The following is a 111,709-nucleotide window of genomic DNA, read 5'->3' as shown; positions in this document are numbered from 1 at the left end:
GACGCCTTCATCAAGCTGGTTCGCACCGGCGTCGAGCGCGGCGACTACATCTACCGCCGCGGAGAGCTGGTCTATGGCCAGGGCGACCCCGGCGCGCAGATCATGATTGACGAGCAGTCCTTCGTGCTGACCCGCGCATTCGCCGAGCAGAGCGGGCTGTGGCCTCGCAAGCCGGCCGGCGAGCCTTCGCCCGGCCCTGGTGCGCTGCCACCGCCCAGCGGCACGCCCTCTGGCGGCGGTACGCCCGCCCCCTACACCCCTCATACGCCGACAGGCCAACCGCCCGTCGCGGATGGTCAGCCCCGCCTGCAGGCCGAGGGCCCGCTCAAGGAAGCCCTCGGGGTCCTGTTCGACAAGGCTAGGGGCAGCGGCTGCAAGCAGCTGGCGGCGCTGACGGTGCAATGCTTCGACGCCGGCGACCTGTTCCGGCTGCTCCCTGCAGCGAACGGCATTTCCGGTGCCAGCAAGCGCGTCACCGTGAACGTCGAGCTGGAAATGGCCGAGGGGGGACTGCTGGTCATCGAGTTCGCGGGCCCGCTGACCGAGGCCCAGCTGGTACGCGAGTTCCTGCAGCCGCAGCTGACCGCCGCCAAGGACAAGAATCCGCGGATGCTCAAGGTCGAGCTTCGCTTCAATGATGGCCTTGATCTGTCGGGGGATGCGCCGGAGCGCCTGCGAGATCAGCTCACCCGCGTGGGCAACGGCGCCGCCTTCGTCTCTGCCGAAGCGGAGCGCGCCTGATGGCGGGCCGCAACGTCAAATCCATCCGCCCCGCCCGCAGCGCGGCGCCCCGTTACGAGCTGAGGCTCTACCGCCACGGCCCGGGCGACAGCGAGATGCGCGTCTATCGCCTGCCGGTCGCCACCAGCGAGGATGGCGAGGCCGTTTTCGTCGGCGGCCTGCGCGGCGCCGGGCTGGAGCGCTTCGAGCCGCGTATCCTGCGCATGCTGCGCCAGCAAGGTGTCCGCCTGGGGCCGGGCCAGCCCGGGCGTCGCAATACCCAGCCCTTGGACGAGGAAAGCGCCCTGATCCTGGGCCTGCTCTTCCGCACCCTGGCCCCCATGCGTAACCGTGAGAACATGCAGGCCTGCGTGGACGGCATCGAACGCATGGGCCGCGAGGAAGCCGCCTACTGGCTCGGCATGGTCATGCACCGGCGCAAGCCGAGGCGCGTGCTGCAGGCCCTGCGCATCGTGCTCAGCGCCTCGGAGGATTGATACGCCGTGCGCAGCGTCCAGGACGTACGCGAACTGCTCGACCGTCTCGATGAGGTCGAGGCCGACGCGCTCGAAGCCCAGGACCTCGACTTCAAGCGCTGGGACGGGCGCAGCCTGTCCGACATGCGGCGCACGCTGATTGACGTAGCCGTATGCATGGCCAACGGCGGTGGCGGCACCGTGGTGCTCGGCGTGGCCGACCGGGTGATCGGTCGCCGCGCCGCCATCCTCGGCGTGCCGCCGGAGATCGACACCAACACCCTGGTCCGCGAGATCTACGCCAACACCGACCCGCGCCTGACGCCGGATTTCGAGGAGTTGTCGGTCCCCGAGGGCACCGGCCGGCTGCTGCTGATGCAGGTGCGTGGCCCGATGCGGCCCTACACCGACAGCGCCGGTCGCGGCAGCATCCGCATTGACAAGAGCTGCGAGCCGCTCACCGGCAGCGCCCGCCGCGACCTGCTGATGGCCTCAGGCCAGGCCGATTACTCCGCCCAGCCTGCTGAAGCGACCTGGTCGGATCTTTCGCCCTCCGCGCTGGAGGCCCTGCGCCGGGCCGCCCGCGCCGAGCGCAGCCCGGAAGACCTGCTGACGCTGTCCGATCGCGACCTGATCGACAGGCTGGGCCTGGCCCCGAATGGGCGGCTGACCATCGCGGCCCTGCTGCTCGCCGGCACGCCCGAAGCCATCGCGCGCAACGTCTCCGGTTACGGCTGGACCCATCTGCGCATGCGCAACGCCACCGAGTACAGCGACCGTGCCGACGGCGGCGAAGCTCTGCCGGTGGCGCTTATCAGGCTGCTGGACCGGGTCATGGCCGACAACCCCATCGCCACCGTCCAGCAGGGCCTGTATCACTTCGAGTACCGCGCCTATCCCGAGCTGGCCCTGCGCGAGGCGCTGCTGAACGCGCTCTGCCACGCCGACTACCAGCGCGGCGCGCCGATCATCGTCAAGCAGTACCCGCAACGCCTGGAGATCAGCAACCCAGGCGGCCTGGTCGGCGACATCACGCCCGAGAACATCCTCCACCACCCGCCGGCGCCGCGGAATCCGATGCTGGTCAACGCGCTGGTGCAGCTGCGCCTGGTCAACCGCAGCAACCTCGGTGTCAGTCGCATGTTCAAGGCCTTCCTCTTGGAGGGCAAACCGCCGCCGGCGATCGAGGAGCGCGGCGAATCGGTGACCGTCACCTTCCTGCGCCATGAGTTCTCCGAGCCGTTCCGGCGCTTCGCCCAGGAGGAGTCCGAAGCCGGCCGCGACCTCGACGTGGACCAGCTGCTGGTCCTGCAGCACCTCCTCACCCACCCGGAAATCGACACCTCCACCGCCGCCCGGCTGTGTCAGCGCGGCGAGGCGCTGGCGCGGGAAACGCTGAACGCGATGGAGACCGAGCGCGGCTATCTCGAACGCGGTGGGGCCGGCGGGCGAGGCAGCTACTGGACGCTGCGTGCCGACCTGCATCGCCGCCTGGGCGGTAGCGGCGATCCGGATCGGCAGCGACGCATCAGCCTGGAAGCGGCCAAGACCCGCATCCTTTCGCTTCTGCAGGAGCGCGCCGCTCGCGGCGAGCCGGGCCTGACCAACGAGGATCTGCGCCGGATCACCCATCTGGACCGCTCGCAGGTGGTTCGCCTGATGCGTGAACTGCGCGCTGCCCACCCCGAGCTGCGTGCGCCCGGCCGCGGTCGCGGTGCCCAGCATCGCTGGGTGCCCGCGGGGACGACGGAATGAGACGGCGCGCATTGATGTCGCATTTCCAGCCGATGAATGAGCGAGAAATGCGCGCCGGGCATTTCCGGGCGCATTTCGATCCCGCCGAACCGATCCGGGCCAGCCATCGGGCGAGGAGGCGCTCGCCATGACGCTCGCCGAGTACCTGGACGCGACCGAGTACGCCGCGCGCAGCCTGCTGGACGCCATCTGGCACGAGCAAGCCGGGATCGATGCGCTGTCGGCCCGCGTGGCGACGCTGGAGCGGCAGGTGCAGGCCGAGTATGTGCGGACGCAGACCATCATCGATGACGCCGAGACCCCGGATGACGTGATGCTCGGCGTCGGTCGGCACTGGGAGACCTACTTCGGCCCAGACCGCGAGCGGCATGACCAACAGCAGGCGCTGGAGGGGCTGCGGGCGGCGAGGGAGGCGCGCACGTTTGCAATGGGCGCGCTGGCGGGCAACCTGCTGCAGATTGCGAACCAGGGACTTTCAGCGGCCTTCGGCGAAGAAGCCAACTGGCCCGATGGGCCGGGCGGTGGGTAGCCAGACGCTAAAGGCGGTGATCCGCGGCGCCCGCAACCAGGCGATCCATTGGGAGGAGGGGCAATGTCGGCCGGCGACCGTGCAGGTGTTCCAAGGCCTGGCGCAGGATTTTGGCGCACCCTTCGGCGACTACAGCACGGCCAATCTGGCGATGCCGGTCATCACCCTGCTGGGCTGGCGAACCTATGACGACTACGTGGCGGACATGCGCCGCTTTTCTTGACGACGCGAACGACCACGGGAACGCGCAATGACGACTTCACGCCTGATCGAACACTGGTTGCCTATCGCAGCACTTGGCGAGGAGAGCGTGCGCGAGCGGCGTTCGATGACGGCCTTGCCACCGACCTACTACCTGCACGTGTGGTGGGCGCGGCGGCCGCTGGTGGCGTCGCGGGCGGCCGTTCTGGCGTCGCTGCTTCCAGCGGACGCCGATCAAGACCAGTTCATGCGAGTGATGGGGATTCATGGCGATCCGGTGCGCGCGCAGAAACTCATCGAGAACGCACGCCGCACAGGCAACCGCGTGCTGGACCCTTACGGCTATCCCCGCGCATTTGCGTATCAGCCGTCGCTGAGTGAGCGCAGCTGGATCATCCAAGAGGCGACTCGCCTCGGACTTTCGGCCCCCTCGGTGCTCGACCCAACAGCCGGTGGAGGTTCGATTCCATTCGAGGCTGTGCGTCTCGGCCTCCCGACCTACGCCAACGATCTGAACCCAGTTGCCGTCCTCATCGAGCGTGCGACTATCGATTGGCCAGTCCGGCTGGGCAGCAGCGCACGAACCCGATTCAAAGCGATTGCGGCGCAGCTTCGCTCGCGCATCGAGGACCGCATCGGCGAGGTCTTTCCGCAGCGTTCCCTGCCGGATCAGATCGACCTCACCTACCTCTGGGCCCGCACCATCACCTGCCCGCATTGCGATGGCCTGGTGCCGCTGTCGCCGAACTGGAAGCTGGCGGGCGATGGCACCGGCGTGCGGCTGAAGCCGGATACCACGACCCGGCGCTGCGGCTTCGAGATCGTCGCCAAGGCCAAAGACCAATCCGAAGGCACGGTGGCGCGCGGCGATGGCCTGTGTCCGTTTCCCGACTGCGGCCGCCCGATCGACGGCGACTACATCAAGGCCGAGGCCCAGGCCGGGCGCATGGGCGAGCAGCTCTACGCCATCGTCTACAAGCGCCGTGTGCTGAAGACCACCAAGACCGGACGCAAGAAGGAGAGCTGGGAGCGCGGCTATCGCGCTCCCACCGCCGAGGACGAGGTGTCCGAACTCATTGCGGAGCGGCTGGCCGAGAAGATGCCGCTGTGGGAGGCGAACGATGACATCCCCAGCGAGCGTGTCCCGCCCACCATCAACGATGATCGACCGATCCAGTACGGCATGCCACTGTGGCGCGACCTGTTCTCGCCGCGCCAGCTGCTGGGCCATGTCACCGCCGTGGAGGTCTACCGCGAGCTGCTGGAAGAGGAGCGCGCCGCGGGTCGACTGGACGAGCTGACGCGGGCGGCCTTCGGCTACCTCGCCCTGTCGCTGGACAAGCTGCGCGATTACAACTCGCGTATGGCGCGTTGGCACTCGAATCGCGAAGTCATGGTCAACACGTTTGATCGACACGACTTCGCCTTCAAGTGGTCCTATGCCGAGATGGCGCCGCTGATTGCCGGTTTGGGCTTCGACTGGGCGATCGAGCAGACGGCCAAGTGCATCGGCGAGCTGGTGGCCCTGGTGCGCCCCGAGGCGGGGGGTGGCAAGAAGGGCCGTAAAACCAGCGAACTCGACCAGCGTATGGGGGAGGGCCTGTTCGTGGCCGAAAGCGCGCCGTCCTACGCCGCCCAGACCATCGAGCTGAGCTGCAAGTCGGGCGATGCGCTGGACCATATCGGCGATGCCAGCATCGACTGCGTGGTGATGGACCCGCCCTACTACGACAACGTGATGTACGCCGAGCTGTCGGACTTCTTCTACGTCTGGCTCAAGCGCACGGCGGGCCGCGTCTATCCGGACCTGTTCCGCCGCCAGCTCACCGACAAGGACAGCGAGGCGGTGGCCAACCCGGCACGCTTCCGCGGCGAGAAGGGCGCCAAGGTGCTGGCCGGGCGCGACTACCAGCAGCGCATGGCGGCGATCTTCGCCGAGTGCCGGCGCGTGCTGAAGCCCGACGGCATCATGACTTTGATGTTCACCCACAAAGCCACCGGCGCCTGGGACGCGCTGACCAAGGGCCTGATGGAGGCCGGCTTCACCATCACCGCCTCGTGGCCGATCAACACCGAGGCCGAAGGCTCGCTGCACATCAAGGACAAGGCCGCCGCCAACAGCACGATCTTCCTGGTCTGCCGGCCGCGGCCTCCCAAGGCGGCTGATGACACCCTGTATTGGGAAGACGTGGAGCCTTTGCTGGCCGCCAAGGTGCGCGAGCGCGTCGGCGCGTTCCAGCAAGCGGGCATCCGCGGCGTCGACCTGTACCTCGCGAGCTTTGGGCCGGCGCTGGAGGAGTTCTCGAAGCACTGGCCGCTGCGCCGCGGCCGGCCGCGCCCGCAGCCCGAGCAGGCCCGCCGCAATCGGCAGGCCGCGCTGTTCCAGGAGGCATCGGACCCCTACGAGGCCACGCCCGAGGACGCGCTGGAAGCGGCGCGGCGCGAGGTGAAGGACTGGCGCTTGAAGCAGCTCGTGCAGCAGAACACCCGCGCCGAGCTGGATCCCATCACCGCCTGGTTCGTGCTGGCCTGGGACAGCTTCGGCGCGCCGGAATTTCCCTACGACGAAGCCCTGATGCTGGCCCGCGCCGTGGGCGTGGACCTGGAGCGCGACATCGTCGGCAAGCTGGCCGAGAAGAAGCAGAACAATCTGCACCTGCTCGATTCCGCGGCCCGCATCGCCAAGGGCCGTGCCGGCGCGGCCGACGGCTCCAGCAGCATGCTCGACGCCCTGCACCATGCCGCCCATCGGGCGCGCAGCCGGGGCGCGGCGGCGGCGCTGGAGTTGGTCCAGCACAACGGCCTGGATCGGGAGCCGAAGTTTCTGCTCGCGCTGGAGGCCTTGCTGGAGGTGCTGCCGGTGCCGCCGGGCCTGCGCGGTGAGGCCGGCGAGGCCGAAGACCACGCCGGCGACTTCGACGCGCTGGAGAAGCTGCGCCGACTGGCCTTCGCCGATCAGATCGGGCAGCCCGAGCAGTTGCGCATGTTCGAAGAGCAGCAGCGCGCCCTGGAGGCGGCCGGGTGAGCCTGCTGCGCGACCACGACTGGCGTATCCGCTACACGCCCGAGCAGGGCAACCTGCTCGATCTCGTGTACGTGCCGGCCCTGCGTTGCGCGCACAGCTACGACCGCACCACCGGCTACTTCAACGCGCGGGCGCTGACGCTGGCAGCGCGTGGCGTCGAGTACCTGATCCACAACGGCGGCCGGATGCGGCTGATCATCGGCTGCACGCTCGATGAGCCCGAGGTGCGGGCCATCGAGCAGGGGCAGTCACTGCGGGACACGGTGGAGGCGCAGCTGCTGGCGAGTCCGCTGCAGCCGCAGCGCCCGGAGGAGACCGATGCGCTGGCCCTGCTGGCCTGGATGGTGGCGCGCGGAATCCTGGAGACCAAGGTCGCCATTCCCTGCGATGCCCAGCGCCGCCCGCTCGCTGCTAGCGGGCCGCTGTTCCACGAGAAGTCGGGCATCTTCGAGGACAAGAGCGGCGACAAGATCGCCTTCAACGGCAGCCTCAATGAGACCGCTGCCGGCTGGACACTCAACTGGGAGAGCCTGAATCTTTTCCGCTCCTGGGTGGAACCCGAGCGCGTTGCCGCGGAGGAGGAGAGCTTCGCCCGCCTGTGGGCCGACCGGGCCGGCCGGGTCATCACCCTGGACGTGCCGGCCGCCGCCCGCCAGGACCTGCTGCGTTTCCTGCCGCCGGACGACCGGCTCCCCACCCGCCTGTTGCCACACCCGGACGAGCGTGAAGACGAGAGCAAGACCCCGGTGCCGTCGCGCGATCTCCGGCCGGCGACGCCGGTGATCGACTGGGACGAACGCAGGCGCGCGCTGTGGGGCTTCATCCGCGAGGCGCCGAAACTGCCCGGCGGCGGCGCGCTGGTGGGGGAGGCGACGGCGGCGGTGACGCCCTGGCCGCACCAGGTGCGCGCCTTCCATCGCCTCTACGACCAATGGCCGCCGCGCCTGCTGATCGCCGACGAGGTGGGCCTCGGCAAGACCATCCAGGCCGGTCTGCTGCTGCGTCAGGCCTGGCTCGCAAGGCGTGCCAGCCGCATCCTGGTCATGGCGCCAGCCAGCGTCTGCAAGCAGTGGCAGATCGAGCTGCGCGAGAAGTTCAACCTGAACTGGCCGATCTACGACGGCCATGTGCTGCGCTGGCAGCCCACGCCGGCGCAGCCCGAGGGGCGCGAAGTGGCCGTGCTGCGTTCCGAATGGCATCGCCAGCCTGCGGTGATCGTTTCCAGCCATCTGCTGCGCCGGCAGGACCGCTTCGACGAGGTGGTCAACCAGGCCGAGCCTTGGGACCTTGTGGTGCTGGACGAGGCGCATCACGCCCGTCGGCGCAGCTTGGTCAATCTCGCCGACGCGCGGCCCAATGCCCTCCTGCGGCTGATGCGCGAGCTGGCGCCACGCGTGCCTGGCCTCGTGCTGCTCACCGCGACGCCGATGCAGGTGCATCCGATCGAGGTGTGGGATCTGCTCGCCCTGCTCGGCCTCCCAGACGGCTGGCATGACCGTGCCTTTCTCGACTTCTTCGAGCTGGTGGCGCATCCGAACCCCTCGAACGAAGCACTGGATCGCATTGCGCGGCTGTTCACAGCGGCCGAGCGGCGCTTCGGCCTGCGCGATCCGGCGCAGCTTCAGCGGCGGCTGGAGGGCGTGGGCGCGCTGCGCCTGCGCCGCGTGTTGGATGCCCTGCGCTCGGAGGCCAGTATTCCCCGCCGCATGCTCAGCGCGGAGGACCGGCAGCTCGCCCTGCGCGTGGCACGGCAGGCCTCACCGGTCAGCTGCCTGATCTCTCGGCACACGCGCGCCTTGCTGCGTCGCTATCACGAGCGGGGACTGATCTCGACGCGGGTGGCGACCCGCAGGGTCGAAGACCGCTTCCTCGACATGAGCGAGGGCGAAGCCGCGCTCTACGCCGCGCTTGAGGACTACATCACCCAGACTTACAACAAGGCGTCAAAGGAAGAGCGCTCAGCCATCGGCTTCGTACTGACGATCTACCGTCGCCGCCTGGCCAGCAGCATCCGCGCCTTGATCCTGACCCTCGACAAGCACCTGCAAGCTGTCCGGCAGGGCGGCGCCGTACCGGACCTGCTCTCCGCGGATGATCGTGAGACTTTGGAGTGGGATGCGGACGCCGGGGACGAGGCCGACCTCGATGCGGCTGAGCGCGCGGCGCTTGCCCGCGAGGAGGCCGGCGAGATCGAGACCCTGTTGCGACTGGCGCGCGGCCTGCCCGAGGACACCAAGCTCGGCGCCCTGCGCGAGACAATTGCGGAGCTGCGCGCGGGCGGACACGCGCAGGTGATGGTGTTCACCCAGTTCACCGACACGATGGACCTGCTGAGGGAAAACCTTTCGGGCCAGGACGATCTGAAGCTGATGTGCTTCTCCGGCCGCGGCGGCGAGATCCGCAGCCAGGACGGGTCATGGCGTGTGATTTCCCGCGATGAGACCAAGCGCCGCTTTCGGCAGGGCGAGGCGCACGTGCTGCTCTGCACTGACGCCGCGGCGGAAGGCCTGAACTTCCAGTTCTGCGGTGCGCTGATCAACTACGACATGCCTTGGAACCCGATGCGCGTGGAACAGCGCATCGGTCGTATCGACCGACTCGGGCAGCGCTTCCCCGAGATCCGTATCATCAATCTGCACTACGAGGACAGCATCGAGGCCGACGTGTACCGCGCGCTCGGCTCGCGCATCGACCTATTCCAGGCCGTGGTCGGCAAGCTGCAGCCGATCCTCTCCAAGCTGCCCAGCCTGATCTCCGCACACGTGTTGACTGGCGCCACGCGAGACGAAGCCGCGCGCCGGGAAGTGCTCGAAGAAGTCGCGCAGGAAGCGGATGCGGCCGAGGAGCAGGGCTTCGACCTCGACGCCATCCTGGAGGACGATATGGTGATGCCGGCCCGGCCGGAACCCCTCCTGAACCTGGCACAGCTGGGCGCGCTGATGCGCGCGCCCGAGCTGCTTCCGCCGCAGATCCAGCTTCAACCCCTCGGCAACGCGGACTGGAGCCTGCGCCTGCCGGGCATGGCGCAGGCGGTGCGCGTCACCACGGATCCGGCTTTCTACGAGGAGCATGCCGGGAGCGTGGAGCTGTGGTCGCCAGGCAGCCCGGTGTTTCCTGAGCCGGAGTGGGCCGATTGGCGGCCTGAAGAGGGACCGCCAGAGATTCCCACCTGAAGCGCCAGAGGTGCCCATATTTTGGCTATGAGGATTTTTTGCGGAGGGCACTTGTGGAGTCAGGCCCTCAGGTTTCCGGCCCGTTGGGTGGGCGCGGGATGATGCCTAGATGCGTGCGCGACGCCGCACTTTCGGTCGTCTGAGGACGTTCACGGACTCGAGCGAAGCCCCAAATCACTTGCCGATGCAGAAACTGGCGAAGATGCGGCCGAGCAGATCGTCGGGGTGGACCCGGCCGGTGATCTCGCCGAGCGCGTCGTGCGCCGCGCGCAACGCCTCGGCCGCCAGCTCGAGCCGTTCCAGCGCCAACTGCGCGCGCGCTTCGTCCAGCGCCGTGAGGCTGCGCTGCAACGCCTCCACGTGCCGCACGCGCGCGGTGAACGCGCCCTCGCCGGCCTCGCCGCCGCCCGCCAGCGCCCGCAGACGGGCATGCAGGCGATCCAGTCCGGTGCCGGTGCGCGCGGATACCCACAGCGCATCGTCGCGATCGGCCGGCACCGCCGGCAGCAGGTCGGCCTTGTTGTACAGCCACAGCACCTGCGGCACGCCGGCGAGCGCCTCGCGCACGGCGTCGCCGCCGGTCTCCGGCGCGCGCGCATCCAGCACCGCGAACGCCAGGTCGGCGCGGGTAAGCTCCTCGCGCGCGCGGCGCATGCCCTCACGCTCGATCGCATCGCCGCCCTCGCGCAGGCCGGCGGTATCGACCAGCGTCAGCTCGACGCCGCCGACGCGCACCACCTCGTGCAGCAGATCGCGCGTGGTGCCGGCCACGTCGGTGACGATCGCCCGCTCGCGACCGGCGAGCGCGTTCAGCAGCGAGCTCTTGCCGGCGTTCGGCGGGCCGACGATCACCGCGTGCAGTCCGTCGCGCAGGCGACGGCCGCGTTCGGCGGCGTCGAGCAGCGCGCACAGCGCATCGCGTGCGCGCTGCAGGCGGTCGGCGAGCTCGGCGCCGCCGAGCGTCTCGATCGGCTCGTCGGCGAAATCGATCGCGGCCTCCACATGCACGCGCACGTGCAGCACCTGTTCGGCCAGCGCCTCGACCCGCTGCGAGAACTCGCCTTCCAGGGCGCGCCGCGCCGCGCGCGCCGCGCGCAGGTCGGCGGCGGCGATCAGGTCGGCGACCGCCTCGGCCTGCGCAAGGTCGAGCTTGCCCTCCAGGAACGCGCGCTCGGTGAACTCGCCCGGCCGCGCCCGCCGCGCGCCGAGCCGCACGCAGCGCGCCAGCAGCGCCTCCAGCAGCGCCGGGCTGCCGTGCGCCTGCAGTTCCAGCACGTCCTCGCCGGTGTAGCTGGCCGGCGCCACGAACAGCAGCGCGATGCCGTCGTCGAGCACGACGCCCGCCTCGTCGCGGAAGCGCGCGTGATGGGCGCGGCGCGGCGCCAGCCGGCGCCCGCACACCGCCTCGCCGATCGCGCGCGCACGCGGCCCGGACACCCGCACGATGCCCACCCCGCCCGCGCCGGGGGCGGTGGCGATGGCGGCGATGGTGTCTCGCGCGGCGGGATGGGGGATCGGGGATTCGGGATCGGTCACGCGCATTCCCTCCCACGGGCGGCCGCGGGCCGCGCGGTCTGCGCGGCCGCGGGCCTCACGCCTTGGCCGGCGCCTCGGCGTACTTGCGCGTCATCCACCACTGCTGCAGCAGGCCGAGCCCCGAGTTGGTCACCCAGTACAGCACCAGGCCCGCGGGGAAGAACGCGAACATCACGCCGAACACGATCGGCATCCACTGCAGCATCTTCTGCTGCATCGGGTCCATGCCGGTCATCGGACTGAGCTTCTGCGTCGCCCACATCAGCGCGATGTTGATCAGCGGCAGCACGAAGTAGGGATCGCGCGCGGTCAGGTCGTGGATCCAGCCGATCCACGGCGCGTGGCGCAGTTCGACCGACTCCGACAGCATCCAGTACAGCGCCAGGAACACCGGCATCTGGACCAGGATCGGCAGGCAGCCGCCGACCGGGTTGATCTTCTCCTTCTTGTACAGCTCCATCAGCGCCATCTGGAACTTCTGGCGGTCGTCGCCGTAGCGCTCCTTGAGCTGCTCGATGCGCGGCTGGAACCTGCGCATCTTCGCCATCGAGCGGTACTGCGCCTGCGCCAGCGGGAACATCGCGATGCGGATCAGCACCACCAGGCCGACGATCGCCCAGCCCCAGTTGCCGAACACGTCGTGCAACCGGTCGAGCAGCCAGAACAGCCAGCCGGCGAGCGCGGCCATCGTGCTGAAGCGGCTGAAGTCGACCGCGCGCTCCAGACCCGGCACGTCCTGCGCCTCGATCTGCTTGACCAGCTTCGGGCCGACCCACAGCCGCGCCTCGGTGCTGGCCTGCTGGCCGGGGCCGACGCTCAGCGCCGGCCCGAGCAGCCGGATCGCATACTGCGGCACGCCCTGGCCCGGCAGCGTGGCCAGCGAGAAGGTGCTGCGCGCCCGCGCCGGCGGGATCCAGGCGGCGAAGAAGTGGTGCTGCAGCATGCCGATCCAGCCGCCCTGCACGTCCTTGTTGAGCGCGCAGTCCTCGCCGAAGTCCTCGTAGGCGCAGCGCTCGTACTTGTCCTGCGGGCTGTACCAGGCGGCGCCCTGGAAGCTGTACTGCTCGGCGCTCATCGGACCCTTGCTGGCCAGCGCGCGCGGCACGCGCGTCAACTGGCGGTACACCCAGCCCTGCCACGACGCGGTGCCGCGGTTGATCACGGTGTCGCGCACGCGCACGACGTAGCTGCCGCGCTCGAACAGGTATTCGCGGCGGATGGTCACGCCGTCCGGGCCGGTCCATTCGAACGGCACCACCAGCTCGCGCGCGCCCGGCGCCAGCGCGAAGCGCGGTCCGCCGACCGGACGGAAGCCGGCCTCGTGGGTCGGCGCGGGGCCGCCCTGGCGCACCCAGCCGCTCTGCGCGACGAAGTAGCGCGCGGCATCGTCGGCCAGCAGCCGCACCGGTTCGCGGCTGTCGGCGCCGGCCGGATAGCGCAGCAGATCGGCGCGGCGCAGCTCGCCGCCGGTGAGGCTCACCTGCAGCACGTCGGTGGTCACGCTGGCCACCGGCGCGGCCGTCGCCGACGTCGCCTGCGGCGCGGCCGGCGTGGCGGTGGGGGTCGCGCTCGGCGCGGCCGGCACGTCCGCGGCGGCGGGCACCGCCGGCGTCGTGGCGGCGGTCGCGGCCGCCGGCGGGGCCGCCTGCTCCTTGCCCCACTCCATCCACAGCAGGGTCGCCACCATCAGCCAGGCGAAGATGAGCAGGAAGCGGGTCTGGTTCATGAGGACAGGGAGGCTCAGCCGGGACGGACGTCCGGCGCAGGGGCGGAGGGGGAATCGACGGCGGAAGCGCGCGGCATTGTGCCGACCGCGGCATCGTCGGGCAACGCGCCCAGGCGCCGCAGCAGGCGGTCGAGCGCCGCGCCCAGCGCGGCCGCGTCGGCATCGCGGCAGGCCGGACGCGCGACGATCACATAGTCGCCACCGGCGAGCGCGGGGCGTCGATGGCGGAACAGCTCGCGCAGGCGGCGCTTGAGCCGGTTGCGCACCACCGCACGGGAATCGACCTTGCGCGAGACCGCAAGTCCCAGCCGCGGCCCGGCCGGCGGCGGCGCCGGCAGCCAGTGCAGGGCGAGGAGCGGATGCGCGGCGCGGTGGCCGCGCGCGAAGACGCGGTCGAAATCCGCACGCGCCCGCACGCGCGCGGTGCGCGGCAGGCGGTGGTCGGAAGAAGGGCGCATGGTCGGCCGCAGAGCGGCCGGCGCGGGGCGGCGCTGCCGGCCCGGAGCGACGGACTTAGGCGCTGAGACGCTTGCGGCCCTTGGCACGGCGCCGCGCGAGGACCTTGCGGCCGTCGGCGGTCTTCATGCGGGCACGGAAGCCGTGGTCGCGCTTGCGCTTGAGGTTGCTGGGCTGGAAGGTGCGCTTGGTGGCCATGGCCGGCTCGGATAAACGGCGGAGAAAGACCGCGGAGTCTAGCCGGCGCGCGCGGGGACGGTCAACCGTAACGCCGGCGTGCCGTCGGGCGAGGCCCGGATCGCGGCGCCGCAGCGGCGGTGATAGGCTGCCGCATCCCTATCGCTTCCGCGGCGCGGCCCCACGCAGCGCCCCGCCCGCCTTTCGCCGTGATTCCGCGCAAGAGTGACGCCGTGACCCCCCTGGACGCCTGGCCCCGCTGCCTCGAACGCCTGGAAGCCGAACTGCCGGCCGAGGACCTGCACACCTGGATCAAGCCGCTGCAGGCGGCGCGCCGGGGCGAGGACATGGCGGTGCTGCTGGCGCCGAACGCGTTCGTCGTCGAGCACGTGCGCGAGCGGTACCTGGCGCGGATCCGCGAGCTGCTGGCGTACTTCGCCGGCACGCCCGAGGTCAGCCTGGAGATCGGCGCGCTGCCGAAAGCCGCGCCGCCCCCGCCCGCCCGCCGCGAGCCGGACGCCTTCGCGCGGACGCTGGCGCCGATCGACGACGGCTTCCAGACCCACCTGGACCCGCACTACACGTTCGACAACTTCGTCGAGGGCCGCAGCAACCAGCTCGGTCGCGCCGCCGCCCTGCAGGCGGCGCAGAAGCCCGGCGACCGCGCCCACAACCCGCTGCTGCTGTACGGCGGCACCGGCCTCGGCAAGACCCATCTGATGTTCGCCGCCGGCAACGCCATGCGCGCGGCCAATCCCGGCATGCGCGTGCTCTACCTGCGCTCGGAGCAGTTCTTCAGCGCGATGATGAAGGCGCTGCAGGACAAGGCGATGGACCAGTTCAAGCGCCAGTTCCAGCAGGTCGAGGCGCTGCTGATCGACGACATCCAGTTCTTCGCCGGCAAGGACCGCACGCAGGAGGAGTTCTTCCACACCTTCAACGCGCTGTTCGACGGCCGCCAGCAGATCATCCTCACCTGCGACCGCTATCCGCGCGAGGTCGAAGGCCTGGAGCCGCGGCTGAAGTCGCGTCTGGCCTGGGGCCTGTCGGTGGCGATCGAGCCGCCGGATTTCGAGACCCGCGCGCAGATCGTGCTGTCCAAGGCGCGCGAGCGCGGGGTGGCGCTGCCGGAGGACGTGGCGTTCCTGCTCGCCAAGCGGATGCGCTCGAACGTGCGCGATCTGGAGGGCGCGCTCAACACGCTCGCCGCGCGCGCCAACTTCACCGGCCGCGCGATCACCGCCGAATTCGCCCAGGAGACGCTGCGCGATCTGCTGCGCGCGCAGCAGCAGGCCATCAGCATCTCCAACATCCAGAAGACCGTGGCAGACTACTACGCGCTTCAGGTCAAGGACTTGCTGTCCAAGCGACGCACCCGCTCGCTGGCGCGCCCGCGCCAGGTGGCGATGGCGCTGGCCAAGGAACTGACCGAGCACAGCCTGCCCGAGATCGGCGACGCCTTCGCCGGCCGCGACCACACCACGGTGTTGCACGCGTGCCGGCAGATCAGGACGCTGCTGGAGACCGACGGCAAGCTGCGCGAGGACTGGGACAAGCTGATCCGCAAACTTTCCGAGTGAGTGGACAAAGGCGTGGATGGCGGCCGGACAAGCTGTGGATATCTCGGCCCCGGGCGCCGGCACGAAAATTATCCACAGCTTGTTCCACGCCCTCAGGGGCAGTTCTTCACTGCTCCGTCACGGGGATTTTCGTTTTCCAATCAAGGGGTTGCCCGGGTTTTCCGGGTTGTGCACAGCCCCCAGCATCACCACGCTTCTGATTTATCCAAAACCTTGTCATTGGGCCGAGGGGACCTCACCGCATGCGTTTCTCCCTGCAACGCGAAGCCTTTCTGAAGCCGCTGGCGCAAGTGGTCAACGTGGTCGAGCGGCGGCAGACGCTGCCGGTGTTGGCCAACCTTCTGGTCCAGGTCCGCGATGGGCAGCTGGCGTTGACGGGCACCGACCTCGAGGTCGAGATGATTTCGCGCATCGCGGTCGAGGACGCGCAGGACGGGGAAACCACCATCCCGGCGCGCAAGCTGTTCGAGATCGTGCGCGCCCTGCCCGACGGCAGCCGGGTGACGGTGTCGCAGTCGGCCGAGAAGGTGACGGTGCAGGCCGGCCGTTCCCGCTTCACCCTGGCGACCCTGCCGGCGAACGACTTCCCCTCGCTGGACGATGTCGAGGCGACCGAGCGCGTGCGCGTGCCCGAGGCGGCGCTGAAGGAACTGATCGAGCGCACCGCGTTCGCGATGGCGCAGCAGGACGTGCGCTACTACCTCAACGGCCTGCTGTTCGACCTGCGCGAGGCCAGCCTGCGCTGCGTGGCCACCGACGGCCATCGCCTGGCGCTGTGCGAGGCGCCGCTCGAGGGCGGCGCGCCGACCAAGCGCCAACTGATCGTGCCGCGCAAGGGCGTGCTGGAGCTGCAGCGCCTGCTCGAAGGCGGCGACCGCGAACTCGAGCTCGAAATGGGCCGCGGCCATCTGCGGGTGAAGCGGGACGATGTGACCTTCACCAGCAAGCTCATCGACGGCCGTTTCCCCGACTACGAGGCGGTGATCCCGATCGGCGCCGACCGCGAGGTCCGGATCGATCGCGAGGCGCTGCGCGCCTCGCTGCAGCGCGCGGCGATCCTGTCCAACGAGAAGTACCGCGGCGTGCGCATCGAGGTCTCCCCCGGGCAGTTGCGCATCAGCGCGCACAATCCCGAGCAGGAGGAGGCGCAGGAGGAGGTCGAGGCCGACACCCGCGTGGACGAGCTCGCGATCGGCTTCAACGTCAATTACCTGCTGGACGCCCTGGGTGCCCTGCGCGAGGACACCGTCGTACTGGCGCTGCGCGACGCCAACTCCTCGGCCCTGGTGCGCGAGGCCAGCAGCGACCGCTGCCGCCACGTCGTGATGCCGCTGCGGCTCTGACCGCGGTCGATGTTCCACGTGGAACGCCCGGCCCCTCGCCGGGCGTTTCTCTTTGGTGGAAGTGGATCGCGACGTGTGCCGGGACGAGCGGGAACGTTCGCCGCGATGACGGGCGGGAAGGCGGCCGCCTCGTCGCCGGATCGCGGCGCGCCGCCCAACCCCGGATACGGCACGCGGACGCCTACCTCCGTGTCCATCGGCGCCGATCCGTGGCTAACTGCTCCCCATCCGAGTCCGCGGCCGAACCCAACCGCCCCCGATGCAGATCACCCGCCTCCAGCTCCGCCGTCTGCGCCGCTTCGACGAACTCGACTTCCTGCCCGGCCCCGGGTTGAACCTGATCATCGGCGACAACGGCGCCGGCAAGACCAGCGTGCTGGAGGCGATGCACCTGATGGCCTACGGGCGCAGTTTCCGCGGCCGGGTGCGCGATGGCCTGATCCAGGCCGGCGCGCCGGCGCTCGAGGTGTTCGTCGAATGGCAGGAGCGGACCACCGGCCGCGTGCGGCGCGGCGGGCTTCGGCACTCGGGACAGGCGTGGGAGGGGCGGCTCGATGGCGCGCCCGTCGCCCAGCTCAGCGACCTTTGCGCGGCGCTGGCCGTGGTCACCTTCGAGCCGGGGAGCCATGCGCTGATCACCGGGGCCGCCGAGCATCGGCGGCGCTACCTCGACTGGGGCCTGTTCCACGTGGAACAGGCGTTCCTGCCCTACTGGCGCCGTTACGCCCGTGCGCTGCGGCAGCGCAACGCCCTGCTCAAGGCCGGCGGCGGCGACGGCCAGCTCGACGCCTGGGACCGCGAGCTGGCCGACGCCGGCGAGGCGATCGCGCGCCACCGCGACGCGTACCTGGACGCGCTCGCACCGGCGGTGGACGCGATGGCGGCGGAGCTGGCGCCGATGCTCGGCGGCGTGCGGCTGGAGCATGCGCCCGGCTGGCGCCGCGAGAGCATGCCGCTGGCGGATGCCCTGCTGCTGGCGCGCGACCGCGACCGCCAGACCGGCTACACCTCGGTCGGGCCGCATCGCGCCGACTGGCGGATCGCCTTCGGCGCGCTGCCGGGGCGGGAGGCGCTTTCGCGCGGTCAGGCCAAGCTGACGGCGCTGGCCGCGCTGCTCGCCCAAGCCGCGCACTACGCCCGCGTGCGCGGCGAGTGGCCGGTCGTGGCGCTGGACGATCTGGCCTCCGAACTGGACGCCCGCCACCGCCTGCGCGTCCTGCGCCACCTCGCGTCGAACGGGGCGCAGGTGTTCGTCACCGGGACCGAGGCCCCGCCGCTCGACGACCTGCCCGCCCCCCCGCTCCTGTTCCACGTGGAACAGGGGCGCCTTTCGCCGGTGCGCTGAGCCCCGCCGGCCCGCCTGCCGGAAGGCCGCCTCCGGCGTCGCCCGGTCGGCTGCCGACCCCCGGCCCGAGCTATACTCCACGGCTCTATATCTAATGTGTCGCGACGCGGCCGCCCGCGTCGCCGGAACCGGTTGCGCATGACTCAAGCCGAGCACGATCTCCCCGCCTCCCCCGCGCCCACCGACGCCGCCACCGCCTACGACGCCAGCAAGATCACCGTGCTGCGCGGCCTGGAGGCGGTGCGCAAGCGGCCGGGCATGTACATCGGCGACGTGCACGACGGCACCGGCCTGCATCACATGGTGTTCGAGGTCGTCGACAACTCGATCGACGAGGCGCTCGCCGGCCACGCCGACGAAGTCACCGTGACCCTGCACGCCGACGGTTCGGTCTCGGTGGAGGACAACGGCCGCGGCATTCCGGTCGACATCCACCCGGAGGAAGGCCGTTCGGCGGCCGAGGTGATCCTCACGGTGCTGCACGCCGGCGGCAAGTTCGACGACAACGCCTACAAGGTGTCCGGCGGCCTGCACGGCGTCGGCGTGTCGGTGGTCAACGCGCTCTCCGAGCACCTGTGGCTCGAGATCTGGCGCGACGGCTACCACTGGCAACAGGAGTACGCGCTCGGCGAGCCGCTGTTCCCGCTGCGCCAGGCCGAGCCCTCCTCCAAGCGCGGCACCCTGCTGCGCTTCAAGCCGTCGGCGGAGATCTTCACCGACACCGAGTTCCACTACGACATCCTCGCCAAGCGTCTGCGCGAGCTGTCCTTCCTCAACTCGGGCGTCCGGATCGCGCTGATCGACGAGCGCGGCGAGGGCAAGCGCGACGTGTTCGAGTACGAGGGCGGCATCCGCTCCTTCGTCGAGCATCTGGCGCAACTGAAAACGCCGCTGCATCCGAACGTCATTTCGGTCTCCGGCGAGCAGAACGGCATCGCGGTCGACGTCGCCCTGCAATGGACCGACGCCTATCAGGAGACGATGTTCTGCTTCACCAACAACATCCCGCAGAAGGACGGCGGCACCCACCTCGCCGGTTTCCGCGCCGCGCTGACCCGCACGCTGTCCAACTACATCGAGCAGAACGGGCTGGCGAAGAACGCCAAAGTCGCGCTGTCGGGCGACGACATGCGCGAAGGCCTGATCGCCGTCCTGTCGGTCAAGGTGCCGGACCCGAGCTTCTCCTCGCAGACCAAGGAGAAACTGGTCAGTTCGGAGGTGAAGCCGGTCGTTGAGAGCGTGTTCGGCGCACGTTTGGAGGAGTTCCTCCAGGAGCACCCGGCCGAGGCGCGCGCCATCGCCGAGAAGGTCGTGGAGGCCGCGCGCGCGCGCGAAGCCGCGCGCAAGGCGCGCGAGCTGACCCGCCGCAAAGGCGCGCTCGACATCGCCGGCCTGCCCGGCAAGCTCGCCGACTGCCAGGAGAAGGACCCGGCGCTGTCGGAGCTGTTCATCGTCGAGGGCGACTCGGCCGGCGGCTCCGCCAAGCAGGGCCGCAACCGCCGCCATCAGGCCGTGCTGCCGCTGCGCGGCAAGATCCTCAACGTCGAGCGCGCGCGCTTCGACCGCATGCTGTCCTCCGCCGAGGTCGGCACCCTGATCACCGCGCTCGGCTGCGGCATCGGCAAGGACGAATACAACCCCGACAAGCTGCGCTACCACCGCATCATCATCATGACCGACGCCGACGTCGACGGCAGCCACATCCGCACGCTGCTGCTGACGTTCTTCTACCGGCAGATGCCCGAGCTGATCGAGCGCGGCCACATCTACATCGGCCTGCCGCCGCTGTACAAGGTCAAGCAGGGCAAGAACGAGATCTACCTGAAGGACGACGCCGCGCTCGACGCCTACCTCGCCAGCAGCGCGGTGGAAGGCGCCGCGCTGATCCCGGCGGCGGGCGAGCCGCCGGTGGAGGGCGTGCATCTGGAGAAGCTGCTGCTCGCCTACGCCACCGCCCGCGAGAGCATCCGCCGCCAGGCGCACCGCTACGACGCGCGCGTGCTGGAAACGCTGATCGACCGCGCGCCGCTGGACGTGCTGGTCGCGCAGCCGGAGCAGGCGCGCGCCACGCTGGCCGACATCGAGGCGCGCCTGAACCAGCGCGGCCTCGGCCATGCGCGCTACCTGCTTGCGCTGCAGGCGGCCGGCGACGACCGGCCCGCCGCGCTGGTGATCCGCCGCCGCCACATGGGCGAGGAAACCGTGCAGACGATTCCGCTGGCCGCCTTCGACACCGGCGAGCTGCGCGCGATGCGCGAGGCGGCGGTGCTGCTGAACGATCTCATCCGCGAGGGCGCGTCGATCCAGCGCGGCAATCGCACGCAAGCCGTGCGCAGCTTCGCCGAGGCCTACGCCTGGCTGATGGAGGAAGCGAAGAAGGGCCGGCAGATCCAACGCTTCAAGGGCCTGGGCGAGATGAACCCGGAGCAGTTGTGGGAGACCACGGTGAATCCGGAAACCCGCCGCCTGCTGCAGGTGCGCATCGAGGACGCGGTCGCCGCCGACCAGATCTTCTCCACCCTGATGGGCGATGTGGTCGAGCCGCGGCGCGAGTTCATCGAGGACAACGCGCTGAAGGTCGCCAACCTCGACGTGTGAGCCGCACGCCGTTGCCGTTGCGCGATCGCCTGCGCGCCGCCGCGCCGTCGGCCATGCGGCCGCTGCTGCATGCGCTGCTCGACCTCGCGCTGGCGCTCGCGGCGATGCTGCTGCTGTCGCTCGTCTTCATGGCCGGATGGGCGACCTGGCTCACGCTCGCCGAAGGCGGCGCGCCGCCGCATCTGGCCGCGCGGCTGCAGCAGCCGGGCGTGGTCGCGCAGATCGCGATGTCGGTGCTGGTCACCGGCGTGCCGGCGCTGGCGCTGTTCCTGTGGCGTCGTCCGGCCGATGCCGGCGAGCGCGCGCACTCGCTCCGGCAGGCGGCGCGGCCCTCGACCTGGGCATGGGCGATGGCGACCGGGATCGGCGTGTTCGCGCTGGCGAGCGGCGCCGTCGCGCTGGTCGAACGCCTGGGCGTGAAGGCCACGCCGAGCAATCTCGCGCTGGTCGAAGCGGCGCTGCGCACGCAACCGGCGCTGCTGGTGCTGTTCGCGGTCGTGCTCGCGCCGCTGTACGAGGAGCTGCTGTTCCGCCGTGTGGTGTTCGGCCGCCTGTGGGCCGCCGGCCGGCCCGGCCTGGGGATGCTGCTCAGCGGCGCCGCGTTCGCGCTGCTGCACGAGCCCCCGGGCCCCGGCGGCCAGCCGCCGGCCGCGTTCGCCCTGCTGTGGACCGCCTACGGCCTGATGGGGGTGGCCTTCGCCTGGGTCTACCGCCGCACCGGCACCCTGTGGGCCGCGATCGGCGCGCACGCGCTGCACAACGCGCTCGGCTGCGCCGCGCTGTTGCTCGGCACGCCAGGCTGAACGGACGCTCGTCCGTTGATGGCCCGTTGATGGTCCAGCGCCTAAAACGGGGACGCAATCACATGGGATGACGCCGCCGATGCGCGCTCTTGCGCCCGTTCTCACCGCCGCCCTGCTCGCCGGGTGCGCGACCACCACCTCGCCGACCGGCCGCACCCAGTACGTCGGCGCGATACCGCCGGCGCAGCTCGATCAGATGGGCGAGCAGGCGTTCGCCGAAGCGAAGTCCAGGAACACCGTCAGCACCGACGCCGCGCGCAACGCCTACGTGCGCTGCGTGGTCGATGCGATCACGCGCGAACTGCCCGCCGGCTGGCAGGCGCGCTGGGACACCGCGCTGTTCGTCAACGACGAACCGAACGCGTTCGCGCTGCCCGGCGGCAAGGTCGGCGTGCACACCGGCATCTTCAAGGTCGCGCGCAACCAGGACCAGCTCGCCGCGGTGATCGCGCACGAGATCGGCCACGTGGTCTCGCGCCACCACGACGAGCGCATCACCCGCCAGCTCGGCACCCAGACCGTGCTCGGCGTGGCCAGCATGATCGCCGGCGCCGCCTACGGCGAAGGCGCTGCGCGCACCACCAGCCAGCTCGGCGGGCTGACCGCGCAGGCCGCGTTCCTGCTGCCGAAGTCGCGCGAACAGGAGAGCGAAGCCGACGTCGTCGGCCAGCAGCTGATGGCGCGCGCCGGCTTCGATCCGCGGCAGGCGGTGAACCTGTGGCAGAACATGATCGAGGCCAGCCCCGGCCGGCCGCCGGAATGGCTCTCCACGCACCCGGATCCGCAATCGCGGCTGCGCGAACTCGGCGCGCGCGCCGAAGGCCTGCTGCCGGTGTGGCAGCAGGCGCGCGGCGCCGGCCGCGCACCACGCTGTGGCTGAACGGAACATGATCGTTTCGTAGTGAAAACCCGTATTGCAGAGCCGTTCGTTTCTGCTAGCGTGACGGCCCCCTGTCCGGGGGATGAATCCTGATCGCATGCCTGCTCAAGGCATGTACCCGTGAGGTGATCCATGAAGCAGCGCCGCCCCTTCCGCTCGTCCCTGCTCGCGGCCGCCGTCGGCGCCGTGCTCGCGGTGACCGCCGTCGCCGCGCAGGCGCAGTCCGCCGCCGACCGCGCCGCCGAGCGCCGCGCCGAGCGTCAGCAACGCCAGCAGGACAAGGCGGGCAAGCGCGAGACGCAGTATCCGGACGCCGCGCGCAAGGCCGAGGCCAAGGCCTCCGCCAAGATGTCCTCGCGCCTGCAGAAGATGGTCGACCTCTACGAGAAGGAGAAGGGCGCCGAGGCGCGCAAGATCGCCGACGAGATCATCGCCAGCGAAGCCGCCAACGCCTACGACCGCGCGTTCGCCGCGCAGCTCGCCGCCAACATCGCCTACGAGGCCGACGACACCGCCGCGGCGATGGCCTACCTCAAGAAGGTGATCGAGCTCGACGGCCTCGACAACGACGGCCACTACAACTCGATGCTGATGCTGGGCCAGTTGCAGCTTCAGGAGGACCAGTACGCCGAAGCGTTGGCGACGTTCGACCGCTTCCTCGGCGAGACCAAGACCAGCAAGCCCGAGCACCTGGTGCTCAAGGGCAACGCGCTCTATCGCCTGGAGCGTTACCCGGAAGCCGCGCAGGTGCTGAAGCAGGCGATCGACGCCACGCCGGAGCCGCGCAGCGACTGGCTGCAGCTTCTGATGGCCACCTACATGGAAACCGGCAACAACGCCGAAGCCGCCAGGCTCGCCGAGCAGGTCGCGCAGAAGAACCCGACCGACAAGCGCGCGCAGATGAACCTCGTCGCCACCTATCTGCAGGGCGACATGATGGACAAGGCGGCCGCGGTGCTGGAGAAGCTGCGCGCTTCCGGCCAGTTCACCGAGGACCGCGACTACCGCCAGCTGTTCGCCACCTACCTCAACATGGACGGCAAGGAGAAGCAGGCGATCGAGGTCATCAACGAGGGCCTGCAGAAGGGCGTGCTCAAGCCCGACTACCAGACCTACGTCGCGCTCGCGCAGGCGTACTACTTCTCCGACCAGCCGGCCCCGGCGATCGACGCCTACAAGAAGGCCGCGCCGCTCGCCCCGGATGGCGAGACCTATCTCAATCTCGCGCGTCTTCTGTGGCAGGAAGACCGCATCCCCGAGGCCAAGGAGGCGGCGCGCCAGGCGATCGCCAAGGGCGTCAAGAAGCCCGAGGACGCCAAGAAAATCCTGGCGTTGCCCGGCGGCAAGTGAGCTCGCCGGACGCGTCGCGGCACTTGGTGTACCGCGGCGCGTTTGGTATATGCTAGGCGTTTCACGCGGCCGAGACGGCCGCGTCGAACTCTCCCCAACGCAGGCCCGTGGCGCCCTGGCGTCCGGAAACACCTCCTGAGCTTCGGCGCATGACGCAAGACTTCGAAATCCACGCCAACCAAGACGACCAGGAAGGCCTGAACTGGGCACGGATCGCCGGCATCACGATGGCGATCACCGTCCACGTGGCCGCGCTGCTGCTGCTGCTCAAGCCCATTTCGCCGCCCGCGGCCAAGCAGGACAACGAGCAGGTCACGGTCGTCAACCTGATCAAGCCGCCGCCGCCGCCCCCGCCGCCGCCGCCGCCGCCGCCGGAACCGCCCAAGCAGCTGCAGCCGCCGAAGCAGATCTCGGTGCCGCAGCCCACTCCGTTGCCGCCGCCGCCGGAGCAGCCGCCGATCGAGGTCGAAGACCCGAGCCCGGTGGACCTGCCGCCGCAGCCGCCGTCGCCGCCGTCGCCGCCCGCGCCGATCGCCGACATCGGCTCCAGCGTCGATCCGTCGTCGCGTCGCCTCAATCCGCCGCGTTATCCGCCGCAGGAACTGCGGCAGGGCGTCGGTGGCACGGTCATCCTGGTGATCAGCATCGACGCGCAGGGCAACGTGCTCGATATCCAGGTCGAGAAGTCGAGCCGCAATCGCAACCTCGATCGCGCCGCAGTGGAAGCGGCCCGCCGCTGGAAGTTCAACCCCGAGATCCGCAACGGCCAGCCGGTGGCCAGCCGCGTGCGCGTCCCGGTCGACTTCGTGCCGCCGACCTGATCGGCGGTCCGAGTTCCGCTTCGTTCCACTCCTTCTCTTTCACGACAAACGATAGGTAAGCGTCATGCTGCAGGAATTCATGTTCGCCGCTGCTGCCGGTGGCAATAACGCCGCCTCGGCCCTGACGCAGATGGGTGTTGGCCATCTGCTCGAGGAAATGATGGCCGAGCCCGGTCAGTTCGCCGTCTCCTGGGCGGTGCTGATCACGCTCGTGACGATGTCGGTCCTGTCGATCTACTGGATCGTCATCAACTTCTTCAAGAACCTCAGCCTGCGCCGCAATTCGGACCGCGTCATCAGCACCTTCTGGGAGACGCCGAACGCCCAGGACGCGATCCGTTTCATGGAGGAGCAGCCGAAGTCCGAGCCGTTCTCCAAGATCGCGCTCGACGCCGCCCAGGCCGCCGCGCACCACCAGCGCCACGAAGGTTCGCGCCTGGTCGAGTCGCTGAACCGCTCCGAGTTCGTCGACCGCGCCCTGCGCCAGGCGGTGACCCGCGAGAGCTCGCGTCTCGAGAACGGTCTGACCGTGCTCGCCACCGTCGGTTCGACCGCGCCGTTCGTCGGTCTGCTCGGTACGGTGTGGGGCATCTACGGCGCCCTGATCCGCATCGGCGCCAGCGGCCAGGCCTCGATCGACGCCGTCGCCGGTCCGGTCGGTGAGGCGCTGATCATGACCGCGCTCGGTCTGTTCGTCGCGATTCCGGCGGTGCTGGCGTACAACTTCTTCACGCGCCTCAACCGCGTGACGAACAACAAGTTCGACAGCTTCGCGCACGATCTGCACGACTTCTTCGCCACCGGCGCGCGCGTCGGCGAAATGCCGGCCAAGCGCTGACCGGCACGGCACCGCGCGGCCTTTCACGCAGTAGGAGTACCCGACCATGGCCTTCAGTACCGGCAACGACAGCGGCGGCCCGATGGCCGAAATCAACGTCACGCCCCTCGTGGACGTGATGCTGGTGCTGCTGATCATCTTCATGATCACCACTCCGCTGATGTCGCATAAGGTCCAGGTCGAGCTCCCGCAGGCGAATCTGCTCAAACGCGAGGAGAACGCGCCGCCGGTGCCGCCGATCACGATCGCGGTGAAGGAAGACGGCAAGCTGTTCTGGAACGACGAGCCGATCACCAAGGAAGTGCTCGAGAGCCGGCTGTCGGTGGAAGCCCAGAAGACGCCGCAACCGCAGGTCAACCTGCGCGGCGACAAGACCACCAAGTACCGCATCATCGCCGAGGTGGTGAAGACCGCGCAGGCCCAGGGCATCCGCAAGGTCGGCTACGTCGCCACCAAGGAACGCTAAGAACCGAGGTTCGTCATGGCTTTCTCTTCCAACTCCAGCAGCGGTCCGATGGCGGACATCAACGTCACGCCGCTGGTCGACGTGATGCTGGTGCTGCTGATCATCTTCATGGTCACCGCGCCGATCCTGTCCTACCCGATCGACGTCAACCTGCCGCAGCGGGCGCTCAACCCGCCGCCGCAGACGCAGGAACCGCCGCCGCCGATCCGCCTGCGGATCGACGCCTCCGGCCAGGTGTACTGGAACGACGCTCCGCAGCCGCTGTCGGCGCTGCCCACCCTCATGCAGACCGAGGTGCAGCGCGATCCGACCAACCAGCCGCTGCTGGAGATCGACACCAATCCGGACGCCAACTACGAGATCCTGGCCAAGGTCCTGGCCTACGCGAAGAACGCCGACATGCAGAAGATCGGCTTCGTGCAGGAGCAATAAGGTTTCGCAGACGCACCTACTGTCGTGAAAACGCCGCCTTCGGGCGGCGTTTCTTTTTGCGGCGCAGGCGGCTTGTGGGCGATGACCGGCTGTGGGGGTCGGGTAATCGGGAATCGGGAATCGGGAATCGGGAATCGGGAATCGGGAATCGGGAATCGGGGATCGGGGATCGGGGATCGGGGATCGGGGATCGGGGATCGGGGATCGGGGATCGGGGATCGGGGATCGGGGATCGGGGATCGGGGATCGGGGATCGGGGATCGGGGATCGGGGAGCGGGGAGCGGGGAGCGGGGATCAGGCTGCAATGCGCAACGAGTGGGTAAGCGTGTCCACCGCCCGCCTCGCGTGCCAACCCCCCTCTCCCGCAGCGCGGGGGAGGGCGGTGCGCCGCAGGCGCGCGAACACAGCCCGCAATGCGCAAACGCGTGCGCCAGCGTACCCATCGCTTACTCGCGAGCCCAACACCCCCTTTCCCGCGCAGTGCGGGGGAGAGGGCCGGGGTGAGGGGGGGGCGCGCCGCAGGGCCCGCGAACGCCCGCCGGCAATGCGCACAGGTGCGGAGCGCGCTCGTGGCAGGAGACCAGGTTGCCGGTCGTGGCGGTGAGCTTCAGCGCCGGCGCCGGGGACGGGCGACGCTGACCGTCTCCGACGGAGTGGCGGACCCAAGTCGCGCCCAGGTGGACGACGGCCCGGTGCGGGGCGCGCCGCCCACGGCCATGCCCACTCCGGGTTGCCGCACGCGGTCCGTGCCCGGCGCCACGCGACGACGGCGGCAGACCGCCACGGGTGCAGGCGGCGCGGGTTGAACCGGTCCTGAGCGGGTCGTCGCGCCGGCCTCGCGCACGGCGCACGCCCGGGCGTAGCGTGAAGGCGCAACCACGCGAACAGGAGGTGTGCCATGGCATCCGCAGTTCGTCCTTCCGGCCTGCCGATCGCGCAGATCAACATCACGCCGCTGGTGGACGTGATGCTGGTGCTGCTGATCATCTTCATGCTCTCGGTGCCGCTGCTCACCCGCACGCTGCAGACCCACCTGCCGCAGGCGGGCGGAGCGACGCCCACGGAGCCGGTGGTGCTGGAGGTCTCGACGGCCGGCTATCGCCTCGATGGACGGACGCTCGCAGCGGGCGAGCTCGATGCCGCACTGCGCGCGCTGGCGCAGCGCTCGCCCGCAACGGCGCTGACGCTGCGCGCGAGCGACGACGTCGACTACCAGGCGGTCGCCACCGCGCTGGCCGCCGCGCAGCGCAGCGGGGTGCGTCACCTGGGCCAGGCGTTCTAGGCGTTCGTCCCGTCCCCGCCGAGCGCGCCCACGGTGCGGTCGATGCCGTCATCGGACGTGCCGGTCGCGGCTGAAGCCGCTCCTGCCGCGTTGCCGGGCACGGCAGGGTGTCCTGCGTTCCTCGCCGTACTCGATACGGAGGGAACCGGGCACCCCGCCACCGACCGACGTTCGCCGACGAAGGCGGCAGGTGGTGCCGCTCCTACGGCGCGTCGGTGGTCGCAGCCAGGATGTCGAGGTAGGCGCGGACGGTGGCGTCGAGGCCGGCGTAGAGCGCCTCGCCGATCAGCGCATGGCCGATGGACACCTCGAGCACGCCCGGCACCGCCTTCAGGAACGCGGCGAGATTGGCCTGGCTGAGGTCGTGGCCGGCGTTGACGCCCAACCCGTGCGCCTGCGCGGCGCGCGCGGCGGCGGCGAAGCGGGCGAGCATGGCGCTCTGCGTGGGCGTGCCGAAGCTTTCGGCATAGGGTCCGGTGTACAGCTCGACGCGGTCGGCGCCGGTCGCGGCCGCCGCCGCCATGGTGTCGTGCGGATCGCCGCGGTCGGCGTCGACGAACACGCTCACGCGGCAGCCGAGCGTCTTCAGCCGCGCGATCAGCGGGCGCAACGCGGCGCCGTCGCGCGCGAAGTCGAAGCCGTGGTCGGAGGTGATCTGCCCGTCGTCGTCGGGCACCAGCGTCGCCTGCGCGGGCCGCGCCTGTTCGCACAAGGCGAGCAAGCCCGGGTAGCCGGGGCGCGGCGGGGCGAACGGATTGCCTTCCAGATTGAATTCGACGCCGCGGGCGCGGGTGAGCGCGGCGAGCGCGAGCACGTCGTCGTGGCGGATGTGGCGCGCGTCGGGACGCGGGTGCACGGTGATGCCGTGCGCGCCGGCATCGAGGCAGGCGGTCGCGGCGCGCACGACGTCGGGCTCGCGGCCGCCGCGCGAGTTGCGCAGCACCGCGATCTTGTTGACGTTGACGCTGAGGACGGTCATGCGCGCAGTGTAGCGCCCGCTCGCGACGCCCCGTGCAAGCGGCGCGCGTGCGCCCGCACCGCGCTCGCGCACGGGCGCTGCGCGTGCGGCCGCCGTCAGCGCGGCGGTTCGGCCGGCGGTGCGGCGCCCGCGAGTTTGCGCGCTTCGGCCCGCTCGCGCAGGCGGCGCAGTTCCTCGGGGTCGAGCAGGATGACGTCGTCGCGCGTGCGGCTGCCGACGCGCTGCGCCAGCAGGCCGAACATCCAGGCGACCATGAAGCCGAGGCCGGCGATCAGGCTGATCGCCATCAACGCCGATGACGTGGTGCGGAACGCGACGGCGAAGGCAGCGACCGCAAGCAGCGCGTACAGCCAGTACATGTCCGTGCTCCCTGTGAACGCGGGCAGTGTACGCCCGCGATGCGCAGGCGACGGTCGTGCCCGGCGGCGGGATTCGACCGCTGGTCGGCCGGCGCCGGCTCAGAGCACCGGCGAGACCAGCCGTGCCAGCGCCTCCGGCAGGCGCGCGCGCCACAGCGGCCGCGCGCGGTCCGGGCGCACGCGCGGGGCGTGCGCGAACTCGCCTTCGATCACCCGCGCCAGCGCGGCGGCGATGCCCGCATCGTGGAACATCACGCACACTTCGAAGTTGAGGCGGAAGCTGCGGTGGTCGAAGTTGGCGCTGCCGATCAGCGCCAGGTCGTCGTCGCACAGCAGCGCCTTGGTGTGCAGCAGACGCGGGCCGTACTGGTAGATCTTCACCCCCGCCTCCAGCAGCTCGTCGAAGTACGACCGCGTGGCGTAGGTGACGATGCGGCTGTCGCTGCGGCGCGGCACCAGCAGGCGCACGTCGAGTCCGCCGAGCGCGGCGGAGGTCAGCGCCATGCGCGCCGCCTCGCCGGGAACGAAGTACGGCGTGACCAGCCACACGCGGTGGCGCGCGGCGTGGATCGCGCCGACGTGCGCGCGGTGGATCGCCTCCCACGGCGAGTCCGGCCCCGACACCAGCACCTGCGCGGGCACGCTGCCGGGCTCCGCGTCCGGCGGCGGCAGCGCGGGCGGCGTCTGGCCGGTGGCGTAGCACCAGTCCTCCAGGAACACCAGCTCCAGCTCGCGCACCACCGGGCCTTCCAGGCGCAGATGCAGATCGCGGTAGGCGTCGTCGCGCGCGCGTTCGTCCTCCTCGTCGGTGACGTTGATGCCGCCGGTGAAGCCGACGCGGCCGTCGATCACCGCGATCTTGCGGTGCGTGCGCAGGTTCAGCCACGGCCGCTTCCACAGGCGGCGCAGGCGCATCGGGTGGAAGAACGCCACCTCGCCGCCGGCCTCGCGCAGCGGACGCAGGAAGCGCGAGCCGACATCGCTGGAGCCGACCGCATCGAGCAGCAGCCGCACCTGCACGCCGGCGCGCGCGCGTTCGACGAGCGCATCGCGCACGCGCGTGCCGATGCGGTCCGGATTGAAGATGTAGTACTCCAGATGGACCGTGCGCCGCGCCGCGGCGATCGCCTCCAGCAGCGCGTCGTATTTGGCGGCGCCGTCCACCAGCAGGCGCACGTCGCGCGCGCTGCTCGGCGGCAGTCCGGTGGTGGCCTGCGCGACGCGGGCCAGCTCCTGCGCCTCGTCGACCGGGCCGAACGCCTGCGGCAGACGCCCGCGCGAATGCTGCCGGCGCAGGCGCTGGCGGCGGATGCGCTGCGGGCCGAGGAAGTAGTAGACGACGAAGCCCACCACCGGCAGCGCCGCCAGGCTGATCAGCCAGCTCAGCGTCGCCACCGGCTCGCGCTTCTGCAGCACGATCCAGCCGCCCAGCCAGAGCACGTAGGCGATCCAGCCGAGGGTGAGATACAGGCGCAGGTCGGGGTGGTCGATCAGGGCGCGCCAGACGTCCGGCAGGGAACCCAGCAACGCGCACCTCCTGAGCGGTTCATCGGGGGCGGGCGCGGTCGCGACCGCTGCGACGCCGCGCGCGTAGGCTAGCCGGATGGACGACGCCCGCAAAGCGCAGGTTCCGATCAAGGGCCGGGGTGCGGCCTCCTGGGTGAGCGGCCGCTACGAGAAGACCGTCGCCGTCGGCGAGGACGACGGCTGGGGCTCGGTGTACGAGCCGCCGCCGCCGCATCCCGATACGCAGGTGACCGAGGAACGCGCGCGCAGCGTCATCAGCCGCAACGACTCGCCGGACGTCGGCTTCAGCCAGTCGGTCAATCCCTACCGCGGCTGCGAGCACGGCTGCGTGTACTGCTTCGCGCGGCCCTCGCACGCCTACCTCGATCTCTCGCCCGGGCTCGACTTCGAGACCCGCCTGTTCGCCAAGACCAACGCCGCCGAGCGCCTGCGCGCGGAACTGGCCAGGCCCGGCTACCGCTGCTCGCCGATCGCGCTCGGCATCAATACCGACAGCTACCAGCCGATCGAGCGCCGCTACCGCATCACCCGCGCGCTGATCGAGGTGTTCGACGCCTGCTCGCATCCCTTCAGCCTGATCACCAAGAACGCCGCCATCGCGCGCGACGTGGACGTGCTCGCGGATCTGGCGAAGCGGCGGCTGGTGACGGTGTACTTCTCGGTGACCACGCTGGACAACCGGCTGTCGGCGAGGATGGAACCGCGCGCCTCGGCGCCGCACGCGCGGCTGCGCGCGATGCGCACCCTGCACGAGGCCGGCGTGCCGGTCGGCGTGATGGTGGCGCCGGTCATTCCGATGATCACCGACCGCGAGCTGGAACGCATCCTGGAAGCCGCCCGCGCGCATGGCGCCGCCGCCGCCGGCTACGTGCTGCTGCGCCTGCCGCACGAGCTGAAGCAGGTGTTCCGCGAGTGGCTCGCGCTGCACTTCCCCGACCGCGCCGAGCACGTGATGAGCCTGATCCGGCAGATGCGCGGCGGCAAGGAGTACGACAGCGCCTTCCACACCCGCCAGACCGGCACCGGCCCGTTCGCCGAGCTGATCGCCCAGCGGTTCCGCAAGGCGCACCGTCGGCTCGGCTTCGGCCGCCTGCCGCCGCTGGACACCTCCGCCTTCGTCCCGCCGCGCCCGCCCTCGCCGCAGGGCGAGCTGTTCTAGCTCCACCGTGCGCTGGCGCGGCCGTTCGGTAGACTCGCGCGGTGTTCCCCCGGTGACGAGCGCGACCCTGATCCCCCCCAGCGTTTCCCCCGGCGCCACCGCCGCAGCCCTGCTCTCCGCGTTCCCGGCCGCGATGGCGGTGGTCGGGCTCGATCTGCGCTTCCACTACGCCAACCCCGCAATGACGCGGCTGCTCGGCGCCCGCGTCCACCCCGGCGGCGCGCTCGCGGAGGCGGTGGATGCCGAGGACGCCGACGCCCTCCGCGAACGCCTGCATGCGATCGCGCAGGCGCAGGTGGAAAGCGCCACCCTCACCCTGCGCTGGCGACGCGACGACGGCGGCGTGTTCGAGGGCGAGCTGCAGGCGGCGCCGGTGCGCGATCCGGTCGGCCGGCCCGAGGCCCTGCTGCTGCAGGTGCGCCTGCTCGACGACGCCCACGCCGCGCTGGAGGCCGCCCGCCGCCAGTTGCAACTGTTCACCGGCGCGGTGTCGCACGACCTGCGCGCCCCGCTGCGCGCGATCGAGAGCTTCGCCGCGCGCCTGGACGAGCGCTACGGCGACGCGCTCGACGACACCGGCCGCGACCACCTCGCCCGCATCCGCGCCGCCGCCGCGCGTATGAGCGGTCTGCTCGCCGGCCTCGGCGACTACGTGCGCGCCGGCCGCGCCGAACTGAGGCCCGAGCCGGTCGACCTCAGCCTGCAGGCGGAATGGGCCTGCATGGCGTTGCGCGAGCGTCATCCGCAGCGCGAGAGTCGGATCGACGTCGCGCCCGGACTGATCGCCTACGGCGACGAACGCCTGCTGCGGTTGATGCTCGAACAGTTGCTCGACAACGCCTGGCGCTTCGCGCGCGCCGACGCGCCGGTGTGCGTGAAGGTGAGCGGCGAGCGCATCGGCGACCGGCTGCGGCTCGCGATCCGCGACGAGGGCATCGGCTTCGACATGCGCTTTGCGCATAAACTGTTCGCGCCCTTCCAGCGTCTGCACGGACCGGAACAGGGCAGCGGTCACGGCCTTGGGCTGGCGATCGCGCATCGGGTCGTGGAGCGGCATGGCGGCCGGATCCGCGCGCAATCCGCGCCGGAGGCCGGCACCACGCTGTACATCGACCTTCCCGCCGAACCGGGCGCCATGGACGCGACGCGATGAACCGCGAAATCCTGCTGGTCGAAGACAATCCGGACGATGTCGAACTCACCCGGCTCGCGTTCGAGGAAGCGCAGGTCGCCAACACGCTGACCGTGGTGCGCGACGGCGCCGAGGCGCTGGATTACCTGTTCGCCCGCGGCCGCTACGCCGATCGCGACCCGCAGGACCTGCCCTCGCTGGTGCTGCTGGATCTCAACCTGCCCAAGCTCGACGGCCGCGAAGTGCTGCAGGCGATCCGCAACGACGAGCGGACCCGCGCGCTGCCGGTGGTGGTGCTCACCACCAGCGCCGAACCGTTCGACGTCGAGGCGAGCTACACACTCGGGGTCAACAGCTACATCCAAAAGCCGGTGGACTTCAACCAGTTCGTCTGGGCGGTGAAGCAGGTCGGCCTGTACTGGCTGGTGCTGAACCAGCCGCCCTGAGCGTAGCCCCGTACCAAGGGATTCGAGCGAGGCTGCGTCGCGGTCGATGACGCCGCCTGCGTGCTGCGTGCGCTACCAGGCCGCAACAGGGCGCGGCGTGGCGGCCGCCCCTCCTCCTGCGAAGGCCGGGGGAGGCGGACGATGCGGCTCAGCCGGCGCGGCGCGCCGCGATTGCCGACGTCCGGTTTGCAGCCTACCCATCGCCCGGTCTGCCGCTTCCCTGTCCCCGGTTCCCAGTTCCCGGTTCCCGGTTCCCGGTTCCCAGTTCCCGGTTCCCCGTTCCCCGTTCCCGGTTCCCGGTTCCCCGTTCCCGGTTCCCGGTTCCCCGTTCCCCGTTCCCCGTTCCCCGTTCCCCGTTCCCCGTTCCCCGTTCCCCCACCCTACCCCCCGAACAACGCCTCCGCGCGCTGGAACAGGATCCAGCTCGTGGCGATGTACTTGTCGCCGCCCTTCGGCCGGTTGCCGCGGTGGGTGTGGGTGAACGCGGCCGGGGCGATCAGCAGGCTGCCGGTCTTCGGCGCGATCCTGCGTTGCTGGTACAGGAACTCGGTCTCGCCCTCGCCGAAGCCGTCGTTGAGATAGACGGTCCACAGCAGGTGGCGGTGCAGCGTTTCCGCGCCGCGGTCGCGCGGGTACAGCTCGCAATGCCAGTACGGATAGCCACCGCGGTCGGCGGTGTAGCGCTGCAGGTTGATCGCGCCGGGCCGGAACACGGCGCGCACGACCTCGGCGAGGGCCTCGTCGGTCATCGCCTGCAGGCGCTCCGGCGTGAGCCGGTGGCGGCGGCCGTCGGCGTCCGCGGTTTCCAGCATCAGCGGCGCGATCAGCGTGTGCGGATAGCGGCGGATGTAGGCCAGCAGCCCGCGCAGCATCGCCGCGTTGAGCCGGCCTTCGGCCTCCTGCCATTCGGGACGGCCGCTGATGGTGAGATCGGCGCTGTCCTTCAGCTCGGGCATCACGCCGCTGCCGACGCGGCCGGGCGTGGCCGCGCCGCTGCGTTCGAAGGCGTCGATCAGGCGGCCGCAGAACGCGGCGTCGAGCGCGTCGGGATAGACCTCGATGAAGTCGCCCGCGCTCATGCGGCGGGGCGGGTCCGCGCGGCGTCGTGCTCGGTGTGGTAGCGCACCGCGGTCTCGACCTCGCGCTTGCTGCCGAGGAACACCGGCACGCGCTGGTGCAGGTGCTTCGGCACCACGTCGAGCATGCGCTCGCGCCCGGTGCTGGCGGCGCCGCCGGCCTGTTCCACCAGCAGCGCCATCGGATTGGCTTCGTACATCAGCCGCAGCTTGCCGCCTTTCTCGGCGCACTTGGCGTCGAGCGGATAGCTGAAGATGCCGCCGCGGGTGAGGATGCGGTGCACGTCGGCGACCATGCTCGCCACCCAGCGCATGTTGAAGTCCTTGCCGCGCGGGCCTTCCTTGCCGGCCAGCAGGTCGGCGACGTAGGCCTGCATCGGCGGCTCCCAGAAGCGCTGGTTGGACATGTTGACCGCGAATTCCTTCGTCTCCTCCGGAATCCGCAGATGGCGCGCGGTCAGCATGAAGCTGCCGACCTCGCGGTCGAGGGTGAACGCGTGCGTGCCGTGGCCGACGGTGAGCACCAGCATCGTGCTCGGGCCGTACACGGTGTAGCCGGCCGCCACCTGCGCGTGGCCGGGCTGCAGGAAGTGGCTGTCGTCGGGCCGCGTCACGCCTTCGGGGCAGCGCAGCACCGAGAAGATGGTGCCGACGGAAATGTTGACGTCGATGTTGGAGCTGCCGTCGAGCGGATCGAACAGCAGCAGGTAGTTGCCGCGCGGGTAGACGTCGGGGATCGGCTGCGCGTGGTCCATCTCCTCGGAGGCGAGCCCGGCCAGATGGCCGCCCCAGGCGTTGGCCTCGAGCAGGATCTCGTTGGAGAGCACGTCGAGCTTCTTCTGCGCCTCGCCCTGCACGTTGATCTGCGCCGCGCCCTGGCCGGCATCGCCGAGCACGCCGCCGAGCGCGCCCTTGCCGACCGCGATCGAGATGGTCTTGCACGCGCGCGCGACCACTTCGATCAGCAGCCGCAGTTCGGCGTTGATGTGGCCGGCGCGTTCTTCCTCGATCAGGAAACGCGTGAGGGAAACGGGAGCGGTGGACGACATCGGCGGGCCTCGATATGCCTGGTACGCCGGCTAGCGTAATGAGATGAGCTGCACGGAACAATCCAGCAGGCAACGCCATTCCGGAGTCGCCCCGAGAAGGGCTTGTACAAAGGAGAGTACGACATGCGAAAGGTATCGAAGTATGGTCTGTGCCTTGCCGCCATTTGCTGTGTGACTTTGGCCCAAGCAGCAGGTGCCCCCTCACAACCCGAACGAATCGCTCCGACGGCGGTGCCGAGCGCGGAAATGGCGATGGCACCAATTCGAACTCAAAGGGAGCTGTACGAGCACCTTGCTCTACTCGAACGATCCAACTCCCCCCGCTCAGAAAACTGTCGCCTGCCGCCCGCGCACGGTTTGTGCGATCGTTGCAGTTCAATGAAAGAGGCTTAACGTCAGCAGATACCAGGGATCTGGTCGCGGGGCTCTCAGCGGCTGACGTATACCGCGTTCTCAGACTCTTTGGCGCGCAGCATCTTACGACGCGATTGCCAGGCGTCCGGTTCGTGACGGCTGAAGATCAAATGCTGCGGACAGCTTTCTGGCGCGGCGATGATCTCTGCAATATTCAAACGCCTGACGGGGCTGGTTGCACAGGCGATTATCCAGGCTACTACTGCGAAGCCAAAGGCACCTGCAAAAGTTCGCCGGGCTATATTTGTACCCGCAACTGCCGAGAGCGGAGGGGGCGTGTCAGCCCCCTCCTCTGCTAACTTGCGAAACGAGCATGTACGTATCAGCCTCGCTTTACACGCTGCTCCTGACGATTACCACTGCCAGCGATCCACTGGATGCCGTACTCGCAGCTCAGCAGGAAGGAATGACACTGGCAAGTCAAGGAAAGATCAGCGAACGCGACGAACGGTTGCGTATCTCGGAAACATACGACCGCGTCTTCGGTCCATTGCCGGAGCGTTTCCAGGAGCTACCCTCCGAGCAGTTGACGGCTCGTTATCGTGCAGCTGAACTCATTGCGCACTACACGCTCGACCCGGCGCGCATCGATCACGCCGAATCGATCGCGGCCGAACTGGACCGGCGCGGCAGCGTCGGGCGCGAGGACCGGCGACGCTTCCTTGCGGCCGCCTGGTTGGCGGTGCGGCGGGAGGATCGCGCCAGAGCGCTGCTGGGCGCCGATGCCGACACGGTGCCCCGTTTGCGGCTGTTGCCGCAGCAGCACGGACCATCGGTCCTGCGTACGGAGGAAGAGGGGCGGGTGCTGGTCCAGGAGCCGTTCGAGACCGCTGGGTTGCGGCTGGTCGTGGTGGTGCACCCGCAATGCGGATACTCGCGCGAGGCGCTCGCCGCGCTGGAGAACGATCCGGCGTTCGAATCCCTGCGTAGCCACGTGCAGTTGCTCGTGCCGCAGGAACCGCGCTTGTCGTTCGCCGACATCGCCGCATGGAACGCCCGGCACACGATACCGATGCGCGTCGCCTTCGACCGGGAACGGTTCGACTGGGTCGATAGCTGGGCAACGCCAACGTTCTATCTGCTGCGCGATGGTCGGGTGGTCGGCAGGATCGCCGGTTGGCCCGGTCAGCACGGCAACCGGGATGCTTTGCTGGCCCTCTGGCGAAGCACCGGCCGGAGCCCGTGAGGGCTCAGGCCACCTTTTGCGACATCGATCGCGAGGCCTGGCGGCGCACCATCGCGGCCAGGGTGGCGCGCGCCATCGACAGCATCATCAGCGGCGCGTCCGGTTCGGCGGTCATCAGCACGCGCTTGGCGGCGTCGACGGTGTCGGCGGCGACCGCGGCGCCTTCGGCGTCGAGCAGCACGCGCAGGCTGCGGGCGTGCGCGTCCAGGCGGCGCTCGAGGTCGGGAATCGAGCCCACGCCCGCGCAACGGACGACCTGGGCCATGGTCGCTTCGAGCGAGCTCAGTTCGTGCAGCAGTTCATCGGCGCTGATGTTGTCCATGAGGGAATGCTCCGCACCGGCGGTCGCATGAGGTGAGACCGATCGTGGGGGGGCTGCCGTGAGTGGGCGGTGTAAGCGGAGCCGTCCGTCCGTCGGCCGGACGAACGGCGGCGATCGCGTGAACTTCCGTAAAAGCGTGACGGCGGGCGATTCGCGACTGTCGCGCCGCGCCGCGCGGGCCTATGCTCGGCCGCGTCTGGGGAGACGTCACCATGATCCGAGAGCCCGCGCGCCGGACGGCGCCGTTCTGCCATCGCGACGATCCCGCGCCGTTGCGGGTGTCCGCCCTGTCGTCGCCGCCGGCCGCCGCGCCGGCGATCGTGCATGCCGAGACGCCCGCGCGGCGGGCCTACGCGCAGCGGATGCTGGCCGCGCGCTACGGCGACGGCGTGCGCATCGCGGCGCAGCGCTTCGCGCCCGCGGCCGAGCCGCCGCCCGCCGCCGCCGCTCACGCCGCAAGGGCGGACGCCGGCGCGGCGGCATCGGCTCCGCGTCCGACCGCAACGCGCGGCGCGCCGTCGCTCGGCCGCCTGTCGCAGGCCGAGCTGCTGACGCTGCCGCGGCCGCCGTTCGCGGTGCGCATGCTCAACCAGCTCAGTTGGGGGCCGACCCGCGAGAGCATCGCCGAGTTCGAAGCGATGGGCGGCAACGACCTGCAGCGCCTGCGCAACTGGGTCGACTGGCAACTGGCGTGGTCGGCGATCGACGACGGCGCGGTCGATGCGCGCCTGGCGTCCGCCGGCTACGTCACGCTCGGCAAGCCGCTCACGCAACTGTGGAGCGAACATGCGGCGGTGACGGACGACTACGAGCTGCGCATGCGCCCGGCGCGCGAGGTGCAACGCGCCACGTTCGTGCGCGCGGTGTTCTCGCGCCGGCAACTGCTGGAGCGGATGGTCGAGTTCTGGCACGACCACTTCAACGTCACCTGCACCGACTACAGCGCAGGCCCGGTGTACGCGCACTACCACCGCGACGTGATCCGTGCCCATGCGCTGGGCAACTTCCGCGCGATGCTGGAGGACGTCGCCAAGTCGACGGCGATGATGTACTACCTCGACAACATCGCGAACACGCGATCGGGGCCGAACGAGAACTTCGCGCGCGAGCTGCTGGAGCTGCACACGCTCGGCGCGATGCATTACCTCGGCTTCACCGATCCGTTCCAGGTGCCGCCGGATCCGGACGATGCGAATTATCCGGCCGGCTACACCGACATCGACGTGTACGAGACCGCCGCCGCGTTCACCGGCTGGAGCGTGAAGAACGGCCACTGGCAGTTCCCGTCCGAGAACGACGGCACCTTCGTGTACCGGCAGATGTGGCACGACGCCGGCCCGAAGTTCGTGCTGGGCCGGCTACTCAATCCCGAGCAGCCGGCGATGAAGGACGGCCGCGACATCCTCGACCGCCTCGCCAGCCATCCCGGCACCGCGCGCTTCGTCTGCACCAAGCTGATCCGCCGCTTCGTCACCGATGCGCCGCCGGCGGCGCTGGTGCGCAGCGCCGCGGCGGTGTTCCGCGAGCACTGGCAGGCGCCGGACCAGATCGCGCGGGTGATGCGGCACATCCTCACCAGCGATGCGATGTACAACGCCTGGGGCCAGAAGCAGAAGCGGCCGATCGAGGCGGTCGTCGCCGCGCTGCGCGCCAGCGGCAGCGGGCTGACGCTGCGCGTGGGCCACAACCGCTCCAACGAGCTGATGTGGAAGCTGGGCTTCACCGGCCACCTGCCGTACGAATGGCCGGCGCCGAACGGCTACCCCGACCGCGCGCAGGACTGGTCCGGCGCCAACACCTACGCGATGACGTGGGAACTGCTCGGCTGGCTGACCGAGGCCAAGGAGGACGACGGCACGCCGCTGCTGCCGATCCTGCAGATCAGCCGCAGCGAGGTGCCGACCTGGACCGCGAGCGCGCTGGTGGACTACTGGTGCCGGCGGCTGCTGGGCTACCTGCCCGACCCCTCGCGACGGCAGACGCTGATCCGCTTCATGGCGCAGAACGGCGATCCGGACAGCTACGTGATCGGCGACACCGAGACGTGGGTGAGCGGCGATCTGAAGCGCCACTACAACCAGTCGCGCCTTCGCAGCATGGTCGCGCTGATCCTGATGTCGCCCGAATTCATGAGCCGCTGAGGAGACGCCGATGTCGACCCTCTCCGAAAGCCGTCGCCGTTTCCTGCAGGGCTGCTGCGCGACCGCGGCGCTGGGCGCGGTGGGCCCCACGCTGCTGTTCACCCGCGACGCGCGCGCGGCGTCCAATTCCTACGACACGCTGGTGTTCGTGTTCCTGCGCGGCGGGCTCGACGGGCTGAATTTCGTCGTCCCGCTGTCCGGCGCCGATCGCGGCTTCTACGAACAGGCGCGCCCGAACCTGATGATCGCCACCTCCGGCACCTACGGCGCCTTGCCGCTGACGCTCGCCGGCGGCAGCGCGACCGGCTTCGGCCTGCATCCTTCCGCCACCGGCCTGCGCGACATCTGGAACGCGGGGCAACTGGCGATCGTGCACGCCTGCGGGCTCACCACCACGATCACGCGCAGCCACTTCGATGCGCAACTCGCGATCGATCTGGGCACCGTCGGCCAGGGCGGCGGCGTGGGCTGGCTGGCGCGGGCGATGAACACCCAGCCGGGCCTGGACGCGGGCGACACGATGCCGGCGCTCGCGGTCAACAGCCGGCAACCCGCGAGCCTCAACGGCACCACGCAGGCGCTCACGCTCAGCCGTCCGGGCGAGTTCGCGGTCGATTCCACCGCCTACGCCTGGCGCATCAAACGGCCCGACTCGCCGGCCGGCCTGCTCGGCGTGCAGGATCTGCTGCCGACCCTGTGGGGCGGCCCGACCGGACTGGAGAGCGCGGGCGGCCGTGCCAACCAGGCGCTCGCGGTGGTGGCCCGGCAGACCTATCAGCCGCTGCCCGCGGGCTGGCCGACCGGCACGTTCGCCGAGCAACTGTGGACAGTGGCGCAGTCGATCCAGTTCGACCTCGGCCTGCGCTACGCCACGGTCGACCTCGGCGGCTGGGATACCCACGACGGCCAAGGCACGGCCGGCAGCGGCTACCACTACTACCAGAACAAGATCGCCGAGCTGTCCGCGGCGCTGGCCGCGTTCCACAACGCCCTCGCCGCCAGCGGCCATCTCGGTCGGGTGACCGTGGTCGTGCCGAGCGAGTTCGGCCGCCGCGTGCGGCAGAACGCCAACAACGGCACCGACCACGGCTACGGCAACCCGGTGCTGGTGCTGGGCGGCGCGGTGAACGGGCGGCGCTTCTTCGGCACCTGGCCCGGCCTCGACCCCGACCTGCTGTCGGCCACCTACGGCGACCTGCCGGTGACCACCGACCACCGCCGCGTGCTGTCCGAGCTGCTGATCCGGCGCATGGGCAACCCCCACCTGTCGGCGATCTTCCCCGGCTACGGCGGCTACAGCCCGCTCGGCCTGGTGCAGGGCGCGGACCAGGCGCCGCGCAGCCTGCCGGTGGCCTCCGGCCTGCCGGCGGCGACCGGCCGCCAGTGGCATCACCAGCCGCGGCTGCGGCCGGCGCGGGGCCGGCGCGAGCCGTGAGCGCGAAGGCGCGGGCGCCGGCGCCCGCGGCCGCTCAGCAGAACAGATCGAGGAAGCAGTCGTCGTCCGGCGCCGGCGGCGGCGGCGCGACGCAGCGGCCGCCGTCCATCAGGAAACCGGGCGCGCAGTGGTTGCTGGTCGCGGCCGTGGTGCGGCAGCGGCCGTCGATGTAGTTGCAGGCGTAGGGGCTGCAATCGTCGGTGACGCCGCGGCCGTTGACCGAGGTGGTCGGGGTGGCGCAACTGAACTCGGTGGCGGCGCGCATGTCGCGCAGCGCGGCCTCGAGCGTCGCGACCCGGCCTTCCAGCGCGCGGTTCTTCTTGGCGAGCTGCATCACCCGGCGCTCGAGCAGTTGCTGACGATCGACCACCGCGGCGGGCGACACCGGCGAGGCGGTGGCCGGGCGCAGGCCCTGCACGGGACGCACGACCTGCTGCGCGGGCGCGCTGCCGGCGGCCAGCGCGAGCGCGCACGCAAGGCCGAGAATGAGGGAACTGCGCATGACGCCTCCTGGCGGGACGGGACGCGTCACCATCGTGCAGGCGCCCGCCTGCTGTCCACGCCGTCCGTCGGAAGGGGCGCGCTCAGACGTCGCCGTCGGCCAGCCAGCCCTCGCCGGTGCCGCGGTGGAACACGCGGTCGGAATCGAGCACCTCGCCGGCCGGGATCGACGGCAGCTGCGCCAGCCGCGCGTAGATCGGCGCGAAGTCGGGGCGGGTGGCCTCGAACAGCTGCTCGAAGCTGTCGATCACGAAGTAGGTCTTCTGGTAGGTGTCGATCCGGTAGCGCGTGCGCATGATCCGCTCCAGATCGAAGCCGATGCGGTTGGGCGCGTCGCTCTCCAGGCAATGGATGCTCTCGCCCTTGGAGCTGACGATGCCGCTGCCGTAGATGCGCAGGCCCTCGGCTTCGCGGATCAGGCCGAATTCCACCGTGTACCAGTACAGGCGGGTGAGGTTCACCAGCGCGTCCTGGCCGATGCCGTGCGCCTTCACCCCGCCGCGGCCGTAGGCCTGCATGTAGTCGGCGAACACCGGGTTCATCAGCAGCGGCACGTGGCCGAACAGGTCGTGGAACAGGTCCGGCTCGCTGAGGTAGTCGAGCTGCTCCGGCTTGCGGATCCACCACGTCACCGGGAAGCGCCGGTGGGCGAGGTGGTCGAAGAACGTCAGCTCCGGCAGCAGGCCTTCGACGCCGACCAGCTCCCAGCCGGTGGCGCGCCGCAGATGGACGTTCAGATCCTCGAAGCGCGGGATGCGGTCGGCGCTCATCCGCATCGCTTCCAGCGCGCGCAGGAACTCGCCGCTGGCGCGGCCCACCAGCAGCTCGCGCTGGCGCGCGAACAGAGTGGCCCAGACGCCGTGGTCGGTCTCGCTGTAGCCGTCGTACGGCTGCTCGACCACGGCCGTGGTGTAGACCGGCACGTAGCCCTTGTCGGTGAGCTGGTGTTCGACGCGCTTGGGCGTGGCGTTCATGGCGGCGGTCCTGCGACGGATGCGATCCACTGTACGACCGCGGCCGTGCAAGGAGCTTGCATTGTTGTGGCCGAGGCGACCGGACATGCAATATTCGTGCGCATCCGGTCGCGTTGGAGAAACGGACATGCGCCCCGTCACCCTGGACCGCACCGACCTGCTGCTGCTGGCCGCCCTGCAGCGCGAGGGGCGGCTGACCAACGCCGAGCTGGCCGAGCGGGTGCACCTGTCGCCCTCGGCCTGCCTGCGCCGCGTGCAGCGGCTGGAGCGCGAGGGGGTGATCGCCGGCTACCGCGCCGAGCTCGACCCGGAGCGGCTCGGCCTCGGCCTGCAAGCGTTCGTGCGCGTGCAGCTCGCCCGCCACGATGCCGAGAGCGTCGCCACCTTCGCCGCGCACGTCGAAGCCTGCGAGGAAGTCACCGCCTGCTACGCGCTCACCGGCGAGATGGACTACCTGCTGCACATCGTGGTGCGCGACCTCGAACACTTCTCGCGCTTCCTGCTCGACGGCCTGCTCGGCCGCGCCGGCGTCGCCGACGTCAATTCCAGCTTCGTGCTGCGCACGGTGAAGGCGTACCGCGGACTGCCGCTGCCGGCGCGCTGAGGCGCACCAGCCGGCACGCCGGCGAGTTTCGCTCCATGACCCATGATGTTCCGACGTGCCGATCGAAGCGGCTTCGGCCGCGACCGGGACCGGCGCGGGCGGGCGGCCGCGGCTGGAGCCTACAGCGGTAGCTGCGTCGATGCCGACGAGGCCGCGCGGATTCACCCGTCTTTGCCGCCGGCGGGCGTAGAACGGCTCGACCGTAGGAGGGCCGGCGATGACGCGGTTCAAGACGATCGGCAGCCTGCAACTGCACGAGGACCTGGCGCACGAGCGGCGCGAGTGGAAGCTGCAGCGCGTGGGCTGGGCGCTGATGGCGCTCGCCCTGCTGGCCGCGGTGCTGGGGCTGTTCGGTCACGGTCCGCTGAGCGAGACCGCGAGCGCCAGCGCCGACGGCGCGCTCACCGTGCGCCATCAGCGTTTCGAGCGCTACCAGGCGCCCAGCGAATACGACATCGGCGCGCTGCCGGCGCTCGCCGCCGGCGGCGTGCTCGTCCTGCGCGTGGAACCGGCGCTGCTTGCGCGCATCGAGATCGAGCGCTTCGAGCCTGCGCCGCAGCAGGTGCGTGCCGACGGCGAGGCGCTGCTGTTCGCGTTCGCCACGGTGCCCGGCAAACCGGCGCGGGTGCGGATGTTCTTCCGGCCCAAGCGGTTCGGGCCGCTCGTGGCGAGCCTCGCGGTCGGGCCGCAGCGGCTCGACTTCCGTCAGTTCGTCTATCCCTGAGGTGCCGCGATGGATTCGGTGCTGCGCGCGCTGGTGGTGTACGCGTTCCTGCTGATCGTGTTCCGCATCGCCGGCAAGCGCACGCTGGCGCAGGCGACCAACTTCGAGCTGGTGCTGCTGCTGATCATCTCCGAGACGGTGCAGGAAGCGCTGGTCGATCAGGACCATTCGGTCACCAACGCGTTCCTGCTGGTGGTGACGCTGGTCGGCACCAGCCTGCTGCTGTCGGTGATGAAGAACCGCTGGCCGGCGGTGTCGAAATGGCTCGACGGACTGCCGGTGGCGGTGGTGCGCAGCGGGCAGCCCGACCGCGAGCTGATGCGCGAGCTGCGGGTGGACGACGACGACGTGCTGTCCTCGGCGCGGCGTCAGGAGGGCGTGGAGCGGCTCGACCAGATCGAGCACGCGGTGGTCGAGGAGAACGGCGAGATCTCGGTCGTCGTGCGGCGCAAGAAGGGCGGCGGCTGAGGCCGGCGCGGCGGCCGCGCGCGGCCGCGATCCGGCGACCGGATCGCGGCGCGGCCGGGAGCTATTCGCTGCCGCCCAGGTGCGCCGATTCCTCAAGCGCGGTCGCAAGCCAGCCGCGCACCGTCGCTTCGTGCCGGTTCTCGGCCGCAAGCGCGGCGGCGAAACGCTCGGCCAGCTCGTCCTGGCCGAAGCCCTCGATGAGCTGGATCAGCAGCTCCCACGAGGCCACGTCGATCAGCTCCGCCGACAGCAGCGTCTGCAGCGCCTGCGCCACCGTGGTGCGCGGATCGGACATCACCTGGAACAGGCCCATGCTCTGCACGCCGGTGACGTCGGCGCACGGCGTCTGCGTGGTGGGATCGCCGCCGAGCTTCTCGATCGCATCGCTCAGCATGGCGAAATGCGCGGCCTCCTCGTCGCGGATCTCCTGCAGCGCCGCCAGCGTCATCCCCTTCGGCAGCGCGGTTTCCGAGGACATCTTGAGGATCGCGGCGTCGTACAGCCGGGTGCCGGACCGCTCGTACGCGGCGCGCTCGCCGAGCTTGTCCAGCAGCACGTGCAGCTTGTTGCCGGCCAGCGCCTGCGCGGCGCTGCCGAACATGCCGCGCAGGTTGGTCGGCGGCGGCACCGAGCCGACCGGTTCGGCCTCGGCGCGGTAGTCGCTGCGCAGGGTGTCGGCGTCGATGCCGGCTCCGGCCTCGTGCGTGGAGGTGCGAAGCTGGTCCTGCAGCTCCATCGCTTCCATGAGCTCGCCGGCGTCGATCGGCGAGGCCTTCATGCCGGTGCGGTTGCTGCCGAGGGTGATGTCGCGCTGATGCATGAGCTGTCTCCTCAGGCGGCCTGGTTGAGGGGGGAAAGTTCGGTGCCGGGGCGGTAGACGTAGCCCTGCGCCACCGCCTCGCTCGGCGAGCCGTCGGCATTGATGTGCTGGCGATAGGCGCGCGAGGCCTCGCTCTCCTGGTCGAGCGGCACGATCTCCTCGCGGTTGGCGCGCAGGTCGACCTCGGCGAGCAGCGTTTCGCGCACGAAGTCGCGCTGGCTCGCGAACGGGATCGGGTCCGGCAGCGTCTCCGGCAGCAGCTCGGCCGGATCGCGGCGCTCGTAGCGCTTGCACAGGTCCATCACGAAGCGGAGCTGGCCCATCTCGTAGTCGAGCATGCGTTCCCAGAGCGCCTTGATGCGCGGGTTGGTCTCCTGCTGGACCGCGCCGTAGTAGTTGTAGACCTCGTTGAGCTCGTGCAGCAGCCACTGCTCCATCCAGCTCTGGTGCGGATCGAGCAGCGACTCGTACTGGGTCACGTGCTGCTCCTCGATCGAGGCGATCTCCGCGTACAGCAGGCGGGCGACCGGATCGGTGAACAGCGGCCCGATGTTCATGTAGTAGTTGTGCGTCTGCTGTTCGGCGGCGGTGATCGTCAGCGCGTGCAGCTTGGAGAGCGGATGCGCGGTGGCGGCATCGAACGGGGTGCGCAGATCGTCCTCGGGCGCGCGGTGCTCGATCACCGTCGGCCGGCCCGGCAGGATGTCGGTGTAGCACTGCAGGATGTTGTTGGCGTCCTTGCCCTCCAGCCGGTCGAGCATCGCCGAGTAGCGGTAGAGGTGATCGAAGTCCTCCAGCAGTCCGAAGCGGTACACCTGCGCCAGATACGGATCGGGCTCGCGCTGCGCCACCGCGGCGGTGACCTCGATGGCGACCTGCTCGTAGGCGATGGTGGTTTCCAGCGGCGAGTGATCGGCGCCGATCAGCCAGTTGATCATCGTGTGCTGGTGCTGTTCGATGCGCCGCAGTTGCGCCAGCGGCACACGCAGCTCCTGGTTGTTGCGCGCGTACGCGTGCGAGAACCGCAGCGCCTCTTCCTCCAGCCCGTTGAGCAGGATGATGCGCACGCGGGTAAACGCGTCGTCGTCCAGCTTGCTGATGGGCTGCTGCACCATGTCGCGCCAGGTGAAGCGCTGGCGGTCGATGGAGCAGCCCTTGATGTCGTTGAGGCTGAGGGGCATCGGGGCTCTCCTGTGGCGTGATGACGACGGGGGGCGTCGAAAGGGCGAAGCACGCCGCGTGCCATGTCCTGCGGCAGGCGCACGCGCGCCACCGCCGGGCTTCGCCGCCGCCGCCGCGGAAAATCTGCGTGGGCAAGGCAAGAATTGCCGGCGTGGCGGGTGCGCGGCGCCCTCACGCGTCCTTGAGTGCGCGCCGCCCACAGTCGGGCCATGAGCACCGCACCCTCCGAGTCGATCTGGCTGGCGCGGCGCCGCGCGCCGATCCTGCCCGAGCTGCACGACACCCACGCCGACGTGTGCATCCTCGGCGCCGGCATCGCCGGTCTGACCTGCGCGTTGTGCCTGCTGCAGGAAGGCCGCCAGGTGCGCGTGCTGGAGCGCGAGGCGATCGGCGCCGGCGAGACGTTGCGCACCAGCGCGCATCTGGCCAATGCGCTGGACGACCGCTTCTGGCAACTGGAGGAATGGTTCGGCGAGGACGGCGCGCGGCTGGCGGCGGAAAGCCACGGCGCGGCGATCGACTGGATCGACCGCTTCGTGCGCGCGCGCGGCCTCGACTGCGGATTCGCGCGCGTGGACGGCTACCTGTTCGCGCACGGCGCGCCGCCCGAGGAACTGGATCGCGAGCACGCCGCGGCGCGCCGCGTCGGTCTGCGCGTGGAACGGCTGGACGCGGGACTGCCGGGCGTTCCGCTCGGACCCGCGCTGCGCTTCGCCGACCAGGCGCGGCTCGACATCGACCGCTACCTCGATGCGCTGGCCGGCGCGGTGCGCGAGCTGGGCGGGCGGATCGAACGCGCCAAGGCGGTCGCGGTCGAAGGCGGCGACACGCCGCGGGTGGAGCTCGACGACGGTCGCACGCTGCACGCGCGCGCGGTGGTGGTGGCCACCAACGTGCCGTTCCACGAACGCGTGCCGGTGCACACCAAGATCGAGCCGTATCGCACCTACATGATCGAGGTCGAGGCCGAACGCGGCGCGGTGCCGGACGCCCTGCTGTGGGACAGCGGCGATCCGTACCACTACATCCGCTGGGTCGGCGACGCGCTGATCGTCGGCGGCGAGGACCACAAGGTCGGTCAGCCGGAAGGCGAGGCCGTGCTGGAGCCCTACCAGGCCCTCTACGACTGGGCGTGCGCGCACGTGCCCGGCGTGCGCGCGCTGCGGCGGCGCTGGTCGGGCCAGATCATCGAGCCGGTGGACGGGCTGGCGTACATCGGCCGCGATCCCGGCCATGCCGAGAACGTGTTCGTCGTCACCGGCGATTCCGGCAACGGCCTCACCCACGGCACCCTGGCCGGCCCGCTGATCGCCGCGCTGGTGCAAGGCGAGGCGCATCCCTGGGCCGAGCTGTACGACCCGCGGCGCAAACCGGTGCGCGCCGCGCGCGAGTGGACGCGGGCCAACGTCAACGTCGCCGCGCAGTTCCTCGACTGGCTGCGCGGCGGCGAGGCGCCGGACGTGCAGGCGCTCGCGCCCGGCGACGGCGCGGTGATCCGCGACGGCATCCATCGCGTGGCGGTGCACCGCGACAGCGCCGGGCATCTGCACGCGTTCAACGCGCGCTGCCCGCACATCGGCTGCGCGGTGCACTGGAACGCGCGCGAAACCACCTGGGACTGCCCCTGCCACGGCTCGCGTTTCGCTGCGGCCAGCGGCGAGGTGCTCAACGGCCCCGCGCCGCACGGACTGGAGCCGGTGCGCCCGCCGGCGCCGTGAGCACCGAGGCGCTGCTGCTCGCCGCGCTCGCCTGGGCGGTGTACCCGGCCTGGCTGCTCGCCGGCGCGCTCGACTTCGTCTGCCACCGCGCGATGCGGATCGAACGCAACGCGGGCACGCGCGAATCGGGCTGGCATCTGGTCCAGCTCGCGCTGGTCGGCGTGCCGATCGTGCTGGGGCTGTTCCTCGAGATCACCGCGCTGCTGCTCGCCATCGCGTTGGCCGCGCTGGTGCTGCACACGCTCGCCGCCTACGCCGACACCCGCGTGGCGGCGGCGCGGCGCGCGATCCCGCCGTTCGAGCAGCACGTGCACGCGGCGCTGGACGCGCTGCCGGCGGTGGCGTTGGGCATCGTCGCGGTGCTGCACTGGCCGCAGGCGGCGGCGCTGGCCGGCCTCGCCGACGGCGACTGGACGCTGCGTCCGCGCGCGACGCCGTTGCCGTGGACGGCGGTCGCGGCGGTGCTCGGCCCGGCGTTCGTCCTTGCGATCGTGCCGGCGTGGCTGGAGTGGCGGCGATGCCGCCGGTTCGCACTGGCGCGCCAGGTCGCGGGCGATCGCCGCACGTGAGGCATCACGAGGCGCGGAAGGGCTGGAGCGAGCCGCCGCGGCCGGCGTTCAGCGCCGAGCCGGCGGCGCGCCGCACCGCTCACGGGGCTTGAACGGCGCAGGATCGAGACTCGGGCCGAATCCCTCCGACCTGCAGGTGAGCCCATGAGCAGACTGCACTCGATTCCCGACCGCGCGCTGGAACTGGCGCACAGCGTGAGCGCCAATCTCAAGGACGCGATGCCGCACGCGGGCGACTGGATCAAAACCGGTGCCGCGCTGGGCGCGGTGCGCGGCGGTGCGCGCGTGGCGGGCGGCTTCGTGCGCCGCCATCCGGTGGCGCTGGCGGCCGCGGTGGTGGGCGCCGGGGCGCTGTGGTACTGGGCCCGCAAGCGCGCGCAGCGCGCCCAGGACGCGCACGAGGGCGAGGCGATCGAAGGCCGCTCGCGGCGCGTGGAGGCGCGGCGCACCGGCGCGCGCCGGCGCAGCGCAACCGAGACCCACGCAGGCTACGCCAAGCCCAACGGCGGCGAGCGCGCCGAGAGCGCGTCGGCTTCCTCCTGAGGCTCAGGCGGTGTCGGCGGCGGCGGCGGCCGGGGTCTCGGCCGGCACGCTGGCCGCCGGCAGTTCGATCACGAACAGCGCGCCGCCGCCTTCGCGCGGCTCGTACCAGAGCTGCCCGCCGCCGTCCTGGATGATCTGCTTGGCCAGCGACAGGCCCAGGCCGCTGGAGCCGTCCTCGCGCGCGCCTTCGTGCAGGCGCACGAACGGGCGGAACAGTTCGCGCTGGCGCTCCGGCGCGATGCCGGGGCCGCGATCGGCCACCACCAGTTGCCAGTAGCCCGGCGCGCCGGCGCGGCCGGCCAGCAGCAGCGGGCCGCCCGGCGCGTACTTCATGGCGTTGGTCACCAGGTTCTCGGCGACCTGCCGCAGCACGCGCTCGTCGATCGCCACGCCGGCCTCCGCCGGCGCGTGCGTCACCTCGACGGTGATGCCGTGCGCCTCGAGCTGCATCTCGTAGCGGTCGACCAGCCAGTCGATCACCGTGTTGAGCGAGCAGGCGCGGCGCTCCTGGCGATGCACGCGCCCGGCCTGACGTTCCAGGTAATGGCGGATGTAGCCCAGCGCGTCCTTGGCGCTCTCGTGGATCATCTGCAGGTAGCGCGGCATGCGCTCCGGCTTGCAGGCGTTGTTGCGCAGCACATCGCTGGCGAACAGCACGCTGGTGAGCGGATTCTTCAGGTCGTGCGCGACCAGGTTGACCAGCTCCTCGCGCTCGCGCGCCACGCGCTCGAGGCGGTCGCGGGTGAGCTTCAGGCCGATGTGCGCGTTCACCCGCGCCAGCAGTTCCTCGGGCAGGAACGGCTTGGTGACGTAATCGACGGCGCCGGCGTCGAACGCGCGCGGCAGCAGGTCGTGATCGTGCGCGGCGGTGACGAACACCACCGGCACGTTCAGCGGCTCGGGCGAGGCGCGCAGCGCGGCCAGCACATCGAAGCCGTCCATGCCCGGCATCATCATGTCCAGCAGGATCAGGTCCGGCCGCTGCTCGCGGTAGCACTGCAGCGCCTCGGTGCCCGAATAGGCCGCGATCACCTCGTAGCCGTGGCGCGCCAGCAGGGTGCTGACCACACGGACGTTCGCCGACTGGTCGTCGACGACGAGGATGCGGCCGGGGGAGATCGCCGGAGTGGTCATTCGTGCGCGCGGAACCTGCCGCGGGAGCGGGCTCGAAGGAGCGCCGATCACGCTAGCAGAAATCCCACGGCAATGTGAGCGCCGCTTGGCCCTATTCCCGGTCGATGAACCGTTTAGGCGGCGTTTGCGCGGTGCGAACGGCCCGGCGCAGCTGCGTCAACGAAGTCGGCGCCGTCATCCGCGCGCCGGACGCCTCCGTGCGCGCACGTCGTCCAGCGCGCGCCAGTGGCCCGGGGGCAGATCGCCGAGCGCGTGCGGCCCGATCGCGACCCGCACCAGCCGCAGCGTCGGCAGTCCCACCGCGGCGGTCATCCGGCGCACCTGGCGGTTGCGTCCTTCGGTGAGCGTGATCGCAAGCCACGCATCCGGCACGGTCTTACGGAAGCGCACGGGCGGGTCGCGCGGCCACAGCGCGGGCGGCGCGATCGCGCGCACCTGCGCCGGCCGCGTCGGCCCGTCGTTGAGCACGACGCCACGGCGCAGCGCATCGAGCTGCGCATCCTGCGGCGTGCCTTCGACCTGCACCCAGTACGTCTTCGGCTGCTTGTGGCGCGGATCGGTGAGCCGGTGCGCGAGCGCGCCGTCGTCGGTCAGCAGCAGCAGGCCCTCGCTGTCGAAATCCAGCCGTCCGGCCGGATACACCCCGGCCGGCAAGCCGAACTCCGCCAGCGTCCGCCGCGGCGGCGTGCCGCGGTCGGTGAACTGGCACAGCACGCCGTAGGGTTTGTTGAGGGCGAGGAGCATGGGGCGGCAAGCGGGAAGGGGCGTCGGGACTCGTCGGTACACCCGCCAGCGCGGACGCTACCGCACCGCGTCCACCCCTATTCCCTATTCCCTATTCCCGGTTCCCGGTTCCCGATTCCCGCCCCCCGGCTTGCGGAACCTCAACGTCATCCGGTCGCTCTCGCCGATCGCGCGGTACTTCTCGGCGTCCTGGGGGTCGTGGCGGTTGGTGGGCGGCAGGGTCCACACGCCGTTCGGGTGGTCCTTGGTGTCCTTCGGGTTGGCGTTGATCTCGCTGCTGCCGTCGAGCACGAAGCCGGCGGCCTGCGCCATCGCGATCACCTGCGCCTCGCCGACGTAGCCGCTGCGGTCGTCGGCCGGCACGTCGCCCTTGGCGCGGTGCTCGACCACGCCGAGCACGCCGCCGGGTTTCAGCACGTCGAAGAAGCCCTTGAACATCGCTTCGGCGTAGCCGCCCGAGCGCCAGTTGTGGACGTTGCGGAAGGTCAGCACGACGTCGGCCGAGCCCGGCGGACCGAACACCGGCCGCTTCGGATCGAACGCGATCACGCGCGCGCGGTCGTAGCGGGCCGGATCGGCGGCGATCTTGGCCTCGAGCTGGGTGCGTGCGTTGGCGTAGTAGGTCCGCGCCCGCTCGTTGTCCTGGCTGGCCGGGTCGACCACGGCCGCTACGTACCGGCCCTGCTCGCGCAGGTAGGGCGCGAGGATCTCGGTGTACCAGCCGGTGCCGGGGGTGATCTCGATGACGGTCTGGTCGGGGCGCACCAGGAAGAAGCTCAGCGTCTCCTTGGGGTGGCGGTGGACGTCGCGGGCGACGTTGGCCGGGTCGCGCCAGGCGCCGGCGATCGCGGCGTCGAGCGCGGCGCCGGTGGCGTTGCTGACCATCGGTTCGCGGGTGGCGTCGGTGGCGCAGCCGGCGGCGGCGGCGAGCGCGACGGCGAGCAGCGCGAGGGGCAGGCGGTTCATGCGGCACTCCTTCGGCAGGGGCGCCAAGGGTAACGTTCCGGCGGCGGCGGCCACGTGTGCCGGACGGCCTGCGGCTCAGCCCTGGCGGGCGGCGTAGGCGCGCGCCTGCTCGTGCAGCCAGTCGCGGAACGCGAGCAGGCCGCGATGATCGGCCGAGCGCGGCGGGTAGACGAGGTAGTGCGCGTAGTCGGTGCGCAGACGCAGTTCGCTCAGCGGCACCAACTGCCCGTGCTCGACCAGCAGCCGGGCGCGCACCATGCGCGCCAGCGCCACCCCCATGCCTTCCACCGCTGCGCGGTGCATCGTCTCGGAGTCGTCGAAGTGGGCGACGAAGCGCGCCGGCACCGCGCCGCCGACGCGGGCGAACCAGTCCTGCCACTGGTGGCCGGGATCGCCCAGCAGCGGCCAGCGGGCCAGCGCCGCCGGCGTCTCGGGCGGCCCGCCCATGCGCTCGATCAGGGCGGGGCTGGCGACCGGCGCCAGCGTCTCGTCGAACAGATGCTCCACGATCAGCCCGGGCCAGCGGCCGCGGCCGCTGCGCAAGGCGGCGTCGATGCCGGGCTCGCGGTCGAAATCGACCAGCGCCGAGCTGGACAGCAGGTTGACCTCGAGCTGCGGATGCTCGGCCAGGAAGCCGCCCAGCCGGGGCACCAGCCAGACCGAGGCCATCGAGGCCATCAGGCTGATCGTCAGCACCTCGTCGCGGCGCGGGCTGAACGGGCGCAGCGCATGCTCCAGCGCGTCCAGATGCGGGGCGATGCGTTCCAGCAGACGCTCGCCGTCCGGCGTGGGCCGCACCCCGCGCGATCCGCGCTCGAACAGACGCACGCCCAGCCGCTCCTCCAGCGTGCGGATCTGGTGGCTGAGCGCGCTGACCGTCAGATGCAGGGATTCGGCCGCGCGCGTGAGGTTGCCGCTGCGGGCGGCGGCGGCGAAGCCGATCAGGGCGTGGAGCGGGGGGCGGTTCACCGGAGCGGCAGCCTTGAGCCAGATCGAACGCTTGCTTGCAAACGTATCGCTTTTTGCTTGGCCCGGACAGCCATAGCTTGTCCTCCACTCAACTAGCGGCACGGCCGCGAGGCGTGGAGACCCCCATGAAAGCCAGCGAACTGTACAAGGGCATGCTCGTCCTGCAGGGCCACATCGTGCGCCCCTCCGACCTGGAGCCGGCCCCGGCCTCGCGCGCGGCGATCCGCCACCGGCCCGCGCGCCCGCTCTGGCGGGCGGTACGGGACGCGCTGGTCGTGCTGGGCGGCCGGCCGATGCACGCCGGCCACAATCTGGACGTGGAAGAGCCGTTCGAGCTTTCGCGCTGATCGCGGCGAAATACGTGGAGCCTCAACTTCGTCGCCCCGGCGAAAGCCGGCGCCCATCACGCTTGCGGTGACTTCCCGAAAGGGGCCCCGGCGTGCACCGGGACGACGAACGAAAAAGCCCGCCGGGGCGGGCCTTTCCGGAGCCGTTGTGATCGCTCAGCGCGCCAGCGCGGCGAGCGCGGCGTTGAACGTCGCGCTCGGCCGCATCGCCGCGGCGAGCTTGCTCGGATCGGGGCGGTAGTAGCCGCCGATGTCGACCGGCCGGCCCTGCACCGCGAGCAGCTCGTCGAGGATGGTCTGCTCGTTCTGCGCCAGACGCTGCGCGAGCGGCGCGAACCGCGCCTTCAGCTCGGCGTCCTCGTCCTGCTCGGCCAGCGCCTGCGCCCAGTACAGCGCGAGGTAGAAGTGCGTGCCGCGGTTGTCGAGGCCGCCGACCTTGCGCGCCGGGGCGCGGTTCTCGTCGAGGATGCGGGCATTGGCGCGGTCGAGCGCGTCGGCCAGCACCTGCGCGCGCGCGTGGCCGTAGCGCTGGGCCAGATGCTCGAACGACGCCGCGAGCGCGAGGAACTCGCCGAGCGAATCCCAGCGCAGGTAGTTCTCCTCGACGAACTGCTGCACGTGCTTGGGCGCGCTGCCGCCGGCGCCGGTCTCGAACAGGCCGCCGCCGGCCATCAGCGGCACGATCGACAGCATCTTCGCCGAGGTGCCGAGCTCGAGGATCGGGAACAGGTCGGTGAGGTAGTCGCGCAGCACGTTGCCGGTCACCGAGATGGTGTCCAGGCCCTGGCGGAGGCGCGCCAGCGAGAACTTCATCGCCTCCACCGGGCTCAGGATGCGGATGTCCAGCCCGCTCGTGTCGTGCTCCTGCAGGTACTGCTCGACCTTGGCGATGAGCTGCGCGTCGTGCGCACGCTCGCGGTCGAGCCAGAACACCGCCGGGGTGTTCGACAGCCGCGCGCGGTTGACCGCGAGCCTGACCCAGTCGCGGATCGGCGCGTCCTTGGTCTGGCACATGCGCCAGATGTCGCCGGCCTCGACCGCGTGCTCGAACAGCACGTGGCCGGCGTCGTCGACCACGCGCACGGTGCCGGCGGAAGCGAGCTGGAAGGTCTTGTCGTGCGAGCCGTACTCCTCGGCCTTCTGCGCCATCAGGCCGACGTTCGGCACACTGCCCATGGTCGCCGGATCGAACGCGCCGTTCGCCTTGCAGTCGTCGATCACCGCCTGGTAGATGCGCGCGTAGCTGCGGTCGGGGATCACCGCCTTGGTGTCCTGCAGCTCGCCGTTGGCGTTCCACATCCGCCCGCTGTCGCGGATCATCGCCGGCATCGAGGCGTCGACGATCACGTCGCTCGGCACGTGCAGGTTGGTGATGCCCTTGTCGGAGTTCACCATCGCCACGCTAGGGCCGCGCGCGTACACGGCGGCGATGTCGGCCTCGATGGCCGCGCGCGTGGCTTCGTCGAGTTGCGGCAGGCGCGCGTACAGATCGCCGATGCCGTTGTTCGGGTCGAAGCCGATCTTCTCCAGCACCGCGGCGTGCTTCTGCAGCGCCTCGCGGTAGAAGCGCTCGACCACCACGCCGAACATGATCGGGTCGGAGACCTTCATCATGGTCGCCTTCAGATGCAGCGAGAACAGCACGCCCTGCGCGCGCGCATCGTCGATCTGCGCATCGACGAACCGCGCCAGCCGCTGCGTGCTCATCACCGCGGCGTCGACCACCTCGCCGGCCTGCACCGTCACCTTCGGCTTCAGCACGGTCACCGTGCCGTCGGCGGCGACGTGCTCGATGCGCAGCGCGCCCGCCTGCGCGATCGTCGTGGATTTCTCGCTGCCGTAGAAATCGCCGCCGTCCATGTGCGCGACGTGCGACTTCGACTCCGCGCTCCACGCGCCGAGGCGATGCGGATGCTTGCGCGCGTAGGCCTTCACCGAGGCCGGGGCGCGGCGGTCGCTGTTGCCCTCGCGCAGCACCGGGTTGACCGCGCTGCCCTTGACCCGGTCGTAGCGCGCCTTGATCTCGCGCTCCTCGTCCGTCTTCGGCTCTTCCGGATAGTCGGGCAGCGGGTAGCCCTGCGCCTGCAGTTCGCGGATCGCGGCCTTGAGCTGCGGCACCGAGGCGCTGATGTTCGGCAGCTTGATGATGTTGGCGTCCGGCGTCTTGGCCAGCTCGCCGAGTTCGGCCAGGTCGTCGCTCACGCGCTGCGCGTCGGACAGGCGCTCGGGGAACTGCGCCAGGATGCGCCCCGCGAGCGAGATGTCGCGCGTCTCCACCGCGATGCCGGCGGTGGCGGCGAACGCCTGCACGATCGGCAGCAGCGAGGCGGTCGCCAGGAACGGCGCTTCGTCGGTGAGGGTGTAGAGGATCTTCGGCGTGTCGGACATTGCGGTCTCGCGGGAAGGCGGGAGGGCAGCGCGGACCGGGCGCGGCAGGGCGCCTGCGCGGTCGCGATGGGAGGCCCGCATTTTCGCGGTTTGCGCAGCACGCGGCAAAGCGCCGACGGTCATGTGCGTTGCACGCACGCGCATGAGCGCGCCATCCGGTCGCGAATGGCGCGCGTATCGCCGGAACGAATGGGAACGAATGGGCCCCGGCCTTCGCCGGGGCGACGTGAGCGACTGCGCAGCGCCGCTGCGACGCGCCCGGCGCCTCAGCCGGTGCCGGTCGTCGCGCCGGCGTCCTGGGCCGCGACCTCGAACTCGCGGCTTTGCACCGGCTGGCCGTCGAGCAGGATCTCGACCCGGTAGCGGCCGGCCGGGAAACCGCTCGGCTTGTTGATCTTGAACGCGGTCTGGCCGGTGCCGCTGAGGGTGACGTCGAGGTTCTGCTCGTGGATCACCTGGCCGTCCTTGCTCCAGCGCGCGCCGAGCCGGGCGGGCACGCTGGCGGCCGGATCGGCGGTGGTGGTGGCGACCGAGACGTAGATGGTGTCGCCGGGTTTGAAGCTGGAGGCGGCGGCGGCGATCTTGTTGTTGTCGTCCACCGAGGTGCCCAGCTCCAGGCTCACCACCTGCGCGGCCGGCGTCGGCGCGGCGGCAGGGGCGGACGTGGCCGGCGGCAGCGTCTGCGGTGCGGGCGATGCGGTGCCGGCCGGCGTGGTGCCGGGCGGCGGCGCGGCCGCGGTGTCCTCGGCGCCGCGATCGCGCTTGCAGGCGGTGAGCGTCAGGGCGACCAGCACGGCGGCGGTCGCCAGCGGCAGAGCGTGGCGGGTCATGCGGAGTCTCCGTGGGTTCGGATCAGAACGCGTCGTCGTCGAGATCGGGAATGCGCAGGGCCTGGCCGGGGAAGATGCGATCCGGGCTCTCGAGCAGATCGCGGTTCGCCTCGTACAGCGCCTTCCAGCGGCTCGCGCGGCCGTAGAACTGCTGCGCGATGTGCGACAGCGTGTCGCCGCTGCGCACGATGTAGGTGCGCTCGCTGCCGGCCGGCGTTTCGGTGCTGCGCGCGTCCGACTGGATGTCGCCGAAGCCGCGCACCGCTTCCGTGCTGCGTGCGCCGCCCTGGATGTCGGAGAAGTCGCGCGGTTTGTCGGGGTGGTTCATGGCCGCCCTCCGCGGGAAACGGGAATGGGCCGACCATGACAAAGCCGATGTCAACGCCGCATCGCCGTCGCGTCGGCAACGGGTTGCGCGCCCCGCCCCGGGCCTCGGACCGCGGGCTACTGGCGCAGATCGCGCAGCGGCGCCGGGCGCGGGGCGCCGGGGGTCGCCCGCCACGGGTTGATGTCCAGCCCGCCGCGCCGCGTGTAGCGGGCTTCGACCGACAGCATCGACGGCCGCGCCACCCGCATCAGGTCGACGAAGATGCGCTCCACGCACTGCTCGTGGAATTCGCAGTGGTCGCGGAACGACACCAGATAGCGCAGCAGCGCCGCGCGGTCGAGCCGCGGGCCGCGGTAGGCGATCACCACCCGCGCCCAGTCGGGCTGCCCGGTGACCGGACAGTTCGACTTCAGCAGGTCGCTCGCCAGCGTCTCCTCGCAGTCCTGGTCCGCGTCGGCGCGCAGCAGGTCCGCGCGCGGCGGGCCGTAGTGGTCGATCGCGACCTCGAGCCCATCGATGCTCTGCGCGCTGTCCTCGCCGAACGGCGGCAGGCCGAACCGCACCTCGACCGCACCGCCCGCCGCCTGCGACAGATCGGCGGCGATGCGCGCGCGCGCCGCCTCCGGCGCGTCGAAGCGGGTGGCGTTGTAGGAGTTCAGGTACAGCTTGAGCGATTTGGATTCGACCAGCCGCGGGCTGTCGGCCGGCACTTCGATCGTCGCGGTCGCCGCCACCGGCTTGCCGCGTGCGTCGAGCCAGCTCAGCTCGTAGGCGTGCCAGCGGTCCACGCCCACGAACGGCAGCGGCGTGCCGACGCCGATCTCGCGACGCCCGAGCGCGCGTTCGATCGGGTACAGCAGCGTCGGGTCGTAGTGGCGCGGGTACTCGACGCTGCGGCCGAGCGGAAGGTGGTTCGCGGTCATCGGATGCTATCCAGAACAACGATCAAAGAAGGGGCAGCTGCTCGCTGTTCTCGTCGCGGAGCACTTCCGCACGCCGGATCATCTGCTGCACTTCCGGGCTGGCGTGAATCGGGATCAGCTCGATGGCGGGATGCTCGTTCGCGAACACCCGGAACACCTCGTCCGCAAACGCCTGTCCGATCCGTTCGACGCCCTCGAAGTCCAGCACTACCGTGCGGAACCGGTCCACGCGCTGCAACAGCCGTTTCGCCTGCGAACGCGACACCAGGTTCTCGTCGCCGATTCGCGCCAGCCGGACCGGCACGACCGTTCGCGCGAACGCATAGTCGTCCGGGCCGCTGGAGAACGCCTGGAACACTTCGGTCACCGTGCGGGCCGAGTCGGGCCTGATCTCCATGAAGACCGTGGTGCCCGTGCGCGGCGCGTCGTGATCGAACAGCATGTCGTCCTCGGCCGAGGCGTCGTGGTCGAACAGCAGTTCTCCCGAGGCGATCTGGAAGCGGTCGAACATCCGTGAGGTGAAGAAGATGCCTTCCCCGGAATGACGACGGGGATCGGTCGTCAGCTTTCCTTTCGACAATTCCAGCAGCGCCAGGCGCTCGTCCGGCAGACTCAGCGCCCGGGTGATCTTGCGGAAAATACCCACGCCGTCGTCGGCGACGACGAGGGACAGCTTGCTGGCGGTGCGATCGACGAGGACCTGTACGGTCTCGCCCTCGGAATGGTCGATGGCGTTGTTGACCATCTCGGTCATCCCGTGATGGGCGATGTCGAGCACGTTGGCCGGCAGACCGGTCAAGAGTGGCATCGCGTCGCGGGCCCAGACCAGATCCTCCGCTAGGCCGGCACGGCGGTAGGTGAAGACCCGGCGACGGTTGGGACCGGGGGAGTAGACCGGGCGCGTGGTCCCGACACGCGTCAGATAGCCCTGTTCCACCAGCGCGCGTACCCGCGAGGCGACGGCCGTGCGGCTGAGCCCCAACGCCCGGGCGGTGGCATGCACCAGGTCGCGCGGATGGGTCCCCACCGCGGACAGAAGCGCAGCGTCGATTTCAGGCGAGCGGTCCCGTCGGGCCATGTCCGCATTGTAAAGTTAAGCGGCCTTATTAAAAAGTTAACCGCCCGGAACTCGAAAGTTTGGCTGCGGCCTTGTGGCCGCGCGGCCGCTCAGGGCGTCCGCGGCGTGCCTTCCAGGTAATCCAGCGTGACCTGCAGCATCGCGCGCAGGCCGACGTCGAGCGCCTGCTCGTCGAGCATGAACTGCGGCGAGTGGTTGCTCGGCGCGGTGACGGGGTCGATGCCGGGCGAGGTCGCGCCGACGAAGAAGTACATCGACGGCACCTCGCGCGCGAAGTAGGCGTAGTCCTCCGCGCCCAGCTGCAGCGGCGGCTCGATCAGCCGGTCGGCGCCGACCACGGCGGCGAGGCTGGGGCGCACGCGCGCGGTGAGCGCGGCATCGTTGACGGTGACCGGGTTGCCGCGCGTGTCGGGGACGTGCGCCTCGACGCTGGCGCCGTGCGCGGCGGCGACGTGTTCGGCGACGTTCCTCAGGTCGGCGAACACCTTCCGCCGCACCTCCTCGTCGAAGGTGCGGACGGTGCCGATCATCTCCACCTGGTCGGGGATGATGTTGTAGCGGATGCCGCCCTTGATCGCGCCGAAGCTGACCACCGCCGGCAGCCGCGCGATGTCGGTGCGGCGGCTGACGATGGTCTGCGCGCTGCCGACGATGTCGGCGGCGGCGACGATCGGATCGATGCCGCCCCACGGCCGCGAGCCGTGCGTCTGCCGGCCCTTGACGACGATGCGGAAGCGGTCGGAGGCGGCCATCAGCGGGCCCTCGCGCACGCCGATCGCGCCGACCGGCAGGGTCGAGAACACGTGCAGGCCGAACATCGCGTCCGGCTTGAAGTCGCGGAACAGGCCCTCCTCGAGCATCAACGGCGCGCCGCCGTCCTCGCCTTCGGGCGGGCCTTCCTCGGCGGGCTGGAACACCAGCATCACCTGGCCGGGCAGGCGGTCCTTCATCTGCACCAGCGCCTCGGCCACGCCCATCAGGATCGCGGTGTGGGCGTCGTGGCCGCAGGCGTGCATCACCCCGACCGTCTCGCCGCGGAAAGTCGCGGTGGCCTTCGAGGCGAACGGCAGGCCGGTCCGCTCGGTGACGGGCAGCGCGTCCATGTCGGCGCGCAGCGCGATCCGCGGGCCGGGGCGGCCGCCTTCGACGATCGCCACCACGCCGTGGCGCGCGATGCCGGTGCGCGGCTTCAGCCCCAGCGCGCGCAGGTGCTCGGCGACCTTCGCCGCGGTGCGCTGCTCGCGATTGGACAGTTCCGGGTGCTGGTGGAAATCGCGCCGCCAGGCGATGACCCGCTCGCGCAGCGCGCGCGCCGCGGTCTCGACCTCGGGACGCTGTGCGGGCTGCGCCAGGGCGGCGGAACAGACGCACGACAACAGGGCGGTGGCGAGGGCACGGCGCATCGGCGGACTCCGCGGGGGGGGGGGGCAGCCGATGCTATCCCAGCGCCGTCACGCCGCCTCGTCGGCAGCGCGCGAACATGCGAGGCTGCCGCCGTCCACCGCAGGCCCGCGCGCATGACCGCTCCCGTTCCCACGCCCTCCGACCGGCTCGAAGGCGAGGCCGCACTGATCCGCGCGGTCGGCACCCTGGCGCTCGCCGCCGCCGTCATCAACGTGATCGTCGGCGGCGGCATCTTCCGCATGCCGGCGCCGCTGGCGAAGGAGATGGGCGCGGCGGCGCCGCTGGCGCTGGTGGCCGGTGCGCTGGCGATCGTGCCGGTGGCGCTGTGCTTCGCCGCGGTCGGCAGCCGCACGCACGCCACCGGCGGGCCGTACACCTACGTCCGCGCCACCTTCGGCCGCTTCGCCGGCTTCCTCGCCGGCGCGCTCATGTGGATCAGCCATGTGGCCTCCAGCGCCGGCGTGGCGGCGGCGTTCACCCTGCAGGTGGCGAGTCTGCTGCCCGCGCTGGACGGCCCGCTGGCGCGGACGGCCCTGCTGACCGCGCTGTATGGCGGCCTGTTCGCGCTCAACGCGTTCGGCATCCGCCTCGGCGCGGGGGCGATCGCCGCGCTGGCGGCGCTGAAGCTCACGCCGCTGTTCCTGCTCGCCGGCATCGGCGTGTTCTTCGTCGACTGGAGCGCGGTGAGCCTGGCGCCGGGCGACATCCCGTCGGTGTCCGCGCTCGGCGCGTCGATGGTGCTGGTGATGTTCGCCTATTCCGGGATGGAAACCGCGCTGGTGCCGAGCGGCGAAGTGCGCGACCCGGCGCGCAACGTGCCGCGCGCGACGATGGCGGCGATCCTGCTGGTGGTGCTGCTCTACCTCGGGCTGCAGATCGTCGGGCAGGGCGTGCTGGGCGCGGCGCTGGCGCGAAGCGCGGTGCCGATCGCCGACACCGCCGGCGCGCTGTGGGCGCCGGGCCGCACGCTGCTGCTGGTGACCGCCTGCATCTCGATGGCGGGCTTCCTGCTCGGCAACCTGCTGGGCTCCTCGCGCCTGCTGTTCGCGCTCGGCCGCGACGGCTGGCTGCCGCGCGCATTCGGCCGCGTCAGCGCCTCGCACCGGGTGCCGCTGCTGGGGCTGTTCGCGCATGCGGCCATCGCTTGGGCGCTGGCGGTCGCCGGCACGTTCGACACGCTCGCGCTGATCTCCGGCGGCGCCATCTGTCTGGTCTACATCTGCGTGGCGCTGGCGGCCTGGCGCGCGCAGACGCTGGACCTGCGCGAGCGCGGCGCGCCGTTCGCGCTGCCGTGCGGGCCGCTGATCCCGCTCGTCTCGATCGCGATCATGGCGGCGATCCTGCTCACGCTGAAGCGCGAGGAGTGGCTGGCGATCGGAGTCTCGCTGGCCGCACTGGTGCTGGTGTACGCGCTGCTGCGCCTGCGCCGGTCGCCTTGACGCTGAAGGCGGGGCAGGATGGGTAAGGAGGCACGCTGCTTGTAGAGGCACGCGGGTGAAGCCCGCCCAACGCCGACGCCGGCCCGCCGAACGCCCGCGCCGCTGGCGCGGGCCGGAGGTTGGGAGGGGGTGAAGCGGTCGCCGACCGACGCGGAGCCACCGACGCAACCCCTCCCCAACCCTCCCCTGCACGCAGGGGAGGGAGGCCGCCGCGTGGCCCGCCGAACGCCCGCGCCGCTGGCGCGGGCCGGAGGTTGGGAGGGGGTGAAGCGCGCACCGGCGGGCGCGCGTCCGCGGCGCAGCCGGCGATCAGCGCGAGCGAAAGCGCAAGACCGGCGATGCGGAACAGGCGAACGCGGGTCGGCATGTCGTCGTCCATGAGGCGCCGCGCGCCACGTCAGCAGATCGATGGGATCGAGCGCGGCGGCACGCCGACACGCCGCTCAGCCGCGATGCTCCAGCGCCAGATAGTCCGCCGACTGCATCTCGATCAGGCGCGAGGCGGTGCGCTCGAACGTGGCCGCCAGACGCCGTCCGGTGTACAGCGCGTGCGGCGCCGCGGCGGCGGTGCAGACCAGGTTGACGTGACGGTCGTAGAGCTCGTCGATCAGCGTGACGAAACGCTTGCAGGCGTCGTCGTTGCGGCCGTCGAACAGCGGGATGCCGCCGAGCAGTACGGTGTGGCGCTCGGTCGCGATCTCGATGTAGTCGCCCGCCGCGCGCGGGCCTTCGCACAGCGCCGCGAAATCGAACCAGGCATGGCCTTCGGCGAGCGCGCGCACCGGGATCGCCCGGCCGTCGATCGTCAGCGGACCGTCCTCGGCCGGCGAACCGCCGCTCAGTTCGCGCCAGCGCTGCGCCAGCCACGCCTCCGATTCGGCATCCAGCGGCGCGCGGTAGACGGGCGAGCGGGTGAGCGCGCGCAGACGGTAGTCGCGGGGGCTGTCGAGGTGCAGCACCTGGCAGTGCGCCTGCAGCGCGGCGATCGCGGGCAGGAAGCGCTCGCGCTGCAGGCCGTGCAGGTACAGGTTCGCAGGCGCGGTGTTGGAGGTGGTCACCAGCGTCACGCCCTCGGCGAACAGCCGCTCCAGCAGCCGGCCGAGCAGCATCGCATCGCCGATGTCGGCGACGAAGAACTCGTCCAGCACCAGCACGCGGAGCGTGCGCCGCCATTGCGCCGCGATGTGCGCCAGCGGATCGGCGGCGCCGGCGTGCGCCTTCAGCGCCGCGTGCACCTCGCGCATGAAGCGGTGGAAGTGGGTGCGGCGTTTCTCCGCGATCGGCAGTCCGTCGAAGAACAGGTCGATCAGGAACGTCTTGCCGCGGCCGACGCCGCCCCACAGGTACAGCCCCGGCACCGGCTCGCGACGGCGGCGCAGCAGGCGGTCGAACAGACCGGACGGCGGTGCGGCGAGCAGCCCGGCGTGGATGCGGTCGAGCGCCGCCAGCGCCGCCTGCTGGGCCGGATCGTCGTTCCACTCGCCGCGGCGCACGCCCTCGGCGTAGCGCTGCGACGGCAGCCGGCCGTGCGCCTCAGCCATCGTGCGCGGCGGGCAGGTAGGGCTTCACGCCGTGCTTGATCGCACCGCGCAGATCCATCAGGCGGCGGTGGAAGAAGTGGCTGGTCTCCGGCATGCGCACCAGCTCCGGCGGCTGCTTCATCGCCTCGATCCAGGCGTACACCGCCTGCGCGTCGACCACCTCGTCGGCATCGCCCTGGATCACCAGCCACGGGCACTCCGGCAGTTCGATCGCCTGGAAGTCCCAGCTCCGGCCCACCGGCGGCGCGATCGAGATCAGCATCGCCGCCTGCAGCGCGCGCGCGCACTTCAGCGAGACGTAGGCGCCGAAGCTGAAACCGGCCAGCCAGAGCTGGGCGTCGGGCCGCGTCGCCCGCACCCAGGCGGCGACCGCGCGCAGGTCGGCGGCCTCGCCGTCGCCCTCGTCGAACACGCCTTCCGACTGGCCGACGCCGCGGAAGTTGAAGCGCACGGTGTCCACGCCCGACTCGCGCAGCGCGCGCGCGGCCATCGTCACCACCTTGTTGTGCATCGTGCCGCCTTCGGTCGGCAGCGGATGGCAGACGATGGCGACCGCAGGGCGACGCGGCGGATCGCCCAGTTCGACGTGCGCCTCCAGCCGGCCGGCGGGGCCGGCGAGGGCGAGCGCGGCGTCCTCGCGAGGGAAGGCGGGTTCGGTCATGCGGCGATGATACGGATCGCGCGCGAAGGCGCAGAGACGCGAACGCCGCCCGGAGGCGGCGTTCGGACGGCGGATGCGCCGCTCACTTGACGTTGGCGAGCATCCAGTCGACGGTGACCTTGACCTGCTCCTCGGTCAGCGCCGGGTTGCCGCCCTTCGGCGGCATGAAGCCGGCCGCGCCCTGGAAGCCCTCGATCGCGTGCTTGTAGAGCGTCTCGGTGCCCTTCGCGGCGCGCGCGCCCATGCCGGCGGCGGTGAGCGTGGGCGCGCCGCCGACGCCGGCGGTGTGGCAGCCGCCGCACAGGTTGTTGTAGATCACCGAACCGTCGGTGGTGCCGCCGTAGGCCACCTGCGAGGCGGCCTTGGCCGCCGCCGCGGCCGCCGCGGCGGCCTGCTGCGCGGCGCCGGTCTGGCCGGCGTAGACCGCGCCGACCGGGGCGATGCGCTGCTCGGTGGCGCGCACGCGCGCGGGGTTCTCCTCAGGCGGCAGCCGCTTGTGCAGCATCAGCGAGCCGACGATCAGGCCCAGCGTGACCAGCACCAGGAAGCCGATCACCATGGAAAACTTCTTGAGGAACTCCAGGTCGTAGTTGCGCACGATCCACCTGCTATCGCGCCCGCCCGGGGCGCCTGGCATCTGTAGAAGGGAGCGCCGCGAACGGCGGCCGCCGGACGGTCCCGCGCCGCAGCGGCCGGACCAGCCCCATAGCATACGCGATCGGCGCGGCGCCCGGAACGCGCGGCCTTGCGCCGGCGGGCCGAAGCCGCGAGCATCGGCGCCACCTTCGCCGGGAACCGCCCATGCGCCGTCTGAAAGGCCGCCTCGCCGCCCTCGCGCTCGCCCTCGCCGCCCTCGCCCCGGCGTCCGCCGCGGATCCTGCGACCCGCGCGCCGGTGCCGCTGCTGTGGAAGGTGTCCGACGCCGACAACGCGGTCTACCTGCTCGGCTCGTTCCACCTGCTGCGCGAGGCGGACTACCCGCTCGCCGCCGACGTCTACGCCGCGCTGGAGGATGCCGAGACGGTGCTGTTCGAGATCCCGCCGGAAGACATGGCCTCGGCGCAGGCCGCGCAGGCGATGCTGGGCGCGGCGCTGCGCCAGGACGGCCGCACGCTGGACAGCGAACTGGGGCCGGAACTGGCCGGGCGCCTGCGCGAGTGGCTCGCGGCCAACCGCGCCACGCTGGCGGCCTCGGGGATTCCCGACGCCGCCCTGCAGGCGATGGAGCCCTGGTTCGTCGGCCTGCTGGTGACGCAGATGCAGCTCGCCCGCGAGGGCATGCGGCCCGAGCTCGGCCTGGACCGCCATCTGGCCGAGCGCGCCCGCGCCGCCGGCAAGCCGACCGGCGGCCTGGAGACGATGCAGCAGGTGATCGGCGTGCTCGACCGCCTGCCGCCGGAGGTGCAGCGGCAGATGCTGGCCGAGGCGATGGAGGATGCGCAGACTCACGAGGCGCTCGAGCTCCACGCCGACTGGCGACGCGGACGCGTGGAGGCGATGGCGCGCGCGGCGGAGGACATGCGCCGCCGCTACCCGGACCTGTACCGCCGCATCAACGTGGAGCGCAACGACGCCTGGCTGACCCAGCTCGACGCCCATCTGCGCGGCGGGGCCGACGATGCGCTCGCGGTGGTCGGCGCGCTGCATCTGGCGGGCGCGGACGGTCTGCTGGAGCGCCTGCGCGCGAAGGGCTACCGGGTCGAGCGGATCTGCGCGGCCTGCGCGCGCTGAGGCGCGGCTACGCCTCTTCCAGTCCGAGCAGCCGGCGCGCGAATTCCGACGCCGGCAGCGGCGGCCCAAGCAAGAAGCCCTGCAGCACGTCGCAGCGCAGCAGGCGCAGCAGCTTGGCCTGCTCCTCGTCCTCCACGCCTTCGGCGACCACGCGCAGGCCGAGCGAATGCGCGAGGTTGATGATGTGCGTCACCAGCGCCAGCGTCTCCGGGCTCTGCGTCATCAGCCGGGTGAACGACAGATCGATCTTGAGCTCGTCCGCCGGCAACCGCGCGACGTAGTTCAGCGACGAGTAGCCGGTGCCGAAATCGTCGATCGCCACCCGGCAGCCGAGCGCGCGCACCTCCTCCAGCAGCGCGATGGTCTGGTTGATGTCCTCCATGAACAGGCTTTCGGTGACCTCGATGTCCAGCGGCGGGCTTTCGCCGGCGAACGGCGCCAGCAGGCCGCTGCAGTGCTCGAGGAAGCCGGCGTGCTGCAGTTCGCGCGCCGACACGTTGACCGCCAGCCGCAGGCCCGGCCAGTGCTCGCGCCACGCCAGCGCGGTGCGCAGCGCCTCGCGCAGGGCCCAGCGGCCGACCGGCACGATCAGCCCGCTGTCCTCCAGCACCGCCATGAACTCGGCCGGACCGACCCGCCCGCGCTCGGGATGGCGCCAGCGCAACAGGGCCTCGGCGCCGACCAGGCGATGGGTCTCGGCCGCGACCTTGGGCTGGTAGTGCAGTTCGAACTCGCCGCGTTCGACCGCGCGCCGCAGCTCCTCTTCCAGTTGCAGCCGCTGCGCCGCGCGCCCGCGCAGCTCGGCGCCGAACGCCATCGCCCGCACCCGGCGCTTGCGCGCCTCGGCGAGCGCGGCCACCGCGGCGTGCTCCAGCGTTTCCGGATCGGCGCCGTGGTCCGGACCGATCGCCAGCCCGCCGTTGAGGCGCACGCGCATCGGATCGCCGTCCAGCGCCAGCGGGGTGCGGTTGAGCTGCTGCAGCAGCGCTTCCATCCGCGCCAGTTCGTGGTCGGCGTCGCCTTCGGCGGGCCAGGCGAGCGCGAACGAATCGGCCTCCAGGCGCGCGAGCATGGCGTGGCCTTCGATCAGCCGCCGCAGATGCTCGCCGACGGCGGCCAGCAGGCGATCGCCGAACGCGCGTCCGCGCGATTCGTTGATGGCGCCGAAGCGCTCCAGGTCCAGCACCGCGAGCGCGACCCGCTCGCGTTCCAGCCGCGTCTGCAGGTGCGCCTGCAGCGAGGCGCGGTTCGGCAGTCCGGTCAGCGGGTCGAAATAGGCCAGGTACTCCAGCCGCTCGCTCTTGGCGATGAAGTCGGCGGCGTAGTCGATCTCCTCGGCCAGCCGCTTGTACAGCGCGCGCTCCTCCTCGTCGAACGCCTGCGGCGTGGCCGCGAACAGTCCCAGCGCGCACCACGGCGGATCGCCGACCGGCACCACCAGTTGCGCGGCGATGCCGGCCTCGCGCGCCATCGCCGCCGCCCAGTCCGGGACGCCTTCGGCCGCGCTGGCCAGATCCGCGGCCACCGTCCATTCGTTGCGCTGCAGCGCCCGCGTGCCGGGGCTGGGCCGGACCGGATCGGCCTGCCCGCGGCGGCCGATCTCCGCCACCGCGGCGATCGCCGCCGCATCGCCGTACCACGCGCTCAGCCGCACGCCCTGGCCGCCCGCGCCCGGCTCGCCGATGCAGGCGGCGAGGAAACCGCCCTGCTCCACCGCCACCCGGCAGGCGGCGTCGAGCACCTCCTGCCGCGTGCCGGCGCGCAGCACCGCGTTGCCGAGCGCGCTCAGCACGCCGTGCAGGCGCGCCAGGTGCTGGATGCGGTCCTTCTTCTGCAGCAGCTCGGTGATGTCGTGATTGACGCCGCGGAAGCCGCGCACCCGGCCCTGCGCGTCGCGCAACGCCTCGCCGGTGCTCTCCACCACGCGAACGCTGCCGTCGCGATGGAGCCAATGCAGCCGCCAGCCGCGCCAGCCGCCGCCGTGCTCGATCAGCGCAGGCAGCCGGCGCGCGACCTCGGTGCGGTCGTGCGGATGCAGCAGCTGCAGGCAGTCCTGGCCGAGCAGCCGCTCCGGCGCGTGGCCCAGCATCCGTTCGACCGCGGCGTTGCAGTAGGTGAGGCGGGCGTCGCGGTCGATCTCCCAGATCCAGTCGTGGCTGTTCTCGACGATGCTGCGGAAGCGTTCCTCGCTCTCGCGCAGCGCCGCCTCGATGCGCAACCGTTCGCGGCGCTCGCGCGCGGACTCGAGCGCGCGCCCGACCACCGACGGCAGCCGGCGCAGGTTCTCCTTCAGCACGAAATCCGCCGCGCCGCGGCGGATCGCCTCGATCGCGACTTCCTCGCCGACCGTGCCGGCCACGTAGACGAACGGCAGCAGCGGATCGTGCGCCTGCACGATCGACAGCGCCTCGTGATCGCCGAAGCCGGGCACCGCGTGATCGGCCAGCACCACGTCCGGGGCGAACGCGGCCAGCGCTTCGCGCAGCTCCTCGGGCGAGGTCACCCGGCGGTGCTGGCATGGATCGGGAAGGTCGCAGATGGCCCCGAGGATCGCTTCGGCGTCCTCGGCAGATTCCTCGACCAGCAGGGCGCGAAGCGGGGCGTCCACTCAGGACCTCCTCCTGCGACTGCTGCGGCCGGGGCGCTCCGCGGCGGACGCGCGCCGGGCGTGCGTGCGCAGGTCGGCGGTGCGCGCCTGCGGGCGTGGCGAGGGCTCCATGGAGGTCGGCTGCGTCATCCCTGCAGGATCGCGCGTGCGATGTGTCCGAAGTGTCGCCCGAGCGTGCGCGGGATGTGCCGGAACGTCAATCGCGCGCCGATGATCGGCAGTGCCGCGCCCGATCAGTGCTGCGCCTTGTCGCGCTTCCAGCCGCGGTGGCGGATGTCGAGGTAGAGGCTGTACGCCGCGGTGAACGCCGGGAACAGGTTCTGGAGGATGCCGACCGAGTCCTGCTTCTGCGAGAACAGGAAGTAGCTCAGCGTCATCGCGCTGCCGAGCAGGCTCATGTACCAGAACAGGCGCGGGATCACCGGCTTGCCGTGCCGCCGGGAGGCGACGAACTGCACCAGCCAGCGGCCGCCGAACATCAGCGCGCCGGTCAGGCCGATCAGCTTCCAGGGCGAGGCGTGCAGCCCGGTCCACTCGAGCCACGGCAGCGGCGTGTTCATGAAGGCCAGCAGCATGGCTCAGGCCTCCTCGACCGGGGTGATCTTCGAGCGGCGGATCAGCCAGGCCACGCCGCGCAGGTCGCTGATGCCCACCAGCGCGCGGCCCAGGTTGTTGTACTTGGACACGCCGGCGCCGCGCGGGCGATGGTTGACCGGCACACTGACGGTCTTCCAGCCGGCGCGCTGGAACAGCGCCGGCAGGTAGCGGTGCATGTGGTCGAAGTACGGCAGGTCGAGGAAGGCCGCGCGCTCGAACAGCTTGATGCCGCAGCCGGTGTCGGGCGTGGCGTCGCGCAGCATGCGCGCGCGGATCGCGTTGGCGATCTTCGACGCCCAGCGCTTGCTGCCGGAATCCCGGCGCTGCACGCGCCAGCCGGCGAACAGCTTCACCTGCGGCTCGGCCGCCGCGCGCGCCGCGAGCAGCTTCGGGATATCGGCCGGATCGTTCTGGCCGTCGCCGTCGAGGGTGGCGATCCAGTCCCCGCGCGCGGCCTTGACCCCGGTGCGGATCGCGGTGCTCTGTCCGCTCTGGCGCAGATGGCGCACCACCCGCAGCTCCGGCACCTCGGCCTTCAGCGCCTGCAGCGCGGCCAGCGTGCCGTCCTGCGAGCAGTCGTCGACGTAGACGATCTCGAACGCGGTCGCGCCGCGCAGCGCGGCGAGGATCTCGCGCACCAGCGGGGCGACGTTGTCCTGTTCGTTGAACACGGGCACGACGACCGACAGCGGCAGCGACGCGCTCATCCACACCTCTCCGGCCCGCGGCGCGGGCGATGGCTACGCCGTCCGGCGCGGACGGCAACGGGCCATTATCCGAAGTAGGCCCGGCACCAGTCGACCACGCGCGGCAGACCGGCCTCGATCGAGGTGGTCGGCTCGAAGCCGAACGCCGCCTTCGCGCGCGCGGTGTCGGCCATGGTCTCCAGCATGTCGCCGGGCTGCATCGGCTTGTAGACCTTCTGCGCCGGACGTCCGGCGGCCTGTTCGATGACCGCGATGAAGCGCTCGAGTTCCACCGGCGTGTGGTTGCCGAGGTTGAACACGCGATGCGGCGGGGTGTCGGCCGGGGGATGGTCGAGCGCGCCGAGCACACCGGCGACGATGTCGTCGATCCAGGTGAAGTCGCGGCGCATCCTGCCGTGGTTGAACACGTCGATCGGCCGGCCCTCCAGCACCGCGCGCGAGAACAGCAGCGGCGCCATGTCCGGCCGACCCCACGGCCCGTACACGGTGAAGAAGCGCAGGCCGGTCGCACGCAGGCCGTAGAGCTGCGCGTAGGTGTAGGCCATCAGCTCGTTGGCGGCCTTGGTGGCGGCGTACAGCGAGCGCGGCCGGTCGATGCGCTGGTCCTCGGAGAACGGCGGCGTGGCCGAGTCGCCGTAGACCGAGGACGAACTGGCGTAGACCAGGTGCGCGACGCCGCGGTGCCGGCACAGTTCCAGCAGGTTGACGAAGCCGACCAGGTTGCTCTGCACGTACACGTGCGGGTTGGTCAGCGAATAGCGCACGCCGGCCTGGGCGGCCAGGTGCACCACGCGTTCGGGACGCACTTCGTCGAACAGCACGGTCAGCGCGTCGAGGTCGGCGAGGTCGAGAACGCGGATGTCGGCATCGGGGCACAGCGCGGCGACCCGGTCGCGCTTGAGCTGCGGGTCGTAGTAGTCGTTGTAGTTGTCCAGACCGACCACGCGTTCGCCGCGCGCCTGCAGCGCGCGCACGGTGTAGGCACCGATGAAGCCGGCTGCGCCGGTGACGAGGACGGTCATGGGCACTCGCGGGTCGGGAAGGCCGCGCATTCTCGCAAACGGCCGGGTCGAGCGTGTGTCAATGGATGAGCCTGGGCGGGTTCCGCCCGGTCCCGGGTGCGCTTCGCTTGCCGGGGCTACGGTACTACGTCTACTGCGGTGTGCAGCAAAGCGTTCCGCCCTTCGGGCGGGCTACTTTCTTTGTCTTGCCAAAGAAAGTAGCCAAAGAAAGGCGCTTCCCCGACACGACAATCCCGCGATCGGATGCCGCCTCGGGATTTTCGTACGCGACATCCCCCGTATCGAGTACGGGGCAGGCTCTGTCGCGTCCGAAAACGCTCGACATCCTGTCGAGCGCCCTCCGGGTCTCCGGTTCGTTCGGCTTGCAAGCGCTGATTCGCTCCGATCCGCATCCGCGCCCATCCGTGGCAAAAACCCGCTTCGCGTGGGGCGTGTGTACGCGCGCATCGGGCCCCACGAGACGGAAAGAGCGGTTCCGCCCTGCGGGCGGGCTACCTCCGGGTTTCCGGAGGGCACGGACGCGTCCGGTCAGCCCGCCTTGCCGCGCAGCCGTTCGAGCACGCCTTCGAGCGAATCGAGGTCGCTGTAGTGGATCACCAGCCGGCCCTTGCCGCCGCGCCCGTGCAGCACGTTGACGCGGGTGTTGAGCGTCTCCGACAGCTCGCGCTCGAGCGAGGCGATGTCGGCCTGCGGGCGCGCTTTCGGTTTGGCGGCCCTGCCCTTCGCCTCGCCGGGCACCTTGCCGGCGGCGAGCAGCTGCACGCGGTGCTCGACCTCGCGCACCGACCAGCCCTGATCGACCGCCTGCCGCGCCTGCGCGATCGCCGCCTGCGGGGTCAACGTCAGCAGCGCGCGCGCATGGCCCATCTCCAGCGCGCCGGTCTCCACCAGCGTGCGCACTTCCGGCGGCAGTTCGAGCAGGCGCAGCAGGTTGGACACCGCCGCGCGCGAACGGCCGACCGCCTCGGCGGCCTGCGCATGGGTGAGGTCGAACTCGTCGATCAGCCGCTGCAGCGCCTGCGCTTCCTCCAGCGGATTGAGGTCCTCGCGCTGGATGTTCTCGATCAGCGCCATCGCGACCACGGTGCGGTCGTCGACCTCGCGGATCACCACCGGCACCTCGGCGAGCCCGGCGCGTTGCGAGGCGCGCCAGCGGCGCTCGCCGGCGATGATCTCGTAGGTCTTGCCGCCGCGCTCGCGGCCGATCTCGCGCACCACGATCGGCTGGATCACGCCCTGCGCCTTGATCGACTCGGCCAGCTCGGCGAGCTTGGCGTCGTCCATCGCCTTGCGCGGCTGGTACTTGCCGGGGGTGAGCGCGTCGATCGGCAGCCGGCGCAGGGTGTCGTTCGGCTGCGCCTCCAGCGGCGGCGCCTCGGCGGCCGCCTTCGGACCGAGCAGGGCTTCCAGGCCGCGGCCGAGGCCGCGTTTCTTCGCGGGCGCGGACTTGCTGTCGTTCATGCCGGGCTCTCCGTGGTGGCGCGCGCCGGCGCGGCCTGTTCGCGCTCGCGCTGGCGGCGGATCACTTCGCCGGCAAGACCCAGGTAGGCGATGCCGCCGCGGCTGGCGCGGTCGTAGCCGACGATGCTCTGGCCGTGGCTGGGCGCCTCGGCCAGCCGCACGTTGCGCGGGATGATGGTGCGGAACACGCGCTCGCCGAAATGGTTGATCAGCTCGGCCGACACCGCGTTGGCGAGGTTGTTGCGCACGTCGAACATGGTGCGCAGCACGCCTTCGATCTCGAGCCCGGGATTGAGCTGGCCGCGGATCGCCTCGATGGTGTCGATCAGCGCCGACAGGCCCTCCAGCGCGTAGTACTCGCACTGCATCGGCACGATCACCGAATCGGCCGCGGTGAGCGCGTTCAGCGTCAGCAGCGACAGCGCCGGCGGGCAGTCGATCAGCACGAAGTCGTAGCGTCCGGCGATGCCGCCGAGCGCGCGCTTCAGGCGCTGCTCGCGGCCGTCCTCGTTCATCAGCCGGATCTCGGCCGCGGTGAGGTCGATGTTGCCCGGCAGCAGGTCGAAGTCCTCCGCCGTGCGCACGATCGCCTGCTCGATCGGCACCTCGCCCAGCAGCACCTCGGTGATCGAGGCGGACAGCTCGCGCTTGTCCACGCCGGAGCCCATGGTCGCGTTGCCCTGCGGGTCGAGATCGATCAGCAGCACGCGCTTGGGCGCGCGCGCGAGCCCGGCGGCCAGATTGACCGCGGTGGTGGTCTTGCCGACCCCGCCTTTCTGGTTGGCGACGGCGATGATGCGGGCCATGGGCGCCCCTGGGCTGGATGACGGAGCCGGCGGAGGTCCGGCGGGTCGCCGATTATGCCGTGGCCCCGTCGCGCCGTCCCACGACCAGCAGATGCCGTTCGGCCGCAAGGCCGGGCACGTGCAGCCGGTGCGCCTCGAGCACGCGCCACGGCGCCGGCAGCGCGGCGATCTCGTCCTCCGGGTAGACGCCCTTCATCGCCAGCAGCACGCCGTCGGGCTTCAGCAGATGCGCGCCGAGCGCGAGGATCTCCGGCAGCGTGGCCAGCGCGCGCGCGGTGATCGCATCGAACGCACCGGCGGGGCCGGCGGCCTCGATGCGGCGCTCCTGCACCTCGGCGTTGGCCAGCCGCAGCGTGCGCAGCGCCTCGCGCATGAAGCGCGCCTTCTTGCCGTTGCTCTCGACCAGGCTGACCCGCAGGCCCGGCCTGGCGATCGCCAGCGGGATGCCGGGCAGGCCGGGGCCGGTGCCGAGATCGGCCAGCCGGCCGCCGCGCGCGGCAAGCAGCTCCACGTGCGGAAGCATCGCCAGCGAATCCAGCAGGTGGCGCACCACCATCTCCTGCGGATCGCGCACCGCGGTGAGGTTGTAGGTGCGGTTCCAGCGCGCCAGCAGTTCGAGGTAGGCCAGCAGCGGGTCGGCCAGCGCGGCCTCGAGCCCGAGCGTGGCCAGGCCGGATTCGAGCGTCGGGCGGGCGGTGGGCGGCAGGGCGGTCACGGCGGGGCGGCGGTCGGGCGGGCGCGCATTGTCGCCGTATTCGCGCCGCTCAGCCTTCGCGGCGGCGCCAGGCGAGCGCCGCCGCGTAGCCGGGCGGGGCGTCGATCAGCCGCACCCGCCAGTCGCCGGCCTCGCCGAGCGCGGGATCGAGCCGGACGATCGCAGGCGAAGGGTCGAGCGCGAACGCGACCCGGTCCAGCCCGAACGCCAGGCCGTGGCCGTGCGCCTTCAGCACCGCTTCCTTCAGGCACCACAGCCGCGCGAACGCGAGCGGCCGCGCCGCTTCCGGCTGCGCGCGCAGCCAGGCCGCCTCGTCGGCGCCGAAATAGCGCTCGGCGAGCGCGAGCGCGCGCGGCCGTTCGCGCACGCGCTCGACGTCGGCGCCCACGCGCACGCCTTCGCCCAGCGCCAGCAGCAGGTGCTCGCCGCTGTGGCTCCAGTTGCAGTCGAACCGCGCCTGCGCGCCCTGCAGGCACGGCCGGTTGCGCGCATCGCGGGCCAGCGCCAGCGCCTCCGGCGCCACCCCGACCGCGGCCGCCAGCCACGGCCGCGCCTCGTCCTCGGCGCGCCGCTGCGGACGGTGCGGTCGCCAGGCCCAGCGGACCGGGGCGCGATGGAAGCCCGACGCATTCATGTGACCGGCTTGGCGGGAAACGGGCGCGCCAGCGTAAGCTAGCGGCGGGGACGCGGTCGCGCTTGGGTGGGAGAAACGAGGGACATGTCGGCCGTCATTGGATCACCGCTGCACGCGCCGGTCGCGCCGGCGCGGCTCGCCCTGCTGCCCGGCACGCCCGAGCGCGCGGTGGCGTTCGACGGCACCGGCGCGGTCGCCGCCGCCGCCTTCGCCGCCCACGTGCGCGCGCTCGCCGAGCGCCTGCCGAACGCCCGCGGCGTGGTCAACCTGTGCGAGGACCGCTACCGCTTCCTGGTCGCCTTCTGCGCCGCCGCGGTGCGCGGCCAGGTCACGCTGCTGCCGCCCTCGCGCGCGCCGCAGGCGATCGACGAGGTGCTGGCCCAGCATCCGGACAGCTACTGCCTCGGCGACCAGGCGCTGGCGCCGGAACCGCCGCGCTACCTGCGCCTGCCCGATCCGCTGCCGATGCGCGACGGGGCGGCGCTCGAGGTCGATCCGGACGCGCTGGCGGCGATCGGCTTCACCTCCGGCAGCACCGGCCAGCCGAAGGCCAACCCCAAGCGCTGGGGCAGTTTCGCGCGCAGCACGGCGCAGAACGTAGCCGCGCTCGCCGACCTGCTGCATCCCGGCGCGATCACCCCGGTGGTCGCCACCGTGCCGCCTCAGCACATGTACGGCATGGAGATGTCGGTGCTGCTGCCGGTGCTGGCGCCGGTGGCCGTGCACGCCGCGCGGCCGTTCTTCCCCGACGACGTCGCGCGCGCGCTGCGCGAGGCCTGGCGCCCGGCGTTGCTGGTGACCACGCCGGTGCACCTGCGCGCGCTGGTCGCCGCCGCGATCGCGCTGCCGCCGCTGGCCGGCATCGTCTCGGCGACCGCGCCGCTGTCGCCCGAACTCGCCGCCGAGGCCGAAGCCCGCTTCGGCTGCGAGGTGCGCGAGATGTACGGCGCCACCGAGACCTGCATCCTCGCCGCGCGCCGCACCGCCCGCGAAAGCGCGTGGACGCCGCTGCCGGGCGTGCGTCTTGCGCCGCAGCCGGACGGCACCGCGGTGCACGCGCCGCATCTGGCCGAGCCGGTGGCGCTCGCCGATCTGGTCGAACTGCTGCCGGACGGGCGCTTCGAGCTGCGCGGCCGCAACGCCGATCTGCTGGAGATCGCCGGCAAGCGCGCCTCGCTCGGCGATCTCACCCGCCGTCTGCTGGCGATTCCGGGCGTCGAGGACGGCGTCGTGTTCCAGTCCGACGCCGGCCACGCCGGCGTGTCGCGCATCGTCGCGCTGGTGGTCGCGCCGAGCCTGGGTGAAGCCGACATCCTCGCCGCGTTGAGGCGCGCCATCGACCCGGTGTTCCTGCCGCGCCCGCTCCGGCGCGTCGACGCCTTGCCGCGCAACGAGACCGGCAAGCTCCCGCGCGCGGCGCTGGAAGCGTTGCTGCGCCGCGAAAGCGGAAGCTGAACCGGCCGCGACCGCGCACGGCCCGGTCGTCGGCGCACGGACGACCTCTGACGCGACGCTCACGATGCCGTAGGGAGACTGCGCCTGCCCCCAGAACGGGGACGCGTTCCCCCATAGAGGCAGAGGAGAGTCGGTATGAACATCATCATCTGGTTGATCGTGGGCGGCATCGTCGGCTGGCTGGCCAGTCTGATCATGAAGACCGACGCGCAGCAGGGCATCCTGCTGAACATCGTGGTCGGCATCATCGGCGCCTTCATCGGCGGTTGGCTGGTCGGTCCGCTGCTCGGCACCGGTTCGATCAACGAGGGCTTCAGCGTGATGAGCTTCGTGGTGTCGCTGATCGGCGCGATCATCCTGCTGGCCATCGTGAACCTGTTCCGCCGCGGACGCGTGCGCTGAGCGAGGCGCGCGTTTCGCCGCAAAGCCCGGCTTCGGCCGGGCTTTTTGTTTGCGTGCGGGATTCGGGGTGCCTCAGGGCAGCCCGGCCAGCTCCACCCACGCCGGGGCGTGGTCGCTGGGGCGCTCCCAGGTGCGCGGGGTGCGGTCGATGCCGGCGTCGCGCACGTAGGGTTTCAGCGCGTCCGACACCAGGGTGAGGTCGATGCGCAGGCCGTGATTGCGACGGAACGCGCCCTGGCGGTAGTCCCACCACGAGAACACGCCGGCCTCGTCGCTGCGCAGGCGGAAGGCATCGTGCAGGCCGAGCGCGAGCAGACGCCGCAGCGCGGCGCGTTCGCCGCTGGAGGACAGGATGTGGTCGTCGTGCCAGACGTTGGGGTCGTGCACGTCGCGGTCGTCGGGCGCGATGTTGAAGTCGCCCATCGCCAGCAGCCGCGGATGCGCCTTCAGCTCGTCGGCGAGCCAGCCGTGCACGGCGTCGAGCCAGCGCAGCTTGTAGTCGTATTTCTCGCTGCCGACCGCCTGGCCGTTGACCACGTACAGATTGACGATGCGCACGCCGGCCACCGTCGCCGCGATCGCGCGCGCCTGCGCGTCCTCGAAGCCGGGGATGCCGCATTGCACGTCCTCGATCTGCCGCTCGCGCGCGAGGATCGCCACGCCGTTGTAGGTCTTCTGGCCGTGGAACACGCTGCGGTAGCCATAGCCGGCCAGCACCGCGTCGGGAAAGCGCGCGTCCTCGAGCTTGGTCTCCTGCAGGCCGACGATGTCGGGGTGCGCCTCGCGCAGCCACTGCTCCAGGTGCGGCAGGCGCATGTTGAGCGAGTTGACGTTCCAGCTTGCGATCTTCATCCGGGAATGCGGCTCACTTGGCCAGCCAGCGCACCAGCGCGTCGATGCGCCCGCGGTACGGCGGCTTGAGGAAATCGGTGGCGGCGAAGGCGCGCTGGCGGAACACCGGCAGCAGCTTGCTGAAGGTGTCGAAGCCGGCCTTGCCGTGGATCGCGCCGAGCCCGCTCGGGCCGATGCCGCCGAACGGCAGGGCGTGCACGCCGAAATGCACGAGGGTGTCGTTGACCGTCACGCCGCCGGCGAGGGTGGCGTCGAGGATGCGCGCGATCTCGCCCTCGTCGTTGGAGAACGGGTAGAGCGCCAGCGGACGGTCGAGCGCGTCGATCCGCGCCAGCGCCTCGTCGAGCGTGCGGTAGCCCAGCACCGGCAGGATCGGTCCGAAGATTTCCTGCTGCATCAGCGCGCAGTCCTCAGGCGGGTCGAGCACCAGCACCGGCGCGAACAGCCGCTCGCGGCGCGCGCGCTGCGGATCGAGCGCATCGGCGAACGGCGCGACGACGGTGGCGCCTTTCGCGCGGGCCTCGTCCAGCCAGCCGCTCAGACGCGCGTACTGGGCGTCGTTGATGATGCGGGTGTAATCGGGCGAGGCGGGGAAGTCGGGGTAGCGCAGGCGCAGTTCCTCGACCAGCGCCTGCACGAACGCGTCGCGCCGGGGCGCGTCGACCAGCGCGTAGTCCACGCCGATGCAGGTCTGTCCGGCGTTGAACCACTTGCCGTTGGCGATGCGCGCGGCGGCGCGTCCGAGCGGAAACGACGGACACACCAGCGCCGGCGCCTTGCCGCCGAGTTCCAGCGTCACCGGCGTGAGGTTCGGCGCGGCCGCGGCCATCACCTTGCGGCCGACCGCGGTGGAACCGGTGAACAGCAGATGGTCGAAGCGCAGGCTCACGAACGCCGCGCCGAGCTCCGGCCCGCCGAGCGCCACCGCCACCCGGTCGGCGGGGAACACCTCGGCCAGCAGCGCGCGCAGGAACGCGCTGGTGTGCGGCGTGTGTTCGGACGGCTTGAGATAGACGTGGTTGCCGGCGGCGATCGCGGAGACCAGCGGCACCAGCGCGAGGTTCACCGGGTAGTTCCACGGCGAGACGATGCCGACCACGCCGACCGGCTCCGGACGCACGTGCGCGCGCGCCGGCCAGAAGCGCCAGCCCACCGGCGCGCGGCGCGGCCGCATCCAGCGCTTCAGGCGCGCGAGCGCGTGGTCGATCTCGGCCAGCGTCACCATCGCCTCGGAAATCAGGTTCTCGTGCGCGGAGCGGTGGCCGAAGTCGGCGCGGATCGCCGCATCCATCGCATCGACGCGCGCGGCGAACGCGGCGCGCAGGCGTTGCAGGTCGGCGCGGCGCTGCGCGTAGTCGGGCTTGCGCGCCTGCCATGCCGCACGCAGGCGCGCGCGGGTGGGCTCGAGCTCGGCGATCGGGGTGTCGGCGGCAGCGCTCATGCCGGCAGTGTGCCCGCCGGACCCGGCCGCCACAACGACGCGCGGCCCGGCGTGGGCGGCGTGCCGGCTTCGGTCGCACCGTCCGGGCGTCTAGAATCGCGCGATGAACCTGCGCCCCTTCCGCGACCGCCTGCCGCGCCTCGGCGCGCGCGTCTATGTGGACCCCGCCGCCAGCGTGATCGGCGACGTCGAGCTCGGCGACGACGTCTCGGTCTGGCCCGGCTGCGTGATCCGCGGCGACGTCAACTTCATCCGCATCGGCGCGCGCACCAACGTGCAGGACGGCACCGTCATCCACGTCACCCACGACGGCCCGTTCACCCGCCCGGGCGGGTTTCCGACCGTGATCGGCAGCGACGTCACCATCGGCCACGGCGCGATCGTGCACGCCTGCACGATCGGCGACTTCTGCCTGATCGGCATGGGCGCGACCGTGCTCGACGGCGCGCGCGTGGAACGCTACGGCTTCGTCGGCGCCGGCGCGGTGGTCAGCCCCGGCAAGACGGTCGGCGAGGCCGAACTGTGGCTGGGCAACCCGGCGCGTTTCGTGCGCAGGCTGAACGAGCGCGAGATCGAACAACTGCATTACAGTGCGCAGCACTACGTCCGCCTGAAGGACGAATATCTGGCGATGCGCGGCTGACCCCGCGCGCGGGCGACAGGGAGGGCCCGGATGAGCGGCGAAAGGGGGCGCGGCACGAGCGTGGACGAGCGGGCGGGGCTGGACACGTTCCGCGAGGTGATCACGCCCGAAGGCGTGGCGCTGCGGCTGCCCGCGGCCGGGCCGGTGCCGCGCGCGCTGGCGTGGGCGATCGACTTCGCGCTGCGGATGGCGGCCATCCTGGTGCTCGGGATCGTGCTCGGCATGACCGGCGCCACCGGCATGGGGCTGTATCTGGTCGCGCTGTTCGTGGTGTTCTGGCTGTATCCGGTGCTGTTCGAGGTGCTCGACGGCGGCCGCACGCCGGGCAAGCGCGCGCTCGGCCTGCGCGTCATCGCCGCCAACGGCGCGCCGGTGGGCTGGCTGCCCGCGTTCGCGCGCAATCTGCTGCGGACCGTGGACATGCTGCCGTTCGGCTACGCCACCGGGCTCGTCGCCTGCCTGGCCGATCCGTGGCAGCGGCGGTTGGGCGACATCGTCGCCGGCACGCTGGTGGTGCACGAGATGCGCGCGCAGCCGCGACCGCCGCTGGTGCCGGCGGTGCCGATGCCGCCGCCGTCCGCGCTGCAGCCGCACGAGCAGGCGGCGGTGATCGCCTTCGCCGAGCGCGCGCCGCTGCTGACGCCGGCGCGGCAGGCCGAACTGGCCGACCTGGCCGCGCCGCTGGTGGGCGCGCGCGGCGCGGCGGCGGCGGAGCGGTTGAACGCGATCGCGCACTGGCTGCTGGGGCGGCGATGAGGCAGGAGCAGTTCGTCGCCCGCCATCAGGCCGAGTGGGACGCGTTCGAGGCGTGGCTGGCCGCGCGCGGCGACGATGCGCGCCGCGCGCGGCGCGAGCGCCGCAACTGGCATGGCCTCGCCGACGAGGAGGTGCCCGAACGCTACCGGCGCCTGTGCCAGCAGCTCGCGCTGGCGCGCCGGCGCGGCTACAGCCCGGCGGTGACCGAACGCCTGCAGGCGCTGATGCAGCAGGGCCACGCCGTGCTCTACCGCGCGCCGCCCACGCGCTGGCGCCGCGCCGCGGTGTTCCTGCTGGCCGGGTTCCCGCGGCTGGTGCGGCGCGAGGCCGGTTGCATGTGGGCCGCGGCGGCGCTGTTCTGGCTGCCGCTGATCGCGATCTTCCTCGCCATCCAGTGGCGCCCGGAACTGTCGGCCGCGCTGTTCGACCCGGTGCAACTGGCGCAGTTCGAGGCGATGTACGACCCGACCGAAACCGAGCGCCTGGGCCGCGACAGCGGCAGCGATCTGGCGATGTTCGGCTACTACATCTGGAACAACGTCTCGATCGGCTTCCGCACCTTCGCCAGCGGCCTGCTGGCGATGGTGGGCACGGTGTTCGTGCTGCTGTTCAACGGCGTGTCGATCGGCGGCGTGGCGGGCCATCTGCAGGCGGTCGGCCACGGCGATCCGTTCTGGCGTTTCGTCGCCGGCCATTCGGCGCCGGAGCTGACCGCGGTGGTGATCGCCGGCGGCGCCGGTCTGCGGCTGGGGCTGGCGCTGGTGGCGCCCGGCCGCCGCCGCCGCGCCGATGCGCTGATCGACGCCGGCTGGACCGGCGCCCGGCTGTCGGCGGGCGTGCTGGCGCTGCTGGTGTTCGCCGCGTTCGTGGAGGCGTTCTGGTCGTCGATCGCATGGATGCCGGCGCCGGTGAAGTACGCCGTCGGCGGCGCGCTGTGGCTGGCGATCCTGCTGTGGCTCTGGCGCGGCGGCCGCTCGCTGCCGCAGGAGCACGCGCAATGAGGCTGGAGGCGCTGGACATCGCGCTGCGCGCGCGCACCGGCTGGGAGGCGATCGAGCTGGGCAGCGCGCTGGCGCGGCGGCACTTCGGCGCGGTCTGGAAGCCGTGGTGGCTGCTCGGCCTGCCGCTGTGGGCGGCGGTCAACGCCGCCTGCTGGGCGCTGGATGCGCTGTGGCTGGCGCCGCTGCTGATGTGGTGGCTGAAGCCGCTGTTCGACCGCATCCCGCTGTTCGTGCTCTCGCGCGCCGCGTTCGGGCAGGTGCCGAACGCGCGGCAGACGCTGCGCGCCGCCTTCGGCGGCTGGGGCCGGGCGTTCCTGCTGGCGCACCTGAGCTGGCGCCGGCTCAGTCCGGTGCGCGCGCTGCATCTGCCGGTGGACCTGCTGGAAGGCAGCGACGCCGCCGCCGCGCGCGAGCGTCGGCGCACGCTCGGCGGGCCGGCCTACGGCGTGGCCGCGTTGCTGATGCTGGTGTTCGTGCATTTCGAGATCGCGCTGTATCTCGGCGTGGGCGCGCTGGCGCTGGTGTTCGTGCCGGAGGAGCACCTGCAGCCCGCGCTGCACGGGATCTGGCAGGCGATGCAGCAGCAGGCCGGCTGGCTCGGCCTGGCCGGCAACGCCGCGCTGTGGCTGGCGACGTCGGTGCTGGAGCCGTTCTACGTCGGCGCCGGGTTCGGGCTCTACCTCAACCGGCGCACCGAGATCGAAGGCTGGGACATCGAGATCGCGCTGCGCCGCCTGCGCGCGCGGCTGCAGGGCGCGGCGGGCGCGTCGGCGCTGGCCGTGGTGCTGGCGCTGGGCGCGCTGCCGCTGCCTGCGCGCGCGCAGGACGCCCCCGCCGCGAGCGCGACGCCGCGCGAGGTGTTCGGCGACGCCTACGTCGAGGACGGCTCCGCGCGCAAGGCCGCGGACGCCGGCCTGCGGCGCGCGGTCGAGCAGGCGTACGCCGACCCGCGGCTTTCGCCGAAGCGGACGCTGTCGTACTGGAAGTCGCGCAAGCCGCCCGCGCCGGAGCGTCGCAACGAGGTGCCGGTCCTGCGCGCGATCGGCGAGGTGTTCGCGGTGATCGCCGAGTTCGGCCTGTGGATCCTGCTGGGGGCGCTGGCGCTGGCGCTGCTGCTGAGCGCGCCGCGCTGGTGGCCCTGGCTGCGCGATGGCGTGTCGGGCGCGGACGAGGACACGCCCGCCGCGCCCCGCACGCAGGCGCTGGAGACGGCGCCGCCGCTGCCCGAGGACATCGTCGCCGCGGCGCGCCGCCTGTGGCGCGAGGGCCGCGCGCGCGACGCGCTGGCGCTGATGTACCGCGCCGCGGTGGAGGCGATGGCGGCGCGCGTGCAGGTGGTGCCGGTGCCGGGCGCCACCGAGGCCGAGTGCCTGCGCCTGGCGCGCCGCCTGCCCGAGGCGGAGGACCGCGACGCGTTCGCCGAGGCGGTCCGGCTGTGGCAGTACGCCGCCTACGCGCAGCGGCTGCCCGAGCAGGCGCGCTTCGAACAGGTGCTGCAGCGGCTGGGCCGGCGCTTCGGGTGGACGGCATGAGCCGGCCGGTGCGGATCCTGCTGGCGGTGCTCGCGGCCCTGCTCGTGGCCGCCGGCGTGGCGTGGTTCCTGCACACGCACGAGCGGGTGACGGAAACGGTCGATGCCCCGCGCACCGGCGAGGCGCGCAGCAACCCGCTGTTCGCCCTGCAGCTCGCGCTGCAGGCGGACGGGCAGCGCGTGCAGTCGCGACGGCGCCTGCACCTGGACCGCCATCCGCCCGCGCCGCGCGACACCGTGCTGATCTACGGCGATCCGCGCGCGCTGTCGTCCGCCGACACCGCGCGCCTGCTCGACTGGGTCGCGCGCGGCGGCCATCTCATCGTGCGCACGCCGCCGCCCGGTGCGTTCGGCGGCGACGAAGCGCACCCGCTATGGAGCGCGCTCGGCGTGCACCCCACCGAGCGCCAGGCCTGCGCCGGCTGGCAGGTGCCGGCGCTGGAGCATCACGTCGAGTTCTGCGGCGGCCGCCGGTTCATGCTCGCCGGCATCGACCCGCGCCTGAGCTGGGGCGATTTCCGCGACGGCTTCGTGTTCGCGCGCATCGCCCACGGCGCCGGCAGCGTCGACGTGCTGGCCGATCTGGACTTCCTCACCACCGACAAGCTGCGCGATCCGCCGCACGTGGTGCTCGCGCGCCAGCTGCTGGCGCCGCGCTGGCGCGAAGGCACGGTGCATCTGGTGTTCGATCCGGCGGTGGAGAGCCTCTGGCTTACGCTGCTGCGCCGCTACTGGCCGGCGTGGGCGCCGCTGCTGCTGGTGCTGCTGGCCTGGCTGTGGGCGCGCGCCGAGCGCTTCGGGCCGCTGCTGCCGCCGCCGCTCGCCGAGCGCCGTTCGCTGCTGGAGCACATCGCCGCCAGCGGCGCGCTGCTGTACCGCTACGGCTATGCGCACCGCCTGTACGGCGCGGTCCGCGACGCGTTCCTGGCGCGCCTGCGCCGGCGCGATCCGGAGGCGGCCGCGCTCGCCGGCGAGCCGCAGATCGCGCGCCTGGCCGAACGCTTCGCGCTGCCGCCGCAGGTGCTGCGCGACGCGCTCGCCATGCCCGCGCCGGGCGACCGCGCCGCCTTCCGATCCCGCATCGCCACTCTCCTCCGCCTGAGGAACCAGCTATGACCGACCTCGCCCCGCCCGCCGACCGTCCGCTCGCCGGCACCGAACTCGCCGAACGCGTCGCCCAGGTGCGCGACGCGGTGGCGCGCGCGTTCATCGGCCAGGACGCGGCGCTCGACCAGATCCTGATCACCCTGCTGGCCGGCGGCCACGCGCTGATCGAGGGCGTGCCGGGCCTCGGCAAGACCCTGCTGGTGCGCGCGCTGGCCAAGGCGCTGGACTGCAGCTACGCGCGCGTGCAGTTCACGCCCGACCTGATGCCCGGCGACATCAGCGGCCACGCGGTGTGGAATCCGAAGACCGAGACCTTCACCGTGCGCCGCGGCCCGATCTTCACCCACCTGCTGCTGGCCGACGAGATCAACCGCGCGCCGGCGAAGACGCAATCGGCGCTGCTGGAGGCGATGCAGGAACGGCAGGTGACGATCGAAGGCCACAGCTTCGAGCTGCCGCCGCCGTTCATGACGCTGGCGACGCAGAACCCGGTCGAGCAGGAAGGCACCTATCCGTTGCCGGAAGCGCAGCTCGACCGCTTCCTGCTCAAGGTGCAGATCGGCTATCCCAGCCGGGCCGACGAGGCGGCGATGGTGGCCGCGGTGACCCGCGGCCGCAACGCCGCCGACTTCGACCTCTCGCAGGTGCCGCGCGTGCTCGGACCTGCCGACATCCTCGCGTTGCAGCGCGGCACCGCGCAGGTGACGGTCGATCCCGCGGTGATCGATTACGCGGTGCGCATCTGCGCGGCCACCCGCCACCATCCCGGCATCGCGCTCGGCGCCGGGCCGCGCGGCAGCATCGCGCTGGTGCGCGCCGCGCGCGCGCAGGCGGTGCTGTCCGGCCGCGACTTCGTCACCCCCGACGACGTACGCGAGATCGCGCGGCCCGCGCTGCGCCATCGCATCGCGCTGGCGCCGGAGCTGCAGATCGAGGGCCAGGTGCCGGACGACGTGCTGAACGCGCTGCTGGCCAAGGTCGACGCGCCGCGCCAGTGACCCGCCACGAAGGAATGTCCGCTTGAACGAGCCCTGGAATCCCTACGACGTCATGCCGGCCGCGCGCAGTGCCGACCCGGCGGCCGCGGGTGCGCGCATCGACGCCCTGCCGGTGTCCGAACGCTGGAAACGCCGCTTCCGTCTGATCGCGAAGGCCGGCGGTCCCCGCCTGCCGAACCTCGGCGCGCTCACTTTCGGCGAGCGCATGGCGGTCATGTTCAGCGTGCTGGGGCTGTTGTTCGGGCCGCTCTACCTGCTGTGCAAGGGGCTGTGGCGGCCGGCGCTGGCGTATTCGCTCATCATCGTCGCGGTCGGTTTCGCCGCGCTGATGCTTGGCCTGGAGATGCTGGCCCGAGGCGTCGGCTACGGCGCCGCCGTGCTCTGCGCCAACCGCGCCTGCGCGCTGTACTACCGCCAGCGCGTGCTCGGGGAGCGGCCGTGGCTGTAGCCGTTCCACGCCCCGCCGCGCCGCTGCTCGCGCTGCTGGCGCTGTGGGGGCTTGCCGGCATCGCGGTCGGGCTGGGACGGCTGGCGCTGTCGCACTGGGCGCTGGCCGGTGTCGTGCTGGCCGCGCTGGCCGCGCTGGACGCATTGCGGCTGGCGCGCGCCCCTCACCCGCAAGCGCAGCGCCGGCTGCCGGACACCTGGCCGATCGGCCAGGAGCGCCCGGTGACGCTGACGTTCGCGCTGGAGCGCGGCGTGCAGACGCTCGACGTGTTCGACCTGCATCCGGTCGGCTGGGACGCGCGCGGCATGCCGCGCCGCCTGCGCCTGCGCGCGGGCGAGGCGGTCAGCGTGGATTACGCGCTGCGCGCGCCGATGCGCGGCGACTTCGCGTTCGACGGCGTGCAGGCGCGGCTGCATTCGCCCTGGCGGCTGTGGCGGCAGGCGCGCGTGCTCGGCGCGCCGCAGACGGTACGCGTGTTTCCGAACTTCGCGCCGCTGGCGAAGTTCGCGCTGTTCAGCGCCGAACAGGCGTCGCTGATGGTCGGCGCGCACCTGAAGCGTCGCCGCGGCGAAGGCACCGACTTCCACCAGATGCGCGAGTACCGCATCGGCGACAGCCTGCGCCAGATCGACTGGAAGGCGACCGCGCGCGCGCGGCGGCTGATCTCGCGCGAGTACCAGGACGAACGCAACCAGCAACTGGTGCTGATGCTGGACACCGGCCGGCGGCTGATGGCCCGCGAGCCGGCGCCGGCCGAAGCGGGGGCGGCGCTGTCGCATTTCGACCACGTGCTCGACGCCGCGCTGGTGGTGGCCTACCTGGCGCTGCGCCAGGGCGACAGCGTCGGCCTGCAGGCGATCGGCGGCGAGAGCGCGTGGCTGTCGCCGCGGCGCGGCCCGGGCGCGATCGACGCCCTGCTGCGCGCCACCTACGCCCTGCAGCCGCGCCCGGTCGCCACCGACCTGCTGGCAGCCGCCAACGAGTTCCTGCTGCGTCAGCGCCGGCGCGCGCTGGCGATGCTGGTCACCAACCTGCGCGACGAGGACCAGGACGACCTGCTGGCCGCGGTCCGGCTGCTGCGCCGGCGCCATCTGGTGTGCGTGGCCAGTCTGCGCGAGACCGCACTGGACGATGCGCTGTCCGCCGAGGTGAACGACTTCGACGGCGCGATCCGGGCGTCCGCCACGGCGCACTATCTGGAGCGCCGGCGCCGGGTTCACGAGGCGCTGCGCCATCACGGCGTCATGGTGCTGGACGTCACCTGCGCGCAACTGGCGGGCGCGCTGGTCGAACGCTATCTGGCGGTGAAGCGCGACGGACTGCTGTAAGGTCCGTCCAAGCGCTTCCGCATCCCCTTTAACGCCATCGCGCCGACCCCATTTCGTTTCGTATGCGCCGCGTCGAGTCCACCGCCCGTACCGCTCTGGTCCTCCCGCTGGTGGCCACGCTGGCCGCCTGCGCCAGCCTCGGCGCGCCCCGTCCCGCTCCGGATTACGCGACGTCCCTCGACGAAGCCGATGCCGCGCTCACCCTCGGCCGGACCGATCTGGCGGTGAGCGCGCTGGAGCGCGCCGCGCAGGCCGATCCGACCCGCAAGGATCCCTGGCTGCGGCTGGCCGCCCTGCATGCGCAGGCCGAACGTCCGGGTGCGGCGGCCCAGGCCGCCGAGGAAGTGCTCAGGCGCGATCCGGCCGATGCCGACGCCCGCGCCCTGCTGCTCAACAGCAGCCTGCGGCTGGCCACCGCCACGCTGGAGCGCGCGCGCCGCGAAAAGTGGGCGGCCGCGCCGCGCGCCGATCTGGACCGCCTCGTCCACGCCGTGCGCGCCACCGTCGGCACCGACGCGCTGGTGCCGGAGGCCGTGCGCGAGGAGCTCGCGACGCTGCGCGCGCGGGCGGAGAAAGCGCCGAAATGCACGCCGCCGAAGGACGCCAAGCCCGCCGGCGACCCGTTCCGCGCGCTCGGCGCCGACGAGCCGGCGCCGGAGAAGGGCGAGAAGAAGGACAAGTGAGCGGCCCCGCCCGCCTGCCGCGATAATGCCCGGCCCCACCGCCGCCGCCGGGCCGATGCCGCCGTCCGCCTTCCCCGACTATCCCTTCGCTGGGCACCGCTTCGCGGTGCGCCCGGGCATCGCCCTGCACTACCTCGACGAAGGCCCGCGCGACGGCGAAGTCGTGCTGATGCTGCACGGCAATCCCTCGTGGAGCTTCTACTGGCGGCGCCTGGTGCTGGCGCTGCGCGATCGCTACCGCTGCATCGTCCCCGACCACGTCGGCATGGGCTTGTCGGACAAGCCCGACGACGCGCGTTATCCGTACACGCTCGGCGCGCGGATCGAGGATCTCGACGCCCTGCTGCGCCATCTCGGCATCGACGGTGCGGTGACGCTGGCGGTGCACGACTGGGGTGGCGGCATCGGCTTCGGCTGGGCGGCCAGCCGCGCCTCGCGGGTGGCGCGGCTGGTGATCCTCAACACCGGATCCTTCCCGCTGCCGGCGGCCAAGCCGCTGCCGACCGCGCTGAAATTCGGCCGCGATTCCGCGCTCGGCGAATTGGTCATCCGCCGCTTCAACGCGTTCGCCGCGATCGCCGCGCGCATCGGCGTGGAGCGGCCGATGCCGGCCGACGTGCGCCGCGCGTACCTCGCGCCGTACGACTCGTGGGCGCATCGGATCGCGGTCGCGCGCTTCGTGCAGGACATCCCGCTCGGCCCGGGCGATCGCGCCTGGCCGTGGGTGGAGGCGATGGCGCGCCGCCTGCCCGACTACGCCGACCGCCCCGCCTTCATCGGCTGGGGCCTGCGCGATTTCGTGTTCGACCGCCACTTCCTGCAGGGCTTCACCGCCGCGCTGCCGAACGCCGAGCTGCACGCGTTCGAGGACGCCGGCCACTACGTGCTGGAGGACAAGGCCGAGGTGCTGGTGCCGGCGATCCGGCGCTTCCTCGATGCGCATCCGTTACGGATTGGAAGCGTCGGAGCGTAGGGCGGGCCTTGGCCCGCCGCCCGCACGCCAGCGGGAGGGGCGCACGGCGGGTTGAAGCCCGCCCTGTCCGTGCCTCATCCGCATCCACGCCTCGCGTCGGTGGCGCCCGATGGCCTTCCGATCCGTGTTCATCCGCGCGAATCCGCGGCTGATCCCGACGTTCCGGCTCGTGGCCCTACGCCGCCACCGCCGGCGCCGGCTGCCAGTCCTCCGGGGTCAGCGGACGCAGGCCGTGGGCGATGCGCGCCTTGTCGCACTGCGGGCTCGGTTCGCCGAATTCCCACGACGCCGGCACCTCGCGGCACACGTTCGGCCGCCGCGGGTGGATGCTGCAGCGCGAGCGCACGCCGATCTCGGCGTCCAGCGCCACACAGCGCGGCTGCCTCGCCCAGGTGCCGCGCATGGCCACGCGGTGCTCGTCGAGGCGTTCGGTGAGTTCGGCCGGCACGCTGCCGCCGAGCATGGGTTCGGTTTCGGCCCAGTGGAAGCCGACGCGGAAATGGGCGCAGCAGGCGCCGCACGACAGGCACGGATGCATGCGGAACGACGATCGAGGGACCTCCCCAGGTCCGACGGCGGCGGCAGGTGGGGCGGGCGCGGGCGGCTTTCAAGAGGGCGGGCGAGCGCCGCATCGCCGACAATGGGCGGATGAGCGAACCCTGCAACATCGCCGCCCGCCTGCCGACGCTCGCCCGCGAACGCGGCGACCAGGTCGCGCTGCGCTGCCCCGGCACGCGCGGGCCGGACGGCCTGGCGCGCTACGACGTCGCCCTCACCTACGCCGAACTCGACGCCCGCAGCGACGCCATCGCCGCGGGCCTGTCCCGCCGCGGCATCGTGCGCGGCACCCGCACGGTGGTGATGGTGCGGCCGACGCCGGAGTTCTTCCTGCTGATGTTCGCGCTGTTCAAGGCCGGCGCGGTGCCGGTGCTGGTCGATCCCGGCATCGACAAGCGCGCGCTGCGGCAGTGCCTGGACGAGGCGGAGCCGGCCGCGTTCGTCGGCATCCCGCTCGCCCACGTCGGCCGCGTTCTGCTGGGCTGGGCGAAGTCGGCGCGGGTGCGCATCACCACCGGCGCGCGCGCGTGGCTGGCCGATGCGACGCTGGCGCAGGTCGAGCGCGACGGCGACGGCGCCGGGCCGCAACTGGCCGCCACCGAACCGGACGAGATCGCCGCGATCGTGTTCACCAGCGGCTCCACCGGCGTGCCGAAGGGCGTGGTGTACCGGCATCGCCACTTCGTGGCCCAGATCGAACTCTTGCGCACCGCATTCGGCATCGAAGCCGGTGGGGTGGATTTCCCCACGTTCCCGCCGTTCGCGCTGTTCGATCCGGCGCTCGGGCTCACTTCGGTGATCCCGGACATGGACCCGACCCGCCCGGCGCAGGCCGACCCGCGCCGCCTGCACGCGGCGATCGCGCGCTTCGGCGCCGACCAGTTGTTCGGCTCGCCGGCGCTGATGCGCGTGCTGGCCGAGTACGGCCAGCCGCTGCCGACGCTGCGCCGCGTGACCTCCGCCGGCGCGCCGGTGCCGCCGGACGTGGTGGCGAGGATGCGCGCGCTGCTGCCGGAGCATGCGCGGTTCTGGACCCCGTACGGCGCCACCGAATGCCTGCCGGTGGCGGTGATCGAAGGCCGCGAACTCGAAGCCACGCGCGAGGCCACCGAACGCGGCGCCAGCACCTGCGTCGGCCGCCCGGTGCCGCCGAACGAGGTGCGCATCATCGCGATCACCGATGCGGCGATCGAGCGCTGGGAGGACGCGCGCGTGCTGCCGGCGGGCGAAGTCGGCGAGATCACCGTCGCCGGTCCGAGCGCCACCGACCTCTACTTCCGCCGCGAGGCGCAGACCCGCCTGGCGAAGATCCGCGAGCGCCTGCCCGACGGCGGCGAGCGCATCGTGCACCGCATGGGCGACCTCGGCTGGTTCGACACCGAGGGCCGGCTGTGGTTCTGTGGGCGCAAATCGCATCGCGTCGAAACCGCCGACGGCCCGCTGTTCACCGAACAGGTCGAGCCGGTGTTCAACACCCACCCGGACGTCGCGCGCACCGCGCTGGTGGGCGTCGGCCCCGTCGGCGCGCAGACGCCGGTGCTGTGCGTGGAGCTGGCCGCGGGCGTGCCCGCGCGCGCCTGGCCGCGCATCGAGCGCGAACTGCGCGCACTCGGCGCGCGCTTCCCGCACACCGCCCGCCTCGCGCGCTTCCTGCGCCACCCGAAGTTCCCGGTCGACATCCGCCACAACGCCAAGATCGGCCGCGAGGCGCTGGCGGCGTGGGCGGCGCGGCGGGTGGGGTGAGCGATCGGTTGTCGGAGAGTGCGCGGGGACGCCTGGCTGCCCGACTCGAGGCAGCGTCGTCCTCCCGTGTCACCCCTCCCAACCCTCCCCTGCACGCAGGGGAGGGCTTTTCTCCTCCCGTGCGGATGCGAGTCCGCTCGTGCGGCAACTTCGCCACCCACGGAGCCGGAGGCACCGAGGGCAAGCCACCACGCGATACACCCGATTCCTGCGTCGGCCTGCTAGACCCCTCCCACCCTCCCCTGCACGCAGGTTTTCTCCTCCCCCTGCGGATGCAGGGGGAGGTCGGGAGGGGGTGAAACGGTAGACTTTCGTTGCATCGGACAGGAGTCCAGGGAGATGCGCGAGCATGGAAGCCATCTGGAAGAACGCACGCACCCTGCGCAACCGCGCCACGGATGCCGAACGGGCGCTGTGGCAGCGTCTGCGCGGTCGCCAGTTGCTGGGTCTGAAGTTCCGCCGGCAGTATCCGATCGCCGGCTATATCGCCGACTTCGCGTGCGTTGAGGCGAAGCTGGTGATCGAGCTTGATGGAGGCCAGCACGCTGAGCAGCTTGCGTACGACCACGAGCGCAGCAGGCGCATGGCCGTCAACGGCTATCGGGAATTACGCTTCTGGAACCACGACGTCCTGCTTCGACCGGACGATGTTCTCGCGGAGATCGCTCGCGTCGTGCAAACCCCTCCCCGGCCCTCCCCTGCGAGCAGGGGAGGGTGACGAGCAAGTGCCCTCTCTCGCCTCCTCATACCCTCCATGAAAATCCTCGTCACCGGCGGCGGTGGTTTCCTCGGGCAGGCGCTGTGCCGCGGCCTGGTCGAGCGCGGGCATCGCGTGGTCAGCTTCAACCGCGGACGCTATCCGGCGCTGGACGCGCTCGGGGTCGAGCAGATCCAGGGCGATCTCGGCGAGCGCGAGGCGGTGATCGCCGCCGCGCGCGGTTGCGAGGCGGTGTTCCACAACGCCGCCAAGGCCGGCGCGTGGGGACCGTACGCGGAGTACCACCGCGCCAACGTGCTTGGGACCGACCACGTGATCGCCGCCTGCCGCACGCACGGCATCGGCCGCCTGGTCTACACCTCGACGCCGAGCGTCACCCACCGCGCCACCCATCCGGTCGCCGGCGGCACCGCGGAGACGGTGCCCTACGGCGAGCGCCTGAAGGCGCCGTACGCGGCCACCAAGCTGGTCGCCGAACGCGCGGTGCTGGCGGCCAACGACGCCTCGCTCGCCACCGTCGCGCTGCGGCCGCGGCTGATCTGGGGCCCGGGCGACAACCAGTTGCTGCCGCGCCTGGTGGCGCGCGCGAAAGCCGGCCGGCTGCGGCTGGTCGGCAACGGCGAGAACCTGATCGACACCACCTACATCGACAACGCCGCGCAGGCGCATTTCGATGCGTTCGCCCACCTCGCGCCGGGCGCCGCCTGCGCCGGCCGCGCCTACTTCATCAGCAACGGCGAGCCGAAGACGCTGCGCGAGACGCTCAACGGCCTGCTGGCCGCGGTCGGCGCGCCGACGGTGGAGAAGACCATCCCGTTCCGGCTCGCCTACGCGATCGGCGCGGTGTGCGAAGGCCTGTGGCACGCGCTGCCGCTGCAGGGCGAACCGCCGATGACGCGCTTCCTCGCCGAGCAGCTCGCCACCACCCACTGGTACAGCATGGAGCCGGCGCGCCGCGACTTCGGCTACGTGCCGAAAGTGAGCTTCGCCGAAGGGCTGGAGCGGCTGCGCGCGGCGGTGTGATCCGCGATCGGCGCGGGCGAACGGGATCGCGTCGCGCGCTCCGCGTACATCGGTGCTCATCCGTGCCGATCCGTGGCCGCAGCGCCCGGCCAGGCCTTCTGCGGACCCCGCTAGAATGCCGGCCATGACCGACCGCACGCCGCTGGATTCGCTCAAACCGCTGGCCGGACGCGCGCTGGAGGCGGCGCTCAACCGTGCGCTCGCGCTCGATCCGGACACCCGCGCGGCGCTGCGTGCGCTCGATGGACGCCGGGTGGCGATGCGGCTGGACGCGCCGCCGCTGGCGCTGCAGATCCGTGTCGACGGCGAACGGCTCGCGGTCGGCCCGGTCGAGGACGACGGTCACGATCTGTCGGTGCGCGCCACGCTCGGCGCGTTGATCGCGCAGTTGCCGTTCCTGCGCCGCGACGACGCGCCGCCGGTCGGCAAGCTGCGCATCGAAGGCGATGCCGATCTCGCCCGCCGTCTGCAGCGGCTGGCCGAGCGCTTCGATCCGGACTGGCAGCAGCCGTTCGTCGCCGTGTTCGGCGAGGTGGCCGGGGTGCAGATCGCGCAGGCCGCGCGCGGCGCGCTGCGCCATGCCCGGCAGGCGGCCGCCTCGTTCGCGCAGAGCGCGGCCGAGTACGTCACCGAGGAGTCGCGCGACGTGGTGCCGCGCGCCGAGCTGGACGCCTTCCACGACGACGTCGACGCCCTGCGCGACGATGCCGAACGCCTCGCCGCGCGGATCGCGCGCCTGCGCGCGGCGGTGGACGCGCGCGGCGGAGGCGCGGCATGAGGTCGCTGCGGCGCGCCTGGCGCATCGGCCGGGTTCTGCTGCGCTACCGGCTCGACGACCTGCTCGACGGCACGCCGGCCGAGCGCTGGCTCAGGCTCGCGCGACCGTTCGTGCCGCGCGCGTCCGGCGCCATCGCCGCGCAGCCGCGCGGCGCGCGCCTGCGGTTGGCGTTGCAGGAACTCGGGCCGATCTTCGTCAAGTTCGGGCAGATCCTCTCGACCCGGCGCGACCTGATGCCGCCGGACGTCGCCGACGAACTGTCGCTGCTGCAGGACCGGGTGGCGCCGTTCGACGGCGACGCCGCGCGCGCGATCGTCGAGCACGCGCTCGGTCGGCCGGTCGCCGAGGCGTTCGCGCGCTTCGACACCGAGCCGCTGGCCTCGGCGTCGATCGCGCAGGTGCATGCGGCGCAACTGCACGACGGCCGCGAGGTGGTGGTGAAGGTGCTGCGGCCGCGGATCGCCTCGCAGATCCGCGCCGACATCGCGCTGCTGACAGCGCTCGCCGCGCTGGTCGAGCGCACCCATCCCAACGCCGACAAGATCCGCCCGCGCGCGGTGGTGGCGGAGATCGAGAACACGCTCGCCGCCGAGCTCGACCTGCAGCGCGAGGGCGCCAACGCCAGCGTGCTGCGCCGGTTCTGGGCCGGCAGCGACGATCTCTACGTGCCCGAGGTGATCTGGTCGCACACCACCGACCGCGTGCTGACGCTGGAGCGGGTGCACGGCATCCCCAGCGACGACATCGAGGCGCTCGACGCCGCCGGCATCGACCGCCACGCGCTCGCCGCCAAGGGCGTGCGCGTGTTCTACACCCAGGTGTTCCGCGACAACTTCTTCCACGCCGACGCCCATGCGGGGAACATCTGGGTCGACAGCGATCCCGCGCGCCGCGCCAATCCGCGCTTCATCGCGCTCGACTTCGGCATCGTCGGCCAGCTCTCGGACGAGGATCAGTACTACCTCGCCGAGAACTTCATGGCGATCTTCAACCGCGACTACCGCCGCATCGCCGAGCTGCACGTGCAGGCCGGCTGGATGCCGCCGCACACCCGCATCGACGAGCTGGAGGCGGCCGCGCGCGCGGTGTGCGAGCCGTACTTCACCCGGCCGCTGTCGGAGATCTCGCTGGCGGAGGTGCTGGTGAAGCTGTTCCGCACCGCGCAGCGCTACGAGCTGACCCTGCAGCCGCAACTGATCCTGCTGCAGAAGACGCTGCTCAACATCGAAGGCGTCGGCCGCCTGCTCGACCCGAAACTCGACATCTGGGCGGTGGCGCGGCCGGTGCTGGAGCGCATCCTGGTCGAGCGCTACAGCCCGCAGCGGCTGGCGGCCGAGTTCCGCCGCCGCCTGCCCGAGCTGGTGACGCACGCGCCGCAGATGCCGCGTCTGCTGCACGCGTGGCTGGAGCAGCAGGTGGACGGGCGCCATCGCACCCAGATCGTCTCGCGCGAGCTCGCCGAGCTGGTGCGCGCCATCCGCGAGACGCAGCGCCGCACGGTGGGCGCGATCCTCGGCACTGGCCTGCTGGTGGTCGCCGCCGTGCTGTACGGGCTGGAGGCGGGCCCGCGGCTGGGGCCGGCGCCGGCGTGGTCGTGGATCGCCGCGCTCGGCGGCGGGTGGGCGTTGCTGGCGGCGTGGCCGCGCGGGCGCGGGCGGCGCTGAGGCCCGGCGGCTCCGCCGCTTGCCGGCGAGCGGCGGGAACCGGCGCGCAGCGCGCGTGGGGGCGCCCGACCGGCGGTGCCGGCTAACGCTCGGAATGTCCCGGCGCGTCGTAATCGCGCGGCGCGAACAGGTCCGGCCGGATCAGCTCGATGAAGGCGCGCGCCTGCGGGCTGAGGTACTTGCCCTTGCGCACCACCACGCCGTAGCTGCGCGAGGGGAAATAGCGCGCCAGCGAGCGCGCCGCCAGCCGCGCGCGGTCGGCGTCGGTGAGGCAGATCGAGGTGACGATGCTGATCCCGAGCCCCATCGCCACGTACTGCTTGATCACCTCCCAGCCGCCCACTTCCAGCGCCACCGTGTACGGCACCCGGTTCTGCTGGAACACCAGATCGACCAGGCGATAGGTGGTCAGCCGCTGCGGCGGCAGGATCAGCCCGTACGGCGAGAGATCCTGCAGCGCGATTTCGGGCCTGGCGGCGAGCGGATGCTCGCGCGGGGTGATCAGCATCGGCTCGAAGCGGTACACCGGCGCGTAGCTGAGGTCGGCCGGCACGTCGAGCATCGAGCCGACGGCCAGATCGACGCCGTCGGTGCGCAGCAGGTCGAGCCCGCCGGCGCCGGTGACGTTGTGCAGCTTCAGCCGCACCTCCGGGTGGCGGGCGCGGAACGCCTCCACGATCCGCGGCAGCAGATACAGGATGGTCGAGCTGCCGGCGGCCACGTTCAGCTCGCCGGCGTCCAGCCCCTTGAGCCGCTCGCGGAACGCCGCCTCCAGGCCGTCGATGCCCTCCACCAGCGGGCGCGCCAGCTCGTACAGCTCCTGCCCCTCGCGGGTGAGGGTGAGCCGGCGGCCGCTGCGCTCCAGCAGCCGCACGCCCAGCTCACGCTCGAGCGCCTGCAATTGCAGGGTCACCGCCGGCTGACTGAGGTAGAGCGCCTCGGCCGCCCGCGAGACCGAGCCGAGCCTTGCCGCCTGACAGAAGGCTCGCAGGGGTTTCAGCCGGTCGGCCTTATAGGCGAAGCGCGGCGTGCGCGGCTCGGACATGGGTTCGCGCCTTATAGGTATTTACATAGGCAATAGATCGCATTGCTACATCTTCATTGTCAAATGACATGCGGTGGCGCATGGTCTGAGCCCCTCGCAGAAGGAGCCTCAGCATGTCGGCAGTACTGGCCCCCGCCCCGGACGACGCCTCCACCGCAGGCATCCGGGTGCTTGCCGCGGCCCCCGGGCAGGACGGCCTGCTCACCCCGGACGCCCTGGCCTTCCTGGGCGACCTCCACCGCCGCTTCGAACCCGTCCGCCAGGCGCGCCTGGCCGCCCGCCGCGAGCGTCAGGCCCGGTTCGACGCCGGCGAACTGCCCGACTTCCGCGCCGACACCCGCGCCATCCGCACCGGCGACTGGCGCGTGGCCCCGCTGCCGAAGGCGTTGCTGGACCGCCGGGTGGAGATCACCGGCCCGGTCGAGCCGAAGATGGTGGTCAACGCGCTGAACTCCGGCGCCAACTGCTACATGGCCGACTTCGAGGACAGCACGTCCCCGACCTGGGCCAACCTGATCGCCGGCCAGCAGGCGCTGCGCGAGGCGGTGGCCGGCACGTTGCAGCCGGAAGTGGGCGGCAAGCGCTACGTGCTCAAGCCGTTCGAGCAGCAGGCGGTGCTGCTGGTGCGCCCGCGCGGCTGGCACCTCGACGAGAAGCACGTGGAAGTCGACGGCGCGCCGCTGTCGGCCTCGCTGTTCGACCTCGCCCTGTTCGCCTTCCACAACGCGCACGCGCTCGCCGCGCGCGACCGCGGCCCGTACTTCTACCTGCCGAAGCTGCAGTGCATGGAGGAGGCGCAGCTCTGGGAGGACGTGCTGGGCCACATCGAACGCGCGCTCGGCCTGCCGGAGGGGCAGATGAAGGTCACCGTGCTGATCGAGACCTTGCCGGCGGTGTTCGAGATGGACGAGATCCTGCACGCGCTGCGCGGCCGCATCGCCGGTCTCAACTGCGGGCGCTGGGATTACGTCTTCTCCTACATCAAAACGTTCCGCGCCCACCGCGACAAGGTGCTGCCCGAGCGCGGCCAGGTGACGATGACGCAGCCGTTCCTGCGCGCGTACTCGGAGCTGCTGGTCCAGACCTGCCACCGCCGCGGCGCGCACGCGATGGGCGGCATGGCCGCACAGATCCCGATCGGCGGCGATTCCGAGGCCAACGAGGCGGCGCTCGCCAAGGTGCGCGCCGACAAACTGCGCGAGGTCACCGCCGGCCACGACGGCACCTGGGTCGCGCATCCGGCGCTGGTGCCGCTGGCGCGCGAGGTGTTCGACAGCCGCATGCGCGGGCCGCACCAGCAGCACGTGCTGCGCGAGGACGTGCTGATCGTGCGCGACGATCTGATCGCGCCGCCGCTGGGCAGCATCACCCGCGCCGGCTTCGACAACAACGTCGAAGTGAGCGTGCGCTACATCGCCGCCTGGCTGGCCGGCCAGGGCTGCGTGCCGATCCATCACCTGATGGAGGACGCCGCCACCGCCGAGATCGCGCGCGCGCAGTTGTGGCAGTGGCTGAAGGCGGGCGACCTGCACCTCGACGACGGCACCCCGATCGACTGGGTGCTGTTCGAACGCGCCCTGCTGCCGCTGCCCGCGCGCCTGCGCGAGGCCGGCGTGCCCGGCGCCGATCGCATCGACGAGGCGATCGCGCTGCTCGAAGACCTCGTGCGCGCCGACACGCTCGCCGACTTCCTCACCCTGCCCGCCTACGCGCGGATCGACTGACGTCCCCACCTGCCAAGGACACCGCCATGACCACGACCCTTACGACCGCCGACCAGCTCCGCCAGCAATGGGCCACCGATCCGCGCTGGGACGGCATCACCCGCCCGTACTCCGCCGAGGACGTCGTCCGCCTGCGCGGCACGGTGGCGATCGAGTACACGCTGGCGAAGCTCGGCGCCGGGAAGCTGTGGCGCTACCTGCACACCGAGCCGTTCGTGAACGCGCTCGGCGCGCTCACCGGCAACCAGGCCATGCAGCAGGTCAAGGCCGGGCTGAAGGCGATTTATCTCTCCGGCTGGCAGGTCGCGGCCGATGCCAACCTCGCCGGCGAGATGTATCCGGACCAGTCGCTGTATCCGGTCAACTCGGTGCCGCAGGTGGTCAAGCGCATCAACAACACGCTGCTGCGCGCCGACCAGATCCAGCACGCCGAAGGCGGCGGCGAGGTCGATTTCCTGCAGCCGATCGTCGCCGACGCCGAGGCCGGCTTCGGCGGCGTGCTGAATGCCTTCGAGCTGATGAAGGCGATGATCGAGGCCGGCGCGGCCGGCGTGCACTTCGAGGACCAGCTCGCCAGCGTCAAGAAGTGCGGCCACATGGGCGGCAAGGTGCTGGTGCCCACGCGCGAGGCGATCGAGAAGCTGGTCGCCGCGCGCCTGGCGGCCGACGTGTGCGGGGTGCCGACGCTGATCGTCGCCCGCACCGACGCCGAGGCCGCGGACCTCATCACCTCCGACATCGACGACAACGACAAGCCCTTCCTCACCGGCGAGCGCACCGCCGAAGGCTTCTACCGGACCAGGAAGGGGCTCGAGCAGGCGATCAGCCGCGGCCTCGCCTACGCGCCGTACGCCGACCTGATCTGGTGCGAGACCGGCAAGCCCGACCTCGAGTTCGCGCGCCGGTTCGCCGAGGCGATCCACGCGAAGTTCCCCGGTAAGCTGCTCGCCTACAACTGCTCGCCGAGCTTCAACTGGAAGAAGAACCTCGACGACGCCACGATCGCCAAGTTCCAGAAGGAGCTGGCGGCGATGGGCTACAAGTTCCAGTTCATCACCCTGGCCGGCTTCCACTCGCTGAACTACTCGATGTTCAACCTCGCCTACGGCTATGCGCGCCGGCAGATGAGCGCGTTCGTCGAGCTGCAGGAGGCCGAGTTCGCCGCCGCCGAGCGCGGCTTCACCGCGGTCAAGCACCAGCGCGAGGTCGGCACCGGCTACTTCGACGCCGTCACCCAGACCATCCAGGGCGCGCAGGCCTCCACCGTCGCGCTCAAGGGCTCGACCGAGGAGGAGCAGTTCGAGGAGAAGCGCGCGGCGGCGTGAGGCCGTCCCCGGTCCCGGCGCCCCCCGCGCCGGGACCCGGCTATGATGCAGGTCCGCTCACCGTCAGGATCGCACCATGGCCAGGCTGGCTTCGTTCGCCGTTTCTCTCCTTTTCGTCGCCTTTTTCGCCGTCGCCGCACCCCGCCTGCCCGACAGCCCGCAGGACGTGCTGCGCGAACAGGCGCAGTTGCGCCAGACGCTCGAAACCTCGCCCGATCGCTACAAGCACCTGGATGCGGACGAGCGCAAGGCGCTGCTGGAGCGCCAGGCCCGCCTGACCGAGCAGCTCGGCAGCGCGGCGCGCTGGGAAGACCTGCCGGAAGCCGACCGCGAGCGCATCGCGCAGGAGCACGCGGCGATCCTCGCCGCCGTGCAGGAGCCGCAGTCCGACCGCCGCATCTGCACCAACGAGCGCGTGCTCGGCAGCCAGCGCATCCAGCGCGTGTGCCGCAGCGCCGAAGACGTCGAGCGCGAGCGCCGTCAGGCGCGCGACAACATGCTGAAGGCCACGCGCTGCGGCACGCCGAACTGCATCGTCAACTGACCGGGACGCGCCTCGCCCCCTGTACGCAGGTCGAGTGAAGCGAGCGACGCAAGCCGCTTCCGTAGATTGGGCTGAGCCGAAGGCGAAGCCCAACGCCCGGCGCGGCACGACACGGGCTGGCGATGCGGCGTTGGGCTTCGCTCCGCTCAGCCCAACCTACGGATTCGGCCCGTCGCGTAAGGCGGGCGCGCTCGCAGGCCATGCCCCGTCCTCGCGCCTGCACGATCGTCCCGCGCCCCTCGCCCCGTTCCGACGTCAGCGGCGAGCGCCTGCGGCGTCCAGTGCCGCGTCCGCCTCGGGGCGACCGCGCCGCGCCGGCCCGGCTTCGCCGGACGCACCGGCGCGTCGGAACCCGATCGCCTCGGTGAGATGCGCGGTGGCGATCCGCTCGCTGCCGGCGAGATCGGCGATGGTGCGGGCCACGCGCAGGATGCGCTGCATCGAACGCGCGGTGAGTTGCAGCGCATCGACCGCGCGTTCCAGCAGCGCCTGGTCGGACGGCGACAGACGGCAGTGCGCGAACGTCGCGCTCTGGTCGAGGCCGGCATTGAGCCCCCCCGCGCGCGCGTGCTGACGGGCGCGCGCGGCGAGCACCCGTTCGCGCACGGCGGCCGAACTCTCGCCCGGCGGCGCATCCGGGCGCAATTCCGCCGGCGGCAGGCGCGGCACGTCGACGTGCAGGTCGATGCGGTCCAGCAGCGGGCCGGAAATGCGCCCGCGGTAGCGCTCGATCGCCTCGCGCGTGCAGCGGCAGCGCCCGCTCGGATCGCCGGCCCAACCGCAAGGGCAGGGGTTCATCGCCGCCACCAGTTGGAAGCGGGCGGGAAACTCGCACGCGCGCGCGGCGCGCGAGACCGTCACCACGCCGGATTCCAGCGGCTCGCGCAGAACCTCGAGCGTGGCGCGGCTCCATTCGGGCAGCTCGTCGAGGAACAGCACGCCGTTGTGCGCCAGCGAGATCTCCCCGGGCCGCGGTTCGGCGCCGCCGCCGACCAGCGCCACCGCGCTCGCAGTGTGGTGCGGAGCGCGGAACGGGCGCTCGCGCCAGCGCGCGGGATCCAGTCCGCGGCCGCTGATCGAGGCGATCGCGGCGGTCTCCAGCGCCTCGGCCTCGCTCGCCTCCGGCAGCAGCCCGGGCAGGCGCGAGGCGAGCAAGGTCTTGCCGCACCCGGGCGGGCCGACCAGCAGCAGGTGATGGCCGCCTGCGGCCGCGATCTCCAGCGCGCGCCGCGCCTGCGCCTGGCCGCGCACGTCGGCCAGGTCCGGTCCGGGCATGCGACGGGCGGGCAGCGGCTGCGCACGCGGCAGCGCGTTGCGGCCATCGAGCATCCCGCACACGTCCAGCAGCGTGCGCGCGGTGTAGGCCTCCACTGCGCTGGACAAGGCGGCTTCCGGTCCGTTGGCGGCCGGCAGCACCAGCGCGCGTCCGGCGTCCGCGGCCGCAAGGGCGGCGGGCAGCGCGCCGTCGACGGCGCGCAATTCGCCGGTCAGCGCCAACTCGCCGAGGAACTCGCGTCCGCGCACCGCCTCGAGCGGAATCTGGCCGCTGGCGGCGAGGATGCCGAGCGCGATCGGCAGGTCGAACCGCCCGCCGTCCTTCGGCAGATCGGCCGGCGCCAGGTTCACGGTGATCACGCGCGCGGGAAACTCGAACTGCGAACACACGATGGCTGCGCGCACGCGGTCCTTCGCCTCGCGCACGGCGGCTTCCGGCAGGCCGACGATCGACATCCGCGGCAGCCCGCCGGACAGATGCACCTCCACCCGCACTTCCGGCGCGCGCACGCCGGCGCGTGCACGGCTGTGCACGATCGCAAGGTTCATGGCGGCGGACTCAGTGGCGCGGCGGCTCGGCCAGGCGCGCTTCGAGTTCGTCGACGGTGCGCTGCAGGGCTTCGAGCTTCTCGCGCGTGCGCAGCAGCACGGCGCGCTGGACGTCGAACTCCTCGCGCGTCACCAGGTCGAGCCGGGCGAGCCCGCTCTGCAGCACGGCCTTGAAGTTCTCCTGCAGTTGCTCGCGCCCCTCGCGCATGGCGGGCGGAACGAGGGCGCTGAGGCGGCGGGCGAGTTCGTCGAGCTGGGCGAGATCGATCATGGCGGCGGTCCTCCGGCCGACAGAGTGACCGGGAGGCGCGGCGGTCGCCATCGGCGCGCACCGCGGCAGGGGCTCGGTCTTTTCCGAGCGCACTAGACCACGGCGCGGCCGGCACGGCAAGGCCGCGGGCCATCCCGTATGCTCGCGCCGTTCGCATGGCAGGAGATCCGCGATGAAGATGGTCATGGCCGTGATCAAGCCGTTCAAGCTCGACGACGTGCGCGAGGCGTTGGCCGAGGTCGGCGTGGCCGGCATCACCGCCACCGAGGTCAAAGGCTTCGGCCGGCAGAAAGGCCATACCGAGCTGTACCGCGGCGCGGAGTACGTGGTCGATTTCCTGCCGAAGATCAAGCTGGAGATCGCCGCAACCGACGACCAGGTGGATGCCGTCGTGGAAGCGATCATGAAATCGGCCGGCACCGGCAAGATCGGCGACGGCAAGATCTTCGTCTGGGACCTGGAGCGCGTGGTGCGCATCCGCACCGGCGAGATGGACGCGGACGCGCTGTGAGGTGTGGAGCGGGGAACAGGGCGAAGGGAGCAGGGAGCGGACAGGCGGCTGCGTGCCGGTCCCGATGCTTTCCGGCAAGCCGCCGTACCGGCACCCCCGCGTTGGTCGGCAACCGCTTCACCCCCTCCCAACCTCCCCCTGCAAGCAGGGGGAGGAGTTCATGTCTGGCCACCGTGTGGGGGACTCCCTCCCCTGCGTGCAGGGGAGGGTTGGGGAGGGGTTGCGTCGGTGGCCGGCGCCAATCGGCAACCGCTTCACCCCCTCCCAACCTCCCCCAGCAAGCAGGGGGAGGGGTTCACGCGGCGCCAGTGGCGCGGGCGTTCGGCGGGCCGCGCGGCGGTGCCGCAAGCGGGCCCGCCCGACCCCGCAAACAGGGGGCGACGGACGCCTCCCGTGTGAGCAGGCGGAGGAGACGGGCCCCCGACGCGACGACGCCGGGGCGAACCCCGGCGTCGTCGTGGAGCGGGTGACGCGGGCGCGTCAGCGGTTGCGGTCGGAGCCGCCTTCGGACTGCTTGCCCTTCTCGACCAGCTCGCTCACGCGCTGGCCGCCCATCTTGCCGAGTTCGGAATAGCCCTCCGGCCCGAGCTGTTCCTTGCGGGCTTCGCCGCCCATCTTGCCGAGCTCGGAGTAGCCCTCCGGACCCAACTGCTCCTTGCGGGTTTCGCCGCCCATCTTGCCGGCCTCGCGCACGCTCATGTCGCCGCCGCTGCCGCTGGCGCTGCTGCCGCGGCCCTGGTTCTCGTTGTCCTGGTTGCGGGTTGCCATCGAATGTCTCCTGTGTGGGGAATGGAGCGGGAGAAGCGGGGCTCAGCGCGAGCCGCCGCCTTCGGCCTGTTTGCCTTTCTCGATCAGCTCGCTGACGCGCTGGCCGCCTTTCTCGCCGCCCTTCTGGCCGATCTCCTGGTAGAACTCGCTGCCGTGCGTGGCCGCGGTGGCTTCGCCGCCTTTGCGGCCGAGCTCGGAGTAGCCTTCGGGGCCGAGCTGTTCCTTGCGGATCTCGCCGCCGATCTTGCCGGCCTCGCGCACGCTCATGTCGCCGCCGCGGTTACGGTCGTTCTGTGCCATGCAGTCCTCCTGTCGGTATCAGCGGGAAGTGGGTGCGCGGGGCTCAGCGATCGTCGCCGCGGCCGCTGCCGCTGCCGCCGGACGAGCCGCGGCTGCCGCTGCTGCCGCCGCCTTCGGCGCGCTTGCCTTCCTCGACCAGCTCGCGCACGCGCTCGCCGCCCATCTGGCCGGCTTCGCGCACGCTCATGTCGCCTTCGTCGCGCCCGGTCGCCTGTCGGCTGCCCTGGTTGCGCTCGTTGTCGTCGTTGCGGGTGTTCGCCATGGAACCAAACCTCCAATCGGGATCCGCGCCCGGCACGTCGTGCGCCGGTAGCGGACAAGGGCGCACGCGGTGCGTGCGCGGACCGCGCCTCGTGCGCGGGAAGAAACCGGCGTGCGGCTACTGGATGTCGCCGTAGGCCTTCATCACGTCCTGCGGCCCGCCGTACTCGTCGCTGTCGAACTGCTCGATCGTGCGGATGATCTCGTCCGGCGCTTCGTTGTCGCGCGCCTGACGCAGCAGATCGTCCTTGCTGGCGGGGTAGCTCACGCCCTTGAGGAACTTCTGCACGTTGGCCGGCGAATGGCCGCCTACGCCTCGTGTCATGGCTTCGCTCTCCTGTTGGCGTTGGACGGGCAGGCGCGGCCGCAGGTACGGCCGCGCTTCACGCCCTCAGCGGTTGCTGTCCGAACCGCCTTCGGCCTGTTTGCCCTTCTCGACCAGTTCGCTCACGCGCTGGCCGCCCATCTTGCCGAGCTCGGAATAGCCTTCCGGCCCGAGCTGCTCCTTGCGGGTTTCGCCGCCCTGCTTGCCGATCTCGGACATCGCGTCCGGGCCACGCTGCTCGCGCAGTGCTTCGACGCCCTGACGGCCCAGTTCGGAGTAGCCCTCCGGGCCGAGCTGTTCCTTGCGGATCTCGCCGCCGATCTGGCCGGCCTCGCGCACGCTCATGTCGCCGCTGCCGCCCTGCTGGCGGTTCTGGCCCTGGTTCTGACCCTGGTTCTGGTTCTGTGCCATGGATGTCCTCCTGTGGCGGTGTGGATGACCCGGCACAACGCAAGCGGTTGCATCCGGCACCGCAGGCGACCTTGCGACAGCGCTCGCTGCGAGGGTCGCCATGCGCGGCGACACAGCACCACGCAAGGCGCGTGCCATCGGCTGGAGGCGACCCTGAGCGGGAGAACGCGTGCCCGCCCGGGCAGGCAGGCGCGGCCGCGCCGCAAAAGCTGCGCGGCGACGCAACAAGTTGCAGACGCGCACGGCGGCGCGTGCGCAGCGCCCGGGTGGAGCGCGCGCGTGCCAGCGGAGGAGACGGACGACGGCGCGTTCGCGTGTAGGGGTGCGCTCACGCGCGCCTCGGGCGCGCGCGGGCACGATCACGCAGCGATCAGGCGCGCAACGCCTCGGCCACGAACGGCGGCAGCGCGAGCGCGCCGCGATGCACCTCCGCGCTGTAGTAGAGCGTCGGGAAGCGCTTGCCGCGCGCGGCGTCCTCGCGGAAGTCGAACGCGTCGCGCTTGCGCGCCATCGTGCAGCTCCACCAGCCGGTCGGATAGCACGGCTGCGGGAACGGCAGGGTGCGCAGCGCGCTGAAGCCGGCCTTGGCCATCTCGTCGCGCATCTCGCGGATGAGGTCGAGCAGCGCCAGCGGCGATTCCGACTGCTGCACGAGGATGCCGTCGTCCTTCAGCGCGCGGAAGCAGCTTTCGTAGAAGGCGCGGTTGAACAGGCCTTCGGCCGGGCCGACCGGGTCGGTCGAATCGACGATGACGATGTCGACGCTGCCCGGCGCGCAATTCCTCATGTACGCCACGCCGTCGTCGAACAGCAGTTGCGCGCGCGGGTCGGTGTTGCGCTCGCACAGCTCGGGGAACCACTTCTCGGCCATGCGCGTGACCTGCTCGTCGATGTCGCACTGCACCGCGCGTTCGACGCCTTCGTGCTTGAGCACCTCGCGCAGCGTGCCGCAGTCGCCGCCGCCGATGATGACCACGTGCTTCGGATCGGGATGGGTGAACAGCGCCGGATGCGACATCATCTCGTGGTAGAGGAAGTTGTCGCGGCTGGTGAGCATCACCGCGCCGTCGATCAGCATCAGGTTGCCCCAGTCGGTGGTCTCGAAGATCTCGATCTTCTGGAACGGCGACTGCACCTCGTCGAGCTTGCGCACGATCCGATAGCCGATCGCCGAGCCGGTGCGCTCGAAGTTCTCGTACTGCCAGGTGGTGTCGGTCATTGGGGCACCGCGGGCGCGCGAAGGGGGCGCGGATTGTAGCGGACCCTGCGGCCGCGACGGGTGGGGGCGTAGAATGCGCACCCCCTTCCCGCCGCCGGAACTGACGCCGATGACCGACTGGTCGCTCGACCGGGCCCGCCGCACGTACTCGATCCCGCACTGGTCGGAGGGCTATTACGACCTCGACGCGGCAGGCCGCGTGATCGCCCGCCCGCTCGGCGCCAACGGCCCCGCCATCGCGCTGGCGGAGGTGGTCGAACGCGCGCGCGCGCAGGGCGCCAAGCTGCCGCTGCTGCTGCGCTTTCCGGACATCCTGGGCGACCGCCTGCGCACGCTGCAGGGCGCGTTCGCCTGGGCGATGCAGGAGTGGGACTATGCCGGCGGCTACACCGCGGTGTATCCGATCAAGGTGAACCAGCACGCCGGCGTGGCCGGCACGCTGGCCGCGCACGCCGGCGAGGGCTTCGGCCTCGAAGCCGGCAGCAAGCCGGAGCTGATGGCGGTGCTGGCGCTGTCGCGGCCGGGCGGGCTGATCGTCTGCAACGGCTACAAGGATCGCGAATACGTCCGGCTGGCGCTGATCGGCCGCAAGCTCGGCATGGACGTGCACATCGTGGTCGAGAAGCTCAGCGAGCTTGCGCTGGTGATCGAGGAATCGCGCGCGCTCGGCGTGCGCCCCGGGCTCGGCGTGCGCATGCGGCTGGCGACGCTCGGCGCCGGCAAGTGGCAGAACAGCGGCGGCGACAAGGCCAAGTTCGGGCTCTCGCCGCGCCAGGTGCTGGATCTGTGGAAGCAGCTCTGCGAGGCGGGCCTCGAGGACACGCTCAACCTGCTGCACTTCCACATGGGCTCGCAGATCTCCAACGTGCGCGACATCGCCGGCGGCATGCGCGAAGCCACGCGCTATCTGGTCGAGCTGTCGCGGCTGGGCGCGCGCATCCGCTACATGGACGTCGGCGGCGGGCTCGGCATCGACTACGAGGGCACCCGCTCGCGCAGCTTCTGCTCGATCAACTACGGCGTGCGCCAGTACGCCTCCAGCATCGTGCAGCCGCTGGCCGACGCCTGCCAGGCGCATGGGCTGACGCCGCCGCGCATCGTCACCGAGTGCGGGCGCGCGATGACCGCGCACCACGCGGTGCTGATCGCCAACGTGTCGGAAGTCGAACGCGCGCCGGAAGGCCGCGTGCCGCCGGAGCAGGCCGACGAGCCGGCGGTGATCCGGCATCTGCGCGAGATCCACGCCGAACTGCCTTCGCGGCCGGCGGTGGAGCTGTTCCACGAGGCGCAGCATTTCCACAGCGAGGGCATCGCCGGCTACGCCCTGGGGCAACTGGATCTGCTGCAGCGCGCGCGGCTGGATGATCTGTTCTATGCGATCGCGCACGCCGTGCGGCAGCGCCTCACCTACGACGAGAAGAGCCACCGCGATCTGCTCGACGAGCTCAACGAGCGGCTGGTCGACAAGTATTTCGTCAACTTCAGCGTGTTCGAATCGCTGCCGGATGTGTGGGCGATCGACCAGGTGTTCCCGATCGTGCCGATCGAACGCCTCGACGAGGCGCCCGACCGCCGCGGCGTGATCGCCGACCTGACCTGCGACTCCGACGGCCGCATCGACACCTATGTCGAGAGCGAGGAGCTGGACACCTCGCTGCCGCTGCACTCGATCCGTCCGGGCGAGAGTTACCGCATCGGCTTCTTTCTGGTCGGCGCGTACCAGGAAGTGCTGGGCGACATCCACAACCTGTTCGGCGACACCGACGCGGTCGAAGTGCGCGTCGACGGCGACGGCTACCGCCTGGCGCAGCAGCGCCGCGGCGACACCACCGACGTCATGCTCGACTACGTCGGCTACCGCCTGGCCGACCTGCGCGCGGCCTACCGCGCCAAGGTGGAGGCGGCGAACCTGCCGGCGGAGGAATCGGAACGCATCGCCGCCGCGCTCGAGGCCGGCCTCACCGGCTACACCTACCTGGGCGAGGAGCCGCTGGCGTAAGGCGGGACTTGTCCCGCCGTTGCTTCGGGTGCGCGCGTGCGTACAGCCCGCATGTCGGGTCGAGCGCAGCGAAGCCCGATGTGGCATCGCCACCGACTCGTGTCATCGGGACGTTGGGCTTCGCCTTCGGCTCAGCCCAACCGACGAGGCGGTGTAGGGCGGGACTTGTCCCGCCGCCGCTTCGGTTGCGCGTGCGTACCGCCCGCATGTCGGGCCGAGCGCAGCGAAGCCCGATGTCGCATCGCCACCGACTCGTGTCATCGGGACGTTGGGCTTCGCCTTCGGCTCAGCCCAACCGACGAGGCGGTGTAGGGCGGGACTCGTCCCGCCGTCGCTTCGGTTGCGCGCGTGCGTACAGACGCCGACTTCGCTCACGCCCCGCGCAACCACCGGCTACGATGCGCATCGAATGTCGTGGCGTCCGCTTCCGCTTTCCGTCCGTGTCTGCCTGCTGCTGCTGGCGGCGCTGGTCGCGCTGTGCTGGCTCGGGCCGCTGCTGACGCGGTTCGACCCGCATACGCCGGACTGGAACGCGCCGTCGGTGGGGCCCGGCGCCGCGGGGCACTGGTTCGGCACCGACGCGATCGGTCGCGACGTGTTCGCGCGCACGCTGGCCGGCGGGCGGCTCTCGCTCGCGGTCGGCCTGCTGGCGAGCGCGATCGCGCTCGGCGTGGGCCTTGCCTACGGCGCGATCGCGGGGCTGGCGGGCGGGCGCGTCGAACGCGCGATGGTGCGCCTGCTTGACGTGCTCAGCGCGATCCCGTTCCTGCTGGTGGTGATCCTGCTGCTGACGCTGTTCGAGCGCTCGCTCGCGTTGCTGCTCGGCGCGATCGGCGGCTACGTCTGGATCGATCTGGCGCGGGCGATGCGGGCGGAGGCGGCGCGGCTGCGCGAGGCGCCGTTCCTGCTGGCGGCGACCGCGGCGGGCGCGACGTTCGCGCAGCGGCTGCGCTGGCATGTGCTGCCCAACCTGCTGCCGCTGGCGGTGGTGTACCTCGGCCTGATCCTCCCGCAGGCGATCCTGGTGGAGAGTTTCCTCGGCTTCCTCGGACTTGGCGTGGACGAGCCCTCGGCGAGTCTGGGCACGCTGCTCGCGGAGGGCGTGCAGGAGCTCGATTCGGCGCCGTGGACGCTGCTGTTCCCGGCCGGTCTGCTGGTGGCGACGCTGGCGGCGTTCCAGTTCCTCGGCGACGCGCTGCGCGATGCGCTGGACGTACGCCTGCGCGGGACGGAAGCGGCGTGAGCGCGCCGTTGCTCGCGCTCGAAGGCCTGCGCGTGCGCACCGGCGAACGCGCGCTGCTGGGGCCGCTGGATCTGGCGCTCGCGGCGGGCGAATGCGTCGGTCTGGTGGGCGAGAGCGGCAGCGGCAAGAGCCTTACCGCGCTGGCGCTGCTCGGCCTGCTGCCGCCCGGGCTGCGCGCCGAAGGCGTGCTGCGCATGGAGGCGGCGGCGATGCCGCTCGGATCGCGGGCGCACGCCGCGCTGCGCGGGCGCGTGCTCGGCTGGGTGCCGCAGGATCCGCTGGCGAGCCTGCATCCGCTGCGCACGATCGGCGCGCAGCTGGTGGAGACGTTGCGCGTGGCGCGGCGGTGCGACGCGCGCGCGGCGCGCGCCGAGGCCGAAGGGCTGCTCGCGCAGGTGCGGTTGCCGGAACCGGACGCCGCGCTTGCGCGCTATCCGCACCAGTTCTCCGGCGGCCAGCGCCAGCGCATCGCCATCGCGCTCGCGCTCGCCACCCGGCCGCGCGCGCTGGTCGCCGACGAGCCGACCTCGGCGCTGGACGCGCGCATCGCGCGCGGCATCCTCGACCTGCTGGATGCGCTGCGCCGCGAGCACGGCCTGGGCCTGGTGCTGATCTCGCACGATCTGCCGCTGGTCGGCGCCTACGCGCAACGGCTCACCGTGCTGCGCCGGGGCGAAGCGGTCGAGTGCGGCGAGACCGCGCGCGTGTTCGCCGCCCCGCGCCATGCGTACACGCGCGAGCTGCTCGAGGCCGACCGCCTGGCCGCGCTGCCGGCGCCGCCGCGCGCGGCGGCGGTCGTGCTGCGCGGCGAGGGCCTGCGCGTGCGCTACCCGCGCGCCGCGCGGCCGGCGCTGGACGGCGTCGACGTCGAGCTGCGCCGCGGCGAGGGGCTCGCCCTGGTCGGCGAGAGCGGCAGCGGCAAGAGCACGCTCTCGCGCGCGCTGCTGCGCCTGCTGCGGCATGCGGACGGCCGCGTGCTGCTGGACGGCGTGGATCTGGCCGCGCTGTCGCCGCGCGCGTTGCGCGGGCTGCGCGCGCGCATCGGCGTGGTGTTCCAGGATCCGTACGCCTCGCTCGATCCGCGCATGACGGTCGCGCAGATCGTCGCCGAGCCGCTGCGCATCCACCGGCGCGGCGATGCCGCAGCGCGCCGGCAGGCGGCCGCCGGCCTGCTGCGGGCGGTCGGGCTGGACGCGACGATGCTCGACCGCGCGCCGCACGCGTTCAGCGGCGGCCAGCGGCAACGCATCGCCATCGCCCGCGCGCTGGCGCTCGAACCCGACGTGCTGGTGTGCGACGAGGCCGTCTCCGCGCTCGACGCGCACCATCGCGCCGCGATCCTGGCGCTGCTGGCGCGGCTGAAGCGCGAGCGCGGGCTGGCGCTGCTGTTCGTCACCCACGATCTCGCCGCCGCGGCCGCCGTGGCCGAGCGCATCGCGGTGCTGGAGCAGGGACGCATCGTCGAAAGCGGCGCGACCGCCGAGGTGATGGCGGCGCCGCGCCATCCGCATACGCGGGCGCTGCTGGCGGCGCGGCCGCCGCACGCAGTCGCGGCCGGATGATCAGGCCGGCATCCGCGCCATGCGCGGTGCCGCGACCGCCGCCGCGATGTCCAGCGTGCGCTCGGCCTCCGTCGCGAGCGGCTCGCGCAGCATCGCCTGCAACCGCGCGACCGACGTTTCCACCGGGACGCTCACCGCTTCCGCGGTCCGCATCCCCGCGCGCAGATGGCCGGGGTGCTGCGGGTCGCCCCCCACCGCGAACACCCTCTCGCCTGCCCGCGCCTGCGCCGTGTCGGTACTCAGCAGCACCGCATCCACCCGCTGAAGGCCGTGCTGCGCCGCCAGAACCGCGACGCTTCCGGCCAGGCGGGCGCTGGCCGCATCCGGCGCGCGACCCAGTCCGGCATCGAGGCGTTGCACGCCTTCCACGCAGTCATGGCAGAGCGGGCGGTAGCGCGCCGGCACCGCGTCGCTGAGCAGCCAATGGAACGGATTCGCCGTGCGTGGCGGCTCGCGCTGCAGCTCGCGGTTCAGCGGACTGTGCGGGAACGGCGCGGGGATCGAGCGGATGGCCTCGATGTTGTCGACCGGCTTGAGCGTGCCGTCGAAGTCCAGGCTCGGGCGGCCGGTGGGGTCGGGAATCCAGCCGGTCCCGTGCGCGCCCAACCGGAAGCGCGGATGCAGGCCGCCGGCGTGCAGCACCGCCCAGGCGAAATCGACGCAACTGTTGTGCAGCAGGCCATAGCTGCGGAACCGCGGCTCCTGGCCGTCCAAGGCGCGCCGGCCGAACGACCTCATCGCTCGGTACTGTTCGGGCGTGATCTGGAGCGTGCGCTCATAAAACGCATGCGTGTAGTTTTGCCAGTCGCGATCGCTTACCTCGGCGGGGCCCCACGGTTTGCCATCGCTCGGCGCCATTCCGAAACTGATGCTCTTGCTTCCGTCGCTGAGCACGACATACATATGACCCGGAAGCGAACGCTCCCCGGTCTGCAAGGGCGTGCCCGGAGCCGCGATCCGGATGGTGACGGTGTATCGATCCATGATTCGATCCTTACTTCGCCGGCAGCGGGTGGGTCACCACCAGCTCGACCGGCCAGCCTGTGGCTGGAGCGCGCCCCCGGTCGAGCAGCGTGGCTTCGAGGCGATACACGCCGGCCGTCGGCATCACCAGTTCACTGTAGCTGACGGTGTAGCAGTCGGCCGGATCGGCCGGCAGTCCTTTGGCCTCGAATGCAAGCCGGTCCACGGTCGCCCGCTGCGCGCCAACGGTGAGGCCCTCCTCTAGGGCGACGGTGCGCCATCCGGGATCGAGAGCAGAATCCACGTTCTGCGTCAGCCGCACCGGATGCCAGCCTTCCGGCGCGTGACGCCACAGCCGAAGCCGCAGCCGGATCGAGTCGAAACGCGCTTCCGCCTCATCGTCGGAGGCGTCGACGTCGCCCGGTGGGTCGGGCGCCCGCAATCCGATCAGCAGCGTCTCGCCGTAGCCGCGGCGCAGTTCCTCGATCTGGAACTCGACGCGCGTGGTGTGGCCCTGCCGCAGCGGAAACGGCCGCACCACCGGCAGCGCTTCGGCCTCGGGCAGCCGCCGGCAGCCGGCTGCGAGGAGCGCGATCAGCAGTATTCCGAGTCCTCGTTTCATCGCCTCCTTGCTCCGCAATCCTGCGCTCGATGCGCTCGCATCCTGCCAGAACGCGCTTCGGCACACGCCCCCGCGCCGGCGTGAGGCTCAGCCGCGCAGGCGCGGCAGGCCGTGTTCGTCGCGTTCCTCGATCGCGGCTTCGTCGAAGATGCGCTGGCGCAGGTCGCGGCCGGGCAGTTCGCTGACCGCCTCGCCGCGCGCGGCGCGCAGCGCGTTGAGATAGCTCAGGCGCGCGCGGGTCTCGTCGCCCACCTGCGCGTAGCCGTGGCCGAGCTCCTCCCAGGCCTCGCTGCCGGCGCCCTGCGCGAGCGCGCGGTGCAGGTAGCGTTCCGCCTGCGGCCAGTGGGCCTGGGCGCGGGCCAGGCGGGCCAGCGTCAGCAGCAGCATCGGGCTGGCCGGGTGCGCGCCGAGCCAGGCTTCGGCGCGCGCGCGGCGCTCCTCCAGGCGGCCGATCGCCAGGCGGCCGTAGAGGCCGGCCAGGCGCTCGTCCCAGTTCGCCTCCAGCGCCTCCTCGATGGCGCGCGCGGCCGCCTCGTCCCAGCGCAGCGCGGCGGCGCGTTCGGCGTAGGCGGCGACGATCGCGGCGTCGGTCCTCAGCGGTTTGGGCAGCGTGTCCCAGCGGTCGGCCAGTTCGTTGGCGTCGCGCGCCTGGCGCAGCGCGGCCTCGGCCCAGCGCGCTTCCAGTCCGGCCAGCCGCGCCGCCGGCACGACGCCCGCCTGCCGCAGCGCGCCGAGCAGGCCGTAGGCCTCGCCCGCGCGGTTGAGCGCGGCCAGCGCCTCGGCGCGCAGCAGCAGGCCGCGCGGCGGCAGCGGCTG

The 111,709-nt window shown here is 71.7% G+C and carries 107 protein-coding genes and 1 pseudogene (1 of these 108 cut by a window edge); 58 read left to right on the top strand and 50 right to left on the bottom strand.

What is annotated here, in order from left to right:
* From FQY64_RS02430 to FQY64_RS02400, 7 genes are all read left to right on the top strand, one after another.
* Positions 1-741: the final stretch of an ATP-binding protein gene (locus tag FQY64_RS02430; RefSeq protein WP_146472112.1), read on the top strand. 2,298 nt of this gene lie to the left of the window's left edge; only the last 741 of its 3,039 coding nucleotides appear in the window; its start codon lies off the left edge, out of view; the stop codon is at positions 739-741.
* Positions 741-1,217, top strand: coding sequence for a DUF7680 family protein (locus tag FQY64_RS02425; protein ID WP_146472111.1), 477 nt, complete (start codon positions 741-743; stop codon positions 1,215-1,217). Before FQY64_RS02430 ends, FQY64_RS02425 begins: the two co-directional genes overlap by 1 nt.
* A 6-nt stretch (positions 1,218-1,223) precedes the next feature.
* Complete coding sequence (locus FQY64_RS02420; RefSeq protein ID WP_146472110.1) at positions 1,224-2,951, top strand: ATP-binding protein; 1,728 nt, start codon at positions 1,224-1,226, stop codon at positions 2,949-2,951.
* 127 nt (positions 2,952-3,078) lie between these two features.
* Positions 3,079-3,480: a hypothetical protein gene (locus tag FQY64_RS02415; protein WP_146472109.1), complete on the top strand. Its 402-nt coding sequence runs from the start codon at positions 3,079-3,081 to the stop codon at positions 3,478-3,480.
* Positions 3,473-3,703, top strand: a complete 231-nt coding sequence (locus FQY64_RS02410) for a hypothetical protein (RefSeq protein WP_186760827.1) — start codon at positions 3,473-3,475, stop codon at positions 3,701-3,703. Before FQY64_RS02415 ends, FQY64_RS02410 begins: the two co-directional genes overlap by 8 nt.
* Before the next feature lie 27 nt (positions 3,704-3,730).
* The gene (locus FQY64_RS02405) at positions 3,731-6,706 is read left to right on the top strand and encodes a DUF1156 domain-containing protein (protein WP_146472107.1); all 2,976 of its coding nucleotides are present in this window, start codon (positions 3,731-3,733) and stop codon (positions 6,704-6,706) included.
* Positions 6,703-9,879 carry a DEAD/DEAH box helicase gene (locus FQY64_RS02400; RefSeq protein ID WP_146472106.1) on the top strand — a complete coding sequence of 1,059 codons (3,177 nt, stop codon included), beginning with the start codon at positions 6,703-6,705 and terminating at the stop codon, positions 9,877-9,879. Before FQY64_RS02405 ends, FQY64_RS02400 begins: the two co-directional genes overlap by 4 nt.
* Positions 9,880-10,053: 174 nt before the next feature.
* On the opposite strand, the gene mnmE is transcribed toward FQY64_RS02400, so the two are convergent.
* The 4 genes from mnmE to rpmH form a co-directional block, all read right to left on the bottom strand.
* Positions 10,054-11,394: a tRNA uridine-5-carboxymethylaminomethyl(34) synthesis GTPase MnmE gene (gene mnmE, locus FQY64_RS02395; RefSeq protein WP_229814861.1), complete on the bottom strand. Its 1,341-nt coding sequence runs from the start codon at positions 11,392-11,394 to the stop codon at positions 10,054-10,056.
* A 76-nt stretch (positions 11,395-11,470) separates the two neighbouring features.
* Complete coding sequence (yidC, locus tag FQY64_RS02390; RefSeq protein WP_146472104.1) at positions 11,471-13,141, bottom strand: membrane protein insertase YidC; 1,671 nt, start codon at positions 13,139-13,141, stop codon at positions 11,471-11,473.
* A 14-nt stretch (positions 13,142-13,155) separates the two neighbouring features.
* Entirely contained in the window at positions 13,156-13,599 is a 444-nt protein-coding gene (rnpA, locus tag FQY64_RS02385) for a ribonuclease P protein component (RefSeq protein WP_146472103.1), read from the bottom strand.
* Between the two features lie 55 nt (positions 13,600-13,654).
* The gene (rpmH, locus tag FQY64_RS02380; protein ID WP_019397383.1) at positions 13,655-13,795 is read right to left on the bottom strand and encodes a 50S ribosomal protein L34; all 141 of its coding nucleotides are present in this window, start codon (positions 13,793-13,795) and stop codon (positions 13,655-13,657) included.
* 221 nt (positions 13,796-14,016) lie between these two features.
* Between rpmH and dnaA the strand changes: the two genes are divergently transcribed.
* From dnaA to FQY64_RS02320, 12 genes are all read left to right on the top strand, one after another.
* Positions 14,017-15,354: a chromosomal replication initiator protein DnaA gene (dnaA, locus tag FQY64_RS02375; RefSeq protein WP_146472160.1), complete on the top strand. Its 1,338-nt coding sequence runs from the start codon at positions 14,017-14,019 to the stop codon at positions 15,352-15,354.
* 242 nt (positions 15,355-15,596) lie between these two features.
* Entirely contained in the window at positions 15,597-16,697 is a 1,101-nt protein-coding gene (gene dnaN / locus FQY64_RS02370; protein ID WP_146472102.1) for a DNA polymerase III subunit beta, read from the top strand.
* A 259-nt stretch (positions 16,698-16,956) separates the two neighbouring features.
* Positions 16,957-18,042, top strand: coding sequence for a DNA replication/repair protein RecF (recF, locus tag FQY64_RS02365; RefSeq protein ID WP_146472101.1), 1,086 nt, complete (start codon positions 16,957-16,959; stop codon positions 18,040-18,042).
* A 138-nt stretch (positions 18,043-18,180) separates the two neighbouring features.
* Positions 18,181-20,640: a DNA topoisomerase (ATP-hydrolyzing) subunit B gene (gyrB, locus tag FQY64_RS02360; protein ID WP_146472100.1), complete on the top strand. Its 2,460-nt coding sequence runs from the start codon at positions 18,181-18,183 to the stop codon at positions 20,638-20,640.
* Positions 20,637-21,443 carry a CPBP family intramembrane glutamic endopeptidase gene (locus tag FQY64_RS02355; protein ID WP_229814853.1) on the top strand — a complete coding sequence of 269 codons (807 nt, stop codon included), beginning with the start codon at positions 20,637-20,639 and terminating at the stop codon, positions 21,441-21,443. The genes gyrB and FQY64_RS02355 overlap by 4 nt, the downstream gene beginning before the upstream one ends.
* Positions 21,444-21,522: 79 nt before the next feature.
* The gene (locus tag FQY64_RS02350; protein ID WP_146472099.1) at positions 21,523-22,323 is read left to right on the top strand and encodes a M48 family metallopeptidase; all 801 of its coding nucleotides are present in this window, start codon (positions 21,523-21,525) and stop codon (positions 22,321-22,323) included.
* A gap of 132 nt (positions 22,324-22,455) precedes the next feature.
* Positions 22,456-23,673 (top strand): tetratricopeptide repeat protein, encoded by a 1,218-nt coding sequence (locus FQY64_RS02345; RefSeq protein WP_146472098.1) that lies wholly within the window; start codon positions 22,456-22,458, stop codon positions 23,671-23,673.
* Between the two features lie 149 nt (positions 23,674-23,822).
* Complete coding sequence (locus FQY64_RS02340) at positions 23,823-24,494, top strand: energy transducer TonB (protein ID WP_146472097.1); 672 nt, start codon at positions 23,823-23,825, stop codon at positions 24,492-24,494.
* Between the two features lie 64 nt (positions 24,495-24,558).
* Complete coding sequence (locus FQY64_RS02335) at positions 24,559-25,332, top strand: MotA/TolQ/ExbB proton channel family protein (RefSeq protein WP_146472096.1); 774 nt, start codon at positions 24,559-24,561, stop codon at positions 25,330-25,332.
* A gap of 46 nt (positions 25,333-25,378) precedes the next feature.
* A complete protein-coding gene (locus tag FQY64_RS02330) occupies positions 25,379-25,798 on the top strand; it encodes an ExbD/TolR family protein (protein ID WP_146472095.1) in 420 nt (139 codons plus the stop codon).
* A 15-nt stretch (positions 25,799-25,813) separates the two neighbouring features.
* Positions 25,814-26,230 carry an ExbD/TolR family protein gene (locus tag FQY64_RS02325; RefSeq protein ID WP_146472094.1) on the top strand — a complete coding sequence of 139 codons (417 nt, stop codon included), beginning with the start codon at positions 25,814-25,816 and terminating at the stop codon, positions 26,228-26,230.
* Between the two features lie 899 nt (positions 26,231-27,129).
* On the top strand, positions 27,130-27,513 hold the full coding sequence (locus tag FQY64_RS02320) for an ExbD/TolR family protein (protein WP_146472093.1): 384 nt from the start codon (positions 27,130-27,132) through the stop codon (positions 27,511-27,513).
* A 202-nt stretch (positions 27,514-27,715) separates the two neighbouring features.
* Here the strand turns inward: FQY64_RS02320 and FQY64_RS02315 are convergent, their stop codons facing one another.
* The 3 genes from FQY64_RS02315 to cls form a co-directional block, all read right to left on the bottom strand.
* Positions 27,716-28,492: a pyridoxine 5'-phosphate synthase gene (locus FQY64_RS02315; RefSeq protein ID WP_146472092.1), complete on the bottom strand. Its 777-nt coding sequence runs from the start codon at positions 28,490-28,492 to the stop codon at positions 27,716-27,718.
* A gap of 95 nt (positions 28,493-28,587) precedes the next feature.
* On the bottom strand, positions 28,588-28,851 hold the full coding sequence (locus FQY64_RS02310; RefSeq protein WP_146472091.1) for a hypothetical protein: 264 nt from the start codon (positions 28,849-28,851) through the stop codon (positions 28,588-28,590).
* Positions 28,852-28,950: 99 nt separating this feature from the next.
* Positions 28,951-30,378: a cardiolipin synthase gene (gene cls, locus FQY64_RS02305; protein WP_386112821.1), complete on the bottom strand. Its 1,428-nt coding sequence runs from the start codon at positions 30,376-30,378 to the stop codon at positions 28,951-28,953.
* Positions 30,379-30,454: 76 nt separating this feature from the next.
* Between cls and FQY64_RS02300 the strand changes: the two genes are divergently transcribed.
* The 3 genes from FQY64_RS02300 to FQY64_RS02290 are packed head-to-tail and all read left to right on the top strand — an operon-like array spanning position 30,455 to position 33,115.
* Positions 30,455-31,537 (top strand): PA0069 family radical SAM protein, encoded by a 1,083-nt coding sequence (locus tag FQY64_RS02300; protein ID WP_146472090.1) that lies wholly within the window; start codon positions 30,455-30,457, stop codon positions 31,535-31,537.
* A gap of 52 nt (positions 31,538-31,589) precedes the next feature.
* The gene (locus tag FQY64_RS02295) at positions 31,590-32,690 is read left to right on the top strand and encodes a sensor histidine kinase (RefSeq protein WP_146472089.1); all 1,101 of its coding nucleotides are present in this window, start codon (positions 31,590-31,592) and stop codon (positions 32,688-32,690) included.
* A complete protein-coding gene (locus tag FQY64_RS02290; protein WP_146472088.1) occupies positions 32,687-33,115 on the top strand; it encodes a response regulator in 429 nt (142 codons plus the stop codon). Before FQY64_RS02295 ends, FQY64_RS02290 begins: the two co-directional genes overlap by 4 nt.
* Positions 33,116-33,495: 380 nt before the next feature.
* On the opposite strand, the gene FQY64_RS02280 is transcribed toward FQY64_RS02290, so the two are convergent.
* Together FQY64_RS02280 and FQY64_RS02275 are read right to left on the bottom strand one after the other, a co-directional pair.
* Complete coding sequence (locus FQY64_RS02280; protein ID WP_146472086.1) at positions 33,496-34,194, bottom strand: 2OG-Fe(II) oxygenase; 699 nt, start codon at positions 34,192-34,194, stop codon at positions 33,496-33,498.
* The gene (locus FQY64_RS02275) at positions 34,191-35,240 is read right to left on the bottom strand and encodes a class 1 fructose-bisphosphatase (protein WP_146472085.1); all 1,050 of its coding nucleotides are present in this window, start codon (positions 35,238-35,240) and stop codon (positions 34,191-34,193) included. Before FQY64_RS02275 ends, FQY64_RS02280 begins: the two co-directional genes overlap by 4 nt.
* Positions 35,241-35,967: 727 nt before the next feature.
* Here FQY64_RS02275 and FQY64_RS02270 point away from each other — a divergent pair.
* On the top strand, positions 35,968-36,840 hold the full coding sequence (locus FQY64_RS02270; protein WP_146472084.1) for a hypothetical protein: 873 nt from the start codon (positions 35,968-35,970) through the stop codon (positions 36,838-36,840).
* A gap of 4 nt (positions 36,841-36,844) precedes the next feature.
* Here FQY64_RS02270 and FQY64_RS02265 read toward each other — a convergent pair whose 3' ends face one another.
* Positions 36,845-37,162 (bottom strand): hypothetical protein, encoded by a 318-nt coding sequence (locus FQY64_RS02265; RefSeq protein WP_146472083.1) that lies wholly within the window; start codon positions 37,160-37,162, stop codon positions 36,845-36,847.
* A 212-nt stretch (positions 37,163-37,374) separates the two neighbouring features.
* Between FQY64_RS02265 and FQY64_RS02260 the strand changes: the two genes are divergently transcribed.
* The gene (locus tag FQY64_RS02260; RefSeq protein WP_186760826.1) at positions 37,375-39,303 is read left to right on the top strand and encodes a DUF1800 domain-containing protein; all 1,929 of its coding nucleotides are present in this window, start codon (positions 37,375-37,377) and stop codon (positions 39,301-39,303) included.
* 10 nt (positions 39,304-39,313) lie between these two features.
* Positions 39,314-40,738, top strand: a complete 1,425-nt coding sequence (locus FQY64_RS02255; protein ID WP_146472081.1) for a DUF1501 domain-containing protein — start codon at positions 39,314-39,316, stop codon at positions 40,736-40,738.
* Positions 40,739-40,772: 34 nt separating this feature from the next.
* Here FQY64_RS02255 and FQY64_RS02250 read toward each other — a convergent pair whose 3' ends face one another.
* Entirely contained in the window at positions 40,773-41,240 is a 468-nt protein-coding gene (locus FQY64_RS02250; RefSeq protein WP_146472080.1) for a hypothetical protein, read from the bottom strand.
* 82 nt (positions 41,241-41,322) lie between these two features.
* The gene (gene phhA / locus FQY64_RS02245; RefSeq protein ID WP_146472079.1) at positions 41,323-42,213 is read right to left on the bottom strand and encodes a phenylalanine 4-monooxygenase; all 891 of its coding nucleotides are present in this window, start codon (positions 42,211-42,213) and stop codon (positions 41,323-41,325) included.
* A 127-nt stretch (positions 42,214-42,340) separates the two neighbouring features.
* Here phhA and FQY64_RS02240 point away from each other — a divergent pair, with 127 nt between their 5' ends.
* The 3 genes from FQY64_RS02240 (at position 42,341) to FQY64_RS02230 (ending at position 44,009) form a co-directional block, all read left to right on the top strand.
* Positions 42,341-42,817: an Lrp/AsnC family transcriptional regulator gene (locus tag FQY64_RS02240; RefSeq protein WP_146472078.1), complete on the top strand. Its 477-nt coding sequence runs from the start codon at positions 42,341-42,343 to the stop codon at positions 42,815-42,817.
* A 217-nt stretch (positions 42,818-43,034) separates the two neighbouring features.
* Positions 43,035-43,541 (top strand): hypothetical protein, encoded by a 507-nt coding sequence (locus FQY64_RS02235; protein ID WP_146472077.1) that lies wholly within the window; start codon positions 43,035-43,037, stop codon positions 43,539-43,541.
* Positions 43,542-43,550: 9 nt separating this feature from the next.
* Positions 43,551-44,009: a DUF421 domain-containing protein gene (locus FQY64_RS02230; protein ID WP_146472076.1), complete on the top strand. Its 459-nt coding sequence runs from the start codon at positions 43,551-43,553 to the stop codon at positions 44,007-44,009.
* A 61-nt stretch (positions 44,010-44,070) separates the two neighbouring features.
* On the opposite strand, the gene FQY64_RS02225 is transcribed toward FQY64_RS02230, so the two are convergent.
* Both FQY64_RS02225 and FQY64_RS02220 read right to left on the bottom strand, forming a co-directional pair.
* Complete coding sequence (locus FQY64_RS02225; protein ID WP_146472075.1) at positions 44,071-44,829, bottom strand: ferritin-like domain-containing protein; 759 nt, start codon at positions 44,827-44,829, stop codon at positions 44,071-44,073.
* 11 nt (positions 44,830-44,840) lie between these two features.
* Positions 44,841-46,010: a hypothetical protein gene (locus tag FQY64_RS02220; protein ID WP_146472074.1), complete on the bottom strand. Its 1,170-nt coding sequence runs from the start codon at positions 46,008-46,010 to the stop codon at positions 44,841-44,843.
* Between the two features lie 210 nt (positions 46,011-46,220).
* Between FQY64_RS02220 and FQY64_RS02215 the strand changes: the two genes are divergently transcribed.
* The 3 genes from FQY64_RS02215 (at position 46,221) to FQY64_RS02205 (ending at position 48,841) form a co-directional block, all read left to right on the top strand.
* A complete protein-coding gene (locus FQY64_RS02215) occupies positions 46,221-47,729 on the top strand; it encodes an FAD-dependent oxidoreductase (RefSeq protein WP_146472073.1) in 1,509 nt (502 codons plus the stop codon).
* Positions 47,726-48,298: a diguanylate cyclase gene (locus tag FQY64_RS02210; protein ID WP_146472072.1), complete on the top strand. Its 573-nt coding sequence runs from the start codon at positions 47,726-47,728 to the stop codon at positions 48,296-48,298. The genes FQY64_RS02215 and FQY64_RS02210 overlap by 4 nt, the downstream gene beginning before the upstream one ends.
* A gap of 144 nt (positions 48,299-48,442) precedes the next feature.
* Entirely contained in the window at positions 48,443-48,841 is a 399-nt protein-coding gene (locus tag FQY64_RS02205; RefSeq protein ID WP_229814854.1) for a hypothetical protein, read from the top strand.
* Positions 48,842-48,844: 3 nt separating this feature from the next.
* On the opposite strand, the gene FQY64_RS02200 is transcribed toward FQY64_RS02205, so the two are convergent.
* The 4 genes from FQY64_RS02200 to FQY64_RS02185 all read right to left on the bottom strand — a co-directional run bounded on the left by FQY64_RS02200 (position 48,845) and on the right by FQY64_RS02185 (position 52,654).
* On the bottom strand, positions 48,845-49,975 hold the full coding sequence (locus FQY64_RS02200; protein ID WP_146472071.1) for a hybrid sensor histidine kinase/response regulator: 1,131 nt from the start codon (positions 49,973-49,975) through the stop codon (positions 48,845-48,847).
* A gap of 174 nt (positions 49,976-50,149) precedes the next feature.
* Positions 50,150-50,719, bottom strand: a complete 570-nt coding sequence (locus FQY64_RS02195; protein ID WP_146472070.1) for a pseudouridine synthase — start codon at positions 50,717-50,719, stop codon at positions 50,150-50,152.
* 84 nt (positions 50,720-50,803) lie between these two features.
* Positions 50,804-51,685 (bottom strand): class I SAM-dependent methyltransferase, encoded by an 882-nt coding sequence (locus FQY64_RS02190; RefSeq protein WP_146472069.1) that lies wholly within the window; start codon positions 51,683-51,685, stop codon positions 50,804-50,806.
* A 75-nt stretch (positions 51,686-51,760) separates the two neighbouring features.
* Positions 51,761-52,654 carry a LysR substrate-binding domain-containing protein gene (locus FQY64_RS02185; protein WP_146472068.1) on the bottom strand — a complete coding sequence of 298 codons (894 nt, stop codon included), beginning with the start codon at positions 52,652-52,654 and terminating at the stop codon, positions 51,761-51,763.
* Between the two features lie 125 nt (positions 52,655-52,779).
* Between FQY64_RS02185 and FQY64_RS02180 the strand changes: the two genes are divergently transcribed.
* A complete protein-coding gene (locus FQY64_RS02180; protein ID WP_146472067.1) occupies positions 52,780-53,001 on the top strand; it encodes a hypothetical protein in 222 nt (73 codons plus the stop codon).
* A gap of 156 nt (positions 53,002-53,157) precedes the next feature.
* On the opposite strand, the gene FQY64_RS02175 is transcribed toward FQY64_RS02180, so the two are convergent.
* The 6 genes from FQY64_RS02175 to FQY64_RS02150 all read right to left on the bottom strand — a co-directional run bounded on the left by FQY64_RS02175 (position 53,158) and on the right by FQY64_RS02150 (position 59,951).
* Positions 53,158-55,389, bottom strand: coding sequence for an NADP-dependent isocitrate dehydrogenase (locus tag FQY64_RS02175; protein ID WP_146472066.1), 2,232 nt, complete (start codon positions 55,387-55,389; stop codon positions 53,158-53,160).
* A gap of 266 nt (positions 55,390-55,655) precedes the next feature.
* Positions 55,656-56,219 carry a hypothetical protein gene (locus FQY64_RS14670; protein WP_186760825.1) on the bottom strand — a complete coding sequence of 188 codons (564 nt, stop codon included), beginning with the start codon at positions 56,217-56,219 and terminating at the stop codon, positions 55,656-55,658.
* Positions 56,220-56,241: 22 nt separating this feature from the next.
* The gene (locus tag FQY64_RS02165; RefSeq protein WP_146472065.1) at positions 56,242-56,547 is read right to left on the bottom strand and encodes a LysM peptidoglycan-binding domain-containing protein; all 306 of its coding nucleotides are present in this window, start codon (positions 56,545-56,547) and stop codon (positions 56,242-56,244) included.
* A gap of 116 nt (positions 56,548-56,663) precedes the next feature.
* Positions 56,664-57,470, bottom strand: a complete 807-nt coding sequence (gene queF / locus FQY64_RS02160) for an NADPH-dependent 7-cyano-7-deazaguanine reductase QueF (RefSeq protein ID WP_146472064.1) — start codon at positions 57,468-57,470, stop codon at positions 56,664-56,666.
* 22 nt (positions 57,471-57,492) lie between these two features.
* Positions 57,493-58,548, bottom strand: a complete 1,056-nt coding sequence (locus FQY64_RS02155; protein ID WP_146472063.1) for an STAS-like domain-containing protein — start codon at positions 58,546-58,548, stop codon at positions 57,493-57,495.
* An 89-nt stretch (positions 58,549-58,637) separates the two neighbouring features.
* Positions 58,638-59,951 (bottom strand): M20 family metallopeptidase, encoded by a 1,314-nt coding sequence (locus tag FQY64_RS02150; protein WP_146472062.1) that lies wholly within the window; start codon positions 59,949-59,951, stop codon positions 58,638-58,640.
* Positions 59,952-60,065: 114 nt separating this feature from the next.
* On the opposite strand from FQY64_RS02150, the gene FQY64_RS02145 reads away from it, so the two are divergent.
* Positions 60,066-61,391 carry an APC family permease gene (locus tag FQY64_RS02145; RefSeq protein WP_146472061.1) on the top strand — a complete coding sequence of 442 codons (1,326 nt, stop codon included), beginning with the start codon at positions 60,066-60,068 and terminating at the stop codon, positions 61,389-61,391.
* A gap of 443 nt (positions 61,392-61,834) precedes the next feature.
* On the opposite strand, the gene zapE is transcribed toward FQY64_RS02145, so the two are convergent.
* The 3 genes from zapE to FQY64_RS02130 form a co-directional block, all read right to left on the bottom strand.
* Positions 61,835-62,932 carry a cell division protein ZapE gene (gene zapE, locus FQY64_RS02140; protein WP_146472060.1) on the bottom strand — a complete coding sequence of 366 codons (1,098 nt, stop codon included), beginning with the start codon at positions 62,930-62,932 and terminating at the stop codon, positions 61,835-61,837.
* Positions 62,925-63,593 carry an alpha/beta hydrolase gene (locus FQY64_RS02135; RefSeq protein WP_146472059.1) on the bottom strand — a complete coding sequence of 223 codons (669 nt, stop codon included), beginning with the start codon at positions 63,591-63,593 and terminating at the stop codon, positions 62,925-62,927. Before FQY64_RS02135 ends, zapE begins: the two co-directional genes overlap by 8 nt.
* An 82-nt stretch (positions 63,594-63,675) precedes the next feature.
* Positions 63,676-64,191 (bottom strand): c-type cytochrome, encoded by a 516-nt coding sequence (locus tag FQY64_RS02130; protein WP_146472058.1) that lies wholly within the window; start codon positions 64,189-64,191, stop codon positions 63,676-63,678.
* A 203-nt stretch (positions 64,192-64,394) separates the two neighbouring features.
* Between FQY64_RS02130 and FQY64_RS02125 the strand changes: the two genes are divergently transcribed.
* Entirely contained in the window at positions 64,395-65,324 is a 930-nt protein-coding gene (locus FQY64_RS02125; RefSeq protein WP_146472057.1) for a TraB/GumN family protein, read from the top strand.
* Positions 65,325-65,331: 7 nt separating this feature from the next.
* On the opposite strand, the gene FQY64_RS02120 is transcribed toward FQY64_RS02125, so the two are convergent.
* The 8 genes from FQY64_RS02120 to FQY64_RS02085 form a co-directional block, all read right to left on the bottom strand.
* Positions 65,332-67,932: an EAL domain-containing protein gene (locus tag FQY64_RS02120; RefSeq protein ID WP_146472056.1), complete on the bottom strand. Its 2,601-nt coding sequence runs from the start codon at positions 67,930-67,932 to the stop codon at positions 65,332-65,334.
* 233 nt (positions 67,933-68,165) lie between these two features.
* Entirely contained in the window at positions 68,166-68,507 is a 342-nt protein-coding gene (locus FQY64_RS02115) for a lipid-A-disaccharide synthase N-terminal domain-containing protein (protein ID WP_146472055.1), read from the bottom strand.
* A gap of 3 nt (positions 68,508-68,510) precedes the next feature.
* Positions 68,511-69,236 (bottom strand): glycosyltransferase family 2 protein, encoded by a 726-nt coding sequence (locus tag FQY64_RS02110; protein WP_146472054.1) that lies wholly within the window; start codon positions 69,234-69,236, stop codon positions 68,511-68,513.
* Between the two features lie 65 nt (positions 69,237-69,301).
* Positions 69,302-70,258, bottom strand: coding sequence for an NAD-dependent epimerase/dehydratase family protein (locus FQY64_RS02105; protein ID WP_146472053.1), 957 nt, complete (start codon positions 70,256-70,258; stop codon positions 69,302-69,304).
* Between the two features lie 528 nt (positions 70,259-70,786).
* Positions 70,787-71,719, bottom strand: coding sequence for a ParB/RepB/Spo0J family partition protein (locus FQY64_RS02100; protein WP_146472052.1), 933 nt, complete (start codon positions 71,717-71,719; stop codon positions 70,787-70,789).
* Positions 71,716-72,525: a ParA family protein gene (locus FQY64_RS02095; RefSeq protein WP_146472051.1), complete on the bottom strand. Its 810-nt coding sequence runs from the start codon at positions 72,523-72,525 to the stop codon at positions 71,716-71,718. The genes FQY64_RS02100 and FQY64_RS02095 overlap by 4 nt, the downstream gene beginning before the upstream one ends.
* A 52-nt stretch (positions 72,526-72,577) precedes the next feature.
* A complete protein-coding gene (rsmG, locus tag FQY64_RS02090) occupies positions 72,578-73,240 on the bottom strand; it encodes a 16S rRNA (guanine(527)-N(7))-methyltransferase RsmG (RefSeq protein WP_146472050.1) in 663 nt (220 codons plus the stop codon).
* A gap of 49 nt (positions 73,241-73,289) precedes the next feature.
* Positions 73,290-73,874, bottom strand: a complete 585-nt coding sequence (locus tag FQY64_RS02085) for a 4'-phosphopantetheinyl transferase family protein (RefSeq protein WP_146472049.1) — start codon at positions 73,872-73,874, stop codon at positions 73,290-73,292.
* Between the two features lie 84 nt (positions 73,875-73,958).
* On the opposite strand from FQY64_RS02085, the gene FQY64_RS02080 reads away from it, so the two are divergent.
* On the top strand, positions 73,959-75,329 hold the full coding sequence (locus FQY64_RS02080; protein WP_146472048.1) for an AMP-binding protein: 1,371 nt from the start codon (positions 73,959-73,961) through the stop codon (positions 75,327-75,329).
* A 135-nt stretch (positions 75,330-75,464) separates the two neighbouring features.
* Positions 75,465-75,731, top strand: coding sequence for a GlsB/YeaQ/YmgE family stress response membrane protein (locus FQY64_RS02075; protein WP_146472047.1), 267 nt, complete (start codon positions 75,465-75,467; stop codon positions 75,729-75,731).
* Between the two features lie 72 nt (positions 75,732-75,803).
* Here the strand turns inward: FQY64_RS02075 and xth are convergent, their stop codons facing one another.
* Together xth and FQY64_RS02065 are read right to left on the bottom strand one after the other, a co-directional pair.
* Positions 75,804-76,583, bottom strand: a complete 780-nt coding sequence (gene xth, locus FQY64_RS02070) for an exodeoxyribonuclease III (RefSeq protein WP_146472046.1) — start codon at positions 76,581-76,583, stop codon at positions 75,804-75,806.
* A gap of 13 nt (positions 76,584-76,596) precedes the next feature.
* On the bottom strand, positions 76,597-78,024 hold the full coding sequence (locus FQY64_RS02065) for a coniferyl aldehyde dehydrogenase (protein WP_146472045.1): 1,428 nt from the start codon (positions 78,022-78,024) through the stop codon (positions 76,597-76,599).
* Between the two features lie 103 nt (positions 78,025-78,127).
* Here FQY64_RS02065 and FQY64_RS02060 point away from each other — a divergent pair, with 103 nt between their 5' ends.
* The 10 genes from FQY64_RS02060 (at position 78,128) to FQY64_RS02015 (ending at position 87,492) form a co-directional block, all read left to right on the top strand.
* A complete protein-coding gene (locus FQY64_RS02060; protein ID WP_146472044.1) occupies positions 78,128-78,667 on the top strand; it encodes a gamma carbonic anhydrase family protein in 540 nt (179 codons plus the stop codon).
* A gap of 30 nt (positions 78,668-78,697) precedes the next feature.
* The gene (locus FQY64_RS02055) at positions 78,698-79,423 is read left to right on the top strand and encodes an RDD family protein (RefSeq protein WP_146472043.1); all 726 of its coding nucleotides are present in this window, start codon (positions 78,698-78,700) and stop codon (positions 79,421-79,423) included.
* Complete coding sequence (locus tag FQY64_RS02050) at positions 79,420-80,424, top strand: stage II sporulation protein M (RefSeq protein WP_146472042.1); 1,005 nt, start codon at positions 79,420-79,422, stop codon at positions 80,422-80,424. Before FQY64_RS02055 ends, FQY64_RS02050 begins: the two co-directional genes overlap by 4 nt.
* Positions 80,421-81,956, top strand: coding sequence for a DUF4129 domain-containing protein (locus FQY64_RS02045; protein WP_146472041.1), 1,536 nt, complete (start codon positions 80,421-80,423; stop codon positions 81,954-81,956). Before FQY64_RS02050 ends, FQY64_RS02045 begins: the two co-directional genes overlap by 4 nt.
* On the top strand, positions 81,953-83,071 hold the full coding sequence (locus FQY64_RS02040) for a DUF4350 domain-containing protein (protein ID WP_146472040.1): 1,119 nt from the start codon (positions 81,953-81,955) through the stop codon (positions 83,069-83,071). The genes FQY64_RS02045 and FQY64_RS02040 overlap by 4 nt, the downstream gene beginning before the upstream one ends.
* On the top strand, positions 83,068-84,060 hold the full coding sequence (locus FQY64_RS02035) for an AAA family ATPase (protein ID WP_146472039.1): 993 nt from the start codon (positions 83,068-83,070) through the stop codon (positions 84,058-84,060). The genes FQY64_RS02040 and FQY64_RS02035 overlap by 4 nt, the downstream gene beginning before the upstream one ends.
* 22 nt (positions 84,061-84,082) lie before the next feature.
* Entirely contained in the window at positions 84,083-84,508 is a 426-nt protein-coding gene (locus FQY64_RS02030; RefSeq protein ID WP_222431744.1) for a DUF2628 domain-containing protein, read from the top strand.
* Entirely contained in the window at positions 84,499-85,836 is a 1,338-nt protein-coding gene (locus FQY64_RS02025) for a DUF58 domain-containing protein (protein ID WP_229814855.1), read from the top strand. Before FQY64_RS02030 ends, FQY64_RS02025 begins: the two co-directional genes overlap by 10 nt.
* Positions 85,837-85,898: 62 nt before the next feature.
* On the top strand, positions 85,899-86,519 hold the full coding sequence (locus tag FQY64_RS02020; RefSeq protein WP_146472038.1) for a tetratricopeptide repeat protein: 621 nt from the start codon (positions 85,899-85,901) through the stop codon (positions 86,517-86,519).
* Between the two features lie 25 nt (positions 86,520-86,544).
* Positions 86,545-87,492, top strand: coding sequence for an alpha/beta fold hydrolase (locus FQY64_RS02015; RefSeq protein WP_425476668.1), 948 nt, complete (start codon positions 86,545-86,547; stop codon positions 87,490-87,492).
* Positions 87,493-87,667: 175 nt separating this feature from the next.
* On the opposite strand, the gene FQY64_RS02010 is transcribed toward FQY64_RS02015, so the two are convergent.
* Positions 87,668-88,030 (bottom strand): YkgJ family cysteine cluster protein, encoded by a 363-nt coding sequence (locus FQY64_RS02010; RefSeq protein ID WP_146472037.1) that lies wholly within the window; start codon positions 88,028-88,030, stop codon positions 87,668-87,670.
* Between the two features lie 110 nt (positions 88,031-88,140).
* Between FQY64_RS02010 and oleC the strand changes: the two genes are divergently transcribed.
* The 5 genes from oleC (at position 88,141) to ubiB (ending at position 93,976) form a co-directional block, all read left to right on the top strand.
* Complete coding sequence (gene oleC, locus FQY64_RS02005; RefSeq protein ID WP_146472036.1) at positions 88,141-89,793, top strand: olefin beta-lactone synthetase; 1,653 nt, start codon at positions 88,141-88,143, stop codon at positions 89,791-89,793.
* A 349-nt stretch (positions 89,794-90,142) separates the two neighbouring features.
* The gene (locus FQY64_RS02000) at positions 90,143-90,511 is read left to right on the top strand and encodes an endonuclease domain-containing protein (protein WP_146472035.1); all 369 of its coding nucleotides are present in this window, start codon (positions 90,143-90,145) and stop codon (positions 90,509-90,511) included.
* 36 nt (positions 90,512-90,547) lie between these two features.
* On the top strand, positions 90,548-91,534 hold the full coding sequence (gene oleD / locus FQY64_RS01995) for a 2-alkyl-3-oxoalkanoate reductase (protein WP_146472034.1): 987 nt from the start codon (positions 90,548-90,550) through the stop codon (positions 91,532-91,534).
* A 124-nt stretch (positions 91,535-91,658) separates the two neighbouring features.
* On the top strand, positions 91,659-92,312 hold the full coding sequence (locus tag FQY64_RS01990) for a ubiquinone biosynthesis accessory factor UbiJ (protein ID WP_146472033.1): 654 nt from the start codon (positions 91,659-91,661) through the stop codon (positions 92,310-92,312).
* The gene (gene ubiB, locus FQY64_RS01985) at positions 92,309-93,976 is read left to right on the top strand and encodes a ubiquinone biosynthesis regulatory protein kinase UbiB (protein ID WP_146472032.1); all 1,668 of its coding nucleotides are present in this window, start codon (positions 92,309-92,311) and stop codon (positions 93,974-93,976) included. Before FQY64_RS01990 ends, ubiB begins: the two co-directional genes overlap by 4 nt.
* 82 nt (positions 93,977-94,058) lie before the next feature.
* Here the strand turns inward: ubiB and FQY64_RS01980 are convergent, their stop codons facing one another.
* The gene (locus FQY64_RS01980; RefSeq protein WP_146472031.1) at positions 94,059-95,021 is read right to left on the bottom strand and encodes a LysR family transcriptional regulator; all 963 of its coding nucleotides are present in this window, start codon (positions 95,019-95,021) and stop codon (positions 94,059-94,061) included.
* A gap of 113 nt (positions 95,022-95,134) precedes the next feature.
* On the opposite strand from FQY64_RS01980, the gene aceB reads away from it, so the two are divergent.
* From aceB to FQY64_RS01965, 3 genes are all read left to right on the top strand, one after another.
* Entirely contained in the window at positions 95,135-96,745 is a 1,611-nt protein-coding gene (gene aceB, locus FQY64_RS01975; protein ID WP_146472030.1) for a malate synthase A, read from the top strand.
* A gap of 26 nt (positions 96,746-96,771) precedes the next feature.
* Positions 96,772-98,070: an isocitrate lyase gene (gene aceA / locus FQY64_RS01970; RefSeq protein ID WP_146472029.1), complete on the top strand. Its 1,299-nt coding sequence runs from the start codon at positions 96,772-96,774 to the stop codon at positions 98,068-98,070.
* A 76-nt stretch (positions 98,071-98,146) separates the two neighbouring features.
* Positions 98,147-98,614, top strand: coding sequence for a hypothetical protein (locus tag FQY64_RS01965; RefSeq protein WP_146472028.1), 468 nt, complete (start codon positions 98,147-98,149; stop codon positions 98,612-98,614).
* A gap of 255 nt (positions 98,615-98,869) precedes the next feature.
* Here FQY64_RS01965 and FQY64_RS01960 read toward each other — a convergent pair whose 3' ends face one another.
* Positions 98,870-100,438, bottom strand: a complete 1,569-nt coding sequence (locus FQY64_RS01960; protein WP_146472027.1) for a YifB family Mg chelatase-like AAA ATPase — start codon at positions 100,436-100,438, stop codon at positions 98,870-98,872.
* A 10-nt stretch (positions 100,439-100,448) separates the two neighbouring features.
* Complete coding sequence (gene ubiK, locus FQY64_RS01955) at positions 100,449-100,709, bottom strand: ubiquinone biosynthesis accessory factor UbiK (RefSeq protein ID WP_146472026.1); 261 nt, start codon at positions 100,707-100,709, stop codon at positions 100,449-100,451.
* A 172-nt stretch (positions 100,710-100,881) separates the two neighbouring features.
* Here ubiK and FQY64_RS01950 point away from each other — a divergent pair, with 172 nt between their 5' ends.
* Positions 100,882-101,220 (top strand): P-II family nitrogen regulator, encoded by a 339-nt coding sequence (locus FQY64_RS01950; RefSeq protein ID WP_146472025.1) that lies wholly within the window; start codon positions 100,882-100,884, stop codon positions 101,218-101,220.
* A gap of 480 nt (positions 101,221-101,700) precedes the next feature.
* Here FQY64_RS01950 and FQY64_RS01945 read toward each other — a convergent pair whose 3' ends face one another.
* The 6 genes from FQY64_RS01945 to speE form a co-directional block, all read right to left on the bottom strand.
* Positions 101,701-101,988, bottom strand: coding sequence for a KGG domain-containing protein (locus tag FQY64_RS01945; protein ID WP_222431743.1), 288 nt, complete (start codon positions 101,986-101,988; stop codon positions 101,701-101,703).
* Between the two features lie 42 nt (positions 101,989-102,030).
* Positions 102,031-102,288, bottom strand: a complete 258-nt coding sequence (locus FQY64_RS01940; protein WP_146472024.1) for a hypothetical protein — start codon at positions 102,286-102,288, stop codon at positions 102,031-102,033.
* Between the two features lie 43 nt (positions 102,289-102,331).
* Positions 102,332-102,550: a hypothetical protein gene (locus FQY64_RS01935; RefSeq protein ID WP_146472023.1), complete on the bottom strand. Its 219-nt coding sequence runs from the start codon at positions 102,548-102,550 to the stop codon at positions 102,332-102,334.
* A 117-nt stretch (positions 102,551-102,667) separates the two neighbouring features.
* A complete protein-coding gene (locus FQY64_RS01930) occupies positions 102,668-102,874 on the bottom strand; it encodes a DUF2795 domain-containing protein (RefSeq protein ID WP_146472022.1) in 207 nt (68 codons plus the stop codon).
* 66 nt (positions 102,875-102,940) lie between these two features.
* Positions 102,941-103,285, bottom strand: a complete 345-nt coding sequence (locus FQY64_RS01925; protein WP_222431742.1) for a hypothetical protein — start codon at positions 103,283-103,285, stop codon at positions 102,941-102,943.
* A 370-nt stretch (positions 103,286-103,655) separates the two neighbouring features.
* Entirely contained in the window at positions 103,656-104,504 is an 849-nt protein-coding gene (gene speE / locus FQY64_RS01920; RefSeq protein WP_146472020.1) for a polyamine aminopropyltransferase, read from the bottom strand.
* Positions 104,505-104,613: 109 nt separating this feature from the next.
* On the opposite strand from speE, the gene speA reads away from it, so the two are divergent.
* The 3 genes from speA to FQY64_RS01905 all read left to right on the top strand — a co-directional run bounded on the left by speA (position 104,614) and on the right by FQY64_RS01905 (position 109,308).
* Positions 104,614-106,503: an arginine decarboxylase gene (gene speA / locus FQY64_RS01915; RefSeq protein WP_146472153.1), complete on the top strand. Its 1,890-nt coding sequence runs from the start codon at positions 104,614-104,616 to the stop codon at positions 106,501-106,503.
* A gap of 409 nt (positions 106,504-106,912) precedes the next feature.
* Entirely contained in the window at positions 106,913-107,746 is an 834-nt protein-coding gene (locus FQY64_RS01910) for an ABC transporter permease (protein ID WP_146472019.1), read from the top strand.
* Positions 107,743-109,308 carry a dipeptide ABC transporter ATP-binding protein gene (locus FQY64_RS01905; RefSeq protein WP_222431741.1) on the top strand — a complete coding sequence of 522 codons (1,566 nt, stop codon included), beginning with the start codon at positions 107,743-107,745 and terminating at the stop codon, positions 109,306-109,308. Before FQY64_RS01910 ends, FQY64_RS01905 begins: the two co-directional genes overlap by 4 nt.
* On the opposite strand, the gene FQY64_RS01900 is transcribed toward FQY64_RS01905, so the two are convergent.
* From FQY64_RS01900 to FQY64_RS14665, 3 genes and pseudogenes are all read right to left on the bottom strand, one after another.
* Positions 109,309-110,292, bottom strand: a complete 984-nt coding sequence (locus tag FQY64_RS01900; RefSeq protein WP_146472017.1) for an XVIPCD domain-containing protein — start codon at positions 110,290-110,292, stop codon at positions 109,309-109,311.
* Positions 110,293-110,302: 10 nt separating this feature from the next.
* Complete coding sequence (locus tag FQY64_RS01895; protein WP_146472016.1) at positions 110,303-110,893, bottom strand: hypothetical protein; 591 nt, start codon at positions 110,891-110,893, stop codon at positions 110,303-110,305.
* A gap of 87 nt (positions 110,894-110,980) precedes the next feature.
* Positions 110,981-111,709, bottom strand: a pseudogene (locus tag FQY64_RS14665) (heme biosynthesis protein HemY); the annotation flags it as partial.

The sequence above is a fragment of the Vulcaniibacterium thermophilum genome (assembly GCF_007923255.1).
GTDB classification, from domain to species: domain Bacteria; phylum Pseudomonadota; class Gammaproteobacteria; order Xanthomonadales; family Xanthomonadaceae; genus Lysobacter_F; species Lysobacter_F thermophilum.
The sequence above is the reverse complement of the archived record's forward strand: the minus strand, read 5'-3'. Positions and strand labels throughout refer to the sequence as shown.

Coding starts and splice junctions, on each gene's coding strand:
- FQY64_RS02425 (WP_146472111.1), top strand. CDS start 741: ATGGCGGGCCGCAACGTCAAATCCATCCGCCCCGCCCGCAGCGCGGCG.
- FQY64_RS02415 (WP_146472109.1), top strand. CDS start 3,079: ATGACGCTCGCCGAGTACCTGGACGCGACCGAGTACGCCGCGCGCAGC.
- FQY64_RS02405 (WP_146472107.1), top strand. CDS start 3,731: ATGACGACTTCACGCCTGATCGAACACTGGTTGCCTATCGCAGCACTT.
- yidC (WP_146472104.1), bottom strand. CDS start 13,141: ATGAACCAGACCCGCTTCCTGCTCATCTTCGCCTGGCTGATGGTGGCG.
- rnpA (WP_146472103.1), bottom strand. CDS start 13,599: ATGCGCCCTTCTTCCGACCACCGCCTGCCGCGCACCGCGCGCGTGCGG.
- rpmH (WP_019397383.1), bottom strand. CDS start 13,795: ATGGCCACCAAGCGCACCTTCCAGCCCAGCAACCTCAAGCGCAAGCGC.
- dnaN (WP_146472102.1), top strand. CDS start 15,597: ATGCGTTTCTCCCTGCAACGCGAAGCCTTTCTGAAGCCGCTGGCGCAA.
- recF (WP_146472101.1), top strand. CDS start 16,957: ATGCAGATCACCCGCCTCCAGCTCCGCCGTCTGCGCCGCTTCGACGAA.
- gyrB (WP_146472100.1), top strand. CDS start 18,181: ATGACTCAAGCCGAGCACGATCTCCCCGCCTCCCCCGCGCCCACCGAC.
- FQY64_RS02350 (WP_146472099.1), top strand. CDS start 21,523: ATGCGCGCTCTTGCGCCCGTTCTCACCGCCGCCCTGCTCGCCGGGTGC.
- FQY64_RS02345 (WP_146472098.1), top strand. CDS start 22,456: ATGAAGCAGCGCCGCCCCTTCCGCTCGTCCCTGCTCGCGGCCGCCGTC.
- FQY64_RS02340 (WP_146472097.1), top strand. CDS start 23,823: ATGACGCAAGACTTCGAAATCCACGCCAACCAAGACGACCAGGAAGGC.
- FQY64_RS02335 (WP_146472096.1), top strand. CDS start 24,559: ATGCTGCAGGAATTCATGTTCGCCGCTGCTGCCGGTGGCAATAACGCC.
- FQY64_RS02330 (WP_146472095.1), top strand. CDS start 25,379: ATGGCCTTCAGTACCGGCAACGACAGCGGCGGCCCGATGGCCGAAATC.
- FQY64_RS02325 (WP_146472094.1), top strand. CDS start 25,814: ATGGCTTTCTCTTCCAACTCCAGCAGCGGTCCGATGGCGGACATCAAC.
- FQY64_RS02320 (WP_146472093.1), top strand. CDS start 27,130: ATGGCATCCGCAGTTCGTCCTTCCGGCCTGCCGATCGCGCAGATCAAC.
- FQY64_RS02315 (WP_146472092.1), bottom strand. CDS start 28,492: ATGACCGTCCTCAGCGTCAACGTCAACAAGATCGCGGTGCTGCGCAAC.
- FQY64_RS02310 (WP_146472091.1), bottom strand. CDS start 28,851: ATGTACTGGCTGTACGCGCTGCTTGCGGTCGCTGCCTTCGCCGTCGCG.
- FQY64_RS02300 (WP_146472090.1), top strand. CDS start 30,455: ATGGACGACGCCCGCAAAGCGCAGGTTCCGATCAAGGGCCGGGGTGCG.
- FQY64_RS02290 (WP_146472088.1), top strand. CDS start 32,687: ATGAACCGCGAAATCCTGCTGGTCGAAGACAATCCGGACGATGTCGAA.
- FQY64_RS02280 (WP_146472086.1), bottom strand. CDS start 34,194: ATGAGCGCGGGCGACTTCATCGAGGTCTATCCCGACGCGCTCGACGCC.
- FQY64_RS02275 (WP_146472085.1), bottom strand. CDS start 35,240: ATGTCGTCCACCGCTCCCGTTTCCCTCACGCGTTTCCTGATCGAGGAA.
- FQY64_RS02270 (WP_146472084.1), top strand. CDS start 35,968: ATGTACGTATCAGCCTCGCTTTACACGCTGCTCCTGACGATTACCACT.
- FQY64_RS02265 (WP_146472083.1), bottom strand. CDS start 37,162: ATGGACAACATCAGCGCCGATGAACTGCTGCACGAACTGAGCTCGCTC.
- FQY64_RS02260 (WP_186760826.1), top strand. CDS start 37,375: ATGATCCGAGAGCCCGCGCGCCGGACGGCGCCGTTCTGCCATCGCGAC.
- FQY64_RS02255 (WP_146472081.1), top strand. CDS start 39,314: ATGTCGACCCTCTCCGAAAGCCGTCGCCGTTTCCTGCAGGGCTGCTGC.
- FQY64_RS02250 (WP_146472080.1), bottom strand. CDS start 41,240: ATGCGCAGTTCCCTCATTCTCGGCCTTGCGTGCGCGCTCGCGCTGGCC.
- phhA (WP_146472079.1), bottom strand. CDS start 42,213: ATGAACGCCACGCCCAAGCGCGTCGAACACCAGCTCACCGACAAGGGC.
- FQY64_RS02240 (WP_146472078.1), top strand. CDS start 42,341: ATGCGCCCCGTCACCCTGGACCGCACCGACCTGCTGCTGCTGGCCGCC.
- FQY64_RS02235 (WP_146472077.1), top strand. CDS start 43,035: ATGACGCGGTTCAAGACGATCGGCAGCCTGCAACTGCACGAGGACCTG.
- FQY64_RS02230 (WP_146472076.1), top strand. CDS start 43,551: ATGGATTCGGTGCTGCGCGCGCTGGTGGTGTACGCGTTCCTGCTGATC.
- FQY64_RS02225 (WP_146472075.1), bottom strand. CDS start 44,829: ATGCATCAGCGCGACATCACCCTCGGCAGCAACCGCACCGGCATGAAG.
- FQY64_RS02220 (WP_146472074.1), bottom strand. CDS start 46,010: ATGCCCCTCAGCCTCAACGACATCAAGGGCTGCTCCATCGACCGCCAG.
- FQY64_RS02215 (WP_146472073.1), top strand. CDS start 46,221: ATGAGCACCGCACCCTCCGAGTCGATCTGGCTGGCGCGGCGCCGCGCG.
- FQY64_RS02205 (WP_229814854.1), top strand. CDS start 48,443: ATGAGCAGACTGCACTCGATTCCCGACCGCGCGCTGGAACTGGCGCAC.
- FQY64_RS02200 (WP_146472071.1), bottom strand. CDS start 49,975: ATGACCACTCCGGCGATCTCCCCCGGCCGCATCCTCGTCGTCGACGAC.
- FQY64_RS02195 (WP_146472070.1), bottom strand. CDS start 50,719: ATGCTCCTCGCCCTCAACAAACCCTACGGCGTGCTGTGCCAGTTCACC.
- FQY64_RS02190 (WP_146472069.1), bottom strand. CDS start 51,685: ATGAACCGCCTGCCCCTCGCGCTGCTCGCCGTCGCGCTCGCCGCCGCC.
- FQY64_RS02180 (WP_146472067.1), top strand. CDS start 52,780: ATGAAAGCCAGCGAACTGTACAAGGGCATGCTCGTCCTGCAGGGCCAC.
- FQY64_RS02175 (WP_146472066.1), bottom strand. CDS start 55,389: ATGTCCGACACGCCGAAGATCCTCTACACCCTCACCGACGAAGCGCCG.
- FQY64_RS14670 (WP_186760825.1), bottom strand. CDS start 56,219: ATGACCCGCCACGCTCTGCCGCTGGCGACCGCCGCCGTGCTGGTCGCC.
- FQY64_RS02165 (WP_146472065.1), bottom strand. CDS start 56,547: ATGAACCACCCCGACAAACCGCGCGACTTCTCCGACATCCAGGGCGGC.
- queF (WP_146472064.1), bottom strand. CDS start 57,470: ATGACCGCGAACCACCTTCCGCTCGGCCGCAGCGTCGAGTACCCGCGC.
- FQY64_RS02155 (WP_146472063.1), bottom strand. CDS start 58,548: ATGGCCCGACGGGACCGCTCGCCTGAAATCGACGCTGCGCTTCTGTCC.
- FQY64_RS02150 (WP_146472062.1), bottom strand. CDS start 59,951: ATGCGCCGTGCCCTCGCCACCGCCCTGTTGTCGTGCGTCTGTTCCGCC.
- FQY64_RS02145 (WP_146472061.1), top strand. CDS start 60,066: ATGACCGCTCCCGTTCCCACGCCCTCCGACCGGCTCGAAGGCGAGGCC.
- zapE (WP_146472060.1), bottom strand. CDS start 62,932: ATGGCTGAGGCGCACGGCCGGCTGCCGTCGCAGCGCTACGCCGAGGGC.
- FQY64_RS02135 (WP_146472059.1), bottom strand. CDS start 63,593: ATGACCGAACCCGCCTTCCCTCGCGAGGACGCCGCGCTCGCCCTCGCC.
- FQY64_RS02125 (WP_146472057.1), top strand. CDS start 64,395: ATGCGCCGTCTGAAAGGCCGCCTCGCCGCCCTCGCGCTCGCCCTCGCC.
- FQY64_RS02115 (WP_146472055.1), bottom strand. CDS start 68,507: ATGCTGCTGGCCTTCATGAACACGCCGCTGCCGTGGCTCGAGTGGACC.
- FQY64_RS02110 (WP_146472054.1), bottom strand. CDS start 69,236: ATGAGCGCGTCGCTGCCGCTGTCGGTCGTCGTGCCCGTGTTCAACGAA.
- FQY64_RS02105 (WP_146472053.1), bottom strand. CDS start 70,258: ATGACCGTCCTCGTCACCGGCGCAGCCGGCTTCATCGGTGCCTACACC.
- FQY64_RS02100 (WP_146472052.1), bottom strand. CDS start 71,719: ATGAACGACAGCAAGTCCGCGCCCGCGAAGAAACGCGGCCTCGGCCGC.
- FQY64_RS02095 (WP_146472051.1), bottom strand. CDS start 72,525: ATGGCCCGCATCATCGCCGTCGCCAACCAGAAAGGCGGGGTCGGCAAG.
- FQY64_RS02085 (WP_146472049.1), bottom strand. CDS start 73,874: ATGAATGCGTCGGGCTTCCATCGCGCCCCGGTCCGCTGGGCCTGGCGA.
- FQY64_RS02080 (WP_146472048.1), top strand. CDS start 73,959: ATGTCGGCCGTCATTGGATCACCGCTGCACGCGCCGGTCGCGCCGGCG.
- FQY64_RS02075 (WP_146472047.1), top strand. CDS start 75,465: ATGAACATCATCATCTGGTTGATCGTGGGCGGCATCGTCGGCTGGCTG.
- xth (WP_146472046.1), bottom strand. CDS start 76,583: ATGAAGATCGCAAGCTGGAACGTCAACTCGCTCAACATGCGCCTGCCG.
- FQY64_RS02065 (WP_146472045.1), bottom strand. CDS start 78,024: ATGAGCGCTGCCGCCGACACCCCGATCGCCGAGCTCGAGCCCACCCGC.
- FQY64_RS02060 (WP_146472044.1), top strand. CDS start 78,128: ATGAACCTGCGCCCCTTCCGCGACCGCCTGCCGCGCCTCGGCGCGCGC.
- FQY64_RS02055 (WP_146472043.1), top strand. CDS start 78,698: ATGAGCGGCGAAAGGGGGCGCGGCACGAGCGTGGACGAGCGGGCGGGG.
- FQY64_RS02050 (WP_146472042.1), top strand. CDS start 79,420: ATGAGGCAGGAGCAGTTCGTCGCCCGCCATCAGGCCGAGTGGGACGCG.
- FQY64_RS02045 (WP_146472041.1), top strand. CDS start 80,421: ATGAGGCTGGAGGCGCTGGACATCGCGCTGCGCGCGCGCACCGGCTGG.
- FQY64_RS02040 (WP_146472040.1), top strand. CDS start 81,953: ATGAGCCGGCCGGTGCGGATCCTGCTGGCGGTGCTCGCGGCCCTGCTC.
- FQY64_RS02035 (WP_146472039.1), top strand. CDS start 83,068: ATGACCGACCTCGCCCCGCCCGCCGACCGTCCGCTCGCCGGCACCGAA.
- FQY64_RS02020 (WP_146472038.1), top strand. CDS start 85,899: ATGCGCCGCGTCGAGTCCACCGCCCGTACCGCTCTGGTCCTCCCGCTG.
- FQY64_RS02015 (WP_425476668.1), top strand. CDS start 86,545: ATGCCCGGCCCCACCGCCGCCGCCGGGCCGATGCCGCCGTCCGCCTTC.
- FQY64_RS02010 (WP_146472037.1), bottom strand. CDS start 88,030: ATGCATCCGTGCCTGTCGTGCGGCGCCTGCTGCGCCCATTTCCGCGTC.
- oleC (WP_146472036.1), top strand. CDS start 88,141: ATGAGCGAACCCTGCAACATCGCCGCCCGCCTGCCGACGCTCGCCCGC.
- FQY64_RS02000 (WP_146472035.1), top strand. CDS start 90,143: ATGGAAGCCATCTGGAAGAACGCACGCACCCTGCGCAACCGCGCCACG.
- oleD (WP_146472034.1), top strand. CDS start 90,548: ATGAAAATCCTCGTCACCGGCGGCGGTGGTTTCCTCGGGCAGGCGCTG.
- FQY64_RS01990 (WP_146472033.1), top strand. CDS start 91,659: ATGACCGACCGCACGCCGCTGGATTCGCTCAAACCGCTGGCCGGACGC.
- ubiB (WP_146472032.1), top strand. CDS start 92,309: ATGAGGTCGCTGCGGCGCGCCTGGCGCATCGGCCGGGTTCTGCTGCGC.
- FQY64_RS01980 (WP_146472031.1), bottom strand. CDS start 95,021: ATGTCCGAGCCGCGCACGCCGCGCTTCGCCTATAAGGCCGACCGGCTG.
- aceB (WP_146472030.1), top strand. CDS start 95,135: ATGTCGGCAGTACTGGCCCCCGCCCCGGACGACGCCTCCACCGCAGGC.
- aceA (WP_146472029.1), top strand. CDS start 96,772: ATGACCACGACCCTTACGACCGCCGACCAGCTCCGCCAGCAATGGGCC.
- FQY64_RS01965 (WP_146472028.1), top strand. CDS start 98,147: ATGGCCAGGCTGGCTTCGTTCGCCGTTTCTCTCCTTTTCGTCGCCTTT.
- FQY64_RS01960 (WP_146472027.1), bottom strand. CDS start 100,438: ATGAACCTTGCGATCGTGCACAGCCGTGCACGCGCCGGCGTGCGCGCG.
- ubiK (WP_146472026.1), bottom strand. CDS start 100,709: ATGATCGATCTCGCCCAGCTCGACGAACTCGCCCGCCGCCTCAGCGCC.
- FQY64_RS01950 (WP_146472025.1), top strand. CDS start 100,882: ATGAAGATGGTCATGGCCGTGATCAAGCCGTTCAAGCTCGACGACGTG.
- FQY64_RS01945 (WP_222431743.1), bottom strand. CDS start 101,988: ATGGCAACCCGCAACCAGGACAACGAGAACCAGGGCCGCGGCAGCAGC.
- FQY64_RS01940 (WP_146472024.1), bottom strand. CDS start 102,288: ATGGCACAGAACGACCGTAACCGCGGCGGCGACATGAGCGTGCGCGAG.
- FQY64_RS01935 (WP_146472023.1), bottom strand. CDS start 102,550: ATGGCGAACACCCGCAACGACGACAACGAGCGCAACCAGGGCAGCCGA.
- FQY64_RS01930 (WP_146472022.1), bottom strand. CDS start 102,874: ATGACACGAGGCGTAGGCGGCCATTCGCCGGCCAACGTGCAGAAGTTC.
- FQY64_RS01925 (WP_222431742.1), bottom strand. CDS start 103,285: ATGGCACAGAACCAGAACCAGGGTCAGAACCAGGGCCAGAACCGCCAG.
- speE (WP_146472020.1), bottom strand. CDS start 104,504: ATGACCGACACCACCTGGCAGTACGAGAACTTCGAGCGCACCGGCTCG.
- speA (WP_146472153.1), top strand. CDS start 104,614: ATGACCGACTGGTCGCTCGACCGGGCCCGCCGCACGTACTCGATCCCG.
- FQY64_RS01910 (WP_146472019.1), top strand. CDS start 106,913: ATGTCGTGGCGTCCGCTTCCGCTTTCCGTCCGTGTCTGCCTGCTGCTG.
- FQY64_RS01900 (WP_146472017.1), bottom strand. CDS start 110,292: ATGGATCGATACACCGTCACCATCCGGATCGCGGCTCCGGGCACGCCC.
- FQY64_RS01895 (WP_146472016.1), bottom strand. CDS start 110,893: ATGAAACGAGGACTCGGAATACTGCTGATCGCGCTCCTCGCAGCCGGC.